General features: G+C 69.1%; 109 protein-coding genes, 2 pseudogenes and 1 riboswitch (1 of these 112 cut by a window edge). Of the genes and pseudogenes, 63 read left to right on the plus strand and 48 right to left on the minus strand.

The window, feature by feature from the left end:
- Positions 1 to 502: CHRD domain-containing protein (locus tag GH681_RS14640; RefSeq protein ID WP_194271247.1), on the minus strand; the 502-nt coding region annotated here is incomplete at its 3' end.
- A gap of 241 nt (positions 503 to 743) precedes the next feature.
- On the opposite strand from GH681_RS14640, the gene GH681_RS14645 reads away from it, so the two are divergent.
- The 3 genes from GH681_RS14645 (at position 744) to GH681_RS14655 (ending at position 2,803) form a co-directional block, all read left to right on the plus strand.
- Complete coding sequence (locus tag GH681_RS14645) at positions 744 to 1,097, plus strand: amine oxidase (RefSeq protein ID WP_153162195.1); 354 nt, start codon at positions 744 to 746, stop codon at positions 1,095 to 1,097.
- A gap of 202 nt (positions 1,098 to 1,299) precedes the next feature.
- On the plus strand, positions 1,300 to 1,530 hold the full coding sequence (locus tag GH681_RS14650) for a hypothetical protein (RefSeq protein WP_153162197.1): 231 nt from the start codon (positions 1,300 to 1,302) through the stop codon (positions 1,528 to 1,530).
- On the plus strand, positions 1,514 to 2,803 hold the full coding sequence (locus tag GH681_RS14655) for a DUF2325 domain-containing protein (RefSeq protein ID WP_153162199.1): 1,290 nt from the start codon (positions 1,514 to 1,516) through the stop codon (positions 2,801 to 2,803). Before GH681_RS14650 ends, GH681_RS14655 begins: the two co-directional genes overlap by 17 nt.
- Positions 2,804 to 2,808: 5 nt before the next feature.
- On the opposite strand, the gene GH681_RS14660 is transcribed toward GH681_RS14655, so the two are convergent.
- Positions 2,809 to 4,044, minus strand: a complete 1,236-nt coding sequence (locus tag GH681_RS14660; protein WP_153162201.1) for an MFS transporter — start codon at positions 4,042 to 4,044, stop codon at positions 2,809 to 2,811.
- 180 nt (positions 4,045 to 4,224) lie between these two features.
- Here GH681_RS14660 and GH681_RS14665 point away from each other — a divergent pair, with 180 nt between their 5' ends.
- Genes GH681_RS14665 through GH681_RS14675 form a run of 3 tightly spaced genes read left to right on the plus strand, consistent with a single transcriptional unit; the run spans position 4,225 to position 6,564 of the window.
- Positions 4,225 to 4,584, plus strand: a complete 360-nt coding sequence (locus GH681_RS14665) for a response regulator transcription factor (protein WP_153162203.1) — start codon at positions 4,225 to 4,227, stop codon at positions 4,582 to 4,584.
- 4 nt (positions 4,585 to 4,588) lie between these two features.
- Complete coding sequence (locus GH681_RS14670; protein WP_153162205.1) at positions 4,589 to 5,224, plus strand: chemotaxis protein CheC; 636 nt, start codon at positions 4,589 to 4,591, stop codon at positions 5,222 to 5,224.
- Complete coding sequence (locus GH681_RS14675; RefSeq protein WP_153162207.1) at positions 5,221 to 6,564, plus strand: GGDEF domain-containing protein; 1,344 nt, start codon at positions 5,221 to 5,223, stop codon at positions 6,562 to 6,564. Before GH681_RS14670 ends, GH681_RS14675 begins: the two co-directional genes overlap by 4 nt.
- 12 nt (positions 6,565 to 6,576) lie before the next feature.
- Here GH681_RS14675 and GH681_RS14680 read toward each other — a convergent pair whose 3' ends face one another.
- The 4 genes from GH681_RS14680 to GH681_RS14695 all read right to left on the minus strand — a co-directional run bounded on the left by GH681_RS14680 (position 6,577) and on the right by GH681_RS14695 (position 13,822).
- Entirely contained in the window at positions 6,577 to 7,548 is a 972-nt protein-coding gene (locus GH681_RS14680; RefSeq protein WP_153162209.1) for a nitronate monooxygenase family protein, read from the minus strand.
- A 74-nt stretch (positions 7,549 to 7,622) separates the two neighbouring features.
- Positions 7,623 to 9,899, minus strand: a complete 2,277-nt coding sequence (locus GH681_RS14685) for an AsmA family protein (protein ID WP_153162211.1) — start codon at positions 9,897 to 9,899, stop codon at positions 7,623 to 7,625.
- A 51-nt stretch (positions 9,900 to 9,950) separates the two neighbouring features.
- Positions 9,951 to 12,284, minus strand: coding sequence for a CHASE2 domain-containing protein (locus GH681_RS14690; protein WP_153162213.1), 2,334 nt, complete (start codon positions 12,282 to 12,284; stop codon positions 9,951 to 9,953).
- Complete coding sequence (locus tag GH681_RS14695) at positions 12,281 to 13,822, minus strand: FecR domain-containing protein (RefSeq protein ID WP_153162215.1); 1,542 nt, start codon at positions 13,820 to 13,822, stop codon at positions 12,281 to 12,283. Before GH681_RS14695 ends, GH681_RS14690 begins: the two co-directional genes overlap by 4 nt.
- Before the next feature lie 260 nt (positions 13,823 to 14,082).
- Here GH681_RS14695 and mscL point away from each other — a divergent pair, with 260 nt between their 5' ends.
- Positions 14,083 to 14,502 carry a large conductance mechanosensitive channel protein MscL gene (gene mscL / locus GH681_RS14700; protein WP_153162217.1) on the plus strand — a complete coding sequence of 140 codons (420 nt, stop codon included), beginning with the start codon at positions 14,083 to 14,085 and terminating at the stop codon, positions 14,500 to 14,502.
- 43 nt (positions 14,503 to 14,545) lie between these two features.
- On the opposite strand, the gene GH681_RS14705 is transcribed toward mscL, so the two are convergent.
- The 4 genes from GH681_RS14705 to pyrE form a co-directional block, all read right to left on the minus strand.
- Positions 14,546 to 15,274, minus strand: coding sequence for a response regulator transcription factor (locus GH681_RS14705; RefSeq protein ID WP_228111918.1), 729 nt, complete (start codon positions 15,272 to 15,274; stop codon positions 14,546 to 14,548).
- Positions 15,275 to 15,360: 86 nt separating this feature from the next.
- Positions 15,361 to 16,002, minus strand: coding sequence for an MBL fold metallo-hydrolase (locus GH681_RS14710; RefSeq protein ID WP_153162219.1), 642 nt, complete (start codon positions 16,000 to 16,002; stop codon positions 15,361 to 15,363).
- A gap of 392 nt (positions 16,003 to 16,394) precedes the next feature.
- On the minus strand, positions 16,395 to 17,027 hold the full coding sequence (locus GH681_RS14715; RefSeq protein WP_153162221.1) for a hypothetical protein: 633 nt from the start codon (positions 17,025 to 17,027) through the stop codon (positions 16,395 to 16,397).
- A gap of 4 nt (positions 17,028 to 17,031) precedes the next feature.
- Complete coding sequence (gene pyrE / locus GH681_RS14720) at positions 17,032 to 17,679, minus strand: orotate phosphoribosyltransferase (protein ID WP_153162222.1); 648 nt, start codon at positions 17,677 to 17,679, stop codon at positions 17,032 to 17,034.
- A gap of 33 nt (positions 17,680 to 17,712) precedes the next feature.
- On the opposite strand from pyrE, the gene GH681_RS14725 reads away from it, so the two are divergent.
- The 5 genes from GH681_RS14725 to GH681_RS14745 all read left to right on the plus strand — a co-directional run bounded on the left by GH681_RS14725 (position 17,713) and on the right by GH681_RS14745 (position 20,307).
- Positions 17,713 to 18,501: an exodeoxyribonuclease III gene (locus GH681_RS14725; RefSeq protein ID WP_153162223.1), complete on the plus strand. Its 789-nt coding sequence runs from the start codon at positions 17,713 to 17,715 to the stop codon at positions 18,499 to 18,501.
- Between the two features lie 249 nt (positions 18,502 to 18,750).
- On the plus strand, positions 18,751 to 19,059 hold the full coding sequence (locus tag GH681_RS14730) for a YqjD family protein (RefSeq protein ID WP_153162224.1): 309 nt from the start codon (positions 18,751 to 18,753) through the stop codon (positions 19,057 to 19,059).
- Between the two features lie 12 nt (positions 19,060 to 19,071).
- Complete coding sequence (locus tag GH681_RS14735) at positions 19,072 to 19,455, plus strand: phage holin family protein (RefSeq protein ID WP_153162226.1); 384 nt, start codon at positions 19,072 to 19,074, stop codon at positions 19,453 to 19,455.
- Positions 19,452 to 19,736 carry a YqjK-like family protein gene (locus GH681_RS14740; protein ID WP_194271248.1) on the plus strand — a complete coding sequence of 95 codons (285 nt, stop codon included), beginning with the start codon at positions 19,452 to 19,454 and terminating at the stop codon, positions 19,734 to 19,736. The genes GH681_RS14735 and GH681_RS14740 overlap by 4 nt, the downstream gene beginning before the upstream one ends.
- Positions 19,737 to 19,746: 10 nt before the next feature.
- A complete protein-coding gene (locus tag GH681_RS14745) occupies positions 19,747 to 20,307 on the plus strand; it encodes a hypoxanthine-guanine phosphoribosyltransferase (RefSeq protein WP_153162230.1) in 561 nt (186 codons plus the stop codon).
- 24 nt (positions 20,308 to 20,331) lie between these two features.
- Here GH681_RS14745 and GH681_RS14750 read toward each other — a convergent pair whose 3' ends face one another.
- Complete coding sequence (locus tag GH681_RS14750) at positions 20,332 to 20,772, minus strand: MarR family winged helix-turn-helix transcriptional regulator (RefSeq protein WP_153162231.1); 441 nt, start codon at positions 20,770 to 20,772, stop codon at positions 20,332 to 20,334.
- Positions 20,773 to 20,854: 82 nt separating this feature from the next.
- Here GH681_RS14750 and GH681_RS14755 point away from each other — a divergent pair, with 82 nt between their 5' ends.
- Positions 20,855 to 22,012, plus strand: a complete 1,158-nt coding sequence (locus tag GH681_RS14755) for a PLP-dependent aminotransferase family protein (RefSeq protein ID WP_153162233.1) — start codon at positions 20,855 to 20,857, stop codon at positions 22,010 to 22,012.
- 6 nt (positions 22,013 to 22,018) lie between these two features.
- Here GH681_RS14755 and fumC read toward each other — a convergent pair whose 3' ends face one another.
- The gene (gene fumC, locus GH681_RS14760; protein ID WP_153162235.1) at positions 22,019 to 23,416 is read right to left on the minus strand and encodes a class II fumarate hydratase; all 1,398 of its coding nucleotides are present in this window, start codon (positions 23,414 to 23,416) and stop codon (positions 22,019 to 22,021) included.
- A gap of 144 nt (positions 23,417 to 23,560) precedes the next feature.
- Between fumC and acnA the strand changes: the two genes are divergently transcribed.
- Together acnA and GH681_RS14770 are read left to right on the plus strand one after the other, a co-directional pair.
- The gene (gene acnA / locus GH681_RS14765) at positions 23,561 to 26,263 is read left to right on the plus strand and encodes an aconitate hydratase AcnA (RefSeq protein WP_153162237.1); all 2,703 of its coding nucleotides are present in this window, start codon (positions 23,561 to 23,563) and stop codon (positions 26,261 to 26,263) included.
- A 141-nt stretch (positions 26,264 to 26,404) separates the two neighbouring features.
- Positions 26,405 to 27,739, plus strand: coding sequence for a helix-turn-helix domain-containing protein (locus tag GH681_RS14770; protein WP_153162238.1), 1,335 nt, complete (start codon positions 26,405 to 26,407; stop codon positions 27,737 to 27,739).
- Between the two features lie 29 nt (positions 27,740 to 27,768).
- On the opposite strand, the gene GH681_RS14775 is transcribed toward GH681_RS14770, so the two are convergent.
- The 5 genes from GH681_RS14775 to GH681_RS14795 form a co-directional block, all read right to left on the minus strand.
- Positions 27,769 to 28,602, minus strand: coding sequence for a transglutaminase family protein (locus GH681_RS14775; RefSeq protein ID WP_153162240.1), 834 nt, complete (start codon positions 28,600 to 28,602; stop codon positions 27,769 to 27,771).
- Between the two features lie 36 nt (positions 28,603 to 28,638).
- Positions 28,639 to 29,370 (minus strand): N-formylglutamate amidohydrolase, encoded by a 732-nt coding sequence (locus tag GH681_RS14780; RefSeq protein ID WP_153162241.1) that lies wholly within the window; start codon positions 29,368 to 29,370, stop codon positions 28,639 to 28,641.
- Positions 29,370 to 30,089 carry a peptidase gene (locus GH681_RS14785; protein ID WP_153162243.1) on the minus strand — a complete coding sequence of 240 codons (720 nt, stop codon included), beginning with the start codon at positions 30,087 to 30,089 and terminating at the stop codon, positions 29,370 to 29,372. The genes GH681_RS14780 and GH681_RS14785 overlap by 1 nt, the downstream gene beginning before the upstream one ends.
- A 13-nt stretch (positions 30,090 to 30,102) precedes the next feature.
- The gene (locus GH681_RS14790; RefSeq protein ID WP_153162244.1) at positions 30,103 to 30,834 is read right to left on the minus strand and encodes a Crp/Fnr family transcriptional regulator; all 732 of its coding nucleotides are present in this window, start codon (positions 30,832 to 30,834) and stop codon (positions 30,103 to 30,105) included.
- 122 nt (positions 30,835 to 30,956) lie between these two features.
- Positions 30,957 to 31,277 carry a DUF1840 domain-containing protein gene (locus tag GH681_RS14795; RefSeq protein ID WP_153162246.1) on the minus strand — a complete coding sequence of 107 codons (321 nt, stop codon included), beginning with the start codon at positions 31,275 to 31,277 and terminating at the stop codon, positions 30,957 to 30,959.
- 211 nt (positions 31,278 to 31,488) lie between these two features.
- Between GH681_RS14795 and GH681_RS14800 the strand changes: the two genes are divergently transcribed.
- The 4 genes from GH681_RS14800 (at position 31,489) to GH681_RS14815 (ending at position 32,570) form a co-directional block, all read left to right on the plus strand.
- Positions 31,489 to 31,821: a YqjD family protein gene (locus GH681_RS14800; protein ID WP_153162248.1), complete on the plus strand. Its 333-nt coding sequence runs from the start codon at positions 31,489 to 31,491 to the stop codon at positions 31,819 to 31,821.
- Between the two features lie 56 nt (positions 31,822 to 31,877).
- The gene (locus GH681_RS14805) at positions 31,878 to 32,102 is read left to right on the plus strand and encodes a CsbD family protein (protein WP_153162249.1); all 225 of its coding nucleotides are present in this window, start codon (positions 31,878 to 31,880) and stop codon (positions 32,100 to 32,102) included.
- A 94-nt stretch (positions 32,103 to 32,196) separates the two neighbouring features.
- Positions 32,197 to 32,385 carry a hypothetical protein gene (locus tag GH681_RS14810; RefSeq protein WP_153162251.1) on the plus strand — a complete coding sequence of 63 codons (189 nt, stop codon included), beginning with the start codon at positions 32,197 to 32,199 and terminating at the stop codon, positions 32,383 to 32,385.
- Positions 32,382 to 32,570 (plus strand): hypothetical protein, encoded by a 189-nt coding sequence (locus tag GH681_RS14815; protein ID WP_153162252.1) that lies wholly within the window; start codon positions 32,382 to 32,384, stop codon positions 32,568 to 32,570. The genes GH681_RS14810 and GH681_RS14815 overlap by 4 nt, the downstream gene beginning before the upstream one ends.
- Before the next feature lie 188 nt (positions 32,571 to 32,758).
- Here GH681_RS14815 and GH681_RS14820 read toward each other — a convergent pair whose 3' ends face one another.
- Together GH681_RS14820 and GH681_RS14825 are read right to left on the minus strand one after the other, a co-directional pair.
- Positions 32,759 to 33,607: an OmpA family protein gene (locus GH681_RS14820; protein ID WP_153162254.1), complete on the minus strand. Its 849-nt coding sequence runs from the start codon at positions 33,605 to 33,607 to the stop codon at positions 32,759 to 32,761.
- Positions 33,608 to 33,630: 23 nt separating this feature from the next.
- Positions 33,631 to 34,017: a DUF4398 domain-containing protein gene (locus tag GH681_RS14825; protein ID WP_153162255.1), complete on the minus strand. Its 387-nt coding sequence runs from the start codon at positions 34,015 to 34,017 to the stop codon at positions 33,631 to 33,633.
- Positions 34,018 to 34,302: 285 nt separating this feature from the next.
- Between GH681_RS14825 and GH681_RS14830 the strand changes: the two genes are divergently transcribed.
- The 10 genes and pseudogenes from GH681_RS14830 (at position 34,303) to GH681_RS14865 (ending at position 49,684) form a co-directional block, all read left to right on the plus strand.
- A complete protein-coding gene (locus GH681_RS14830; RefSeq protein WP_153162257.1) occupies positions 34,303 to 35,589 on the plus strand; it encodes a DUF3422 family protein in 1,287 nt (428 codons plus the stop codon).
- Positions 35,586 to 44,366 (plus strand): glucoamylase family protein, encoded by an 8,781-nt coding sequence (locus GH681_RS14835; RefSeq protein WP_228111919.1) that lies wholly within the window; start codon positions 35,586 to 35,588, stop codon positions 44,364 to 44,366. Before GH681_RS14830 ends, GH681_RS14835 begins: the two co-directional genes overlap by 4 nt.
- 126 nt (positions 44,367 to 44,492) lie before the next feature.
- Positions 44,493 to 45,212 (plus strand): Crp/Fnr family transcriptional regulator, encoded by a 720-nt coding sequence (locus tag GH681_RS14840; RefSeq protein WP_153162259.1) that lies wholly within the window; start codon positions 44,493 to 44,495, stop codon positions 45,210 to 45,212.
- 116 nt (positions 45,213 to 45,328) lie between these two features.
- A complete protein-coding gene (locus tag GH681_RS14845; RefSeq protein WP_153162261.1) occupies positions 45,329 to 45,823 on the plus strand; it encodes a hypothetical protein in 495 nt (164 codons plus the stop codon).
- A 25-nt stretch (positions 45,824 to 45,848) separates the two neighbouring features.
- Positions 45,849 to 47,021, plus strand: a pseudogene (locus GH681_RS23970) (ABC transporter ATP-binding protein/permease); the annotation flags it as partial.
- Positions 47,022 to 47,122: 101 nt separating this feature from the next.
- A pseudogene (locus GH681_RS23980) lies at positions 47,123 to 47,302 on the plus strand (ABC transporter ATP-binding protein); the annotation flags it as partial.
- Between the two features lie 72 nt (positions 47,303 to 47,374).
- Positions 47,375 to 47,563 carry a hypothetical protein gene (locus GH681_RS23375; protein WP_194271250.1) on the plus strand — a complete coding sequence of 63 codons (189 nt, stop codon included), beginning with the start codon at positions 47,375 to 47,377 and terminating at the stop codon, positions 47,561 to 47,563.
- A gap of 135 nt (positions 47,564 to 47,698) precedes the next feature.
- The gene (locus GH681_RS14855) at positions 47,699 to 48,622 is read left to right on the plus strand and encodes a DnaJ C-terminal domain-containing protein (RefSeq protein WP_153162263.1); all 924 of its coding nucleotides are present in this window, start codon (positions 47,699 to 47,701) and stop codon (positions 48,620 to 48,622) included.
- A gap of 3 nt (positions 48,623 to 48,625) precedes the next feature.
- Entirely contained in the window at positions 48,626 to 48,952 is a 327-nt protein-coding gene (locus GH681_RS14860; protein ID WP_153162265.1) for a chaperone modulator CbpM, read from the plus strand.
- 168 nt (positions 48,953 to 49,120) lie between these two features.
- Positions 49,121 to 49,684, plus strand: coding sequence for a YSC84-related protein (locus GH681_RS14865; protein WP_153162267.1), 564 nt, complete (start codon positions 49,121 to 49,123; stop codon positions 49,682 to 49,684).
- A 144-nt stretch (positions 49,685 to 49,828) separates the two neighbouring features.
- On the opposite strand, the gene GH681_RS14870 is transcribed toward GH681_RS14865, so the two are convergent.
- Both GH681_RS14870 and GH681_RS14875 read right to left on the minus strand, forming a co-directional pair.
- Entirely contained in the window at positions 49,829 to 49,993 is a 165-nt protein-coding gene (locus GH681_RS14870; protein ID WP_153162269.1) for a DUF1328 domain-containing protein, read from the minus strand.
- A gap of 49 nt (positions 49,994 to 50,042) precedes the next feature.
- Complete coding sequence (locus GH681_RS14875) at positions 50,043 to 50,195, minus strand: DUF3309 family protein (protein ID WP_367179935.1); 153 nt, start codon at positions 50,193 to 50,195, stop codon at positions 50,043 to 50,045.
- Between the two features lie 287 nt (positions 50,196 to 50,482).
- Here GH681_RS14875 and GH681_RS14880 point away from each other — a divergent pair, with 287 nt between their 5' ends.
- From GH681_RS14880 to GH681_RS14905, 6 genes are all read left to right on the plus strand, one after another.
- A complete protein-coding gene (locus GH681_RS14880; protein WP_153162273.1) occupies positions 50,483 to 51,094 on the plus strand; it encodes a hypothetical protein in 612 nt (203 codons plus the stop codon).
- 261 nt (positions 51,095 to 51,355) lie between these two features.
- Positions 51,356 to 51,760 carry a hypothetical protein gene (locus tag GH681_RS14885; protein WP_153162275.1) on the plus strand — a complete coding sequence of 135 codons (405 nt, stop codon included), beginning with the start codon at positions 51,356 to 51,358 and terminating at the stop codon, positions 51,758 to 51,760.
- Positions 51,757 to 53,211: an ATPase domain-containing protein gene (locus GH681_RS14890; RefSeq protein WP_153162277.1), complete on the plus strand. Its 1,455-nt coding sequence runs from the start codon at positions 51,757 to 51,759 to the stop codon at positions 53,209 to 53,211. The genes GH681_RS14885 and GH681_RS14890 overlap by 4 nt, the downstream gene beginning before the upstream one ends.
- A 19-nt stretch (positions 53,212 to 53,230) precedes the next feature.
- Complete coding sequence (locus GH681_RS14895) at positions 53,231 to 54,007, plus strand: GGDEF domain-containing protein (RefSeq protein ID WP_153162279.1); 777 nt, start codon at positions 53,231 to 53,233, stop codon at positions 54,005 to 54,007.
- 89 nt (positions 54,008 to 54,096) lie between these two features.
- On the plus strand, positions 54,097 to 56,655 hold the full coding sequence (locus tag GH681_RS14900; RefSeq protein ID WP_153162281.1) for a chemotaxis protein CheB: 2,559 nt from the start codon (positions 54,097 to 54,099) through the stop codon (positions 56,653 to 56,655).
- Positions 56,645 to 58,057 (plus strand): ATP-binding protein, encoded by a 1,413-nt coding sequence (locus GH681_RS14905; protein ID WP_153162283.1) that lies wholly within the window; start codon positions 56,645 to 56,647, stop codon positions 58,055 to 58,057. Before GH681_RS14900 ends, GH681_RS14905 begins: the two co-directional genes overlap by 11 nt.
- Here the strand turns inward: GH681_RS14905 and GH681_RS14910 are convergent.
- Positions 58,039 to 59,781 carry an alpha/beta hydrolase gene (locus GH681_RS14910; protein WP_228111920.1) on the minus strand — a complete coding sequence of 581 codons (1,743 nt, stop codon included), beginning with the start codon at positions 59,779 to 59,781 and terminating at the stop codon, positions 58,039 to 58,041. The two genes, GH681_RS14905 and GH681_RS14910, sit on opposite strands and share 19 nt — an antisense overlap.
- A gap of 266 nt (positions 59,782 to 60,047) precedes the next feature.
- On the opposite strand from GH681_RS14910, the gene GH681_RS14915 reads away from it, so the two are divergent.
- Positions 60,048 to 60,749, plus strand: a complete 702-nt coding sequence (locus GH681_RS14915; RefSeq protein ID WP_153162284.1) for a VIT family protein — start codon at positions 60,048 to 60,050, stop codon at positions 60,747 to 60,749.
- Positions 60,750 to 60,771: 22 nt separating this feature from the next.
- On the opposite strand, the gene GH681_RS14920 is transcribed toward GH681_RS14915, so the two are convergent.
- The 4 genes from GH681_RS14920 to GH681_RS14935 all read right to left on the minus strand — a co-directional run bounded on the left by GH681_RS14920 (position 60,772) and on the right by GH681_RS14935 (position 65,425).
- Positions 60,772 to 61,317: a sterol desaturase family protein gene (locus GH681_RS14920; RefSeq protein WP_153162286.1), complete on the minus strand. Its 546-nt coding sequence runs from the start codon at positions 61,315 to 61,317 to the stop codon at positions 60,772 to 60,774.
- Between the two features lie 134 nt (positions 61,318 to 61,451).
- A complete protein-coding gene (locus GH681_RS14925) occupies positions 61,452 to 62,741 on the minus strand; it encodes a cobyrinate a,c-diamide synthase (RefSeq protein WP_153162288.1) in 1,290 nt (429 codons plus the stop codon).
- Positions 62,738 to 63,529 (minus strand): uroporphyrinogen-III C-methyltransferase, encoded by a 792-nt coding sequence (gene cobA, locus GH681_RS14930; RefSeq protein ID WP_153162290.1) that lies wholly within the window; start codon positions 63,527 to 63,529, stop codon positions 62,738 to 62,740. The genes GH681_RS14925 and cobA overlap by 4 nt, the downstream gene beginning before the upstream one ends.
- Positions 63,530 to 63,556: 27 nt before the next feature.
- On the minus strand, positions 63,557 to 65,425 hold the full coding sequence (locus tag GH681_RS14935; RefSeq protein ID WP_153162291.1) for a hypothetical protein: 1,869 nt from the start codon (positions 65,423 to 65,425) through the stop codon (positions 63,557 to 63,559).
- Between the two features lie 224 nt (positions 65,426 to 65,649).
- Here GH681_RS14935 and GH681_RS14940 point away from each other — a divergent pair, with 224 nt between their 5' ends.
- Complete coding sequence (locus tag GH681_RS14940) at positions 65,650 to 66,387, plus strand: carbonic anhydrase family protein (RefSeq protein WP_153162292.1); 738 nt, start codon at positions 65,650 to 65,652, stop codon at positions 66,385 to 66,387.
- Between the two features lie 74 nt (positions 66,388 to 66,461).
- Here GH681_RS14940 and GH681_RS14945 read toward each other — a convergent pair whose 3' ends face one another.
- The 3 genes from GH681_RS14945 to GH681_RS14955 form a co-directional block, all read right to left on the minus strand.
- The gene (locus GH681_RS14945) at positions 66,462 to 70,367 is read right to left on the minus strand and encodes a DUF3683 domain-containing protein (protein WP_153162294.1); all 3,906 of its coding nucleotides are present in this window, start codon (positions 70,365 to 70,367) and stop codon (positions 66,462 to 66,464) included.
- A 153-nt stretch (positions 70,368 to 70,520) separates the two neighbouring features.
- Complete coding sequence (locus GH681_RS14950) at positions 70,521 to 71,558, minus strand: SGNH/GDSL hydrolase family protein (protein WP_153162352.1); 1,038 nt, start codon at positions 71,556 to 71,558, stop codon at positions 70,521 to 70,523.
- Positions 71,559 to 71,740: 182 nt separating this feature from the next.
- Entirely contained in the window at positions 71,741 to 72,094 is a 354-nt protein-coding gene (locus GH681_RS14955; protein ID WP_153162296.1) for a RidA family protein, read from the minus strand.
- A 93-nt stretch (positions 72,095 to 72,187) separates the two neighbouring features.
- On the opposite strand from GH681_RS14955, the gene ilvA reads away from it, so the two are divergent.
- Genes ilvA through GH681_RS14970 form a run of 3 tightly spaced genes read left to right on the plus strand, consistent with a single transcriptional unit; the run spans position 72,188 to position 75,000 of the window.
- On the plus strand, positions 72,188 to 73,708 hold the full coding sequence (ilvA, locus tag GH681_RS14960) for a threonine ammonia-lyase, biosynthetic (RefSeq protein WP_153162297.1): 1,521 nt from the start codon (positions 72,188 to 72,190) through the stop codon (positions 73,706 to 73,708).
- Between the two features lie 33 nt (positions 73,709 to 73,741).
- Positions 73,742 to 74,620, plus strand: a complete 879-nt coding sequence (locus GH681_RS14965) for a hypothetical protein (RefSeq protein WP_153162298.1) — start codon at positions 73,742 to 73,744, stop codon at positions 74,618 to 74,620.
- Positions 74,617 to 75,000 (plus strand): hypothetical protein, encoded by a 384-nt coding sequence (locus tag GH681_RS14970; protein ID WP_153162299.1) that lies wholly within the window; start codon positions 74,617 to 74,619, stop codon positions 74,998 to 75,000. The genes GH681_RS14965 and GH681_RS14970 overlap by 4 nt, the downstream gene beginning before the upstream one ends.
- A gap of 251 nt (positions 75,001 to 75,251) precedes the next feature.
- Here GH681_RS14970 and GH681_RS14975 read toward each other — a convergent pair whose 3' ends face one another.
- A complete protein-coding gene (locus tag GH681_RS14975) occupies positions 75,252 to 76,709 on the minus strand; it encodes a methyl-accepting chemotaxis protein (RefSeq protein WP_153162300.1) in 1,458 nt (485 codons plus the stop codon).
- Positions 76,684 to 77,196, minus strand: coding sequence for a PAS domain-containing protein (locus tag GH681_RS14980; RefSeq protein ID WP_153162301.1), 513 nt, complete (start codon positions 77,194 to 77,196; stop codon positions 76,684 to 76,686). The genes GH681_RS14975 and GH681_RS14980 overlap by 26 nt, the downstream gene beginning before the upstream one ends.
- A gap of 165 nt (positions 77,197 to 77,361) precedes the next feature.
- A riboswitch (cobalamin riboswitch) is annotated at positions 77,362 to 77,580 on the plus strand.
- Between the two features lie 214 nt (positions 77,581 to 77,794).
- Between GH681_RS14980 and GH681_RS14985 the strand changes: the two genes are divergently transcribed.
- From GH681_RS14985 to GH681_RS15050, 14 genes are all read left to right on the plus strand, one after another.
- Positions 77,795 to 78,433, plus strand: a complete 639-nt coding sequence (locus GH681_RS14985) for an energy-coupling factor ABC transporter permease (RefSeq protein ID WP_153162302.1) — start codon at positions 77,795 to 77,797, stop codon at positions 78,431 to 78,433.
- A 3-nt stretch (positions 78,434 to 78,436) separates the two neighbouring features.
- Entirely contained in the window at positions 78,437 to 79,237 is an 801-nt protein-coding gene (cobM, locus tag GH681_RS14990) for a precorrin-4 C(11)-methyltransferase (RefSeq protein ID WP_153162303.1), read from the plus strand.
- Entirely contained in the window at positions 79,234 to 80,121 is an 888-nt protein-coding gene (locus tag GH681_RS14995) for a sirohydrochlorin chelatase (RefSeq protein WP_153162304.1), read from the plus strand. Before cobM ends, GH681_RS14995 begins: the two co-directional genes overlap by 4 nt.
- Before the next feature lie 7 nt (positions 80,122 to 80,128).
- On the plus strand, positions 80,129 to 80,806 hold the full coding sequence (locus GH681_RS15000) for a precorrin-8X methylmutase (RefSeq protein ID WP_153162354.1): 678 nt from the start codon (positions 80,129 to 80,131) through the stop codon (positions 80,804 to 80,806).
- Positions 80,796 to 81,962: a cobalt-precorrin-5B (C(1))-methyltransferase gene (locus GH681_RS15005; RefSeq protein ID WP_228111921.1), complete on the plus strand. Its 1,167-nt coding sequence runs from the start codon at positions 80,796 to 80,798 to the stop codon at positions 81,960 to 81,962. The genes GH681_RS15000 and GH681_RS15005 overlap by 11 nt, the downstream gene beginning before the upstream one ends.
- A complete protein-coding gene (cbiE, locus tag GH681_RS15010) occupies positions 81,955 to 83,238 on the plus strand; it encodes a precorrin-6y C5,15-methyltransferase (decarboxylating) subunit CbiE (protein ID WP_153162305.1) in 1,284 nt (427 codons plus the stop codon). Before GH681_RS15005 ends, cbiE begins: the two co-directional genes overlap by 8 nt.
- A complete protein-coding gene (cobI, locus tag GH681_RS15015; RefSeq protein WP_153162306.1) occupies positions 83,235 to 84,011 on the plus strand; it encodes a precorrin-2 C(20)-methyltransferase in 777 nt (258 codons plus the stop codon). Before cbiE ends, cobI begins: the two co-directional genes overlap by 4 nt.
- A gap of 31 nt (positions 84,012 to 84,042) precedes the next feature.
- Positions 84,043 to 84,819, plus strand: a complete 777-nt coding sequence (locus GH681_RS15020; protein ID WP_153162307.1) for a cobalamin biosynthesis central domain-containing protein — start codon at positions 84,043 to 84,045, stop codon at positions 84,817 to 84,819.
- Positions 84,820 to 84,823: 4 nt separating this feature from the next.
- On the plus strand, positions 84,824 to 85,225 hold the full coding sequence (locus GH681_RS15025; RefSeq protein ID WP_153162308.1) for a cobalamin biosynthesis protein: 402 nt from the start codon (positions 84,824 to 84,826) through the stop codon (positions 85,223 to 85,225).
- Entirely contained in the window at positions 85,222 to 86,205 is a 984-nt protein-coding gene (gene cobJ, locus GH681_RS15030; protein ID WP_153162309.1) for a precorrin-3B C(17)-methyltransferase, read from the plus strand. The genes GH681_RS15025 and cobJ overlap by 4 nt, the downstream gene beginning before the upstream one ends.
- Positions 86,202 to 86,546, plus strand: coding sequence for a ferredoxin (locus GH681_RS15035; protein ID WP_153162310.1), 345 nt, complete (start codon positions 86,202 to 86,204; stop codon positions 86,544 to 86,546). The genes cobJ and GH681_RS15035 overlap by 4 nt, the downstream gene beginning before the upstream one ends.
- Positions 86,547 to 86,683: 137 nt before the next feature.
- Positions 86,684 to 87,940: a hypothetical protein gene (locus GH681_RS15040; protein ID WP_153162311.1), complete on the plus strand. Its 1,257-nt coding sequence runs from the start codon at positions 86,684 to 86,686 to the stop codon at positions 87,938 to 87,940.
- Positions 87,941 to 87,951: 11 nt separating this feature from the next.
- Positions 87,952 to 88,377 (plus strand): hypothetical protein, encoded by a 426-nt coding sequence (locus GH681_RS15045; RefSeq protein ID WP_228111922.1) that lies wholly within the window; start codon positions 87,952 to 87,954, stop codon positions 88,375 to 88,377.
- A 111-nt stretch (positions 88,378 to 88,488) separates the two neighbouring features.
- Entirely contained in the window at positions 88,489 to 89,025 is a 537-nt protein-coding gene (locus GH681_RS15050) for a DUF2058 domain-containing protein (protein WP_153162312.1), read from the plus strand.
- A 339-nt stretch (positions 89,026 to 89,364) separates the two neighbouring features.
- On the opposite strand, the gene GH681_RS15055 is transcribed toward GH681_RS15050, so the two are convergent.
- The 11 genes from GH681_RS15055 to GH681_RS15105 form a co-directional block, all read right to left on the minus strand.
- Positions 89,365 to 89,835, minus strand: a complete 471-nt coding sequence (locus tag GH681_RS15055; protein WP_153162313.1) for a hypothetical protein — start codon at positions 89,833 to 89,835, stop codon at positions 89,365 to 89,367.
- Positions 89,836 to 90,089: 254 nt separating this feature from the next.
- Entirely contained in the window at positions 90,090 to 90,773 is a 684-nt protein-coding gene (locus tag GH681_RS15060; protein WP_153162314.1) for an SDR family oxidoreductase, read from the minus strand.
- 45 nt (positions 90,774 to 90,818) lie between these two features.
- Positions 90,819 to 92,483 carry an AarF/ABC1/UbiB kinase family protein gene (locus GH681_RS15065; protein ID WP_228111923.1) on the minus strand — a complete coding sequence of 555 codons (1,665 nt, stop codon included), beginning with the start codon at positions 92,481 to 92,483 and terminating at the stop codon, positions 90,819 to 90,821.
- Positions 92,484 to 92,581: 98 nt separating this feature from the next.
- Positions 92,582 to 93,349, minus strand: a complete 768-nt coding sequence (phnE, locus tag GH681_RS15070; RefSeq protein ID WP_153162315.1) for a phosphonate ABC transporter, permease protein PhnE — start codon at positions 93,347 to 93,349, stop codon at positions 92,582 to 92,584.
- A 112-nt stretch (positions 93,350 to 93,461) separates the two neighbouring features.
- A complete protein-coding gene (locus GH681_RS15075) occupies positions 93,462 to 94,283 on the minus strand; it encodes an ABC transporter permease (protein WP_153162316.1) in 822 nt (273 codons plus the stop codon).
- 121 nt (positions 94,284 to 94,404) lie between these two features.
- Positions 94,405 to 95,211, minus strand: a complete 807-nt coding sequence (locus GH681_RS15080; protein ID WP_153162317.1) for a phosphonate ABC transporter ATP-binding protein — start codon at positions 95,209 to 95,211, stop codon at positions 94,405 to 94,407.
- A gap of 51 nt (positions 95,212 to 95,262) precedes the next feature.
- Positions 95,263 to 96,144, minus strand: coding sequence for a putative selenate ABC transporter substrate-binding protein (locus tag GH681_RS15085; RefSeq protein WP_153162318.1), 882 nt, complete (start codon positions 96,142 to 96,144; stop codon positions 95,263 to 95,265).
- A gap of 216 nt (positions 96,145 to 96,360) precedes the next feature.
- Entirely contained in the window at positions 96,361 to 97,266 is a 906-nt protein-coding gene (locus GH681_RS15090) for a DMT family transporter (RefSeq protein WP_153162319.1), read from the minus strand.
- A gap of 69 nt (positions 97,267 to 97,335) precedes the next feature.
- Positions 97,336 to 98,283 (minus strand): AEC family transporter, encoded by a 948-nt coding sequence (locus tag GH681_RS15095; protein WP_153162320.1) that lies wholly within the window; start codon positions 98,281 to 98,283, stop codon positions 97,336 to 97,338.
- An 80-nt stretch (positions 98,284 to 98,363) separates the two neighbouring features.
- Entirely contained in the window at positions 98,364 to 100,175 is a 1,812-nt protein-coding gene (locus tag GH681_RS15100; RefSeq protein ID WP_153162321.1) for a GspE/PulE family protein, read from the minus strand.
- An 87-nt stretch (positions 100,176 to 100,262) separates the two neighbouring features.
- Positions 100,263 to 100,466, minus strand: coding sequence for a hypothetical protein (locus GH681_RS15105; RefSeq protein WP_153162322.1), 204 nt, complete (start codon positions 100,464 to 100,466; stop codon positions 100,263 to 100,265).
- 179 nt (positions 100,467 to 100,645) lie between these two features.
- On the opposite strand from GH681_RS15105, the gene GH681_RS15110 reads away from it, so the two are divergent.
- Positions 100,646 to 100,930, plus strand: coding sequence for a helix-hairpin-helix domain-containing protein (locus GH681_RS15110; RefSeq protein ID WP_153162323.1), 285 nt, complete (start codon positions 100,646 to 100,648; stop codon positions 100,928 to 100,930).
- A gap of 124 nt (positions 100,931 to 101,054) precedes the next feature.
- The gene (locus GH681_RS15115; RefSeq protein WP_228111924.1) at positions 101,055 to 101,321 is read left to right on the plus strand and encodes a hypothetical protein; all 267 of its coding nucleotides are present in this window, start codon (positions 101,055 to 101,057) and stop codon (positions 101,319 to 101,321) included.
- A gap of 36 nt (positions 101,322 to 101,357) precedes the next feature.
- Here GH681_RS15115 and GH681_RS15120 read toward each other — a convergent pair whose 3' ends face one another.
- From GH681_RS15120 to GH681_RS15130, 3 genes are all read right to left on the minus strand, one after another.
- Positions 101,358 to 102,491, minus strand: coding sequence for an alanine--glyoxylate aminotransferase family protein (locus GH681_RS15120; RefSeq protein ID WP_153162324.1), 1,134 nt, complete (start codon positions 102,489 to 102,491; stop codon positions 101,358 to 101,360).
- A gap of 43 nt (positions 102,492 to 102,534) precedes the next feature.
- Complete coding sequence (locus GH681_RS15125) at positions 102,535 to 103,008, minus strand: SRPBCC family protein (RefSeq protein WP_153162325.1); 474 nt, start codon at positions 103,006 to 103,008, stop codon at positions 102,535 to 102,537.
- Positions 103,009 to 103,394: 386 nt separating this feature from the next.
- Positions 103,395 to 103,664: a hypothetical protein gene (locus GH681_RS15130; protein ID WP_153162326.1), complete on the minus strand. Its 270-nt coding sequence runs from the start codon at positions 103,662 to 103,664 to the stop codon at positions 103,395 to 103,397.
- Positions 103,665 to 103,960: 296 nt separating this feature from the next.
- Between GH681_RS15130 and earP the strand changes: the two genes are divergently transcribed.
- The 7 genes from earP (at position 103,961) to GH681_RS15165 (ending at position 109,339) form a co-directional block, all read left to right on the plus strand.
- Complete coding sequence (earP, locus tag GH681_RS15135) at positions 103,961 to 105,106, plus strand: elongation factor P maturation arginine rhamnosyltransferase EarP (RefSeq protein WP_153162327.1); 1,146 nt, start codon at positions 103,961 to 103,963, stop codon at positions 105,104 to 105,106.
- 56 nt (positions 105,107 to 105,162) lie between these two features.
- Complete coding sequence (gene efp / locus GH681_RS15140; protein WP_153162328.1) at positions 105,163 to 105,723, plus strand: elongation factor P; 561 nt, start codon at positions 105,163 to 105,165, stop codon at positions 105,721 to 105,723.
- Positions 105,724 to 105,897: 174 nt separating this feature from the next.
- Positions 105,898 to 106,296 carry a hypothetical protein gene (locus GH681_RS15145; RefSeq protein ID WP_153162329.1) on the plus strand — a complete coding sequence of 133 codons (399 nt, stop codon included), beginning with the start codon at positions 105,898 to 105,900 and terminating at the stop codon, positions 106,294 to 106,296.
- 69 nt (positions 106,297 to 106,365) lie between these two features.
- A complete protein-coding gene (locus GH681_RS15150; protein WP_153162330.1) occupies positions 106,366 to 106,908 on the plus strand; it encodes a YaeQ family protein in 543 nt (180 codons plus the stop codon).
- Positions 106,909 to 107,067: 159 nt separating this feature from the next.
- The gene (locus GH681_RS15155) at positions 107,068 to 107,760 is read left to right on the plus strand and encodes a hypothetical protein (protein ID WP_153162331.1); all 693 of its coding nucleotides are present in this window, start codon (positions 107,068 to 107,070) and stop codon (positions 107,758 to 107,760) included.
- Positions 107,761 to 107,771: 11 nt separating this feature from the next.
- Positions 107,772 to 108,737 (plus strand): DUF3365 domain-containing protein, encoded by a 966-nt coding sequence (locus GH681_RS15160; protein WP_153162332.1) that lies wholly within the window; start codon positions 107,772 to 107,774, stop codon positions 108,735 to 108,737.
- Positions 108,738 to 108,742: 5 nt separating this feature from the next.
- Positions 108,743 to 109,339 (plus strand): hypothetical protein, encoded by a 597-nt coding sequence (locus tag GH681_RS15165; RefSeq protein ID WP_153162333.1) that lies wholly within the window; start codon positions 108,743 to 108,745, stop codon positions 109,337 to 109,339.
- Between the two features lie 8 nt (positions 109,340 to 109,347).
- Here the strand turns inward: GH681_RS15165 and GH681_RS15170 are convergent, their stop codons facing one another.
- The 3 genes in view from GH681_RS15170 to rrtA are tightly spaced (each overlapping or abutting the next) and all read right to left on the minus strand, a layout consistent with a single transcriptional unit that may run on beyond the window.
- Complete coding sequence (locus tag GH681_RS15170; protein WP_153162334.1) at positions 109,348 to 111,228, minus strand: MFS transporter; 1,881 nt, start codon at positions 111,226 to 111,228, stop codon at positions 109,348 to 109,350.
- On the minus strand, positions 111,225 to 112,457 hold the full coding sequence (locus tag GH681_RS15175) for an amidohydrolase family protein (RefSeq protein ID WP_153162335.1): 1,233 nt from the start codon (positions 112,455 to 112,457) through the stop codon (positions 111,225 to 111,227). The genes GH681_RS15170 and GH681_RS15175 overlap by 4 nt, the downstream gene beginning before the upstream one ends.
- Positions 112,454 to 112,483, minus strand: the 3' end of a protein-coding gene (gene rrtA, locus GH681_RS15180; protein ID WP_153162336.1) for a rhombosortase. Its footprint extends 507 nt past the window's final position; the window shows 30 of its 537 coding nt (coding positions 508-537); its start codon lies beyond the right edge, outside the window; the stop codon is at positions 112,454 to 112,456. Before rrtA ends, GH681_RS15175 begins: the two co-directional genes overlap by 4 nt.

Here is a 112,483-nt window from a genome sequence, read left to right on the forward strand (position 1 = left end):
GTGGCCCAAGGGCGGGTACGGCATCCCGCCGCTCAACCTGAGGTGCCCCCCAGGTATGCAGTCCCGGCCCCGCACAAAGACCTGAAAACGACCGGTTCCGCACATCAACACAATACAAGGTCGGGTTCCAGGTGCTGGCCAGGGTCAGGTCGAAGACCTGGTGGTAGATACCCGCCGTCACCCCCGACGGGAAGCCGACGAAAGTCGGCACCTGGGTCGCGACCCCCGCGGTCCCGGTCATCGCCACCGGCGTGCAGCAGTGGATGTGGGACGCCGTCACGTTGCCCGTCAGCCCGCCGAAACTCACGTCCAGCGTCATCGTGAGCGCCGTCGTATCCACCAGAAGTGTTGCAGCGCCAAAACCCGCCGACGCGTTGGGCGGCGCCTCGGCTGCGCCGCTCAGGATCGTCGAGTAACTCACCAGCGAGGCACCGGCCAGCGGCGCAGACAAGGCCAGGACACCGGCCACCCCACAACGAACAGCGTTCTGCAACAAGGACATGGCAACTCTCCCGGGGGAAATCAAGACGTTTGGGTAGGACGCAGCGCAATTCACCGAATCGCGAATGAAACGCAGCCGCGTTCTCTTTTTGTAGCACATCGAACCCCATCGCGCCCCCGTTACAACTGAACATGGCCTTACATTTGGGCTGACAACCCGCGCCAGGGGCCGGCGTTATTCGCTGCAAGGGCAGGCAATCACGCCGCCCGGACCAAAACGTCATCCCTCAGGAGAACATCTCATGCTGAACAAGATCATCGCCCTTGCCATCACCGCCGGCTTTGCCACTGTCTCCTTCGCCCAGACCCCGGCCGCTCCGGCCCAGGCCGCGCCCGCCGCCAAGGCCGCCGTCGCCGCCGCTACCGAGAAGAAGGTCGAAGCCGTCAAGGCCGAAGTCGCCAAGCCGACCGAACCCGCCAAGGTCGAGCCCGCTCCCGCCGCCGCCACGCCGGCCAAGGCTGAAGCACCGAAGGCCGTGAAGAAGGTCCACAAGACCGCGAAGACTGCCAAGCAGGCCGCGAGGAAGGCCGAAGCCGCACCGGCCGCCGCCGCTGCCGCCACCCCGGCTGCTGCACCTGCCGCCGGCGCCAAGTAAGCCAGCCAGATCGCCCAGCCTCACGGGGCGTGTTCCGGGAAACCGGGGCACGCCCCGCGGTGCGTTTACCGCCCACCAGCGACGCAAGGCGCCCGATCCATTCAAGCTGCCCGCAAGGCGTACATGAGAATTGTTCTCGTTTACTTTATTCTCGCCACGGCCTATATTGAGAATCATTCTCAACTAAAAGGAGAGTGATCCGATGGAACCCCGCCTCGCATCCGCCCCGCCCGCCAGCCTGTGGGCCGGCGCCCTCAGCGCCGTGCTGAGCTACGACGAAACCGGCTGCCCCCACGCCTCCCGCCGCGCCGCCGATCTCCTCGCCCGCCTTGCCGACTTTCCCGACACCGACCGCGACCTGCGCGACCTCTGCGAGCGCGCCAGCCAGCGCCTCGACCGCAGCCCGGAGAAGCCCCATGTGCCGCAACGCTGAACGCCTGCCACCCGGCGCCGCCGTGTTCGCCGAGCCGCCCGCGCCTATCAAGCCCGACACGCCCCGCGCTCGCCCGCGCCTGTGGACCCTCGACCCCCAGCACCACTGCCCGATCATCGGCACCTGCCTGCCCCTGGGCGACCTGCAGCGCATCGCCAAACGCTGCCATTTCGCCGCCCGCCCGGACGACGACTTCGCCCTGCACGTGGAAGCCGTGAGCCACGCCCGCAGCCGCAACCCGGCCTCCGAAGCCATCCAGCGCCACCTCGACGCCCGCTACCGGCTGGCCGTGGCCCGCTTCGCGCGCTTCAAGACCGACGCCGAGCTTCGTGACGAATGGCTGGCCTGCTTGGCCCGGGGCGAGGTGGCCGGCCCCCTTTGGGCGCTGTGCACCCACCGGATGGCCTCCGCCGAAACCCTGCAGGCGGCCTACCAGCGCGTGCACATGCTGTCCCACCAGGTGGGCGCCGGGCTCGCGGCCGACACCCGGCGGCTCGCCCAGCTCGAAAAGGAAAACACCGAACTGCGCTCCGGCCTCAAGCGCGAACTCACAGCCCTGCGCCGCCAGCTCGCCGCCGCCGAATCAGCCCTCATGGAGCGCGACGCCGCCCGCACCGAGGCTGCCGAGCTGAAGAAGCGCCTTCAACGCTTCGAATCCGGTCAGGTGATGGTCGATCTGGGCCGCCGGCTGATGAGCCTGCAGGGCGCCACCGAAGACCTCGCCAGCGCCACCCGGCGCATCTACACCCTGGAAAGCACCCTCAAGGACGCCCACCAGGAGAGCATCCGCCTCGCCGCCGAGCGGGATACCGCCCTATCCGAGCGCAACGCTCTCGAAGCCATCCTGCAGGCCAGCCTGCCCGCGGTGGAGGACGCCGACACCGAAGCCGTGTGCACCCGTGCCGGCAGCGACGACTGCGCCGGCTGCCCCCAGGCCACCAGCGAGCGCTGCATCCTCTACGTGGGCGGCCGCGCCGCGCTGATCGCCCAGTACCGCCAGCTCGCCGGTCGGCTCGGCATCAAGCTGATCCACCACGACGGCGGCCTGGAGGAATCCCTCTCGCGCCTGCCCGACCTCATCAACGGCGCCGACGCGGTGCTGTGCCCCACCGACCACATCAGCCACAACGCCTACTACCACGTGAAGAGCCACTGCAAGCGCATCGGCCGGCCGTGCCTGTTCTACAAGGGCGCAGGCGTATCCGGCTTTGCGGCGGCGGTGGCGCGGGTCAATCGGGGGGAATACAGCGTTGCCGGTCAGGACGAGGCCTGAGCCAATCAGGTCACCGGCTGCAGCCGGCCCGCCCGCGAGAGCGGGATGAAACTCAACGCCTGGGCCGCCAGCAGCAGCACGAAGGCCACCACCAGCGCCGTGGCGGCGCTCATCCCGCCGCCGCCGCGCAGGCCATCCACCAGCCCGCCCAGCCCCCACTGCACGCCAAACGCGCCGACGAAGGCCACCAGGTTGATGCAGGTCGTCACCCGGCCCGCGAGGCGCAGCGGAAAGTAACCCGCCAGCACGCCGTACATCTGCGCGCCGGTGGCCGACACCACGCCCAGCAGGCACCACAGCGCCAGGGTCGGGCCCACCTGCGCGATGATCAGCGCCTCCACCACCATGCTCGCGAAGAGCCCGATCTGCATCAGCCGCAGGGGCGACACGCCGCGCGCCGCGAGGGGAATCGCCCAGGTGCCGATGGACAGCTGACCCGCCAGCATCCCCACGTTGAGCCACAGCAGGTGATCCGCCGCCAGCGCCCGGCTGTAGCCATTCACCTCCATCAGCCAGGGCACCGCCCACAGGCCCTGGAGCGCCATGAAGCCGCCGGTGAAGAACGCCGACTGGGCCGCAAAGCCCCGGAAGGGCACCGCCGTCAGCACCTCGCCCACCCCGCGCAGGGCCTGCTGGAGATCGCCCTTCTCGTGCCCGTCGTCCCGCTCCGGCATCGCGAAGAAGATCGTCGCCGCCACCAGCACTGCCAGCACCGCCACCACCCAGAAGGCGCCACGCCAGCCGATGAAGGGCAGGGCCGCCTCGAGGGGCGCCGAGGCCGTCACCGCCCCGAGGGCGCCGCTGGACATCACGTAGCCGGTCATCGACGCCAGCTTGTCCCGGGGAAACCACAGCGTGAACCCCTTCAGCCCCGCCATCAGGCAGGCCGACACGCCGAAGCCGATCAAACCCCGCGCGCCGGCCAGCACCGGCAGGCTGTCGCCCAGCGCGAACAGCGCCGCGCCCAGCCCGGTAAGCAGCAGGAGCAAGGCCTCGACCCGTCGCGGCCCGTAGCGGTCGAGGGCGATCCCCACCGGGATCTGGGCGAGGGCGAAGGCAAAAAAGTAGGTGCTCGTCAGCAGCCCCAGATCGGCCGCGCCCAGGCCCAGTTCACGGGTCAGGTCGGGCGAAATCACCGCATTCACGGTGCGCATCAGGTATGAAAGGTAATAGCCCGCGGCAAAGGGCAGAAACACCCGCGTGACGAGAGAAGCCCGTGAAGGCAGGGACGACGACGACATGGACAACGACCGGCAGTTTGCGCAAGGCCGCAGCTTACCGGCCCGGCCAGCCGGCGTCTCTGCCGATGAGGGAAAGCCCCAAGTCGCCCGCCACACCGGCCTCGCGCAGGACATAAGCGATTTGACTAAAGTTTACTCAAGTGCCGCCGTAAGCACCGCAGCAGCCCCAAGGAGTGCTCCATGACCGCTACCATTCTTCTCGTCGACGACAGCCGCGCTTCCCGCATGTTGTGCAGTTCGATCATCCGGAGCCTGCGTCCCGGGCTTCAGATCCTCGAGGCTGGCGACGGCAACGACGCCCTGTCTGTGCTCGCCAGCCAGCCCCCGCAGCTCGCGGTGATCGACATGAACATGCCCGGGATGTCCGGGCTCGAACTGGCCGAGAAGCTGCGCACCAGCCATCCGGACATCCGGCTCGCCCTGCTCACCGCCAACGTCCAGGAATCCATCCAGCGCCGGGCCGCCGAGCTGGGGGTGCATTTCTTCCGCAAACCGATCACCGAATCCGTCGTGGCCAGCATTCTGGGCCTGCTGGACTGACGCCATGCGCACCTTCTCCGACCTCGAGATGGATGCCCTGGCGGAAGCCTTCAACCTGTCGCTCGGCGAAGCGGCCGCCACCTTTTCGGCCATCGTCCACGAAGAGATCGAACTGTCGGTGCCCATCGTCGAGTTCATCTCCCGGGACGAGCTCACCCGCCGCCTGCAGGGCGACAAGGCCGACCAGGACCCGACCCGCCTGTGCCGCATCAACCAGAGCTTCACCGGCAGCGACGGCCTCGTCACTGACGCCCTGCTGCTCTTCCCCGAGCACGGCAGCCTCGAGATCGTCCGCCGCATGCTCGGCGACGACACGCCAATCGCTCACATCACCGAGCTCGAACAGGACGCCCTCGCCGAGATCGGCAACATCATCATCAACAGCTGCATGAGCAGCCTCGCCAACCTGTTCGGCACCGAGCTCATCGGCTCCCTGCCCCGGGTCCAGTGCAGCGACGCCGCCCATCTGCTCGACGACAAGGCCGCGGACAACCTCATCCTCGTCGCCCGGATCGGCATGGTGATGTCGGCCCACAACCTGTCGGGCTTCGTGCTGTTCCTGATGGACGTGCCCTCGGTGGACCAGTTCATGGCCCGCGTCGCCCACCTGTTCAGGCTGCCCTCCGCGGCGCTCCAATGAACGACGACCACCTCCTGGCCGACAGCGTCGACATCGGGCTGATCCTCCTCGACCACGACGGGCGCATCCGCCTGTGGAACCGCTGGATCGCCCAGCGCGCCACCCGCGCCGCCCACGAGGCCGAAGGCATGACCCTCACCGAGGCCTTCGGAAACCACATCGACCCGCGGCTCACCCTCGTCGTGCGCGAAGCCATCGACTTCGGCTGGACCGCCCGCCTGTCCCACGCCCTGCACCCGATGCCGCTGCCGCTTTTCCCCCCGGGCAGCGACCACAGCCAGCGCATGATGCAGGCCATCGACGTCACCCCCACCACCGACGGCACCCGCCGCATGTGCCTGCTGCAGGTGCGCGACGTGACCGAGGCGGTGCACCGGGAGGCGCTTCTCAAGCAGCAGGCCCACCAGCTGCGCAACGACCTCCAGCGTCTGTCCCGCGCCCAGGAAGAACTCCAGCGCAGCGAGATGCGCTTCCGCGAGCTCGCCCGCCAGGCCCCCGCCGGGCTGTTCGAGGCCGACGCCGAAGCCCGCTGCACCTTCCTCAACGAGCGCGGCGAGCAGCTCCTCGGCCGCGAGCTCGCCCACGTGGCCGGCAGCCCGTGGCCAAATCTCCTGCCCGCCGCCGAACAGGAGCGCATCCACGACCGCTGGCTGCTGGCCGTCAAATCCGCCACCCGCTTCTCGGAAGAATTCCGCTACATCCACCCCAGCGGCCGGCCCCTGTGGCTGCGCGCCGAGGCCGGCGCCCTGCGCGACCAGCACGGCCAGATCCGCGGCTTCATTGGCACCATCGTGGACATCACCGAGTTCCACGAACGGGCCAGCCGCAACGAGTTCCGCGCCAACCACGACAGCCTCACCGGCCAGCTCAACCGCGACCACTTCGAGCGTCACCTGCGGGCGGCGATCTCCGGGGCGCGGGAAGTCACCGACCGCATTGCCCTGCTGTTCATCGACCTCGACGACTTCAAGGTCATCAACGACACCCACGGTCACCAGGCCGGCGACACCGTGCTCAAGGCGGTGGCCTACCGGGTGCGCCGGGTGGTGCGCGCCGAAGACCGGGTGGCCCGCTACGGCGGCGACGAGTTCGCGGTGCTGCTCTACGAAGCCGGCGATGACCGTTCGCTGGCGGCCATCGTCGCCAAGATCACCCACGCCGTGGCGCTGCCGATCAACCTCGGCCACTGCCACGTGCGCATCAGCTGTTCGATCGGGCTGGCGGTGTATCCCGACGATGCGCAGGACCCGAACGGCCTGCTCAACCAGGCCGACCTGCGCATGTACGACGGCAAGCGCGGCCGGCCGGCGCGCGCCGGCCTGGCACCGCCCACCGCCTGAGCGGCGCCGGGATCAGCCCGTGACGGCCGGGCTCGGCGGGAGGGCGCAGGCCGCCCGGTATTCCGCCGCCAGACGGTCGCACAGCTCGCGCACCGGCGGCGCGTCGTGGATCGTCGCCACGCCGTGGCCGGCGCTCCACACATCCCGCCAGGCCTTGGCCTCGTCCGACAAGGCCTTCAGCTTCCCCTTGCCCACACCCTGCACCAGCTCCTCGCGCTTGTGGCCAAGCCGCTCCAGGCTCGGCCACAGGAAGTTGGCGTTGGTGCCGGAGATCGCGTCGGTGTAGACGACATCGCCCGCCGAGCTGTCGATGAGCATCTGCTTGTAGGCGTCCTGGGCGTTGGATTCGCGGGTCGCGATGAAACGCGTGCCCATGTAGGCCAGATCGGCACCGAGCACCTCGGCCGCACGCACCGTGTAGCCGTCGGAGATCGACCCACCCAGCACCAGCGTGCCGTCCCAAAATTCGCGGATCTCCCGCACCAGGCTGAAGGCGCTCTGGGTGCCCGCGTGGCCGCCCGCGCCGGCGCCCACCGCGATGATTCCGTCCACGCCGGCGGCGATGGCCTTCTTCGCGTGATAGGCGTGGATCACGTCGGAAAACACCAGTCCGCCGTACTCATGCACTGCCTTCACCACCTCGCCCGGGTGGCCCAGGCTGGTGATGACGAAGGGCACCTTGTGGCGGCAGATGAGCTCCAGATCAGGCGCCACCCGCGGATTGGATGCGTGGAGGATCAGGTTGACGCCGTAGGGCGACACCGCCGCCGACGGATCGGCAGCCTTCGCGGCCGCAAGCGCGCCGGATATCTCGCCCAGCCAGGCATCAAACTGTTCGGAGGTGCGCGCATTGAGCGCCGGGAAGGTGCCCGCGACGCCGGCCTTGCAGGTCTCGATGACCAGCGACGGGCCGGAAACCAGGAACATCGGGGCAGCGATGGCGGGCAGGCGCAGGGCGCCGCGGAAAACGGACGGAATGCTCATGAAGTCTCCTCGGTATTCTTGTGGGTGCAGCGGGGATCAAATCTAGCACCATACGGAGGAGTACGGAAACCGGCCTAGTTTCCGGGCTCCGGAGCAGGTGCGGGAGCTGGCGCGGGCTTGGGTGCCGGCGCGGCGGCCGGGGCTGCGGCAGGCGCCGGCGGTGAAGTGGGTGCTGGCGCAGGCGTGGGAGCCGCCGGGCGGGGCGCCGGCTTGACCACCGGCCGGGGCGCAGGCGGCGCGATCACCACCGGCTTCACCGGGGCCATCGGCGCCGCGCCCGGATCGAGCTGCCAGTCGGGCCGGGCGAGGGCGCCCCGGGCCCGCACGGGCACCGGCACGCCGCGCAGACCGCCGAGCAGGGGCGTGTCCACCGGCGCCACGGCCAGCAGGTTCAGCCGGACGAGGGCGTCGACGCGCGGGCCGGACAGATCGATGCTGCCGCCCCCCGTGAGCGCCAGCGTCGGGCTGCGGGCCTGCAGATCACTGCTGCGGGCGTGACCGCCGGCCACCTCGAACCCTGCCGTGAGCTCGCCCACCGGCGTGCTCTCGGTGTCCCGGTACGGTCGTCTGGCAGGCTGGCGCGCCTGGATCGGCCCGCGCCAGTCCTTCAGCGCGGCCGTGGCGTCGATGCCGCGCAGCACGCCGCCGCGCAGGCGCACGCGGGCTTGACCGGACAGGCCATGGCGCACGTCGGCCAGGGTCTGGCCGGCACCGCTCACGTCGATGAACAGGTTGAGCAGGCCGCTCGCCGGCTCCCGGCCGGTCGCGTCGCGGAGCAGCGGTGCCACATTGACGTTCTGCACGTAGCTGCGCCACTGGAGCTTGTTGCCCTCGGCCAGGCTGGCCGTGCCTTCCAGGGTGCCACCGTAGAGACTGCCGGTGTAGGCCGTCGCCGCGAGCTTGCCCCCGTGGAGCGCCAAGGGCAGGCGCAGGCGCTCGACGTGCACGCCGCCAAGTTTGAGGCTCGCGACCTTCAGCACCCCGTCCGCATCCAGCCCCGACAGGGCCGCGGCGTCGATGCGGGTAGTGCCGTCGATGGGGCCCAGATGGCGGTCGGCGTCGAAGCGGTCCACGTCCAGATCGAAGCCGATGCCTGGGGCCGAGAGCTTCGGCAGATTCCAGCTCCCCGTCAGATGGCTGTCGCCAAACCGCAGATTCAGCTTGCCACCGCCGTTGTCGCGCCCCAAATCAAACTTGCCGCCCAGCTGGGTGGCGATCTTGAGGGGCGCGGCGCCAGGCTTGGCAGCCGTCAGGCCCAGCTCGCCGGCCAGCGCCGGGATGTCCAGCACCCGCGCATCCGCCTGCCAGCTGGCCGCGCCACTGAGGCTGCCAGCCAACTGGCCCGCCGGGGTCTTCCAGTCGATGTCGGCGCTGAGCTTGTCCACCGCCAGCTGGTTGCCCTTGGCGGCGAGGCCGGCGATCCGGGCGCGGAGTTGGCCGCCGTAGGGCTTGCCGTCGATCCGCAGGGCGGCGTCGGCCGTAGCGGCCTCGGGGCCGGCAACGCCCAGCACCACCCGCGGTGCGGTGACGCGCAGTTCGGCCAGCCGCCCGTCGGATCTGTCCTTGCCCGCGAAGCTCAGGCCGCTCGCCTGGAGCGCGCCGTCCGCGGGAATCTGAAGTTCGGCGACCGCCAGATCCACATCGACCTCGGCCCGGTCAGCCAGCGCGCCGCGAACCGCCAGATGGGCGCTGCGCGCCTGATGGCCCGCGTCGCCGTCGAGCCGGTAGCCGGTCTGCAGCTCGATGCGCGCATCGGCGAGGGGCGTGGCCTGAGTGAGCCGGGCCGAGAGTTCGAGCCGGCCATCGGCCTTGCGCCCGAGCCGGCTGGTGCCAAGGCGGATGTCCGACAGCGCGAAGTTGCGGCCAGTGGTCTCGTCGATCCAGTTGAGCACGCCGCCGGTCACCGCCAGCTTGTCCACGTCGAACTCCAGCGGCGCCTCGGCGGGCAGCGGGGTGAGGAGATCGGCCACCGACAGCTTGCCGTCCTTGCCCCGACGCAGGGCCAGCCGCAGCCCGTCCACCTCGACCCGATCCACCACCACGCGCTGGGCCAGCAGCGGCAGCAGGCGCAGCCCGATGGTGCCCTGCTCGATGCCGAGGAACTCGCCGTCGCCGTTGCGGCCGGAGAGCGACATGGCCGGCAGGCGCAGCTCGAGCCGCGGGAACATGGCGAGCTCCACCGCGCCGTCGAAGCGCAGGGTGCGCTGATGGCGTTGCTTGGTGAAGTGGCTCAGGTCGGTCGCCAGGCGGGCGCCGTCAAAGGTGGCGTAGAGATACAGCGCACCGGTGGCGACGGCCGTGCTGGCGCCACCGAGGGCGAAGGCCAGGTACTTGAGGTATTTGAAACGCATTTCCGGAGAAATCACGACTCCCGTGGCCTCGATCTTACCCCAGGCCTGCGCTCAGCCCGTAATGAGCGGTGCGGAGCTGCGCAGCGGCAGGCGCAGCTCGAAGGTGCTGCCCTTGCCGAGCTCGCTCTCGACGTTCACCGAGCCACCGTGGCGCTCGGCCACGGTCTTCACGATGAGCAGGCCGAGGCCGACCCCGGTGGGCTTGTCGCGCCCTTCCTCGACGATGCGCGAGAAGCGCTTGAAGAGCCGCGGCAGGGCGTCCGCCGCCATGCCTTCACCCTGGTCGCTGACGCGGATCACCCAGTCTGGCCCCTCGGCCGACAGGCGCACCGACACCGTGCTGTTGGCGGCGCCGTACTTGATGGCGTTGGTGAGCAGGTTGATGACCGCGCGGCGCAGCAGCGAGAAGTCGCCGCGCACGATGGCTTCCTCGGTCTCGGCGTCGCGGGTATCGACGTCGACGCGGATGCCCCGCGCGTGGGCCTGGGGCCACACTTCGTCGGCGGCCGAATCCACCAGACCGGCGAGGTCCAGCTCCACGAAGTCCTTCGGATCGGAACCCTCGGCGCGCACCAGGCGGAACAGGCCGTCGGCCAGATCGAGCGCCGAGCGGGCGTAGCGGTCGATGCGCGGGATCTGGGCGCCCCAGTCGGTCTTCTCGCCCTGGTGGCCGTCGATCAGGGTGAGGATGGAGGCCAGCGGCGCCCGCAGGTCGTGGGACAGGAAGTGCATGGTGTCCTCGCGGCTGCGCTGGGCTTCGTGCATCGCGGTGACGTCGGCGAGGCCAATCACCCGCCCGGGCCGGCCGCTGGATTCGGTGACCAGATCGGCCACCGACACCAGCAGGTAGCGCTTCTTGTCGGGGGTCAGCTCGAACTGGCGGATGCCCGAGAAGCCGGACAGGTCGGGCAGGCCATCGCGCATCGGCACATACACCGGCCACGGCAGCTCGCGCAGGGCGGCCAGCAGGGCATCGCTGCGGAAGGCGCGCAGCAGGTAGCGGGCGCGTTCGTTGTGGAGGATCACCCGGTCGAGCTGGTCGATCACCACCACGCCGATGGGCAGGTGCTCGAGGGTGTCGGCGATGAAGCGGCGCACGTCCCGCTGGTGCTGGGCCACCTGACGGACGATGCGGATGCGCTGCTCCAGCGGATCGGCAGCCGCGGTGCCGGAATCGTCGGGCAGCAGGCCAAGGGGCGAGCCTTCGCGCTCGAGGGCGATCAGCTCGGCGTCCAGGTAGCGCTGGGCCGCTTCGAGGCGTCGCCAGCTCCACAGCGGATAGGCCAGCATGCAGCCGAGCACCGCCGACGCCGGCCCGAACCACCAGCCGCCCACCGTCACCCCCAGCGCCGCCAGCAGCAGCGCAGCAGCGGCGAGGACGAAGGAGGTCATCAGGCCGATGCGGGCGTCGGCGTAGAGCAGCACCAGCATCAGCCCGCCCACCATCAGGCCGGCCACCAGCCCGGCGACCCACGCCGGCAGCGGGGTGATGACGCCGTTGCCGCGCAGGGCGTCGAAGACGTTGGCCTGGAACTCGATGCCCGGCATCGAGCGGGACAGGCCGGAGGTGGGTGTCGGCACCGCCTCGGCCATGCCGGCCGCGGTGGCGCCCACCAGCAGCAGCTTGCCGCGCAAGGCCGCGGCGGGCACTTCGCCGCTCAGCACCGCCCGGTAGGAATAATGGATGTAGCTGCCCGGCGAACCGGAGAAGCGGATGCGCAGCCAGCCGGCGCGTTGCCATTGCTGGGCGTCGGCGCCCTCGCGGGGGGCCGGTTGCGAATACCGGCCGCGCACCGCCGGATCGACAACCCGCAGCAGCGACAGGGCCAGCTGGGGATGGCGCGCCGTGCCGAAACCTTCCCACAGGTAGACGCTACGGGCGATGCCGTCAGGGTCGAACTCGAGCTGGTCGTGGCCGAGGGCGGCAGCGGCCTCGGCGAACATCGGCAGCGGCAGCACCTCGCCGCTCAGCACCGAGCCGGTGGTGGCCTGGCTGAGGGGCAGCACCACCCGGCCAAAACTGCGCATGGCCCGGGCGAGGGCCTCGTCGGCGCCCGGGTCGTCACGGCTCGGCGCATCCAGCAGCACGTCGAACATCATCGCCGAGGCGCCGACTTCCCGCGCCCGGTCGATCAGCGCGGCGTGCACGCGACGCGACCACGGCCAGCGGCCCAGACTGGCCAGGCTGGCGTCGTCGATGGAGATGATCACCACCTCGTCGCTCGGCGGCGACACCCAGCTGGTGAGCACGCCGTCGTAGATCGTCTGGTCGATGCGCCACAGCCAGCCCTCCACCGCCGACGCCACGGCCAGCGTCACGCACAGAAGGGTGACCGCAACCCACTCGACGTTGGGGCGGCGCAGGGATCCGCCGACGTTTCTCACGGGTTGGAAACGGCGGGCGACGAGAGGGACCACCAGGGCAGCAGGTAGAAGGTCAGGAGCGTCTGGACACCCGACCACGGGCTGGTCGTGCCATCCGGATGGGTGCTGCGCAGACGCAGGTAATAGGTGCCCGAGGCAGGCGCCGCGACGGTGAAGGCCGCCTCGCCGATGCGCTGATCGGCAATCAGGTCGGTAAAGCCGGCATCCCGCGCCAGCTGCACGTCGTAGATCTGGCTGTCGCCAGCGGGCCAGGCAAAGCGCAGGCGCTGGTTGTAGGCGGTCAGGCTGACCGGGCCGGGCGCCGCCCGGACGATGAACGCGTGAGGCTCGCCCCACGGGCCCTGATGGCCGTCGGCGGCGACGCTGGCCACCCGCCAGTCGTAACGGCCCGGCGCGAGCTGCGGAGCCAGTTCGAGGCCGTCCACGTCGCGCTCGAGCAGCGGCGTGGCGAAGCGGCCGTCGGTGGCAAGCTGGACGCGATAACGCGCTGCGTCGCCCTCGGCCCGCCAGGCGAGCCGGCCGTCGGTCGCGGCCAGCACGGCCGGGGCGAGGGGGCGGGCACGGACTTCAAACGTCCGGGACGCGTCGAGGCCTTCGAGGCCGGCATCGTCGATCGCCCGCACGCGCAGCCAGTAGGTGCCGTCGGGCAGGCCACTGAAGCGGGCCTGGGGCGTAGCAAACACGCCATCCATCACCACGTCGGCAAAGGCCTGGTCGCGGGCGACCTGGGCCCGGTAGCCGGTGGCCTTGTCCACGGGCGCGAAGGGCAGGCTCAGGGCAACCTGCTCGAACCGGGCGGGGACGCTGTCGAGCGCCGGCGCGGGCAGCAGCGGGCGAACCGGCGGCGGCGCCTGGCCGGCCTTGGCGACGAGGCCGAAGCCCGTCGGCAGGGCCTTCGGCGCGCCGCTGCCGGCGGGGTTGAACTGCACCTCACCGCCGGTGACTTCAGCCTGGGCGGCGTGGGCGTCGGGGTTGGCGCCGACGCGGAACTCGGTGCCGCGAACGGCGACGGAGCCGGTCGGCGTGCGGATCTGGTAACGGGCGGCCGGCCCGCGCTGGGCCTCGACGCGGGTTTCGACGCGCCCGCGTTCAAGGAAGACTTCGGCGCTCTGGCCGCTGAAACCCGGCACGCCGTGCAGCTTGTCGAGGCGCGCGGCGCTCTGGGGCTGGACGGTCAGGCGGGATTCGTCGGGCATCGCGATGGTCACGAAGGCGCCCACGCCAGTGCGCAGGAAGGCGCCGGCAGGCACCTTGGCGTCAAGCCCGAGGGCCCGACCGTCCGTCGTCACATCGCCCTGCAGGGCGATCACCCGGGCCATCTTCGGTTCGATCCGCATCCACGCTTCGGGAATCCGCAGCTTGGCGCCCACCGGCACCCGCAGGGAATCGAGCACGCGATTGTGGAGCTGGAGGTTCTTCCAGCCAAACGGCGCAGCCAGGAACTGTCGCTCCAGACCGATGAGCGTATCGCCCGATCGCGTGGTGTAGATGAGTTCCCGATCGGCGGCGAGGGCGCCGCAGGATGCCAGGGCACCCACGGCAAGGCCCAGAAAACGTAGAGGATGACAAACCACGGACGGTGTCTTTCGGTCGAGTTTGGCTCGATATATTAGTTGGCGGGCAACGGCAGGGTGCAAAACTTCGCAAACTCGTCCTGAACTGTGTCACGCCGTGCTAAAGACACGAGCTTAAGGGGCAATCGGCCTTTTAAGATGGAAAAGGATGCCTTGACCCTTATGGCAAGGTACCGGTTTCTCAAGCCAATAATCTGGATTATCAATCGATACAAGGGGTAGTTATGAGCTTTCTTCAGGAATTCAAAGAATTTGCAATGAAAGGCAATGTGGTCGACCTCGCCGTCGGTGTGATCATCGGTGGGGCCTTCCAGAAAATCGTCGATTCCCTCGTCAAGGACATGCTGATGCCGATCATCGGCAAGCTGCTGGGTGGCGTCGACTTCAAGCACCTTTACATCAACCTGGGTGACAAGACCTTCGAAACCATGGAAGCCGCCGAAAAGGCCGGCGCCCCGCTGTTCAAGTACGGCGTGTTCGTCAACTCCATCATCGACTTCATGATCGTGGCGATGGCCATCTTCGTGGCCATCAAGGCGATGAACAAGCTCAAGCGTGAAGAGCCCGCTCCGGTCGAAGAAGCCCCGGCCGAACCGGAAGACGTGAAGCTGCTGCGGGAAATCCGTGACGCGCTGAAGAAGTAAGCGCGCGGAAAACGGGGTTCCCGGACGGGAACCCCGGAAAACATCAGGCCGGCGAAAGCACTGCCGTGCCAAGAGAAGGCGACTCGGACGGGTCGATGCGCTCCAGCCGGTAACCGAAGTTATAGGTCGGAGTCAGACGGAAGCCGTTTTCCGGACGCAGGTTGAGCTTGCTGCGGACACGGCTGATGTGGGTATCGACCGTCCGGGTCGCCAGGTCGGGGTTACGGCCCCAGACGGCTTCCAGCAGGTGACCACGGGACAGCAGACGGCCCAGGTTGCGGAACAGGAAGGCCGCCAGCTCGAACTCCTTGTCGGTCATCTCGACGGGCACCCCATCGACCGTCAGCATCTTGCGGGCCAGGTCGAAGTTGTACGGCGCCACCACCAGACTCTGGTTATTGGTGCGCGGCTGCGAGCGGCGCATCACCGCCTCGATCCGCGACAGCAGCTCGATCCGGCGCGGTGGCTTGATCAGATAATCGTCGGCCCCGGCGCTGAAGGCATTGGCGATATCCTCCTCCGCATCGCGGGAGGTGATGAAGATCGCCGGCGTATCGTTGCCGCGCTCCACGCGCAGCCAGCGCAGCACCTGCTCGCCGGTGAGATCGGGCAGCACCCAGTCCACCAGGAACAGGTCAAAACTTTCACGGCTCGCTACGCGCATCAATTCGCGAGCCAATCCGAAACCATGCACATCGTGCCCGGCTTCCCTCAGCCAGCCCGTCAGGACTTCCATCTGGGCCGGATCATCTTCGAGAATAGCGAATCGCACGCTGGTCTACCTTTTTCGAGAAATTAAGCACGCCCACCCACAACCACGCGCCAGACTCCTTTGGCAGCAATTCACGCGAACGGAGTTCATGCGTAGTCACCCACATAAGGATTGCTTTCGCGCTCCTCGCCAAAATCCGACATCGGACCGTGACCGGGAATGAAAGCCACATCCTTGCCCAACGGCCAGAGCTTGTGACGGATGGAATTCACGAGCGTGGCATGATTTCCACGGGGGAAATCGGTACGGCCGATGGAACCGGCAAAAAGCACATCACCCACCACCGCCAGGCGTGCAGCGGTGCTGAAGAAGACGACGTGCCCGGGTGTATGACCCGGACAATGCAGCACATCCAGGGTTTCCTCGCCAATGCTGACGGTGTCACCATCGACCAGCCAGCGGTCGGGCGTGAAGGCCTCGACCTGCGGAAAGCCGAACATCTTGCTCTGCTGGGGCAGGGCGTCGATCCAGAAGCTGTCTTCACGCTCCGGACCTTCGATCGGCACATTGAGGCGACGGGCCAGCTCGGCCGTCCCGCCAGCATGATCGATATGGCCGTGGGTAAGAAGAATCTTCTCCACCGTCAGGCCGAGCGCTCCAATGGCTTCCGTGATGCGGTCCACATCACCCCCCGGATCCACCACCGCCGCGCGGCGCGAAGCATCACACCACAGCAGCGAGCAATTCTGTTCAAACGGAGTGACGGGGACGATCTTGTATCGAAGCATGTTTATTTTCTGGAATCGGAAAGGAGACGAAAGGACGTATGACTACGTATCTGAATCCACCGTTCGGTCCCGGCTTTCTGGATGTCCTGCATGCTTCAAAGTTTATCATGCACCAAATCGGCGACCATTCACGTTCTCGCCTCCCCGACCCAGAATGAGCGCACCTGACACGCTTGTTTTCATTCAAGGACGATTTGATGGAATGCAAATGTCAGAAAGCCTTGCGCGGATACAACGGCGAAATACATTTGGCAAAACCGGGGAAATGCTTGCCAACAAAGGCGATCCCGGATTTCATTCCACGAAGCAAATTGCACCCTTAATTGACAGGGAAATATGCGCGATGAAAAGGCGGGCTCCCGGCGCCGCCCCGGGAAGGGAGGAAAAATGTTTCAGCGGGGCGGCGGAGTGCTGCCGCGGGGATCGGTCAGCGCGATGTAACGGATGCGGTCCTGCTCGTAGCGCGTGCGGATCGCCTCGACCTCGCGCTTCTTCGCTTCGATCACCGACCCCTGGGCGGCCAGCTCGCTGTCGGACTCGCGCAGGGCCGCCGCGAGGGGCGACGGCATCGGGCGCCTGGCGTAGAACTCGGCCTCGCGGTTGAGGCTTTCACGCTTCTTGAGCAACTGGGCCTGCCGCGCCTCGGCACGCTTGAGCTCCTGGTCGACGCCTTCCAGTGCGCGGTCGCGGCGGGTTTCGATGTCGGCCACGCTGGAGTAGGTCTCGAGCAACGACTGGTTGCGTCGCTGCTCGGCGCGCAGCCGGGCCTGCTCCAGGCGCCGGGCGCGGTCTTCGGCCTCGCGGCGGGCGAGCTGTTCGGGCGTCAGGGGCGGCTCGACGAGACGCCGCACCGTGCCCTGGGGGCTCATCTCGCGGTAGCCCTTGCCGTAGCACTGCATCGGCAGCACGTCGCCGCACACCTGGTGGCCGTTGTCCATGCAGCAGAACACCGTCCCCTTCGTGGGCGTCTGCGCCCACGCGGGCAGCGCGGTCCAGAGGGCGAGGAGAAGGGCGCGTCGAACCATTGGATCAGGCTTCCGCGGCCACACCATAAGTTGCCCGGTAGCGCTGTACGGCTTCCAGGTTGGCCGCCAGGGCGGGGCTGTCGTGGAGGTAGGCGATGAGATCGGTCAGGGTTGCCACCGCCAGCACCGGGATGCCGTAGGTGTCGCGCACTTCCTGCACCGCCGACAGGCTGCCGGTGCCGCGCTCCATGCGGTCGAGGGCGATCACCACCGCCGACGGCGTGGCGCCGTGGGCGCGGATGATCTCGACGGATTCGCGCACCGAGGTGCCCGCGGAGATCACGTCGTCGAGGATGGCCACGCGGCCGGCCAGGGGTGCGCCGACCAGGGTGCCGCCTTCGCCGTGGTCCTTGGCTTCCTTGCGGTTGAAGCAGAAGGGCAGGCTGTGGCCGCGTTCGGCAAGCCGCATGGCCGTGCCGGCCACCAGCGGGATGCCCTTGTAGGCCGGCCCGAAGAGCATGTCGCAGGGCAGATCGGCCGCCACCAGGGTACGCGCGTAGAAATCACACAGCTGACCGAAGGACGCGCCGTCGTTGAACAGGCCCGCATTGAAGAAATAGGGCGACAGCCGCCCCGCCTTGGTGACGAACTCACCAAATCGCAGAACACCCTTGTCGCAGGCGAGCTGAATGAAATCGCGGCTAAAATTCACTTCGTTTCCAAAAATCGGACCAAGTTACACAAAATGTTACGCGTCGTGACCGTCAACCTCAACGGCATCCGTTCGGCCAGCGTGAAAGGGTTCCTGCCCTGGCTGGCACTTCAGAACGCGGATGTCGTGTGCCTGCAGGAGCTCAAGGCACAGATCGGCGACCTGACGCCGGAGATGATCAACCCCGGTTCGCTGACCGGCTATTTTCATTGCGCTGCAAAAAAAGGCTACAGCGGCGTGGGAATTTACACCCGAAAGCCGCCCGACCGCATCATTGAAGGCATCGGCAATGAAGAATTCGACGCCGAGGGGCGTTATCTTCAGGCCGATTTTGGCTCGCTGTCCGTCGTTTCCCTATATTTGCCCTCTGGTTCCAGTTCTGACGAGCGCCAAATTGCAAAATTCCGTTTCATGAACCTGTTCATCCACCGCATGGCCGAATTGCGCGCCAGCGGCCAGGACGTGATCGTCTGCGGCGACTGGAATATTGCCCACCAGGCCATCGACCTGAAGAACTGGCGCTCCAACCAGAAGAACTCCGGCTTCCTGCCCGAAGAACGCGCCTGGCTCGGCCGGCTTTTCGACGAGCAGGGCTGGATCGACACCTATCGCCGGCTCCACCCCGAAGCCACCGACGCCTGCTACACGTGGTGGTCGAACCGCGGCCAGGCCTGGGCCAAGAACGTCGGCTGGCGGCTCGACTACCAGATCGCCACCCCCGAACTCGGCCAACGCGCCCGGCACGCCGCTGTATACAAGGACCAGCGCTTCAGCGATCACGCGCCCCTCACCGTCGATTACGACTACCCCTTCGGCGAATGACGACGCGCTTTCCCTTTTCGGCCGAGGCGATGTCTTTATTCAATAGAATTAATTTATAAAACATCGCAAGATGCCTGATGCGTGGCGCGGTCCGGCACGCATCAGCGCCCGCCGCGGCGTGCACCATCGTTGTTTGCCTTCGGGAACGATTGGGATTAGCCTTGGTCAGGATCACATGGCCACCGAAAGCAGCACCCCGGTCAGCCCAACCGTCTTCCCTTGCCTCAGTAAAAAAACCAGGAGAACACCATGAGCGAAGCACAAGTCACCAAGGAAAAACTCGTTTCCGATTTCAAGGCCGTCGTCGCCGACACCGAAGAGCTCCTCAAGCTCACCGCCGGCCAGGCCGGTGACAAGGTCGCCGACGTGCGCGCCCGCCTCGGCGAGCGCCTCACCTCCGCCAAGTACAAGTTCCAGGACATCGAAGCCGCCGTCGTCGAGAAGACCAAGGCCGCTGCCCGCGCCACCGACGACTACGTCCACGACAACCCCTGGAAGGCCGTCGGCGTGGCAGCCGGCGTGGGCTTCCTGCTGGGTCTGCTGGTCAACCGCCGCTAAGCGCGACATCGCATGAGCGATCCCGCGCCCACGCGCCTTGGCGAATCCCTGAAGGGGTTCGCCGAATCCGGGCTGGCCACGCTCCAGACCCGGATCGAACTCTTTGCCGTCGAGCTCAAGGAAGAAAAGCTGCGCGCCGGCAGCTTCCTCTTCGATACCGTGCTGGCCGCGCTGTTCATCGGCTTTGGCGTGATCTTCCTGATGGCCTTCCTCACGGTGCTGTTCTGGGATAGCCACCGCCTGCTGGCCCTGGGCCTTGGCACCACCGGGCTGTTCATCGCCGGGGTATGGGCCGCCACCCGTGCCGCCGCCCGGCTGCGTGCCGGCTCCCGGCTGTTCAGCGCGAGCCTGGCCGAGATCGCCCACGACCGGGAAGCCCTGCGACGCAAAGAATGAGCCCCGAACTCGTCGAACTGGCGCTGCGCAAGCAGCGCCTGCAGATCCGCAGTGCCGACCAGCGGGCGGCGATGATCCATCACGCCCAGGGTTTTGCGCCCGTCTTCCGTGGCGTCGACAAGGTCGTCGATGGTGTCCTGTGGGCCCGCAACAACGCCCCCATCCTGTCCGGCATCGGCATCTTCGTGCTGGTCGCCCGGCCCCGGGCAGCCATCCGCTGGCTCAGGCGTGGCTGGATGGGCTGGCAGCTCGTCCGCCGGGCACGCAACCTCGTTTCCTGAGATCCACCCCATGAAGCCCGTCGACCTCGACGAAATCCGCCGCGTCCGCGAGGAGGCCGACTGCCTGTGCGACGCCACCGAAGTGGACGCCGCCCTGACGCGCCTCGCCTCCGACATCACCGCCCGCCTGCACGACAAGAACCCGCTGGTCTACACCGTGATGAACGGCGGGCTGGTGCTGGCCGGCCGGCTGCTGCCGCGCCTGCCGTTTCCCCTCGAAGTGGGTTATCTCCACGCCACCCGCTACGGCCATGCGCTGCACGGCACGCTGCTCGACTGGCTGGTGAGCCCCACCCACGACCTCTGCGAACGCACGGTGCTGGTGCTCGACGACATCCTCGACGAGGGCCACACCCTTGCCGCGATCATCGACTTCCTCAAGGCCGAAGGCGCGCGGGAAGTCTTCTCCGCGGTGCTCGTCCACAAGAACCACGAGCGCAAGGCCTGGCCGGCGATGCGCGCCGATTTCACCGGGCTCGAAGTGGCCGATCGCTTCCTGTTCGGCAGCGGCATGGACTACAAGGGCTACTGGCGCAACGCCCCCGGCATCTACGCCCTCAAGGGGCACTGAGCCCCACCCCCGCGACACCCCGAATCAGGCCTCCGGCGGCACCGCCAGGGCCTGCATCACCTGCTTCCAGGCCAGCTCCGTGTCCGCGCCCAACTGGGCAAACACCTTCTCCAGCATTTCCACCTGGGTACCGGTGAGCGCAGCCTCCAACTGCCCGCCCTTGTCGGTCAGGTGCAGCCGGCGCACCCGCTTGTCCGACGCATCGGCGGCGCTGCCCACCAGCCCGGCCTCGGCCACCTGACGCAGCGGCCCGTTGAGCGCCTGCTTGCTCACCCCCAGCACGCCCTGCAGCTCGGTCACGGTGATGCCCGGCTGGCGCGCCACGAAATACAGCACCCGGTGATGCACGCGGCCCAGGCCCCAGGCTTCCAGCAGGCGATCCGGCGGCGCGGTAAAGGCCCGATAACCAAAGAAGAACAGCTCGATGGCCTCGCGCAGCTCGGCCTGACGATTTAGGTCAACCATATTGACATTTCTCGGCGAGAGGATCAGGATTAATAGGTCAATATACTTGACCAATTCTACCCCATCGTCTCTGGAGAAAGCCATGCCTTCCCGCACCGCCGACCGCCTTCCGCTCTCCCTCTCCGCCCGCGTGCACGACCTGCACCCGTCGCCGATCCGGGAGATCCTGGAAGTCGTAGGGCGGCCCGGCATGATCTCCTTCGCCGGCGGGCTGCCCGCCGCGGAGACCTTCCCCGACTTCGGCCTCACCGCGCCGGATTCGGCCCTGCAATACGGCCCGTCCGAAGGCGACCCGGCGCTGCGCGAGCGCATCGCGCTGGAACTCGCCGCCCTCGGCCTCGACGCCACGCCGGACCGCGTGCTGGTGCTCTCCGGCTCCCAGCAAGGCATCGACCTGGTGGGCAAGCTGTTCGTCGACGCCGGCACCCCGGTCGCCGTCGAATCGCCCACCTACCTCGCCGCGCTGCAGGTGTTCCGCTTCTTCGGCGCACGCTTCCTGCCCTTCGCGCCCGAAACGGTGAGCGCCGGTTTCTTCCGCGACCACCGCCCGGCCCTCGCCTACGCCATCCCCACCTTCCAGAACCCCACCGGCCGCTGCTACACCGCCGCCGAGCGGGCCGCGCTGGCCGAAGCGTGCATGGAATCCGGCGTGCCCCTGTTCGAGGACGACCCCTACCGCGATCTGGTGTTCGACGCCTGCGACCGCCGCCCGGTGTGCGCCGGCATCGAAGGCAGCCCGTGGATCTACCAGGGTTCGTTCTCCAAGAGCCTCGCCCCGGGCCTGCGGCTGGGTTTCCTGGCGGCGTCGCCCGAGCTGTTCACCCCGCTGGTGCGCCTCAAGCAGGCCGCCGACCTGCACAGCAACCGACTCAGCCAGTGGCTGGTGCTGCAGCAGCTCGAAGCCGCCGGACGCCCGGCGCGGCTTGCCCGGCTGGCGGATTTCTACCGGGCCAAGCGCGACGCCTTCGACGCCGCCCTGCGCCGCCACTTCGGCGCCCTGGCCGACTGGCAGACGCCCGCCGGCGGGCTGTTCTTCTGGCTGCAGCTCAAGCGCCCGGTGGACACCCGCCTGCTGCTGCCGGCCGCCATCCAGCGCGGCGTCGCCTTCATGCCCGGCGAGGCCTTCTACGCCAGCGACGCCGCCCTCGGCACCCTGCGCCTCAACTTCAGCCACGCGGCCGAAGACGAGATGGACACCGGCCTCGCGAAGCTCGCCGAGCTGGTCGCCAACGCCCCCTGAGCCGCCTCAAGCCTCCGGGCCGGTCATCGCCTCGGCCCGCACCCAGGCGTCGAACTCCTCGCCGGTCACGTCGCCCAGCGCCAGCGCCGCCTCGCGCAGGGTGAGGCCGGCGTGGTGGGCGTGCTTGGCGATGGCCGCGGCGCGGTCGTAGCCGATGTGCGGGCTCAGCGCCGTCACCAGCATCAGCGAGCGCGACACCAGCTCCGCCACCCGCGGCCGATTCACCTCGATGCCCCGGGCGCAGTGGGCGTCGAAGCTGGCCATCGCATCGGCCAGCAGGCGCACGCTCGCCAGGAAGTTGTGAGCGATCAGCGGCTTGAAGACGTTCAGCTCGAAGTTGCCCGACGCCCCGCCCACGGTGATCGCCACATCGTTGCCGAACACCTGGCAGCACACCATCGTCAGCGCCTCGCACTGGGTCGGGTTCACCTTGCCGGGCATGATCGAGCTGCCCGGCTCGTTCTCCGGGATCACCAGCTCGCCCAGCCCCGAACGCGGACCCGAGGCCAGCCAGCGCACGTCGTTGGCGATCTTCATCAGCGCCACGGCCAGGGTCTTGAGCGCCCCGTGGGCCGCCACCAGCCCGTCGTTGGCGGCCAGCGCGGCAAACTTGTTGGGCGCGCTGCGCAGGGGCAGGCCGCAGCGCACGGCCAGCTCGGCCGCCACCCGCTCGCCAAAGCCCGGCGGCGCGTTGAGCCCGGTGCCCACCGCGGTACCGCCGATGGCCAGCTCCTCCAGCGCCGACAGGCTCGCCTCGATGCTCCGGGCGGCGTGATCCAGCTGGGCCACCCAGCCCGACATCTCCTGCCCGACGGTGAGCGGCGTGGCGTCCTGCAGATGGGTGCGGCCGATCTTCACGATGTCGGCAAACTCCGCCGCCTTGGCCGCCAGCGTCGCCGCCAGGGCCCGCAGCGCCGGCTGCAGCGTGCCGCTCACGGTGGTCACCGCCGCCACGTGCATCGCGGTGGGAAACACGTCGTTGGACGACTGGCCGAGATTCACGTGGTCGTTGGGGTGGATCAGCCGCCCCATGCCCCGCTCACCGCCGAGGATCTCGGAGGCCCGGTTGGCCAGCACCTCGTTCACGTTCATGTTGGTCTGGGTGCCCGATCCGGTCTGCCACACCGACAGCGGAAAGGCCTCGGGGTGATCGCCGGCGAGCACCTCGTCGGCGGCAGCGATGATGGCCGCAGCCTTGTCGGCCGGCAGCAGGCCCAGCTCGCCATTGACCCGGGCGCAGGCGCGCTTGACCTCGGCCAGCGCGCGGATCAGCGGCACCGGCATGCGTTCGGTGGAGATCGCGAAGTGATGCAGGGAGCGCTGGGTCTGGGCGCCCCACAGGGCGTCGGCGGCCACCTCGATGGGGCCGAAGGCGTCGGTTTCGGTGCGGGTCGGGCGCGGCATGACAATCTCCCGGTTGGACGAACGATGCCGGATGGCAGGGGTCATACCTGAGTGTAGTTCCATACCACCTCCCGCGCCCTGTCGGGCCGTGCCGGCGTTCCCACCGCCCCGCAGTCCGGGCGGCGGCGTCACCAGGAGAACGCCATGTCCGCCAACCCCTTTCATACCCTGAACCGCTTCTTCCTCGCCGCCGGCCGCAGCGGCCGCTTCCATTCGCTGCCCGCCCTGGCCGACGCCGGCTTTCCGCGCCTGGGACGCCTGCCGGTGTCGCTGCGGATCATCCTCGAATCCCTGTTGCGCAACCTCGACGGCCGGCGCATCACCGAGGCCGACGTGCGCCGGCTGGCCAGCTGGCAGCCCCGGGCCGAACGCACCGACGAGATCCCCTTCGTGGTCGCCCGCATCGTGCTGCAGGATTTCACCGGCGTGCCGCTGCTGTGCGATCTGGCTGCCATGCGCGACGTGGCCCGGCGCTTCGGCAAGAACCCGCGGGTGGTCGAACCGCGGGTGCCGGTCGACCTGGTGGTGGACCACTCGGTCCAGGTGGATCACTACCGCGAAGGCGACGCCCTCGACCTCAACATGCGCCTCGAATTCGGCCGCAACGCCGAGCGCTACCGCTTCATCAAGTGGGGCATGCAGGCCTTCGACACCTTCCGCGTGGTGCCGCCGGGCATCGGCATCGTGCACCAGGTGAATCTCGAATACCTGGCCCGCGGGGTGATCCACGACGACGACCTGTACTACCCCGACACCCTGGTGGGCACCGACTCCCACACCACCATGATCAACGCCCTCGGGGTGGTGGGCTGGGGCGTGGGCGGCATCGAGGCGGAGGCCGGCATGCTCGGCCAGCCGGTGTACATCCTCACCCCGGACGTGGTCGGCGTGCATCTGGCCGGCCGGCTGCGCGAAGGCGTCACCGCCACCGATCTGGTGCTGGCCGTCACCGAGATGCTGCGCAAAGCCCGGGTAGTCGGCAAGTTCGTCGAGTTCTTCGGCGACGGCGCGGCCTCCCTCACCCTGCCGGACCGGGCCACCCTCGCCAACATGGCGCCAGAGTACGGCGCGACGATGGGCTTCTTCCCGCCCGATGAAGTCACCGCCGCCTACCTCGCCGCCACCGGGCGCAGCGACGAGGAGGTGGACACCTTCGTGCGCTACTACCAGGCCCAGGGCCTGTTCGGCATGCCGCGCACCGGCGAGATCGACTACAGCGCCCAGCTCGAACTGGACCTCGCCAGCGTCGTGCCCAGCGTCGCCGGCCCCGGCCGGCCCCAGGACCGCATCGCCCTGCCGGCCCTCAAGAATCGCTTCGCCCAGCTGCTGGCAGCGCCGGCCGGGGAGGGCGGCTACGGCAAGCCAGCCGATCACGGCGACGCCGCAGCCCCCCTTGCCGACGGCACCCGCCTCACCCATGGCGACGTGCTGATCGCCGCCATCACCTCGTGCACCAACACCTCCAACCCCGGCGTGATGCTCGCCGCCGGTCTGCTTGCCCAGAAGGCGGTGGCCCGCGGGCTGCGGGTCGCGCCCCACATCAAGACCTCCCTCGCCCCCGGCTCGCGGGTGGTCACCGACTACCTCGGCAAAGCCGGCCTCATCGAGCCGCTGGAAGCCCTGGGTTTTCGCGTGGTGGCCTACGGCTGCACCACCTGCATCGGCAACGCCGGTCCGCTGGCGCCCGAGCTCGAAGGCGTGGTCACCGGCCACGATCTGATCTGCGCCTCGGTGCTGTCGGGCAACCGCAACTTCGAGGCCCGCATCCACCCGGCCATCAAGGCCAACTTCCTGATGAGCCCGCCGCTGGTGGTGGCCTTCGCCCTGGCCGGACGGGTCGGCATCGACCTGGACACCGAGCCCCTCGGCACCGGCAGCGACGGCCGGCCGGTGTTCCTGCGCGACATCTGGCCCAGCCAGGAAGAGGTGGGCGCCGCCATCGCCAGCGCCACCCGGCCCGAAACCTACCGCCGCCTGTACGCCGACTTCGCCACCGGCAACCCCCTGTGGAACGCCATCGCCACCAGCACCGGCCACAGCTACGGCTGGGACACCTCCACCTACATCGCCGAGCCGCCCTTCTTTGACGACTTCGGGATGACCCCCGCGCCCATCCCGTCGATCCGCGGCGCCCGGGCGCTGGCGATCTTCGGCGATTCGGTGACCACCGACCACATCAGCCCGGCCGGCTCGATCAAGGCCAGCTCCCCCGCCGGGCGCTGGCTGCAGGCCCATGGCGTCACCCCCGACGAGTTCAACAGCTACGGCTCGCGCCGCGGCCACCACGAGGTGATGATGCGCGGCACCTTCGCCAACGTGCGCATCCGCAACCTCATGCTGCCGCCCGACCAGGACGGCCGGCCGGTGGAAGGCGGGCTGACCCTCGCCCAGCCCGGCGGCGCCCTCAAGACGATCTTCGACGCGGCGATGGATTACGTGGCCGCCGGCACCCCCACCGTGATCTTCGCCGGCGACGAATACGGCACCGGCTCCAGCCGCGACTGGGCCGCCAAGGGCACCCGGCTGCTCGGCGTGAAGGCCGTGGTGGCGAAGAGCTTCGAGCGCATCCACCGCTCCAACCTGGTGGGCATGGGCGTGCTGCCCCTGCAGTTTGCCGCCGGCAGCGACGCCACCAGCCTGGGCATCCGCGGCGACGAGGTGTTCGACCTGTCGGGCCTGGAGGCCGGCATCGCCCCCCGCCAGAGCGTGACCCTGAAGATCCGCCGCCCCGACGGCGCCACCCGAGAAATCCCCCTCCTGCTGCGCATCGACACCCCGGTGGAGGTGGATTACTACCGCAACGGCGGCATCCTGCCCTACGTGCTGCGCAGCCTGCTGGAAAACTGACCTCCGCCCCCTGCCGGACGTGCCGTGGTCATATGTGGGCCACCGCACGTAGCCAATACGCTTTTTGGACTAAGCTGAATCGACTGCGATGGCACTTCCGCGCACCCATTCACGGCAGGCTTCCACAGGCAGGAGGGGCGAATGCCCGACAACATCTTTGACGGTGCGCGACAGAACCGCATCCTGGCGGCGCTGCTTCCCGACGAGTACGCCAGGCTGGCGGACGACCTGGAGTTCGTGAGCCTCACCGCCGGCCAGACGATCCTCGAATCGGGGGACGATCTGACCAGCGTGTATTTTCCGACCACCTGCATCTTCTCGCTGATCTCCAGCCTCAAGGATGGCTCGTCGGTGGAGCTGGCGATGACCGGCAACGACGGGCTGATCGGCATTCCGCTGGTCCTCGGCGGCGACACCGCCAACTACCGGATCGTCGTCCAGCACGCCGGCGGCGCCTACCGCCTGCGGGCCGAGCTGATGAGCTGGGAGCTCAACCAGGGCGGCAACCTGCGGCGCATGTCCCTGTGCTACACCCAGGCCCTGATGACCGAGATGGCCCAGAGCGTGCTGTGCAACCGGCACCACACCGTCGACCAGCAGCTGTGCCGGTGGCTGCTCCGCAACCTCGACCAGATCTCCGGCATGCAGCTCGACGTCACCCAGGAGACGATCTCCAACCTCCTCGGGGTGCGCCGCGAAGGCGTCACCGAGGCCGCCTGCAAGCTCCAGTCCGCCGGCCTGATCCAGTATCGCCGCGGCCACATCACGGTGCTCGACCGGGCTGGGCTGGAGTCGCGGGCCTGCGAGTGCTACGCCATCGTGCGCGCCGAATACCAGCGCCTGCTCCGCCTGATGGCGGCGAGCCTCGCCACCCGGCGCGCCCGCCCCAACCCGGCCACCCTGCGCCAGCGCGCCGAAGCCCGCCTCAAGCTGACCAGCCCGGCAACCGACGGCAGCATGCCGTGGGACACCGCCCACCTGCTCCACGAGCTGCAGGTGCACCAGATCGAGCTGGAGATGCACAACGAGGAGCTCCGCCAGGCCTACGACGAGGCCGACGCCCTGCGGGAGAAATACGCCGACCTCTACGACTTCGCGCCGGTGGGCTATTTCACCCTCGACAACCAGGGCACCATCCTGCAGATCAACCTGGCGGGGGCGATCCTGCTCGGCATCAAGCGCTCGCAGATGGGGCGCCTGCGCTTCGGCGCCTTCGTCAAGCCGGCCTTCCTGCCCGAGTTCAACGCCTTCGTGGATGAGGTGCTCGGCGGCAAGGCCCGCAACAAGTGCGAGATCGCCCTGATGGCCACTGCCCAGCGGCCGGAGGTGCTGGTGCGGATCGAGGCGGTGGCCGACGAGGCCCGCCGGGAATGCCGCATCGTGGTGGTGGAAGTGGCCGAGAAGGGCTGGCCCCGCCAGAAGGCCGGCGCCAGGCCGGCCACCGACGCACCGCGGGGGCTCGACACGCTGCAGTAGCGGCGAGCCCCCGCGGGCATTTCAGCGGATCAGACAGCCGGCCAGGGTGGCACGCTCTCCGGCACCTCGTCGGTGCGCACGATGAAGCGCTTCAGGGCGTTGGGCCCGAAGGTGTTGCTGATCGCCACGTCGGCCGCGTCGCGCCCCCGGGCGATGAGCACCCGGCCGATGCGCGGCGTGTTGTTGCGGGCATCGAAGGTGTACCAGTGGCCGTCGAGCCACACCTCGAACCAGCCGGCAAAATCCATCGGGCCGTAGGGCGGCGGCATCCCCATGTCGCCCAGGTAGCCGGTGCAGTAGCGCGCCGGAATGTTCAGGCAGCGGCAGAAGGTGATCGCCAGGTGGGCGTAATCCCGGCACACGCCGACCCGCTCGTGGAACACGTCCCAGGCGGTCTTGGTGTGGCGGGCGTGCTCGTAGCCGAAGGCGATGTGGCTGTGCACGTGGTCGCACACCGCCTGCACCCGCGCCCAGCCCGGCGGCGTGTGGCCAAACAGCTTCCAGGCCACGTCGGTCAGGCGGTCCGTCTCGCAGTAGCGGCTGCCCAGCAGAAACAGCAGCGTCTCGTCGGGCAGCTCGGTCACCGGGGTCTGGCGGGCGTTGGGCACCACGACGTCGGGCAGCCCGCTGTCGTGGACGATGGCGTCCGTCGTCAGGCGCAGCGTGCCCTTGGGGGCCAGCAGCCGCGAGCACCAGTTGCCGAAGGTGTCCCGGTAGGCCGTCACCGGCACCGCCGGCTCGGTGACCAGCAGGTCGGGGGTGATGAGATCGGCCACCCGGGAGGCGTGGACGGTCAGCGTCAGGATCATCGGGGTGGGCTGGGGGCAATCGTAGATCAGGTCGAAACCGATGCGGATCTTCATGGCGGGCTCCTGGGGGAAGGGGGCGATGGAACGGGGTCAGCGCGGCGCAGCGGGCGGATCGCCGGCGAGGGCGTCGCGCAGCGCGGTGACGATGGCCTCGCGCAGGGCCGGCCAGTGGCTGCCCGTGCCGAGGATGTGCTGCTGATTCACTTCAAGCTCCACGCCCACGTAGCTTTCGGGCGACAGGCGCTGGCGCAGCCAGGCGGTCAGGCCGTCGCCCTTGCCGGCGTAGGGGTAGTTGCGGCGGATGTTGAGCGCCGGCAGGCGGGCGCCGAGGGCGGCCTTCCAGCGCTCGCAGAGGGCGGCTTCGCCGGGTCGCCGGGGGTCGTAGAGCAGGCCGATGTCGGCGGTGCGGCGCTTGCCGTCCAGCTCCGGCGTGAAGCTGTGGGACGACAGGTGGAGCACCGCGCCGTGTTCGGCGATGGCGGTGCGGATGGCCTGCTCGGCGCGGCTGCGGTAGGGGCGGTAGAAGCGCGCCAGGATCTCGGCCTTCTGCCCCTCGCCCAGGCTGCGGACGGGGCCGGCATGCAGCCGCGGGTGGCCCACCGAGCGGTTCAGGTCCACCAGCAGGCGGCTCACGGTGGACGACACCAGCGGCGCGCCAAAGGCCCGGGCCAGGTCTTCGGCCATCTCCAGGGCGCCGGGGTCGAAACCCCGGTGGCTGGCCAGCGCGGCCTGCAGGTCGCCGAAGAGGGCGCGGTACAGGGCCGGGATGTGGTTGCCCCCGTGCTCGCAGGTGACCACCACGCCGGGAGCCGGCCCGGTCATCACCAGTCCAGCCGGGGCAGGCGGCGGAACACTTCGCGGGTGCCGGCGCTCCATTCGTCGCCAAGCCGGGCAAAGTAGCCGTCGCCCTCGTCGAAACGGCGGCGCATGCGCACTTCGAGGCTGTTGCGCTGGTAGCAGATCAGGTCGATGGGCATGCCCACCGACAGGTTGCTGCGCATCGTCGAATCGAAGGACACCAGCACGCACTTGGCGGCGTCGTTGAGGGTGGTGGCGCGGGTGATGCCCCAGTCGATGACCGGCTTGCCGTACTTCGTCTCGCCGGTCTGCAGGTAGGGCGTCTCGAGGCTGGCCTCGATGAAGTTGCCCTCGGCGTAGATGCGGAACAGGTGGGGCGGCCCGCCGGCGATCTGGCCGCCGAAGACGAAGGAGGCGTTGAAGCCGGTTTCCTCCAGGTATTCCCCGTCGCGGCGATCCACGTCGCGCATGGCGTCGGAGACCAGCATGGCCGCGTCGAACATCGACGCCGCCTGCCACAGGGTGGCGCCCTCGGCCCGCTCGTTGCGCTGCTTGAGCAGGCTGATCACCGCCTGGGTGCCGGCCAGGCTGCCGGAACTGAGCAGCACCAGCACCCGGTCGCCGGGGCGCTCGAAGACGGTCATCTTGCAGAAGCGGGCAAAGTTGTCGACGCCCGCGTGGGTCCGGGAGTCGGACGCGAAGACCAGTCCGGTGTCGAGCATGATGCCAACGCAGTAAGTCATGGCAGAGGGTGATTCACGGTTGCGGTTGGGTTCGGGCAGCGGCGGGCATCGCCATGCTGCGCTGGTAGCAGACCTTGTCGGCGGCGTAGCAGCCGCAGGCCGCGGCCTCCAGGCCGGCCCGATCGATCACGGTGATGTCGCCCCGGGCGTAGCGGATCAGCCGGCGGTTCTGCAGCGTGGTGGCGGCGCGGGTGATGCCCACCCGGCGCACCCCCAGCACGTTGGCCAGGAACTCGTGGGTGAGATGAAACTGGCTGGAATGGGCGCGGTCCTGGGTCATCAGCAGCCAGCGGGCGAGGCGCGCCTCGACCACATGAAAGCGGGTGCAGCCGGCGGTCTGGGCCAGCTGGCCCATCTGGGCGTGGATGTAATGGCGCAGCACCCGGGTCAGTGCCGGGCTGCGCGCCAGCTCCCGGCGAAAGCGGCCGGCCTCGATGCGCAGCGCCTCGCCCGGCTCCTGCACCAGCGCCTGCTGGGGCGATTCCGCCACATCCAGCACCAGCGAGGCGCCAAGGGCTCCTTCGTCGCCCACCAGCCCGACTTCCAGATTGGCGTGGCCGTCGATCCGGGCCACCTGGACGATGGCGCAGCGGATGGGAAACCACACCTCGCGGATCGGCTCGCCGGCTTCGGCAAGGATCGCGGCGAAATGCAGTTCGACGGGTTCGCAGTGATCCAGCAGACGCCCGCGTTCGGTGGCCGGCAGGGCTTCGAGCAGGCGGTTGGCAGCGACGGTTGACGGCACGGGAGGCCTCCGGTTAGGCGGCGCCGGGGGTCGGCGCCGTGGGGATCGACCCGCTGCAGCGTGGGCCGATCGTCGCCCCCTGTCGGGGCGGTAGCGCACGCAGGCCCGCCCCGGTTTCCGGCCTACACGCCCCAGGTGACCGGCACGCCGTCGGCAGCCGCCCGTTCCAGCATGTCAAGCAGCGGCACCGCGCGCTGGTGAAAGCTCACGCCTTCCCCTTCGTCGGCTATCGGCTGGGGCGCGGCGGCAGCCTTGACGATATAGGTGGCCACGTCGTCGGCGATGGCCCGGCGCAGGCAGGCGATGGCCGCCGGCAGCTGTTCCACGGTGAAGATGCCCTGGCCGTCGTCCCGGTCCTTGCCGAGGACTTTCAGCATCTGGCGGGCGTTCTTCTCGAAGGTGATGAGGTCGCCGGAGGCGGCGGACTTGAAGGTGATCAACATGATGGGCGTCCTTTCCAGGGTTGCAGCCCAGTGTGCGCAGGAAGGGCCGGCGGGTCTGTGCGCTACCGAACCAAGGCCCCGGTACGCCGCTGCGTACGTTGGCGCACCGACATCGGGTACCACCAGGGCCACGATGCAGCCAGAGGAGCCCGTGGCCCAAACCCCCGGCGCCGATCGCCCCGCACTCAATCCATTTGCAGCAGGAGACATCATGACCACCGAAACCACCGCTCTGCAGGACACCGGCGACAGCCGCCGGTCCGGCTTCGTGAATGACGTGAAGCACGCCGCCGGCCGCGCCGACGAGCTGATGACCGACGCCGCCAACACCACGGCGGAAGGCTACGCCGCGGCCCGCGCGAGCCTCCACGAGGCGATGGGCGAGGCCCGCTCCCGCTACGACGACACCCGCAACCGGATGGCCCACAAGGCCCGCGTGGCGGCCGACGTCACCCAGACCTACGTGAAGGAAAACCCCTGGCAGGTGCTGGGGGGTGCCGCGGTCGCCGGCTTTCTCATCGGCTTTCTGATGAGCCGGCGCTGAACGGCGCGTCCGGCCGGCAATTCCGCCGTCCGGCAGATCAACACAAGGAGTCGAAAATGAACTGGGACATCGTTGAAGGTAACTGGAAGCAATTCAAGGGCAAGGTCAAGGCGCAGTGGGGCAAGCTCACCGACGACCACCTGGACGTGATCGCCGGCAAGCGCGACGACCTGTCCGGCAAGATCCAGGAAGCCTACGGGATCACCAAGGACGAAGCCGAGGCGCAGCTCAAGAAGTTCGAGGACGCCAACAAGGATTCACCGCCGAAAAGCCCGTCCTGACCCGTTCGCGCCATGCGGGGGCCTCGCAGCACGCCCCGCGCATGGCACGGCACGGGCCCAGGCGGGCCGGCAATTACATGGAAGGATTGTGGTCATGAACACATTCATGCGTTTCACCCCCCGGGCGGGGCCGGTCGACGGCCCCGTCAGCCTCTCCCCCTTTGCAACCCAGATGGCCGAGCGCCTGAGCGCCCGGCAGGCCCGGCGCCCGCGGACGCCGCTGAAGGTGTGGGAAGACGAAGGCGGCAGTCTGGCCGCCCCCGTCGCCGCGCCGCCCCTGTGAAGCCCGGCAAGGACGCCACCGAAGACTGGCTCGACCGCGAATGCCCCCGCTGCGACAGCTCCGCCTACCGGGTGCCGCGCCGCTTCGTGGATGTGCTGCGCGGCCTCTTCGGCGCGGTCCGGCGATACCGATGCACGGCGATGGGCTGCGGCTGGGAGGGCAACCTCCGCCCGCCACGCCACTGAATCCCCGGGGTTGGCAGGCATCCCCGGCCGGCCCCCGAAACACCTCCCCAATCTTCCCGGCCCTGCCGGGAAGCGCACGTTCACCCGGCCGGTAAACGGGCACGCCCCGGCCCGGCCATTTGCACGGCCTTGCCGGGGCTGCCCGGAACATCCCCCGCCGACACCCCAAAGCGCCGGCGGGCACCGGCTCAGCGGGCCGGGATGTTGCCGTTCTCATCCGACAGCACCACCTCCACCCGACGGTTCATCTGGCGGCCGCCGATGCTGCCGTTGCCGGCCACCGGATAGGCCTCGCCGTAGCCGTGGGCCGAGAGGCGCGAGCTGCCGATACCCATCTCCACCAGCGCCCCCATCACCGCATCGGCACGTCGGCCGGAGAGTTCCCGGTTGTGGACGTCGCTGCCGGTGCTGTCGGTAAAGCCTTCGATCATCGCCTTGCGCTCCGGGTTGGCCTTCAGGAAGGCCGCCAGCTTCTCCATGTTGCGCCGGCCACCCGACCGGATCTCGGCCCGGTCGGTGTCGAAGAGCACGTCGCCGATGGTTACCACCATGCCGCGGGGGGTCTGGCGGGCGTTGAGGGCCTTCAGCTGGCTTTCCAGCTCGCGGTTGCGGGCCTGGGCATCGCCGGTGGCCATGCGGGCGCTGTCGGCGCTGCGATGGGCCATGTCGGCTTCGGTGGTGCGGGCCGCCAGGCGCACCTTGTCGCGGGCGCCCTCGGCACCGGCGACAGCCTTCTCGGCGGCCTTCTGGTTGCCGGTCTCCTGGGCGATCGCCACCCGCTGCTTGGCCAGGTAGGCCAGGTGATCCACGTCGGCCGGCTTGTCGCCGCGCATCGACGCCTCATCGGCCAGCTTCAGGGCGTCGCCGGCCTGCTTCATCTCGCCCGCCGCAAACTCGCGGGCCTGGGGATTCGCCTCGGCGATCTGGTAGTCGCTGCGCGCCTGGTCCAGCAGCGCGTTCTTCGGGGGCGTCGAACTACAGCCGGCCAGGGTGGCCAGCGCGACGAGGGTCATCGCGAAAATCCGTTTTTCAGTCATGGTCGTTCCTTTTGTCTGGGCAATCATTTGTTCTTGCGGCCGAGCTCTTCGCGCAGCACGCGGATGCCTTCCTGCAATTCGTCGGCGGCCTTGCGGGCCTTCACCGAGCGCGACTTGGCCTCGGCGAGCTGGGCGTCCACCTGGGCCTGCTGGGCAAACCGGCGGGCGCTGTCGAAGTCCTCGCTGACCATGGCGCGCTTGGCCAGGTCGAGCTTCTCCCGCGCCATCTGCATCTCGGCGGGGGCCATCTCGCTGCCGCCGGCGCTGCCGGCCCGGCCGACCGCGGCGGTGGACACGGCCAACTGTTCGACGGGGGCGGGCGTGCTGGCGCAGCCGCCCACAAGCATCGCCGCGGCGGCGACGAGTACCGGCAGGCCGAACCGGAGAGCTCCGGCGGATCGGGTTTTCATGGTGATTCCCTTCGTTGAATGAAGCGGCTGACCGGCTGGGCGGAAGCCCGCCGCGTCTTGGCTCACCGGCCGAGCATGCACGGGACGTGCGGCGCGGTCGGTGCGCTGACGCACCCGGAACGATGAATCCGGCATGGCCAGCCCCTGTGTGCGGCAGCGCACCGACCCCGCAACGCCTTGTGGCTAGGCTGCCTGCGAGGTTTCCCGTGGCTCCGCGCCCTGCGGCACGGCGTCCCCTCCGGTTCATCGTCAGCCGTTGCATGACGAACTGGGGGAGGTTCATTCATGGCAATCCTGGCCAATCACCCGCAGCGCTTTGCGCTCAACTACGAGCTGCATGCCCGCCCGCTGGAAGCCCTTCAGGCCCCCGAGCAGGCGTCCTACCTGGCCGTGTGCACCGAACCCGACGGGCGGCAGGCCGAGTACGAACACCTCGTCGAGCTGTGCACCCGCTACGGCGTGCCCTCGCCGGCCGCCGACCTCACCCACTTCCAGGTGGATCTGGGCGTCTTCCGCCTGCGCTGGGAACACCGCCAAAACTGCAGCAGCTACACCTTCTTCCGCCACGGCGATTTCGAGACGCCGTTTGCCGATCCGGTGATCGGCAGCGTTCCCCAGGACTGGCTCGAGAAGCTGCCCGGCACCGTGCTGGTCGCCGCCCACATGGCCCTGCGCGCGGTGCCGCCGGTCAAGCACGCCGACGACGAGCTGGCCCTGCTGTTCGAGGGCAACCCGGTCAATGCCTCGCGGGTGGGCGACGGCGTCGCCAGCGTGGTGACGGACTTCCGCATCCACGCCGATGGCTTCAGCCGCATCCTGATCGACGACATCCGGCTCGCCCCCGGCCAGGCCGGACGCACGGTGCTGCGCCTGTTCGAGATCGAGACCTACCTGATGCGCGCCCTCCAGGCCTCTCCGCTGGCCCGCGCGACCCTGCCGGTGCTGGTGGATGCCGACGCCCAGCTGGCCGCCCTCATCACCGAGATGGCCGAGGTGCACAGCAAGGACGAACCCGCGCTGCTCGACCGCCTGACCCGCCTCGCCGCCGCCGTGGAGGGCACCATCTCCGCCACCCTGTACCGCATCTGCACCGCCCGCGCCCACCAGGAACTCGTCACCCGACGCATCGCCGAGCTGCGCGAGCAGCGGGTCGAGGGCTTGCCGACCCTGCGGGAGTTCGTCGAGCGGCGCCTGCTCCCGGCGATGAACACCTGCGAAACCGTGGCCCGCCTGCAGGAGAGCCTGTCCGAGCGGATCAGCCGGGCCAGCGAACTGCTGCGCACCCGGGTGGACATGACCCTCCAGCAGCAGAACCAGATCATCCTCAACGCCACCGCCCGCCGCGCCCGGATGCAGCTGCGCCTGCAGGAGACCGTCGAGGGGTTGTCCATCGCGGCCATCAGCTACTACGTGGCCGGCCTCATCGCCTACCTCGCCAAGGCCCTCAAGGCCGGCGGCGCGCCGGTCAATCCGGAGATCGTGGTGGGGCTGGCGATACCGGTGGTGGTGATCGCCGCCGCCGTCGGCGTGCGTCACATCCGCCGCGCGGTGCAACGCGCCGAACTCTCGTGAACGCGCCCGTCGATTCCTTCCCGCGCCTCAGGGACTGGCTGGCCGGCAAGCCCCGGCAGCCCTCCGCCGATGCCGACGAGCCGCCGCTCCGCGCAGAGCTGTTCAGCGCCGACCAGATGGCCACCCACGGCAAGCGCCTGGCGGCCTCCCACACCACCCTGGCCCGCGGCCGGGTGCGCGACCGCCTGCTGGCCCGCCTCGCCGACAACGAGCGGGTGCTGGTGGACGTGTGCCGCCAGCTCACCGAGGCGGTGGCCGACAAGCGCCGCGTCACCCCCGCCGGCGAATGGCTGCTGGACAACTTCTACCTGCTCGAAGAACAGGTCCGCATGGCCCGCAGCCTGCTGCCCGAAGGCTACAGCCGCGCCCTGCCGCGCCTCGCCGACAGCCCCACCGAGCCCGGCGCCCCGCGGGTGTACGACATCGCCCTCGAGACCGTCTCCCACGGCGACGGGCGGGTCGACGCGGAGAGCCTCGGCCGCTTCGTGACCGCCTACCAGACCGTCACCCCCCTCGAACTGGGCGAGCTGTGGGCGATCCCCATCATGCTGCGGCTGGCCGTGATCGAGAACCTGCGCCGCGTCAGCGTGCGGGTGGCCGCCGGCTGGGTCGAGCGCGAGCTGGCCGGCACCTGGGCCGACCGCCTGATCCAGACCGTCGAGGACGACCCGCGCAGCCTGATCCTGGTGATCGCCGACATGGTGCGCTCCAACCCGCCGATGGTCGGCGCCTTCGTGGCCGAGCTGGCCCGGCGCCTGCAGGGCAGGGGGCCGGCGCTGGCCCTGCCCCTCACCTGGATCGAGCAGCGTCTGGCCCAGTCCGGCCAGACCATCGTGCAGCTCGTCCAGTCCGAAAACCAGCAGCAGGCCGCCGACCAGGTATCCATCAGCAACAGCATCGGCAGCCTGCGGGTGCTCGGCACCCTGGACTGGCGGGATTTCGTCGAGAACCTGAGCCTCGTCGAGCAGACCCTGCGGGGCGACCCCGGCGGCGTGTATGGCCGGATGGATTTCGCCACCCGCGACCACTACCGCCACGCCACCGAAGAGATCGCCCGGCGCGGCGGCCTGGGCGAGAACCAGGTGGCCCGCCTCGCGGTGGATCTGGCCCGGGCCGCCGCCCGGGGCACCGGCGGGCGGGCCGCCCACGTGGGCTATTACCTGGTGGATGCCGGCCGCCCGGCGCTCGAAGAGGCCGCCGGGCTGCGTCCGGGCCTCGTCCGCCGCATCGGCCGCGATGCCGCCCACGCGCCCCTGTGGCTCTACCTGGGCGGCATCGCCCTCATCACCCTGCTGGTGGCGGGCGGCCTGTCGGGCCTCGCGCTGGCCGACGGCCTGCCCGTGTGGGCGCTGGCCCCGGCCGGGCTGCTCGCGGTGATGGTGGCCAGCCAGCTGGCGGTGTCGCTGGTCAACTGGGCCGCCACCCTGCTGGTCAAGCCGCATCCCCTGCCGCGGATGGATTTCTCCCGGGGCATTCCGGCGCCCTGCCGCACCCTGGTGGTGGTGCCCACCATGCTCGGCAGCGAAGCGGGGGTGGATGGCCTGCTCGAAGCCCTCGAAGTGCGCTTCCTGGCCAACCGCGATCCCCACGTGCACTTCGGGCTCCTCACCGACTTCCTCGACGCCGCCGACGAGACCCTGCCCACCGACGCCCCGCTGGTGGCCCGCGCCCGGGCCTGCATCGACGCCCTCAACGCCACCTACGCCACGCCGGACGGCGACGTGTTCTTCCTGTTCCACCGCCCGCGCCGCTGGAACCCCCAGGAGCAGGCCTGGATGGGCGCCGAGCGCAAGCGCGGCAAGCTCGCCGATCTCAACGCCCTGCTGCGCGGCTTTGCCGGCGACGCCTTTGCGCTGGTGGCCGGCGACACCACCATTCTCGGCGGGGTGAAGTACGTCATCACCCTCGACACCGACACCCAGCTCCCGCGGGATGCGGCGCGGCAGTTCGTCGGCGCCATGGCCCACCCCCTCAACCAGCCGGTCTACGACGAGCGGGCAGGGCGGGTGGTGGCCGGCTACGGCATCCTCCAGCCGCGGGTCGGCATCAGCCTGCCGGGGGCCAACCGCTCCCGCTACGCCCGGCTCCACGCCGGCGAGGCCGGCATCGACCCGTACACCCGCGCGGTGTCCGACGTGTATCAGGACGTGTTCGGCGAAGGCTCCTTCATCGGCAAGGGCATCTACGACGTGGACGCCTTCGAGGCGGCGCTGGGAGAGCGCTTTCCCGACAACCGCATCCTCAGCCACGACCTCCTCGAAGGCTGCTACGCCCGCGCCGGCCTGCTCAGCGACGGCCTGCTGTACGAGGACTACCCGGCCCGCTACGCGGTGGACGTGACCCGCCGCTACCGCTGGATCCGCGGCGACTGGCAGCTCGCCGGCTGGCTGCTGCGCCACGTGCCGTGCCTGTGCGACGACGGCGCCGGGCCGCACCGGCAGCCCAACCCCCTGTCGGCCCTGTCCCAGTGGAAGCTCGTGGACAACCTCCGGCGCAGCCTCGTGCCCCCGGCCCTGCTGGCCCTGCTGGTGCTCGGCTGGGCCACGCTGGACCGGCCCGGGCTGTGGACCGGGCTCCTCGTCGGCATCCTGATCCTCCCCGCCCTGTGCGCCGTGCTGCTGGATCTGCTGAAGAAGCCCAAGGACAGCGTGCCGCGCCAGCACCTGGCCGCCGTGGCCCACGGCGCCGGCCAGCGCGCCGCGCAGCTCGGCTTCGAGTTCGCCTGCCTGCCTTTCGAGGCCGGCTTCAGCCTCGACGCCATCGGCCGCACCCTGTGGCGGCTGGGCGTCAGCCACCGGCGCCTGCTGGAATGGTGCCCGTCGAGCGAAGTCGAGCGGAAAGCCGCCGCCCACGACGACCTGCCCGGCGCCTTCCGGACCATGGCCACCGCGCCCCTCGCCGTGGTGGCGATCACCACCGGCCTCGTCGCCCTGGCGCCGGGGGCGCTGCCCGCCGCGGTGCCGGTGCTCCTGCTGTGGCTGGCCTCGCCGGCCATCGCCTGGTGGCTCGGCCGGCCCATGGCCCCCCGCGCGGTGAGCCTCAGCATCGACCAGACCCTCTTCCTGCGCGGCGTGGCCCGGCGGACCTGGGCCTACTTCGACACCTTCGTCGGGCCCGCCGACCACTGGCTGCCGCCCGACAACTTCCAGGAATACCGCGTCGCCTCGGTGGCCCACCGCACCTCGCCCACCAACATGGGGCTCGCCCTGCTGGCCAACCTGGCCGCCTGCGATTTCGGCTACATCCTCGCCGGCCCGCTGCTGGCGCGCACCACCCGCACCCTCGACAGCATGGCGCGCCTGACCCGCTACCGGGGGCACTTCTACAACTGGTACGACACCCGCAGCCTCGAACCCCTCGCCCCCGCCTACGTATCGACGGTGGATAGCGGCAACCTCGCCGGCCATCTGCTCACCCTGCGGGCGGGCCTGGGCGAACTGCCCGACGACCCTGTCGTGCCGGCCCACCTGTTCGACGGGCTGGCCGACACCGTTCACATCCTCGCCGCCGCCATCGGCAGCGACGCCGACGAGCGGCTCGCCTCCTGCTGGCGGGCCCTGGAGAGCGCCTCCGTGGCCCAGCCGGCCAGCCTGCCGGCGGTGCGCCTCATCCTCGAGGGGCTGGCCGGCTGCGCTGCCAACGTGCTGGTGCAGACCGCCGGACGGCCCGACACCGGCGCCGACCCCCGCCCCGCCACCGAGGCCGGCCGCTGGGCCGAAGCCCTGCTGCGGCAGGTGCAGGAAGCCCAGGCCGAACTCACCCAGCTCGCCCCGTGGCTGCAGCTGCCCCCGCCGCCCCGCGGGCTCGACGGCTTTGCCGACCGGATCGCCGAGACCCTGGGCATGCCCACCCTGCGCCAGCTGGCCCACGTCGACAGCGCGCTGTGCGCCCAGATCCGCCAGCGCCTCGACGACGACACCAACCAGACCCAGCGCGCCTGGCTGCAGGATCTGCTGCACGGCATCGCCGAAGGCGGCACCCGCGCCCGGGAGCGCCTCGCCGCCATCGACAGCCTGCGCGCCCGCCTCGCCGCGATGGCCTGCATGGATTACGCCTTCCTGTACGACACCACCCGCCACCTGCTGTGCGTCGGCTACAACGTGCAGGACCGCCGGCTCGACGCGGGCTGCTACGACCTGCTCGCCTCCGAGGCCCGGCTGGCCAGCTTCGTCGGCATCGCCCAGGGCGCGCTGCCCCAGGAGAGCTGGTTCGCCCTCGGGCGCCTGCTCACCCGCGCCGGCGGCGAGCCCGTGCTGCTGTCGTGGAGCGGCTCGATGTTCGAATACCTGATGCCGCAGCTGGTGATGCCCGCCTACGCCCACACCCTGCTCGACCAGACCTGCCGGGCCGCGGTGGCGCGCCAGATCGACTACGGCCGCCAGCGCGGCGTGCCCTGGGGCATGTCCGAGTCGGCCTACAACAGCGTGGACGTGCAGCTCAACTACCAGTACCGGGCCTTCGGCGTGCCCGGGCTGGGCCTCAAGCGGGGGCTCGCCGACGATCTGGTGGTCGCCCCCTACGCCTCGGCCCTGGCCCTGATGGTGGTGCCGGCCGAGGCCTGCGCCAACCTCCGGCGCCTCGCCGCCGAAGGCTTTGTCGGGCGCTTCGGCTTCTACGAGGCCATCGACTACACCCCGGCCCGCCAGCGTCGCGGGCAGGCCCGGGTGGTGGTGCGCGCCTTCATGGCCCACCACCAGGGCATGAGCCTGCTGGCCCTCGCCTCGCACCTGCTGGGGCAGCCCATGCAGCGTCGCTTCGCCGCCGACCGCCAGCTCCAGGCCGCGCTGCCGCTGCTGCAGGAGCGCATCCCCCGCCCGTCGGGGCTGTTCTCGATGGCGGCCGAGCTGTCCGGGCTGCAGGCCCGCGTCCAGCCCCTCGACACGCCGCTGCGGGCCTTCACCACCCCCGACACCCCGATGCCTGAGGTCCAGCTGCTGTCCAACGGCCGCTACCACGTGATGATCAGCAACGCCGGCGGCGGCTACAGCCGCTGGCGCGATCTGGCGGTGACCCGCTGGCGCGAGGACGGCACCTGCGACGACCGGGGCGCCTGCTGCTACATCCGCGACGTGGCGAGTGGCGCCTTCTGGTCCGTCGCCCACCAGCCAACCCGGCGCCGCCCGACCAGCTACGAGGCGATCCTCTCGGAAGGGCGGGTCGAGTTCCGGCGCCGGGACGAAGTGGAACCCGGCGGCGAGATCGAGACCTACACCGAGATCGTCGTCTCCCCCGAAGACGACATCGAGCTGCGCCGGGTGCGCCTCACCAACCGCAGCAGCCGCCCGCGGGAGATCGAGATCACCAGCTACGCCGAGGTGGTGATCGCCCCGCCCGCCGCCGACGCCCTCCACCCGGCCTTCAGCAAGCTCTTCGTGCAGACCGAGATCCTGCCCCGCCAGCGGGCCATCCTGTGCAAGCGCCGGCCCCGCTCGCCGGATGAAGCCACCCCCTGGCTGCTTCACCTGATGGCGGTGCACGGCGTGCCGTCCGACGCCGTGTCGTGGGAGACCGACCGCGCCCGCTTCATCGGACGCACCCGCGACACCGCCGCCCCGCTGGCCATGCTCGACAGCGCCCCCCTGTCGGGCAGCGCCGGGCCGGTGCTTGACCCCATCGTCGCCATCCGCCAGCGCGTCACCCTGGCGCCGGAGCAATCCGCCATCGTGGACATCGTCACCGGCATGGCCGACACCCGCGACATCGCCGTGGGCCTGGTGGGCAAGTATCTCGACCGCCACCTGGCCGACCGGGTCTTCGATCTGGCGTGGACCCACAGCCAGGTCGAACTCCAGCAGCTCAACGCGGTGGAAGCCGACGCCCAGCTCTACGCCCGGCTGGCCGGGGCCATCCTCTACGCCGGCGCCGCCCTGCGGGCCGACCCGGGCCTGCTGATCCGCAACCGGCGCGGCCAGTCCGGGCTGTGGGGCTACGCCATCTCCGGCGACCTGCCCATCGTGCTGCTGCAGATCGGCGACGCCAGCAACGTGGAGCTGGTCCGCCAGCTCGTGCAGGCCCACGCCTACTGGCGCCTCAAGGGGCTGGCGGTGGATCTGGTGATCTGGAACGAAGACCACGCCGGCTACCGCCAGCGCCTCCAGGACGAGATCGTCGGCCTGATCGCCTCGGGCAGCGGCGCCAGCGTCATCGACCGGCCGGGCGGCATCTTCGTGCGCCCCGCCGAGCAGATCTCCGCCGAAGACCGGCTGCTCTTCCAGGCCGTCGCCCGCATCGTCATCACCGACTGCCGCGGCACCCTCGCCGAGCAGCTCGACCGACGCGAACTCGCCGCCCCGCGCCCGCCACCCCTGCTGGCCACCCGCGCCCACCGCCCGGCCCCGCCCGCCGACGCTCCGCCCCAGGCCGTCACGCCGATCCTCGCCAACGGGCTGGGCGGCTTCTCGCCGGACGGGCGCGAATACCTCATCACCCTGGCCCCCGGCCAGCACACCCCCGCCCCGTGGGCCAACGTGATCGCCAACCCCGGCTTCGGCACCGTCATCTCGGAGAGCGGCAGCGCCTACAGCTGGAGCGAGAACGCCCACGAGTTCCGCCTCAGCCCGTGGCACAACGACCCGGTGAGCGACCCGTCCGGCGAAGCCATCTACCTGCGCGACGAGGAAAGCGGCCACCTGTGGTCGCCCACCCCACTGCCCCTGCGCGGCAGCGGCACCTACCTCACCCGCCACGGCTTCGGCTACAGCGTGTTCGAGACCCGGGAAGACGGCATCCACTCCAGGCTCACGGTGTTCGTCGCCATCGACGCGGCGGTGAAGTTCTCGGTGCTCACCCTCCGCAACGACTCCGGCCGGCCGCGCCAGCTCTCCGCCACCGGCTACGTGGAATGGGTGCTGGGCGACCTGCGGGAGAAGTCGGCCATGCACGTCAGCACCACCCTCGCCCATCCCGGCGGCGCCCTGTACGCCCGCAACCCCTTCAACACCGAGTTCGCCGAACGGGTGGCCTTCTTCGATGCGGACGGCCCGGTGCACAGCCGCAGCGCCGACCGGCGCGAGTTCCTCGGCCGCAACGGCACCCTCGACGACCCGGCGGCCCTCGAATGCGCCGGCCTGTCCGGCCACGTCGGCGGCGGCCTCGACCCCTGCGCCGCCCTCCACCTGAAGGTGAACCTGGCCCCCGGCGCCAGCCGCGAGCTGGTGTTCCGCCTCGGCGTCGGGCACGACAGCGCCGACGCCGACCGGCTGGTGGCGCGGGTGCGGGGTTCCGCCGCCGCCCGCCAGGCCCTCGACGACGTGCACGCCTACTGGCAGCGCACCCTCGGCGCGGTGCAGATCGACACCCCCGACCCGGCGGTGAACGTGCTCGCCAACGGCTGGCTGCTCTACCAGACCCTGGCCTGCCGGCTGTGGGCGCGCAGCGGCTACTACCAGTCGGGCGGCGCCTTCGGCTTTCGCGACCAGCTGCAGGACGCGATGGCCCTGGTCCATGCCGAACCGGCGCTGCTGCGGGCCCACCTGCTGCTGTGCGCCGGCCGCCAGTTCCGCGAGGGCGACGTGCAGCACTGGTGGCACCCGCCCTCGGGCCGCGGCGTGCGCACCCGCTGCTCCGACGACTACCTGTGGCTGCCCCTGGCGGTGTGCCGCTACGTCACCGCCAGCGGCGACACCGGCGTGCTCGACGAAGTGCAGCCCTTCCTCGAAGGCCGTCCGGTCCACCCCGAAGCCGACGCCTACTACGACCAGCCCACCGTCTCGGGCGAGTCCGCCGACCTCTACGCCCACTGCGTGCAGGCCATCCGCCACGGGCTCACCGCCGGCGCCCACGGGCTGCCGCTGATGGGCTCGGGCGACTGGAACGACGGCATGAACCGGGTCGGGCTGGCCGGCCAGGGCGAAAGCGTGTGGCTGGGCTTCTTCCTGTACGCCGTGCTCGGGCAGTTCGCCGGGCTGGCCGAATCCCGCGGCGACGACGCCTTCGCCGCCCTGTGCCGCGAGGAAGGCGCCCGCCTGCAGGGCGCCCTCGAAACCCACGGCTGGGACGGCGGCGTGACACCGGCCGGCTGGTATCGCCGGGCCTACTTCGACGACGGCACGCCCCTGGGCTCGGCCGGCAACGCCGAATGCCGGATCGACTCGATCCCCCAAAGCTGGGCGGTGCTCTCCGGCGCGGCCGAACCCCACCGGGCGCGCTGGGCGATGGACGCCCTGGCCGAACATCTGGTGCGGCCCGCCGACCGGCTGGTGCTGCTCCTCGACCCGCCCTTCGACACCGCCAGCCTGCCCGCCGGCTACATCCGCGGCTACGTGCCCGGCGTGCGCGAGAACGGCGGGCAATACACCCACGCCGCGGTGTGGGCCGCGATGGCCTTCGCCCAGCTCGGCGACACCACCCAGGCCTGGGCGCTGCTCGGGCTGATCAACCCGACCAACCACGCCCGCAGCGCCGACGGCGTCGCCACCTACAAGCTCGAACCCTACGTGGTCGCCGCCGACGTGTACGCCTGCCCGCCCCACGTGGGCCGCGGCGGCTGGAGCTGGCACACCGGCGCCGCCGGCTGGATGTACCGGCTGATCGTCGAATCCCTGCTCGGCCTGCGCCGGGAAGGCACGCTGCTCTACGTGGCGCCGCGCCTGCCGACCGACTGGCCCGGCTGCACCCTGCGCTACCGCTTCGGCGAAACCTGCTTCCCCATCGTCGTCACCCGCGCGGTGGCGGGCGAAGACGTCGGGCTGCGCGTGGATGGCGTGGCGCAGGCCGACGGGGCCATCCGCCTGGTGGACGACCGCCAGCCCCATCAGGTCGAGCTGCGCCTCGGCTGAGCCCGCCCGGCACGGCCGGATATGTTCGGTAGCGCACATATCCGGCCGCCATGGGTGCCTATACTGGGCATGTGGCAGCCCCGTCGCTCCGACAGGTGCGCCCGCCCCACGCATTGGAGCCCGATCATGGTCAGCGCCGACAACGCCCGCGGAAACCAATTGCTCGCTGCCCTGCCGGATGCCGAATCCCAGCGCATCCTGCCCCAGCTGGAGGTCGTGGACATGCCCCTCGGGCAGGTGCTGTACGAATCCGGCCGGCAGCTCAGCCACGTGTATTTCCCCACCACCGCCATCGTCTCGCTGCTCTACGTGATGGAAAACGGCGCCTCGGCCGAGATCGCCGTGGTGGGCAACGAGGGCATCGTCGGCATCTCCCTCTTCATGGGCGGCGAAACCACCCCCAGCCGGGCGGTGGTGCAGAGCGCCGGGCGCGGGCTGCGGCTGCGCGCACCGGCGATCAAGGACGAGTTCAACCGCACCGGCCCGGTGATGCACCTGCTGCTGCGCTACACCCAGGCCCTCATCACCCAGATGGCCCAGACCGCCGTGTGCAACCGCCACCACTCCCTCGACCAGCAGCTGTGCCGCTGGCTGCTGCTGAGCCTCGACCGCCTGTCGGGCAACGAGCTGGTGATGACCCAGGAGCTCATCGCCAACATGCTCGGGGTGCGCCGCGAGGGCGTCACCGAAGCCGCGCTGAAGCTCCAGGCCGCCGGGCTGATCCGCTACGCCCGCGGCCACATCACGGTGCTCGACCGGGCCGGGCTGGAGGCCCGCACCTGCGAGTGCTACGCCGTGGTCCGCAAGGAATACGACCGCCTGCTCCCCTCGCGCATCGCAAGCTGAAGGCGGCGGGCGCGCGCCGCCCGTGTTCGCTATCAGACAGACCGCTCCCGGCCTGCCCCATAAGCTGACGGCATTGGCACCCGACGGACGATGTCCGGCTTTTCCAGGAGCAGACGATGACGCAGCGAATCCCCATGCCCGATCCGGCCTCACGCCAGCGCCCGCGCGGGCCGTGGCGGCTGGCCAGCCTTCTCGGCGCGATCGCCCTGCAGCTGGGCCCGCCGGCGCTGGCGCAGGACGGGAACGACCTGCTCCGCTGCGGCGTGCCGGCCATCCCCGCCGTCCCCGTCGAGACCGTCGCCTGGATGAGCGGCGGCATCGGCGAGGCCGACCGCGCCCAGATGAACCGCGCCGCCGCCGACTACAACCTGCAGGTGGTCTTCAGCGACCGCGCCGGACACTATCTGGCCGACGTGCCCTTCTCCATCAAGGCCCAGCCCGCCGGCCCGCGCTACGCCGCGGTGAGCGCCGGGCCGCTGCTGTACATCCGCCTGCCGCCCGGCCGCTACCGGATCGGCGCCCGGCTGGACGGCGCCTGGCAGGCCCGGCAGATCCGCATCGGGGCCGCCGCGCGGCCGGTGCGCATCGCCTTCGTCACCGCTGGCCGCTGAGCGCATCCGCGGGCCCGCCACGCCCATGATCCCCTTCGACGGTCAGCTCCTCCGGCGCTTCTGGCAGATTGCCGGGCCCTACTGGTTCAGCGACGGCCGGCGGGGCGCCCTGGGGCTGCTGGCGCTCCTCGTCGCGCTGCTCTTCGGCCAGGCCCTGTTCGCGGTGCTCCTCAACGCCCAGACCGGCGAATTCACCTCGGCGCTGGCCGCCCACGACGAGGCGCGGTTCTGGTCATCGATCCGCCAGTGCCTGGTGCTGCTGGTGGTGGCGGTGCCCACCCACGCCTTCTACTACTACGTCCGCGACACCCTCGGCCTGCGCTGGCGGCGCTGGCTGACCCGCGACTACCTCTCCGCCTACCTGGGCAACGGGATGTACTACCGGCTGAACGCCAGCGCCGAGATCGACAACCCGGACCAGCGGATCGCCGAGGACATCAACACCTTCACCCAGAAATCCCTCCAGTTCCTGCTCGTGCTGGCCAGCGCGGTGCTGCAGCTGGCGGCCTTCTCGGGCGTCCTGTGGGCGATCTCCCGGGAGCTGGTGCTGTTCCTGATCGTCTATGCGGTGGTGGGCACCACCGTCACCGTGCGCCTGTTCGGGCGGGTGCTGGTAGGGCTCAACTTCAACCAGCTCCGGCGCGAGGCGGATTTCCGCTTCAGCCTGGTGCGCATCCGCGAGCACGCCGAGGCGATCGCCTTCTACGCCGGCGAAGCGCGCGAATCCCGCCAGGTGGACCAGCATTTCGACGCGGTGTACGGCAACGCCAGCCGGCTCATCGGGGCGCAGCTCCGGCTGAACCTGTTCCAGTACGCCTACAGCTTCATGACCATCGTGCTGCCCAGCGCGATCATCGCCGGGCGGGTCCTGTCCGGCGAGCTCGAGGTGGGCCGGGCCATCCAGGCGGCCGGCGCCTTCGCGGCGATCCTGGCGGCGCTGGCGGTGATCGTCGACAACTTCGAGAGCTTCAGCAAGTTCGCCGCCGGCATCGACCGGCTGGACAGCTTCGCCGGCTTCATGGACGGGAAGCACGACGCCACCAGCGACGAGCGCATCGAGTTCGTCGAGGATTCGCGGATCCACATCGACGGGCTGACCCTGTGGACGCCGAACCGCGAGCGCACCCTGATCTGCGACCTGTCCCTCTCCATCGACCCCGGCCAGAGCCTGATGATCGTCGGCGCCAGCGGCTGCGGCAAAAGCTCGCTGCTGCGGGCCATCGCCGGCCTGTGGCGGTCCGGCCACGGGCGGATCGGCCGGCCTCCGGCGACATGCTGTTCCTGCCCCAGCGCCCGTACATGCTGCTGGGCAGCCTACGCAGCCAGCTGCTCTACCCCCGGCAGGACCAGGCCATCCCCGACGCCGAACTGCTGGCCGTGCTCGAGCAGGTCAACCTGCCCGATCTGGTGGCCCGCTTCGGTGGCCTCGACGCCGCCCAGGACTGGGCCAAGGTGCTGTCGGTGGGCGAACAGCAGCGGGTGGCCTTCGCCCGGGTGCTGCTGGCGGCCCCGCGCTACGCGGTGCTCGACGAAGCCAGCAGCGCCCTCGACGTGGCCAACGAGGACCGCCTCTACACCCTGCTCGCCGCCACCGGCATCACCCTCGTGAGCGTCGCCCACCGGGCCTCGATCCGCCACTTCCACCGCCAGGTGCTGGATTTTCGCAGCGACGGCAGCTGGACGCTGCACGGCGCGGGATCTGTGCGCAGGCGTACAGACGCGCCGCGGGTCGCCTCCTAGGCTTGATATCCCGGCCGACTGGCCGCGAGTCGTCGCAGGAGCTGCCCCATGAAACCGAATCCCCACCCCGTACCGGACCCCGCCGCCATTGCGCCGGCGCGTCCGGCCCGGCCCTAGCCCCGGAGGCCGGCCGGCATGGAATTCAAGGACTACTACGCAGTCATGGGCGTCGCCCCCGACGCGACCCAGGACGAGATCAAGCGCGCCTACCGCCAGCTGGCGCGCAAGTACCACCCGGACGTGAGCAAGGAGCCCGACGCCGAGCAGCGCTTCAAGGCCCTCGGCGAGGCCTACGCGGTGCTCAAGGACCTGGAAAAGCGCGCCGCCTACGACCAGCTGGGCAGCGACTGGCAGCCCGGGCCGGATTTCCAGCCACCCCACGGCCGCCGCGGCGACGCGGCCTTCTCCAACGACGAGTTCAACGATCTGTTCGAATCCATCTACGGGCGCGGCCCGTCCCAGGGGCGGGAGGAGGGCGCCGGCTTCCACGCCCGCGGCCAGGATCATCACGCCCAGGTGTTCATCGACCTGGAAGACGCCTACACCGGCGCCACCCGCAGCATCAGCGTGCAGACACCGGAGGTGGATGAGCGCGGGCGCGTGCATCTGCGCCGGCACACCCTGAAGGTCACGATCCCCAAGGGCGTCCGCGCCGGGCAGCACATCCGCCTGGTCGGGCAGGGCATGCCGGGCATGGGGCAGGGGCCCGCCGGCGACCTTTATCTCGAAGTGGCCTTCAACCCCCACCCCCATTACCGGGTCGACCAGCGCGACGTGTATTTCGACCTGCGCATCGCCCCCTGGGAGGCCGCCCTCGGCACCCAGGTCGAGGTGCCCACACCGGGCGGACGAGTCGAACTGAGCGTGCCCGCCGACGCCCGGGCCGGCCGCAAGCTGCGCCTCAAGGGGCGCGGCATTCCCGGCCCGGTGGCGGGCGATTTCTACGCCGTGCTGCAGATCGTCGTGCCACCCGCCGACAGCGAGGCGAGCCGCGCCTATTACACCGGCATGGCCGGACAGTTCGCCGCCTTCGATCCCCGATCCACCGCCGGAGCCTGACCCATGGACCACCCAAGCATGCTGCCCCAAGCCACCGTGACCATCCTCGAGGAACAGACCGGGCTCAGCCTCATCGAGGTGTGCCGCGCCTGCGCCGTGAACGCCGACGGCATCGTCGAGCTGGTGGACGAAGGCCTGCTGGCGCCCCTCGGACGCGAGCCCCACCGCTGGCGCTTCACCGGCCTGCACGTGCGCCGCGCCACCGTCGCCCTGCGCCTGCGGCGCGACCTCGGGCTCAACCTCGCCGGCGCCGCGCTGGCCATCCAGCTGCTCGACGAACTGGACGCCCTGCGGGAGAAGCTGCGCGCCCTCGGCACCCCCGGGGCATGATCCCGCCGGTTTGCAGCTCTGTTCGCCAGCGTACGGAATACCCGGATCAATGGGCGCAGGATGAAAGCTCGCAGTCGTGCCCGATCAGCGGAATGTCCGGTCAGGCACCGCCCTCGATCCCGCTTCCGACATCACTCCCGATGCCGGGACAACATGAAGGAACACACCATGACCAACGTACGCCGCAACTTCCACAAGCTCGTCCTCGTCACCGCCACCTCCCTCGCCCTCGGCGCCTTCGGCGGCCCGGCCTTCGCGGCCACGTCCGAAGACCTCGACCGGGACGCCGCCCAGGCCCTGCAGACCCTCTACAAGAGCAACCCGGCCGCCGAAGCCATCTCCAGGAAGGCCCGGGCCGTGCTGGTCTTCCCGAAGATCATCAAGGCCGGCCTGGTGTTCGGCGGCAGCTACGGTGAGGGCGTCCTCACCCGGGGCACCGAACACCTCGGCTACTACAACTCCGTGTCGGCCTCCTGGGGCTGGCAGGCCGGGGCCGAATCCTACGGCTACGTGGTGTTCCTGATGAGCGACAAGGCCGTCAAGTACCTCAACACCAGCCAGGGCTGGGAGATCGGTGTCGGCCCGTCGGTGGTGGTGGTGAACGAAGGCATGGCCAAGAACCTCTCGTCCTCGACCCTCAAGAACGACGCCTACGCCTTCATCTTCGACCAGCAGGGCCTGATGGCCAGCCTGAGCATCGAAGGCACCAAGATCACCCGCATCAAGCGCTGAACGGCGTAGCGGTTCCCGCGTGACGGCGGACCGGCCCGGTGACACGGGCCGGTCCGCCGTCGTTTACGGGCCGCACCGAAGCCGGAAACGCAAACGCCCGGCGGCCGGATTACGAAGACCGGCCGCCGGGCGGAGCGGGTGCGTTCAGCGTCGCCGGATGAGGCCGACCACGAAGGATGCGACGAACAGCACCAGAAAGATGAAGAACAGGATGCGCGCGATCTCGACCGCACCGGCGGCGATGCCGGTGAAACCGAACAGGGCCGAGATCAGCGCAATGACGAGAAACACGCCGGCGTAGTGGAGCATTTTGGTTCCTTTCAAGTCATGCCGGTGGCGAGCCGGCGCGGCAGCCGGGCTAGATGCGGCCCAGCAGCACGAGGACGAGCAGGATCACGACGATGAAGCCGATGCCTCCGCTCGGGCCGTAGCCCCAGCTCTGGCTGTGGGGCCAGCTAGGGAAGGCGCCGATCAACAGCACGATGAGCACGATCAGCAGAATGGTTCCGATGGACATTTGAGGTCTCCTTGCCTGGGTTGCGTTGCACTGTCGATGCTACGCAGCAGGGCCGGCGCGTCTGTGCGCCATCGAACAGCGGCGCAATCCGGGTGGGTGCGCCAGCAGACAGACGCCCCGTCCCATCTCCCGCAGGCTGGGTCCATCCGAACCACCGGGGCCAGCAGTCTTCCCCGTGACGATGGAGGGCGCTTCCGGCGCCCCCATCCTGGCGAAGAACCTGTCGTGCCAGCCCATCGGGCTGCGCGGCAAGCCGGATTCATCCTTTCAAGGAAAACATCATGAAAACATCCAGCCTCAAGCTCATCGCCCTCTCCATCGGCCTCGCCTTCAGTCTCGGCGCCGCCGCCGAAACCATGTCGAAGGACGACTACAAGGCCGGCGAGACGAAGATTGCCGCCGACTACAAGGCCGCCCGCGCCGCCTGTGGCGCCAAGGCCGACAACCAGAACGACATCTGCGTGGCCGAAGCCAAGGGCAAGGAGAGGGTCGCCCTGGCCGAGCTCGAAGCCAGCTACAAGCCCAGCCGCAAGGCCCACTACGAAGTCCAGGTGGCCAAGGCCGAAGCCGCCGGTGCAGTGGCCCGCGAACGCTGCGATGACATGGCCGGCAACGCCAAGGACGTCTGCGTGAAGGAAGCCAAGGCCGCCGAAACCTCCGCCAAGGCCGACGCCAAGGCGCAGATGAAGACCTCGGCCGCCACCGCCGCCGGCAACGAGAAGGCCGCCGAAGCCCGCAGCGACGCCAAGGGCAAGGCTGCGGAAGCCCGCAAGGACGCGGCGACCGACAAGCGCGACGCCCAATACACGGTGGACAAGGAAAAGTGCGGCAGCCTCGCCGGCACCGCCAAGGCCCAGTGTCTGGACCAGGCCCGCGCCAACATGGGCAAGTGACCGGCTTCTGCCGGCCGACCCCGCCCGGGGTCGCGCCGGCCGGACAGCAAGGCCGGACCGGCCCATCCCACAACGGATGGCCGACCCGGCCTTTCTTCCGCCCACGCCAGCCGCTTCACCCCTGCCACCCGGCGCGGCAGGCACGCCGGCTCCGTTCGCTGGCGTACATACAGCCGGCACCGCGACGACCACAATCGGTTCAGCCAATCCCGGCGGGCCGGCGCCGGCACCCCGCGGCGATCACTTCAGGAGGCGCCATCCTTGCAAGCCCCTTTGATACCCCCGGCTGAAGATCGCGTCCTGGCCCTGCGGGTCGCCGACGCGGCGGTCACCGCGTGGCGCGAACTCGACGCCGCCCTGTCGCCCATCATCGGCCAGCGGGGCGTCGCGGCCCTCTACCAGCGCAGCCTCTACCTCACCCGCATCGACTACCCGTGGCTCGCCGGCGTACACCAGGCCACCGTGCGGGCGGGCGAATTCGCGCCGCTCCACACCGTGCTCTCCCAGCAGACCAGCGCCACCGCGGCCGGCGCCTGCAGCGCGCTGCTCGCCACCTTCCGCGATCTCCTGACCCGCCTGATCGGCGCCTCGCTCACCGAGCGCCTGCTGCCCCCGATCCCGCCAGCCCCACCCGCCCCCAACGCCGCCCCGGACCCCTCGCCATGAACACCGACACCACCCGCCTCCAACGCATGGCCACCGGCGTCTCCGGGCTTGACGCGGTGCTCGGCGGCGGCCTGCCGGAGCTCTCCTTCAGCCTCATCGCAGGCCCGCCTGGCAGCGGCAAGACCACCCTGGCCCATCAGATCATGTTCGCGCTGGACTCGCCCGAGCGCCCGGCGCTGTACTTCACGGTGCTCGGCGAGCCGCCCCTGAAGATGCTGCGCTACCAGCAGCAGTTCGAGTTCTTCGAGCACGAGCGGGTCAAGGATTCGATCCGCTTCATCAGCCTGGCCGACGAGACCGCCAGCGGCGATCTGGACAAGGTGCTCGCCCGCATCTCCAGCGAGGTCGAGGCCCACGCGCCGGGCCTGGTGTTCGTGGACTCCTTCCGCTCGGTGGCCGGCAGCCCCGCCCGCGCCGGCATTCCGTCCCTCGGCCTGCAGCACTTCATCCAGAACCTCGGCGTGCTGATGACCTGCTGGCAGGCCACCACCTTCCTGGTCGGCGAATACTTCACCCCGAACGACCCCAACCCGGTGTTCACCGTGGCCGACGGCCTGATCTGGCTGAGCCAGAGCGTCCAGGGCAACTCGGTGGTACGCAAGCTCGAGATCATCAAGATGCGCGGCCAGGCCACCGTGCCCGGCCTGCACACCTTCCGCATCGGCAGCGCCGGCATCACCGTGTTCGGCCCGCCGCCCTGCAGCGCGCCGCTGGCCGACGCCGGACCCGGCCTGGCCGATCGCCTGCCGATGGGCGTGCCCGGGCTCGACGGGATGATGGGCGGCGGCCTGCCCCGGGGCTACTCGCTGCTGGTCGCCGGCCCCTCCGGCTCGGGCAAGACCCTCCTCGCCGAAGCCTACCTGGCCGAAGGCGCCCGCCACGGCGAGACCGGCGTGATCGCCGCCTTCGAGCAGCGCCCCCGGCGCCCCCGCAGCCACCGGCTCGCCGACCTCATCGCCAGCGGGCAGGTCGGCGTGGTCGACACCCGCGCGCCGGATCTGTCGGTGGACGAGATGGCCATGCTCCTCATCACCGAGATCCGCCGGCTGGGCGCCAGCCGGGTGGTCATCGATTCGCTGTCAGGCTTCGAGCTGGCCCTCGCGCCCACCTTCCGCAACGACTTCCGGCAATCCCTGGCGCGCCTCGTGGCGGCCCTCACCGGCAGCGGCGTCACCCTGCTGATGACCTCCGAGCTCGAAGACCGCTTCACCGACCTGCGCTTCAGCCCCCACGGCACCGCCTTCCTCACCGACGCCATCATCGTTCACCGCTACGTCGAGCTGGCCGGCCGCCTGCTGCGGGCGCTGGCGGTGGTCAAGCTGCGGGGCAGCCCCCATTCCGACGAGCTGCGCCTCTTTCATGTGGACGACGACGGCCTGCACATCGACGAGCGCCTCGCCGGCCACACCGGCCTCCTGACCGGCCGGCCGCTCCGCCTGCCCGCCGACTGAGCCCTGGCGACCCGCCACCATGCCGGCCTCCGACCCCCACCAGACCGACGCCGCCCTGGCGACCCTGGCGCAGCTGGACGAAGCCGCCAACCGCCTGGTGGCGGAACTCGCCCGACTAAGGCAGGAGCTCACCGCCGCCCGCAACGACTGCGACGCGCGCCGCAGCGCCCAACTGCGCGAGGCCAACGAGAAGCTTCTCCTCGCCGCCCTCCAGGCCGACCAGATCGCCGAGAGCGCGGTGAATGACCGGGACGTGCTCGCCAACCGCAGCCAGCGCGACCCCCTCACCGGCACCCCCAACCGCAGCCTGATGCTCGACCGCCTCGAAAGCGCCATCGCCCTGGCCCACCGGCGCGGCACCCACATCGCCGTGCTGTTCCTCGATCTCGACCTCTTCAAGCAGATCAACGACGTCCTCGGCCACGCCGTCGGCGACGAAACCCTGCAGCTCGTGGCCCAGCGCCTGCAGTCGGTGCTGCGCGACTCCGACACCGTGAGCCGCCACGGCGGCGACGAGTTCCTGGCCCTCCTCACCGAGATCACCCAGCCCACCGACGCCACCCTCATCGCCGACAAGATGCTCGCCGCCCTCGCCGCCCCGGCGCGGATCGGCGACCACCTGCTCAACCTGTCGGGCAGCGTGGGCATCGCCCTCTACCCCCAGGACGGCACCGACGCCGCCAGCCTGATCGCCCACGCCGACGCCGCCATGTACGCCGCCAAGCGCGCCGGCGGCGGGCGCTGCGCCCTCCATCAGCCCGACACTCCGCCGGAAGCCCCACCCGAAAGCGGCTGAACGCCCCCGGCGTCAGCAATGCCTCATCCCGCCGGCCGATCAGGCGGATAATCCATAAGACGAACTACGAACCTGAATCGAAATTCCGTATGCGCTGCGCACCTCCCCTCGATTCAACCCCGGTAGAAACACCCGATGCGCAGCCCCGGCAGCGCCCGGACTGCCCCATCGTCGGCATCGGCTGCTCGGCCGGCGGGCTCGAAGCCCTCGAAGCCCTGCTCGGCCATGTGCCCGACGGCACCGGCATGGCCTTCGTGATCGTCCAGCACCTCGACCCAGAGCACGTCAGCACCCTCCCGGAGATCCTCCAGCGCATCACCCCGATGCCGGTCATCGAGGTCGCCGAAGGCATGGTCGTCGCGCCGGAGCACGTCTATGTGATCCCCCCCAACAAGGATCTGTCCCTGCTGGGCGGCGTGCTCCACCTGCTCGACCCCACCGCCCAGCGCGGCCTGCGCCTGCCCATCGACTTCTTCCTGCGCACCCTGGCCGCCGACCGCCAGGAGCGGGCCATCGGGGTGATCCTCTCCGGCATGGGCTCCGACGGCATGGCCGGGCTCGCGGCGATCAAGGAAAAGGGCGGCCTCACCCTCGCCCAGGACCCGGCCAGCGCCCGCGCCGACAGCATGCCCGCCAGCGCCATCAAGGCCGGCGTGGTGGATATCGTCGCGCCCGCCGAAGCGCTGGCCGAGCGCATCGCCGCCTTCCTGCGGCACGTTCCGCGCCCGCCCCAGCCCGACGCCGCGCCGGGCGAGCAGGGCGCCCTCGAACGGATCATCGTGCTGCTGCGCAACCGCAGCGGCAACGACCTCTCCCTCTACAAGCCGAACACCCTGCTCCGGCGCATCGAGCGGCGCATGGCCCTGCTCCAGATCGCCGCCATCGCCGACTACGTGGGCTACCTGCGCGACAACCTCCAGGAACTCGACCTGCTGTTCAAGGAGCTCTTGATCGGCGTCACCAGCTTCTTCCGCGATCCGCCCGTGTGGGATTACCTGCGCGACGTCGCCCTACCGGCCCTGTTCGCCCGTCACCCCGACGGGCAGGCGCTGCGGGCCTGGGTGCCGGCGTGCTCCACCGGCGAGGAAGCCTACTCGCTGGCCATGGTGTTCCGGGAAGCCCTCGACAACACCCGGCCGCCGGGCCAGTTCTCGCTGCAGATCTACGCCACCGATCTCGACCCCGACGCCGTGGACCGGGCCCGCCGGGCCTGCTACCCCGCCAACATCGCCGCCGACGTGACGCCGGAGCGGCTGGCCCGCCACTTCGTTGCCGAGGACGACGGCTTCCGGCTCAACCGCGAGCTGCGCGAGATGGTCATCTTCGCGCCCCACAACCTCATCTCCGACCCGCCCTTCACCAAGCTCGACATCCTGTCGTGCCGCAACCTGCTGATCTACTTCGGCCAGGAACTGCAGAAGAAGGTCCTGCCCCTGTTCCACTACGCCCTCAACCGGGACGGCATCCTGGTGCTCGGCAGCGCCGAGACCATCGGCGGCTTCGACGCCCTGTTCTCGCCCCTCGACAAGAAGACCCACATCTTCCGGCGCACCGAACACCGCAACCAATCCTCGTGGCTGGATTTTCCCGCCCGCACCCCGGCCGGCCCCGCCAGCACCGACGGCAGCCGGCCCGACTTCCGCGACAGCGTCGAATACCTCACCGACCAGCTCATCCAGCAGCACTACGCGCCCGCCGCGGTGCTGGTCAATGGCGAAGGCGACATCCTGTACATCAGCGGGCGCACCGGCAAATACCTCGAACCGGCCGCCGGCAAGGTCAACATCAACCTCCACGCGATGGCCCGCGAAGGCCTCCGCGACGCCCTCACCGGCGTGATCGGCAAGGCCCTGCGCCAGCCCCAGCCGATCCACCTCAACGGCCTGCAGGTCGAAGGCAACAGCCACCCCCAGCTGGTCAACATCACCGTCCAGGGCATCGACAAGCCCGAAGCCCTGCGCAACCGGGTGCTGGTGGTGTTCAACGACGTCAAGGCACCGCCCGGCAACCGCCGGCCGCGCAGGCAGCTGGCGTCCGAACGCGAAAGCGCCCTGCTGCTCGAACTCGCCCAGCTGCGCGAAGCCCTGCAGATCAGCCGTCAGGAGATGCAGGCCTCCCTCGAGGAAGCCAAATCGGCCAACGAGGAGCTGCAGGTCACCAACGAGGAACTCACCACCTCGAAGGAAGAGCTGCAATCCATGAACGAAGAGCTGCAGACCATCAATGCGGAGCTGCAATCCAAGGTGGACGACCTCACCTGGGCCCGCAACGACATGACCAACCTGCTCAACAGCACCGAGATCGCCACCGTCTTCCTCGACAGCGAGATGCGACTGCGCCGCTTCACCACCCACGCCACGCACCTGTTCAAGTTCATCCCGGGCGACGTGGGCCGGCCCCTGTCCGACATCGTCACCGACCTGGACTACCCCGGCCTGCAGAACGACGCCAGCGCCGTGCTCACCACCCTGATCTACTGCGAGAAGCAGGTCAGCACCGGCGACGGCCGCTGGTTCCGGGTGCGCATCATGCCGTACCGGACCCAGGACAACGTGATCGACGGGGTGGTCCTCACCTTCATCGACATCACCGCCATCAAGCAGCTCGAAGCCAAGCTGCGCAAGCGGGAGAATCGCCGTGACCACTGAAGACACCGACGAGCCTGACCAGCGACCCTACACCACGCCCCTCCGGCAGGCCGCCGAGGCCCGGCTGGTGCATGAACTGCAGGTGCACCAGATCGAGCTCGAGATGCAGAACGAAGAGCTGCGCCGGGCCCGGGCCGAGACCGACGCGGCCCTCGACCAGCTCCACCAGCTCAACGCCCACCTCGAAACGCTGGTTGCCGCCCGCACCGCCGAGCTCGTGGCCGCCCGCGACGCCGCCGAGGCCGCCGACCGGGCAAAGACCCACTTCCTCGCCAACATGAGCCACGAGATCCGGACGCCCCTGAACGGCATCCTCGGCATGGCCCACCTGCTGCGGCGCAGCGGCCTCACCCCCACCCAGGCCCACCAGCTCGACAAGATTGAAGTGTCAGGCCGCCATCTGCTGGCGGTCCTCAACGACATCCTGGATTTCTCGAAGATCGAGGCCGGCCGCCTCGAACTGGAAACCGTGGATTTCACCCTCGACGAGCTGGTGCGCGACGTCACCGCCATCGTCACCGACAGCGCCGCCGCCAAGGGCCTCCGGCTCGACATCGACACGGCCGGCATCCCCCGCCACCTCCGGGGCGACCGGGTGCATCTGGCCCAGGCGCTGCTCAACTACGTGGGCAACGCCATCAAGTTCACCGCCGCCGGCAGCGTCACCCTCAGCGCCCGGCTGCTCGAAGAAACCCGGCAGGGCTACCTGCTGCGCTTCGACGTGGTCGATACCGGCATCGGCATGACGCCGGAACAGCAGGCCCAGCTCTTCCGGCCCTTCACCCAGGCCGACAGCTCCACCACCCGCCGCTTCGGCGGTACCGGGCTGGGGCTGGCCATCACCCGGCGGCTCGCCCAGCTGATGGGCGGCGAGGTGGGTGTCAAATGCACGCCAGGCGAGGGCTGCCGCTTCTGGCTCACGGCGCGGCTGGGCAAAGGCCGGCCCACCCGCCCGGCCCCCGACATGCGGGACCGGGAGCACGCCGAGCTGATCCTCCGGCGCGACTACCGGGGCGCCCGGGTGCTCGCCGTGGACGACGACCCGGTCAACCTGGATGTGCTGCTGAGCCTGCTGCTGAACCTCGGCCTGGCGGTCGACATCGCCAGGGACGGCGCCGAGGCGCTGCGCCTGGCCCGCGAGAAGCCCTACGCGCTGATCCTGATGGACCTGCAGATGCCCCTCATGGGCGGGCTGGAGGCCAGCCGGGCGATCCGACGCCTGCCGGGCCACGCCAGCACCCCCATCGTCGCCATCACCGCCAGCGCCTTCGTCTCCGAGCGGGAGGCCTGCCTCGCCGCCGGGATGAGCGACTTCATCGCCAAGCCGCTGGATGTGGATGCGTTTTTCGGGACGCTGCTGCAGTGGCTGCCCCCGCCACCCGCTCAGGTCTGCAGCACGTAAGTGCCCGGCGCCGCGCCCAGGGTCGCCAGCCCGCCAGCCGCATGGCCCATCGACGGCGGATCACCGGGCGGGCCGGAGCGCGCATCGAGCCACGCCCGCCACGCCGGCCACCACGACCCCTCTGACGTGGGCGCCGCCGCCAGCCACGCGTCCGGCGCAAGGTAGCGCCCGTCGTGGGGCCGGGTGAGCATCTGGTAGCTGCGCCCGGGCACGCCCGGCGGATTGACGATGCCCACGTTGTGGCCACCGGAACTGAGCAGGAAGGTGACCGGCACGTCGGCGAGCAGGTGCAGCTTGTGCACCGATCGCCACGGCGCCACGTGGTCGCGCAGGGTGGAGACGCAGAAGATCTCGCAGGTGATGTCGGTCAGCGCCACCGGGCGGTCGCCCACCGGGTAGCGGCCGCTGGCCAGGTCGTTGTCGAGGAACAGCCGGCGCAGGTATTCGGCGTGCATCCGGTAGGGCAGGCGGGTGCCGTCCACGTTCCAGGCCATCAGGTCGCTCATCGGGCGGCGCTCGCCCATCAGGTAGTCCTTGAGCATCCGCGACCACACCAGATCGCGGGAGTTGAGCAGCTGGAAGGCCCCGGCCATCTGGGTGGTGTCCAGGTAGCCCCGATCCCACATGATGTCCTCCAGAAAGCTCACCTGGCTGTTGTCGATGAACAGCGCCAGCTCCCCCGGCTCGGTGAAGTCGGTCTGGGCCGCCAGCATCGACACCGACGCCAGCCGCTCGTCCCCGTCGCGCCCCATGGCCGCGGCGGCGATCGCCAGCAGCGTGCCGCCCAGGCAGTAGCCGGCGGCGTGGATCCGCTGCCCCGGCACCACCGCGGCCACTGCATCGAGGGCATCCATCACCCCCAGCCGCAGGTAGTCGTCCATGCCCAGGTCGCGCCCCTCGGGGCCGGGGTTGGCCCACGAGATGGCGAACACCGTGTAGCCCTGATCCACCAGAAAGCGGACCAGCGAATTGGCCGGCGACAGGTCGAGGATGTAGTACTTCATGATCCACGAGGGCACCAGCAGCACCGGCTCCGGCCGAACCTGCGGGCCGGCGGGGGCGTACTGGATCAGCTCGATCAGCCGGTTGCGGAAGATCACCTGCCCCGGCGTGACCGCCACCTCGTGACCCACCCGAAAATGCTCGGCCCCCGGCGGCGGCGATTCGGACTGCAGGTGACGGGCGTCCGCCATCAGGTTTCGCAGGCCCTCCACCAGATTGGCGCCGCCGGTCTGCGCGGTGCGTTCGAGCACCTCGGGGTTGGCCCACGGAAAGTTGGCCGGCGACAGCACGTCGAGCAGCTGCCGGACGGTGAAGCTCACCACGTTCTCGTGGTGCCGCGACACGCCGTGGACGCCGGTGGTGGCGGCCTTCCACCAGGCCTCGGTGAGCAGGAAGGACTGGCTCATCACGTTGAACGGCCACGCCTGCCAGCCCGGATGGTCGAAGCGGTGGTCCTGCACGCCCGCCTCGATGCCCGGGCGCCCGGCCGGACGGCCCGCCTCCAGCAGCAGGCCAGGCAGCCTGGCCCAGGCATCGAGCCAGGCCTGAGCCAGCTCGGCCTGCTCCGCCGGGTTGTGGGACAGGTGCATCAGCCAGTCGTCGAAGGCCATCGCCAGCGCCACCGGGGAGATGCCGCCGGTCAGGTGCGAGAACTGGGCATGCACGAAACGGTCTAGATTGCTGCCCGGTCGGGGCAGCACGGCGGGGGGAACATGGGTCACGGAATCAACCTTCGGCGTGCGCGCGAATTGACGCAGCCCATCATCTCCACCCCGCGCCACCGCGTCTGTACGAGAGCGCACCAAGCCCGGCCCGCAAGTGCGCGACAATCCCGGCGGGGTGACGGCGGTGCGGCAGCGCACAGACCCGCACGCAGGCCAGCCGCATAGTCGAGACTCCCCACTCCAGGCCACGCCGCCCTCGCCCCAGGCTGCCCCGGAAGACCAGGCCGCCAAGGTCTCTCACACCACGTAAGGAACCCGCCAGCATGCTCTCCCCCAAGCGCCACAAGGAAAGACACCGCACCGACCGCATCGGCTGGCTGCGCGCCGCCGTGCTCGGCGCCAACGACGGCATCGTGTCCACCGCCAGCCTCGTGCTGGGCGTGGCCAGCGCCAGTTCGAGCCACGCCAGCGTCCTGGTGGCCGGGGTTGCCGGGCTGGTGGCGGGCGCTATGTCGATGGCGGCCGGCGAATACGTCTCGGTGCATTCCCAGGCCGACACCGAAAACGCCGACCTGAACCGCGAGCGCGAAGAGCTCGAACACGCCCCCGCCGCCGAACTGCGCGAGCTGACCGCCATCTACGTGGGCCGCGGGCTGAGCTACGAGCTGGCCACGCAGGTGGCGGAGCAGCTCACCCGCCACGACGCCCTCGGCGCCCACGCCCGCGACGAACTCGGCCTGTCGGACACCACCAGCGCCCGGCCGATCCAGGCCGCCCTGGCCTCGGCGGCCAGCTTCGCCGTGGGGGCGATCCTGCCCCTGGCGGTGACGGCGCTGGCGCCCGAGCGGCTGCTGATCCCCTGGGTCGGCGCAAGCTCCATCAGTTTTCTGGCGATCCTCGGCGCCGTCGCGGCCCGGGCCGGTGGGGCCGACCCGCTGGTCGGCGCGGCCCGCGTGAGCGGCTGGGGGGCGCTGGCCATGGCGGTCACCGCCGGCGTCGGCGCCCTTTTCGGCGCGCCGGTCTGAGCCACACCAGCGGCGCTCCCGGTCAGCCCCGCCCGGTGCCCAGCAGGCGGTCCCACGCCCCGCCGAGGGTGCCGAAGGCGCGGCGCTCATCCACCTGGTGGTGAAAATGGTGATGCCGCCAGCGGCGGCGCAGCCAGCCCTCGCGGCACGGCTCGGGCTGATGCAGATGGAAATGGACGACCTCCTGGGCCAGGTGGCCGAGGATCAGCCCGCCGGAAAACGCCAGCCCCAGGCCCGGATCGCCCAGCAGCAGCGACGGCGCCCCGGCCAGCACGAGCACCATCGGCAGGCTGAACAGCAGCGGCGTGCGCATCGGCACGTCGGGCGCGTGGTGGTGTTCCAGATGCCAGCGCCGGAAGGGGTCAAGCCTGTGCAGGATGAAGCGGTGCAGCGCGTACTCGGCAAAGGTCCAGGCGCCGAGCCCGGCCAGCAGCGCGGCGGCCCCGACGGCCCAGCCGCGCGCGTCGACATGCAGCCATCCCGCCGTCAGCGCCACCACGGCAAGCATGGGCATCAGCACCGAAGCCGGAAACCGGAGGGCGGGCCCGGCAACACGGAAATCTTCCATCGCGATCCTCCCGGCGTTCCGTCCGTCAATCCACCGCACCGGAGAGATGCGGCCAATCACGGCCCTAAATTGGACACGCGGGAACCGGCTTCGGTCAGTGCGTCAGGCAACGCATGCGCCCGACGGGGCGGCGACTACCCGCCCAGCAGCGCCGCCGCGGTCGCCGGGTTCGACGGAAAGTAGAAATGCACGTAGGACGCGGTGATCCGCCCGAGCCGGTAGATCGCCTCGCCCTCACGCCCGGCCAGCGACGTGGCACGGACCAGCGGCGCCAGCGGCGTATCGCTCACGGAGTAGTGGAAGGTGTGGCCGGTGATGCGGCCTTCGGGCAGCTCGGCCACCTGGGTGCCCAGCGCGGCGAGACGCGCCTGCATCCGGGTGTGGCCGGGCAGCAGGCCGGCGCCCGGGTGGGTCAAGCCTTCCTTGTCGGTAAGACGCTCGAAAAGGCTCATCATTCCGCCGCATTCGGCGAGCAGCGGCTTGCCGGCCGCCACATGGGCGTGCAGATCGGCCTGCCAGCGGGCGTTGGCGGCGAGCTGGGCGGCGTGGAGCTCCGGGTAGCCGCCGGGCAGCCACAGGGCGTCGCAGGCGGGCAGGGCGTCGCCGGCCAGCGGCGAGAAGAACTCGACCTGCGCGCCAAGGGCTTTCAGCAGATCCACGTTGGCCGGGTAGATGAAGCCGAAGGCGGCGTCCCGGGCAATCGCCACGGTGCGGCCGGCCAGCAGCGGCGCGACAGGCGGCGGTTCGGCGGCCGGAAAGCTCACCGGCGGCGGCAGATCGGCCGCGCCGGTGCGGGCGAGATGGTCGGCCAGGCGATCGAGGCGCTCGTCCAGATCGGCGATCTCGGCAGCCTGCAGAATGCCCAGGTGGCGCTCCGGCAGCGCGGCGTCGGCGTCGCGGGGGATCGCGCCGTACCAGGCGATCTCGCCGGGCAGGCAGTCGCGCAGCAGCTTGGCGTGGCCCTCGCCACCCACGTGGTTGGCGAGCACGCCCGAGAAGGGCAGATCCGGCTGCCAGGTGGCGAGGCCGTGGGCCACAGCGGCGAAGGTCTGGGCCATCGCCTTGGCGTCGATCACCGCCATCACCGGAATGCCGAAGCGGCGGGCGATGTCGGCGCCCGAAGGCTTGCCGTCGAAGAGGCCCATCACCCCTTCGACGAGGATCAGGTCGGCCTCCTGCGCCGCGGCGTGCAGGCGCCAGGCGGCGTCCATCTCGCCGCACATGCCCAGGTCGAGGTTGTACACCGGCGCGCCGGTGGCGACCGTGTGGATCTGCGGATCGAGGAAATCCGGCCCGCACTTGAACACCCGCACCCTGCGCCCCTGGCGCACGTGCAGGCGGGCGAGGGCGGCGGTGACGGTCGTCTTGCCCTGGCCGGAAGACGGCGCGGCGACGAACAGCGCGGGGCAGCGGGCCGCCGTCATTCGTCGCGCTCCGGGTGGAACCACGCCAGCCGCGGCTGCAGCGACACCACGTCGCCGACGATGGTGAGCGCCGGCGGGGTGATGCCGGCCGCCTTGACCGCGCCCGGCAGCGTCGCCAGATCGGCGGTCACGACGCGCTGGGCCTTCGTGGTGCCGCGCCGCACGACGGCCGCCGGGGTGGTGGCGGGCAGGCCGTGGGCCACCAGCTTGTCGCAGATCGTCGCCAGCTGGGTGATGCCCATGTAGAACACCAGGGTCTGCTTGCCGCGGGCGAGCATGTCCCAGTCCAGGTCCACCGTGCCATCCTTCAGGTGGCCGGTGACGAACACGCAGGCCTGGGCGAAATCCCGGTGGGTGAGGGGGATGCCGGCGTAGGCGCCGATGCCCGCCGCGGCGGTGATGCCGGGGATCACCTCGAAGGACACGCCGGCCTTCACCAGCTCTTCCACCTCTTCGCCGCCGCGCCCGAAGATGAACGGGTCGCCGCCCTTCAGGCGCACCACGCGCTTGCCCTGGCGGGCCAGATCGACCAGCAGCAGATTGATGTCGCCCTGGGGCAGGGCGTGGTTGGAGGCCTTCTTGCCCACGTAGATGCGCTCGACCGCCGCCGGCACGCAGGCCAGCACCTCGGCGCTCACCAGGTTGTCGTAGACCAGCACGTCGGCCTCCAGCAGCAGGCGGGCGGCGCGCAGGGTGAGGAGTTCCGGATCGCCCGGCCCGGAACCGACGAGATAGACCCAGCCCGGCTGGGCCGGACGATGGCTGGCGGGAAAAACGGTATCAGGCACGACGGTGCTCCTGGCGGACTCGACGATTCAGTTTAGCGGCTTGCGCCACAGGGCGAGGCGGATCGGCGCGGCGGGCGCAAAACGCAGCCGGCCGGCCACCGTCTCGCCGCGGGCGAGGCTCAGCTCCTGCCAGGCCTCGGCGGGCACCTGGGCGGCAAAGGCGAGCAGGTCGGCGCGGGCGTGGTCGTCCTCGGCGGTGGCCACCAGCCGGCCGCCCGGGGCAAGGCGCGTCCAGGCAGCGGCGAGCCAGTCCGACAGACCGACGCCACCCCGCACGAACACCGCCTCGGGCATCGGCCACTCGCGGCTGCGCAGCGGCGAGGCGGACGGGATCGCGGCGAGGTTTTCACCCACCCCGGCGCGGGCCATCGCCACGCCCAGCAGGCTCGGCTCGACACCGACCGCACGCACGCGGGCCGTCGGCACCGCCCGGGCCCATTCGAGGGCCAGGCTGGCTTCGCCGTCGGAGATCGCCCAGCCCTGCTCCCACGCCGCCGGCTGCAGCCACGCCAGCGCCAGCAGACGCGCGGCCAGGGGCAGGGCGGCCGGAGCGTCCTCGCCCAGCGCAGCGTCGGTGAGGCCGGGCAGTTCGGCAAACACGCCGGCCGACGGGCCGGTGGCGAGGATCAACACCGCGTGGGCGTCGAAGTTTTCGCGCAGCTCGGCCAACTCGGAAGCCAGCCACGCCCGCGAGCGCAGGCCGTCAGCGGTGAATTCGCACACCCACACCCGGGCGCCGGCAAAGCCGCTGTCCACCAGCAACCGGGCCACCGCGCCGGGGGCGGCGGCATCGGCCACCGGCACCGCCAGCAGGCGATGGGCGCGCAGCTGGCCGCGCAGCGCCGCCATCGGCGCCCGACGCAGATCCACCAGCGACACGATCTCGCCCGACAGGCCCAGCGACGCACACGCCGCCTGAACCCGGCCGACGCCGGCCAGCAGGCACACGTTGCCGGGGCCCAGTTCGGCCAGCAGTTCGAGGCCGGGGCCGTCGCCGGCGCCGTCGCCCACCACCGCCAGCACGCTGCCGGCGTGACCAACCCGGCGGAGGTCGAGGTGGATGGAATCGGCGCCGCACAGCTCCTGGGGCACCTCCAGCGCGAGGCCGGCGAGGCGGTCCAGCGCTTCGGCGGTGCCGAGGATCACCCGGGCGCCACGCAGGGCGTCGAGGGCCGCGGCGGAGAGCACCGGCGGCTGCTCCAGGCCCAGGCTCACCACGGTGAGAGGCAGCGGCTCGGCGGGTTCGGGTTCCGGCGCGATGTCGGCCATGGGCTGCGCATCGGCGATGGCTTCGACGGCGGGCACATCCACGGGCGCCTCCACGGGCGCTTCGGCCACCGGGGCCTCGGCGACGAGGGCAAGCTCGGGCAGTTCGGCCTGGGCGTCGCTGTCGTCCGCCGGGCCGTTGGCGCTGCGCTCGCCCTTGCCGCGGCGACGCTTGCGCCGACGGCGGGGGCCGGCGGGGGATTCGGCGTCGTCGGCGGTGGTGGCTTCGTCGGCCGCGGTGTCGGATTCAGCTTCCGCGGCGAGGGCTTCGTCGGTGGCGGGCTCGATGGCCTGGGCGGCCACGTCGACAGGTGCTTCGGCCACGACTTCAGGCTCGGCAGCGACGGGCGAATCCTCGACCGGCGCGGCGACGGGTTCGGCCTCGGCTTCGACGGCGAACAGATCGGCGATCACTTCGGCCGCCGGGGCCTCGGCCTCCGGCTTGGCCTTGGGCTTGCGGGGGGCGCGCTTGGCGCGGGCGGGTTTGGCGGCGGCTGCCTCGGTCGGCGCGCCATCGGCGGGCGCTGCGTCGGCCTTCTTGCGGCTGCGGGCCGGCGCCTTGGCACGAGCGGCAGGCTTGGCGGCTTCGTCGGCGGCGGGCGCCGGCGTGATGAGTTGTTCGTCGTTCATGGGGGACGGCCGCGCCCATGCGCGACCGGAAAAACGGGGGTCGCAGGATAGCACGAAGCCTTTTCCGGCCGAGTCCGGCATCGGCCGCCCACAGTGGGCAATCTGCCTGACCGAAATGGTGTTCATGCCATGCGTGTTGATCTTAAATTTTGCCCGCGCCGTGCCGTTGAATCACGACTGCGCGGCCGCAATCCTGTGACACGCGATCCTCCAAGGGAGACACCATGAAAAAAACACTGACCACCCGCTTCCTCACCCTCGGCCTGGCCACCCTGGCCGCCAGCAGCGTCGCCTTCGCGGCGGACGACCACGGCGGCCCGGTGGTGCCCAAGCCCTACACCACCGGCGCAACCCTCACCAAGTCGGTCCAGGCGAGCATCACGCCGGACAAGGCCATCGACATCCTGAAGGCCGGCAACGCGCGCTTCGCCGCCAACAAGCCGCTGCGCCGCAACCTGAAGGCCCAGGTCCAGACCACCGCGCTGGGCCAGTTCCCGTTTGCCAGCGTGGTCGGCTGCATCGACTCCCGCGCCGCGCCGGAGCTGGTGTTCGACCAGGGCATCGGCGATCTCTTCGTGGCGCGGGTGGCGGGCAACACCGTCAATCCGGACATCCTGGGCAGCCTCGAGTACGCCGCCAAGGTGGCCGGCTCGCGGGTGATCGTGGTGCTGGGCCACACCAGCTGCGGGGCCATCAAGGGCGCTTGCGACGACGTGAAGATGGGCAACCTCACCACCCTGCTCGAGAAGTTCAAGCCGGCCGTCGCCGCCGCCTCGACGCCGGGCGAGCGCAATTCCCACAACCACGCCTTCGTGGATGAGGTGACCGAGCTCAACGTGAAGCAGGTGGTGGCCCGCATCCGCACCGAAAGCCCGGTGCTGAAGGCGCTGGAAGACGAAGGCAAGATCCGCATCGTCGGCGCGCTGTACGACACCAGCAGCGGCAAGGTGGCGTGGTACTGAGCAACGCCTGACCCTTTGAAACGACAAGGCCCGCTTTCGCGAGCCTTGTCTTTCTGGTGCCGTGGAATGCCGGCTTACAGCAGCACGCGCTCGATGCCGCCGCTGTTGGCCTTGGCCACGTAGTCGGACATCCAGTTGTCGCCGAGGATGTGCTTGGCCATCTCGACCACGATGTAGTCCGCATCCACGCCACCGGCATCGCCGCTGTAGCGGGACAAGCCCTGCAGGCAGCTCGGGCAGGAGGTGAGGATCTTCACCGGGGTGGCGGCGTCGGCCCCGCGCAGCTTCTCAGCGCCCTTCTCGATCTCTTCCTGCTTGCGGAAGCGGACCTGGGTGGAGATGTCGGGGCGCGACACGGCCAGGGTGCCGGATTCGCCGCAGCAGCGGTCGGACAGATCAACCCGCGTGCCCATCAGCTCGTTGGCCACCTTGATGCCGGAGTGCACCTTCATCGGGGTGTGGCAGGGCTCGTGGTACATGTAGCGGGCGCCGGTGATGCCGTCGAGCTTCAGGCCCTTTTCCATGAGGTATTCGTGGATGTCGAGCAGGCGGCAGCCGGGGAAGATCTTCTCGAACTGGTACTTCATCAGCTGGTCCATGCAGGTGCCGCAGGACACGATGACCGTCTTGATGTCGAGGTAGTTGAGCGTGTTGGCGACCCGGTGGAACAGCACCCGGTTGTCGGTGGTGATCTGCTGGCCCTTGTCCTCTTCACCGGCCGATGTCTGCGGGTAGCCGCAGCACAGGTAGCCCGGCGGCAGCACGGTGGTGGTGCCGACCTGGTAGAGCATCGCCTGGGTGGCGAGGCCGACCTGGCTGAACAGGCGCTCCGAGCCGCAGCCCGGGAAGTAGAACACCGCCTCGGATTCGTCGCGCTTCACCTTCGGGTTGCGGATCACCGGGACGATGGTGTCGTCCTCGATGTCCAGCAGCGCGCGGGATGTGCGCTTGGGCAGCCCGCCCGGCATCGGCTTGTTGATGAAGTGGATCACCTGGGCCTTGATGGGCGGCTTGCCGAGGGTTGCCGGCGGATGCTGGACCTGCCCCTGGATCAGCCCGAGGCTCTTGCCGATGCGGTGGCCGAGGCGCTGGGCCTTGTAGCCCCAGCCGATCATCGTCGAGCGGATCAGCTTGATGGTGGCCGGGTCCTTGGCGGTCAGGAAGGCCATCGCCGCGGCCTTGCCGGGGTTGAAGGACTTCTTGCCCTGCTCGCGCAGCAGGTTGCGCATCTTGATCGACACGTCACCGAAGTCGATGTCCACCGGGCACGGCTTCTCGCACTTGTGGCACACCGTGCAGTGGTCGGCCACGTCCTCGAACTCGGCCCAGTGGGCCAGCGACACGCCGCGGCGGGTCTGCTCTTCGTAGAGGAAGGCTTCGATCAGGAGCGAGGTGCTGAGGATCTTGTTGCGCGGGCTGTAGAGCAGGTTGGCGCGGGGCACGTGGGTCGAGCACACCGGCTTGCACTTGCCGCAGCGCAGGCAGTTTTTAATGTCGTGGGCGATCTCGTCGATCGCCGTCTGCTCCATGATGAGCGACTCGTGGCCCATCAGGTTGAAGCTGGGCGTGTAGGCGTTGTCGAGGTTGCCCTTGAGCGGGCCGCCGCGCATCAGCTTGCCGCGGTTGAAGCGGCCTTCCGGGTCGACCTTGGCCTTGTACTGCCAGAAGCCGGCCATCTCGGCGTCGGTGAGGTAGTCGATCTTGGTGATGCCGATGCCGTGCTCGCCGGAGATCACGCCGTCGAGGCTCCGCGCCAGCTCCATGATGCGGTCCACGGCCTTGTTGGCCGTCTGCAGCATCTCGTAGTTGTCGGAGTTGACGGGGATGTTGGTGTGCACGTTGCCGTCGCCGGCGTGCATGTGCAGGGCCACGAAGACGCGGCCGCGCAGCACCTGCTTGTGCACCTTCTTGATCTCTTCGCGCACGAGGCCGAACAGCACGCCGTCGAAGATCTTGTCGAGGCGGGCGCGGAGCTCAGTCTTCCACGACGTGCGGACCGAGTAGTCCTGCAGGCGGTGGAAGAGCTTCGGGTTGGCGGCGCGGTTGGACAGCTCGCCGGCCTGGATGCCGTATTCGGCAAACTGCGGCTCGGCCTCGGCCAGCGGCAGATCCAGGTTGTCGAGCAGCCACTGCCAGCGACGGCGCACTGCGGCCACGTGGTCGAGGGCGTCCTTGCGGCGCTCGCCGATGAGCTCGTCGCGGGAGATGGTGGCGTCGCCGGCATCCAGCGGCAGATCGCCCTGCAGGAACCCGGTGAGGGCGTCGCACAGGGCCAGCTTGTTCTGCGTCGAGAGCTCGATGTTGATGCGCTCGATGCCGTCGCAGTAATCGCCCATCCGCGGCAACGGAATCACCACGTCTTCGTTCACCTTGAAGGCGTTGGTATGGCGCGAGATGGCGGCGGTGCGCGAGCGGTCGAGCCAGAACTTCTTGCGCTGCTCGGGGCTGACGGCGATGAAGCCTTCGGCGCCGCGGGTGTTGGTCATGCGGATCACGTCGGAGACGGCGGTCATCACCGCCACCTCGTCGTGGCCCACCACGTCGCCGATCAGCACCATCTTGGGCCGGCCGTGGCGCTTGGCCTTGGTGGTGTAGCCCACCGCGCGCACGTAGCGCTCGTCCAGGTGCTCCAGGCCGGCGAGCTGGATGCCTGCCGCGTGGCCGGCGCCGCCCGGCTTGAAGTAGTCGGTGATCTCGACGATGGCCGGCACGGCCTCGCGCACCTGGCCGAAGAACTCCAGGCACACGGTGCGGGTGACCGGCGGCATCTTGTGGAGCACCCAGCGTGAGGCGACGATCAGGCCGTCGGTGCCTTCCTTCTGCACGCCGGGCACGCCACCCAGGAACTTGTCGGTGACGTCCTTGCCGAGGCCCTCTTTGCGGCAGGCCGCGCCCGGCATGCGCAGGATCTCTTCGGAGATCTGCTTGTAGCTGCGCGCGTCAAAGCGGCGCAGGCGGAACTCGACGGTTTCCTGCTCGTGGATCTTGCCGAAGTTGTGGTTGAGGCGCTCGACCTCCAGCCAGTTGCCATCCGGCGTGACCATCTTCCACCAGGCCAGGTTGTCGAGCGCGGTGCCCCACAGCACGGCCTTCTTACCGCCGGCGTTCATGGCGATGTTGCCGCCGATGCACGAGGCGCTGGCGGAGGTCGGGTCCACGGCAAACACGCGGCCGGCCGACGACGCCGCTTCGGAAACACGCTCGGTGACGACACCGGCACCCGTGCGGATGGTGGCGTAGGGCGCCAGCGTGCCAGCGCCACCCGGGCCCGGCAGGGCGACTTCCTCGACCGGGCCAATGGAAATCAGTTTTTCGGTGTTGATGACCACCGAGCGCGGGTCGAGCGGCACGGCGCCGCCGGTATAGCCGGTGCCGCCCCCACGCGGGATGATGGTGAGGCCGAGTTCGATGCAGCTCTTGACCAGCGGCGCCATCTCTTCTTCGGTGTCCGGATACAGGACCACGAAGGGGTACTCGACGCGCCAGTCGGTGGCGTCGGTCACGTGGGAGACGCGAGCATGGCCGTCGAAGCAGATGTTGTCCTTGCGGGTGTGGCGGGCCAGCTCGTGCCGGACGCGCTTCCGGAGGTCGTAGGTTTCTTCGAAGAAGGCCTTGAAGCGATCCACCGCCGCGTGGGCGGCCAGCACCAGGCTCGCCACCTTGGCGCTGCGCTCGGGATCTTCGCCGCTGGCTTCCTCGCGGCGCTTTTCGACCTCATGGAGGCGGTGGCGCAGGGCGTCGATCAGCGCGGCGCGACGATCCTGGTTGGCGAGCAGGTCGTCCTGCAGGTAGGGGTTGCGCTGAACGACCCACACATCGCCCAGCACCTCGTAGAGCATCCGCGCGGATCGGCCGGTGACGCGCTCGGAACGCAGGGCGTCGAGCGTCTGCCAGGCGTCATGGCCGAGCAGGCGGATCACGATCTCGCGGTCGGAGAACGAAGTGTAGTTGTAGGGGATTTCGCGCAGGCGCTGAGTCATTGCGTTACCTGGATTCGTACGGCGGAGAACTCTGCATTCTAGCGGAGCGGCCCGCCTTCTGTCGAAAAACAAAGCCTTACAGCGGGAAGGGAAAAGCAGAACGGCCCACCCCGGAAGGGGCAGGCCGTTCGACAACAGGGCTGCTGGAGAGGTTCAGCCGCGCATCTGGCGACGCCGCAGGAAGCCCATCATGCCCAGCCCGGCGAAGAGCAGCGAGAGGGTGGTGGGCTCGGGGACGGCCAGTGCATCGTAGGCCAGCAGGGCCAGCCGGTTGTGCAAGGCCTGGGACGGATGCATGTAGTCGAAGTACATGTAACCGCTGGCGTCGGCGCAGGTGGTCGGGGTGCCCCAGCCAGGCCGCGGCGCGCCGTCGGGATCGCCGGTGTAGCAGGCGTGGGTGGTGTCGGTGAAGCCGTAGGCGGCGGGGTCGTTGGTCACCTTGGTCTGCTCGGTGAAGACGTCGAACAGGGTGATGTCGAGCGCCGAAAAGGCTGCACTCCCCACCAGGCCCGCCAGGGCCGAGTTGAAGCCGACGCTGGCCGACTGGGCGATGCTGCTCAGGAGCGGACTGCCGGCATAACGGATGACCGGGGTCTGGGAGAGGTCGGGCAGGTTGAGCACCAGGAAGTGCTGGGCGCCATTGAGCCCCAGCGCGCCGATGGCCGAACCGATGGCCGAGATCGAGGTGCCGATCTGGGTGCCGATGGCCGACGGGCTGCCGCCCATCGCCACGGTGGTGATGCCGTCGGAGACGTTGTTCGCACCGGCCCACAGCACGTAAAGCGCGTTGGGGTCGGCGGCGCCCGCGTGACTGCTCACGTAAGACGTCACCTGCTGGTTGAACGACAGACCACCCAGCGGCACCAGCGCCGGCGTGATGCCATCGACCCGCGCGCCGCCGTAGGCGTAGTTGGTGCCACCCGCCACCGAAGGCGTGACCGAGAGGCCCATGAAGCTGGCCATGTAGTCGATGTAGTTGTAGCCGTTGGTGAAGCGGCCGGAGGTGGTGCCGTTGGTGAAGATCGAGGTCCGGGGCACGGCGCCACCGGAGATCAGCGCGTCGTTGCCGACGTCGGAGAGGCTGTCGCCGAAGACGTACATGGCCGAGTAGGGCCCGGCCTGGGCGAGGGATGCCGAAAAGGCAAGGGCGATGCCGGCGGCACCAACAATAAAGCGCTGACGCAAAGTCATGACTACCTCCCGGGAGCAAGTTGGATGGCGGGCAAACGCCCGCTCACCCCTCTTCGGGGGGCTTTCCCCTGCGACGCGCCCAATTCGACACTATAGGCAGGGGACGAAAGATGTAAAGGCAGCAAAAACCCAATATGGGCTAGCCATGCCGCCATGCTGACGGGAAGTGCCCGCCCGCGTCCTCAGCCCACCGCAGCCTGCACCGCCACCTCCACCCGCCAGCCGGGGTTCGCCAGGCGGACCACCTGCACACAGGCGCGGCACGGCGCCGTGCCCGCCGGCACCCAGGCGTCCCACACGGCATTTACCGCGTCGTAGTCGGCCATGTCAACGAGATACAGCGTGGCCATCAGCAGGCGATCCTTGCCGCTGCCGGCGGCGACCAGGTAACGCTCGAGGCTGGCCAGCATCTGCGCCGTCTGGGTTGCCACGTCGGCGGTCTCGTCGGGGGGCACCTCGACGCAATGCACCACGCCGTTGTGCACGCAGAAATCGGAGTAGCGCCGGGTGGTGCCGGCCCGCTGGATGTCGCTCATGGATGCTCCCGGAGAAAAACCCGTATGTTGCAGTGCAGTTCGTCCGGCTGCTACCCTTTGATGCTTCCCCAGCCGACAAGCACAGGTTCAGCCATGAGCGCGCAGCACCCCGACTACCTCCAGAAGATCCTCACCGCCCAGGTGTACGACGCGGCGATCGAGACGCCCCTCGACCTGGCTCCGAACCTGTCGGCGCGCATCCACAACAAGATTTGGTTCAAGCGCGAGGACATGCAGCCGGTGTTCAGCTTCAAGCTGCGCGGCGCCTACAACAAGATGGCCAGCCTCAGCCCGGCGGCCCTCAAGCGCGGGGTGATCTGCGCCTCCGCCGGCAACCACGCCCAGGGCGTCGCGCTGTCGGCCAAGAAGCTCGGCGTGCGCGCCGTGATCGTGATGCCCACCACCACCCCGGCGATCAAGATCGACGCGGTCAAGCGCCACGGCGGCGAAGTCGTGCTGGCCGGCGAGAGCTACTCCGACGCCTACGGCCACGCCAAGGAACTCGAAAAGACCGAGAAGCTGACCTTCGTCCATCCCTACGACGACGTGGAAGTGATCGCCGGCCAGGGCACCATCGCGATGGAGATCCTGCGTCAGCATCCCAAGCCCATCCACGCGGTGTTCTGCTGCGTGGGCGGCGGCGGCCTGCTGGCGGGCGTCGCGGCCTACATCAAGCGCGTGCGCCCCGACATCAAGGTGATCGGCGTCGAGACCGTCGACGCCGACGCCATGACCCAGTCGCTGGCCGCCGGCAAGCGCATCGAGCTCGCCAACGTGGGCCTCTTTGCCGACGGCGCGGCGGTCAAGCTGGTGGGCGAGGAAACCTTCCGCCTGTGCCAGGAATACGTGGACGAGATGATCCTGGTGGATAACGACGCCATCTGCGCCGCCATCAAGGATGTGTTCGAGGACACCCGCTCGATCCTCGAGCCCGCCGGCGCACTGGCCGTGGCCGGCGCCAAGGAATACGCCAAGCGCCACGCCCTGAAGGACAAGACCCTGGTGGCCGTGGCCTCCGGCGCCAACATGAACTTCGACCGCCTGCGCTTCGTGGCCGAGCGCGCCGAAGTGGGCGAGCAGCGCGAAGCCGTGCTGGCCGTCACCATCCCCGAGAAGCCCGGCTCCTTCAAGAAGTTCTGCAACCTGCTCGGCAACCGCAACATCACCGAGTTCAACTACCGCTACGCCGACGCCAACCGCGCCCACATCTTCGTCGGCGTGGGCGTGCACAACCGCGCCGAGGGCGTGCGCATCACCGAGCTGCTGCAGCGCCACGAGCTGCCGTGCCTGGATCTGACCGACGACGAGATGGCCAAGAGCCACATCCGCTACATGGTCGGCGGCCACGCGCCCCAGGCAGAAAACGAAGTGCTGTACCGCTTCGTCTTCCCCGAGCGCCCGGGTGCGCTGCTCAACTTCCTCGACACCCTGCGCTCCGACTGGAACATCAGCCTGTTCCACTACCGCAACCACGGCGCCGACTTCGGCCGCGTGCTGGTGGGCATGCAGGTGCCGGCAGCCGACCGGGACGCCTTCCAGGGTTTCCTCGACAAGCTGGGCTACGAATACGTCGACGAAACCGCCAACCCGGCCTACAAGATGTTCCTGGGCTGAAGGATCGGGATGAAGTTCCTTGGAGAGACATGAATGGTCGGTTCGCGCATACCTGACAGCCTTTTGAATCCGGTTGAACAGCAAGGCTTCGATTTCGGAATCTCGTCTCAAGCACCGTATGCCGTTCCGGGCCCGCTCGGCATCTATCAAGCCTCGCCCGGGAGCCCCCAGTTTCTCCCGCGGGCGCAAAAGGTGCTGCTCAGCCCGGCTTTCCGAGAGTCTGTCCAGATTACCAGCAGCATGACTGCGCCAATGGCATGGGATGCGTATTGGCGGTTAGCGTACGATCACGCCGACAAGGTATTGCAGGTGCAGGCCAATGAACTCCTTCGGCGCGGGAACATCACCAACATCGAGTTTGAGGAAATGGTCCGGGCGCGTAACACATTGGTCGAAGAGTTTCGAAAGCCGTTGACTCCTTTCGCCAAGCAGTATTCGGAAATTCTGAAACCGGGTTCCAAGCTCCCGCAGCCGAGCGATTTGCTGGCCCGAAAGGGCAGCATCGAAGCCGTGCTGGAAAGTGTCGGCAAATCACGTGCTACCGTTAATCGGTTGAGCATGGTGTTTCGCGTGGCGGGATCGACCCTGATTGTTCTGGACATCACAGTGACGACCATGGTCGTGATGCAGGTGCCTTCGGAACAGCGCGGTCGTACGGCTGCACGTGAATACACAGGCTTGGGCGTTGGTGCGGCAGGTGGTGTCGGCGGTGCGTGGGCCGGTTGCGTTTCCCTGGCGGCCCTGGGATCGCCAACCCTGGCTGTACCGGTCGTTGGTGAGGTGACCACGGGGACGTTGTGTGTTGTCGGCGGTATTTTGGGCGGACTCGGAGGTGGCTGGATTGGGCGCGAGACCGGGAAAGCCGCGGGTGAAGCCGCTTACGATTTTGTGACGACGTTCAGATGGGAATGATCGCGCGCTACCTCAAACGCCTGGCTGCCTTGATTCGGCGGGGGCGAGTCGAAGCGCTGGCGGTTTCGGCTGACGCCGCTGGCGTGTCGATGGGTAGCGAGCGGGTGTCGTGGTGTGACGTGCGTCGTCTGGATGCCTGCAAGCGCGACATCTACGCTGGCGAATTGCTTTGTCTGGTGATCCTTGCCAAGGATGGGCGCGTGTATGAATTCAACGAGGAAATGCCAGGCTGGCAGGCGCTCGGCGAAGCGATCGAGCGTTACCTGCCAGAATCATTGTCCCGCGCCGAGTGGGCAATGAAGCTGATTGCCGCGCCGTCGGGCGAGGTGGTGGCGGTTTTTCCCGCGGCTCGAACGGAGTGGTTTCGGGTACGGTCGTGATGCACGGCTTGACCCTGGGCTGACCACCGCCACGCAACGAGGCCGGCAACTCGGACAAACGCCGGCCGACTCGGACCCAACACCTTCCGGCTCAAGCCGCCGCCGGCAGGCATCTCGCCTCTGCGCTCAGGTGCTTCGACCACCGTCTCGAACTGCATGTGGCTCCCGGTTGATCGCGGGCCAGACGCACAAGCCTTGCTGCAGTTCCGCGAGCCCAGCACAACCCAGCCGACTACGGGGCTCCTGAACCTTCAGGCCCGCCCGGCGTGCTTGTCGGCGACGAACTGGTCGAGCAGCTCCATCACCTGGCGGCTACCGGTTTCCATGTTGTTGAGCTCGTCCACGATCTGCGACTGGATCGTGGCGTCGTTCTGCCAGTCCTTTTCGAGCAGCGCCAGCACCCGGTGGGCACTGTCGTGCACCAGCGCGTGGGGCGCCTCCAGCTTGCCGTAGGCCGGCAGCTGCCCGAACAGAGCCTTCCCGTCGCCCCGGTACCAGCGGCCCAGGCGGCACTCCTCGTGGCCGACCGCCACCGGCGCACCGTGTTCGCAGTCACCGTCGCTGTTGAGCGACAGATAGGTGCGCTGCTTGTAGATCATGTGGTCGAGCTTCACCAGGGTCGCGAAGCTCTTGTCGTGTACCTCCGCGGCCTGGTGTTCGGTCTGGCTCGCCGCTGTCGCAAAGCGCCCGAAGGTGGCGGCCAGATCGCCCACCACCTGCTGCGAACACGCAGTCATCTCCTTCATCTCGCGGGCATTCGACTGCATCGCCTCGCTCTGGCCGATCAGGCCCTGCATCACCTCGCCGATCGACTGGGATGCGCCGCGGGTCTTTTCGGCCAGCTTGCGCACCTCGTCCGCCACCACCGCAAAGCCGCGGCCCGATTCACCGGCCCGGGCCGCCTCGATCGCCGCGTTGAGGGCCAGCAGGTTGGTCTGGTCGGAGATCTCGTTGATCAGCGCCACCGACATCGCCACCTCGCGGCTGCGGGCGGTCATCTCGTCGATGGCCGACGCCACCTGCAGGATGCGCGTGCCGATGCCGTCGAGCTGCGACACCACCTCGGTCACGGTGCGCTGACTCTCGCCCGCCTCGCTGGCGGTGGCCGTGGCGGTCGCCGCGGCTTCGTGCATCTGAGCGGTGATCGCCAGCATGTCGGCCTGGTTGCCGGTGAGGTTGTTGATCAGGTTGCCGGCGTTGAGCATGCCGGCGTTGCTCAGCAGCAGGGTCTTCATCTGGCCGCGCAGATGGGCCGCCATCGACGCCAGCAGGGTGTTGTGGGCGGTCATCGCCGCCTGCAGCCCGCCGTGCAGGCCGGAGCGCTGGCCGATGCGCGCGTAGCGCCCGTCCATCTGCGCCCGGAAGGCGCTTTCGGACTCGCGGAAATACGCCTCCAGCTGGTCGAGCAGATCGTTCATCGCCCACCCCAGCCGGCCGATCTCGTCCTGATCGCCGATGCCGGTGATGCGCGACGAGAAATCCCCCTCGCCGACCTTCCCGGCCAGCGCCAGCAACCCGTCCAGCGGCGCCAGCGCCTGCCGCAGCCGGCGCAGCCCCCAGGCGGCAAGCGCGACGCCCGCCACCAGCCACATCAGCATCAGCGGGTGCGATCCGCCGACGAAGAACCCCGTCACCAGCGCCGCCAGCAGCAGCGCCGCCTGGCCCCACAGGAGCAGCGCCAGCCTAGAGCGCAAGGACGAACTGTTCATAGCCCCTCCCGTTGAGCGCCTTCATCAGCACCGCGGTGCCCGCCTCGATGGCCCGCGCGGCCCCGGCCGCCGCTTCGGCAGCGGCCATCTCCCGGTACAGCGCGCTGGCAGCGGCCACCGCCTCGCGTTGCGGCTTGCGGCGCACCGAGGTGTAACCGACGATGCCGCGCTCCCCGTCCCGGTCCGGCGTCACGGTCGCCAGCACCCAGTAGAAGCTCCCATCCCTGGCCATGTTCTTCACGTAGCCGATGAACTCCTGCTCCGCCGCGATGTGATCCCACAGCAGCTTGAACACCGCCCGCGGCATGTCCGGGTGGCGGATGATGTTGTGCTGGCTGCCCAGCAGCTCGGCCTCGGTGTAGCCCGATAGCGCGATGAAGATCCGGTTGGCGTAGAGGATGCGGCCCTTTGCGTCGGTCTTGGTGACGATGAAATCATCGTCACCCAGCGAACGCTCGACCGTCGTCGGCGAAACCCTCGGTTTCATGTTGTCCCTCTTCCTTTTTGCCCGCGCTGTCCGCGGTGTTTTGTCTGGCCTCGGTGATCGGACCTGTAGTGCGTTGTCGGCACTGCCCGAACCGGGCTGAAGGCAGGATTCATAAAAAGCCGGCCCATCGGCACGAAGGCTTGCCGCGTCGTAGCACATGCGGTTAGACTCCGCCCCGTTACGGGTGCCGAGCCTGCGTCTGCAGGCAAGGTGAAACGGGAAGTCCGGTGACGTCGGGAGCACGCGCTCCCTGGCCATTCCGGCGCAGCCCCCGCTGCTGTAAGCCTGACGAATCTGCTCAACGCCACTGTGCTCGCGCACGGGAAGGTCGGCAGAAGAGGATGAAGGCGAGCCAGAAGACCGGCCTGTGACGTTTTGGTGTGGTATTGGCCCCGGGGTGTGGGCAGAGCCGACCGATGGGCTTGCCCGATCACTGTCCGTCCGTTCCCGTTCCATCCGCCTTTCCGGAACCACGTCCGCCATTGGTCTTCGCCTGCCCGGCCCGCCGGCCACCGGTCCGTCTTTTCGTCTTTCGCTGCTTCTGCGCGCCCCCTGATGCCTTGCCGCACTTCGTCCAATCGTCACGAAGGGAAGCAAGATGCACATCGAACCGGGGTACGTCGCCAGTGCCAAGATCCTCGCCGCCAACGCCGCCGCCGTCGCCCTGCTGGGCAGCCAGTCGGTCCACCTCCTCAAAGCGCCGCAGCTGATCGTCCGCAGCCTGATCGCGGCAGTCGCCTTCACCCTGTTCATGCAGGCCTTCCACCTGCCGGTGGGCCCGTCGGAGCTGCATTTCCTCGGTGCGATGCCGCTCTACCTGGCGCTGGGCTTCGTGCCGACGCTGTTCGGCTTCGCCCTCGGCCTGCTGGCCCAGGGGCTGATGTTCGCGCCGGCCGACCTGCTCCACCTGGGCGTCAATACCCTCTCGCTGGCCCTGCCGCTGGTGCTGGTGCATGCCACCCTCGGCCAGCGCCTGCGCGCCGCCGACACGCGGCCCACCCTGCGCAGCATCCTCAAGCTCGACGCGGCCTTCTACGGCGGCGTCACCCTGATGGTCGGCTTCTGGCTGGCCATCGGCGAGGTCGCCACACCGCTCAGCGCCTGGCTCTCCTTCGCCTCGTCCTACGCCGCCATCGTGGCCGTCGAGCCGATCCTCACGCTGCTGGCGGTGCATGCCATCGCCCGCCGCCAGCACAGCGCGGTGGTGCGGCTGTGCTTCCAGCATCAGGCAGCCTGAGCCATGACCGGCAAGGTCTGGTTCGTGGGCGCCGGCCCCGGCGACCCTGAACTCCTCACCGTGAAGGGGCGGCGCCTGCTCGAAAGCGCCGGCGCGATCCTCTACGCCGGCTCGCTGGTGGATCAGGCGGCCACCCTGTTCGCCCCGCAGGGCTGCGAGATCCGCGACTCGAAGGACATGACCCTCGAGGAGATGACCGCCTGGCTGCTCGACCAGAGCGCCCGCCACGCCTGCGTGGTGCGCCTGCAGACCGGCGACCCCGGCCTCTACGGCGCGCTGGTCGAGATGACCCGCCCGCTCACCGCCGCCGGCGTCGAGTGGGCGGTGGTGCCCGGCGTGTCGTCGGCCTTCTCGTCGGCCGCCGCCGCCGGCGAGACCCTGACCCTGCCGGAAGTCACCCAGACGGTGATCCTCACCCGCGTGGCCGGGCGCACGCCCATGCCGCCGGGCGAGGAGCTCGAAGCCCTCGCCGCCCACCGCAGCACCCTGTGCATCTTCCTGTCGATCACCCTGCTGCATGAGGTCCAGCGCGCCCTGCGCGCCGCCGGCTGGGCCGAGGACGCGCCGATCCTGGTCGTCCAGAAGGCCAGCTGGCCCGGCGACGAGAAGATCGTCCGCGGCACCCTCGCCGACATCAAGCAGCGCTGCCAGGCCGAGAAGATCGCCAGCCAGGCCATGATCATCGCCAGCCCCACCCTGGGCGCCGCCGACTGGCCGACCCTCGCCCGCTCCAAGCTCTACGACCCCGCCTTCGCGCACCGTTTCCGCAAGGCAACGCCCCGCGCCCCGGAGAACCCCGCATGAACGACACCACGATCCTCCTGGTGGGCCACGGCTCCCGCAACCGGGACGGCAACACCGAGATCCTCCACTTCGCCGCCCAGTGGCGCGAGCGTCACCCCGCCTGGCGCATCGAAACCTGCTTCATCGAGCACGCCGACGTGCTCCTCGACGACGGCCTCGACCGCGCCGCCGGCGACGCCCGCCACGTGCTGGTGATCCCCTTCATCCTCAACGCCGCCGGCCACGTGAAGATGGAGCTGCCCGCCGCCATCGAAGCCGCCCGCGCCCGCCACCCGGCCGTGCACTTCAGCTGCGCCCGCCACCTGGGCATGGGCCGCGAGATCCTCCAGGTGCTGCAAGGCCAGCTCGACCGCCTGATGAAGGCCCTCGACATGCCCGACCCGCAGACCACCGGCGTGATCCTCCTCGGCCGCGGCTCATCCGACGCCGGCGCCAACGGCGAGCTCGCCAAGATGGCCCGCTGGCTGTTCGAGGACAACGACTTCGAGCTGGTGGATCTGGCCTTCACCGGCGTCACCTGGCCGCGCCTCGAAAGCGTCGTCCAGCGCCAGGTGCGTCTGGGCATGACCCAGCTGGCGATCGTCCCGGTGTACCTCTTCACCGGCGTGCTGATGGAGCGCATCAAGGCCCAGGTGGCGCGCCTGCACGCCCAGTACCCGCAGATCGCCTTCGCGCTGGGCACCCACTTCGGGTTCGACAAGGGCGTCTTCGACCTCCTCGACGCCAAGGTTGCCGGCCACGCCCTGCCCGAAGGCGGGCTGCTCGAATGCGACGGCTGCAAATATCGCCAGGCCGCCGAAGCCGAACACCTCCACGACCACAGCCACACCCACCTCCCGGGCCACGACCACGCGCACGTCCACCCCGTCGCCGTCCATGCCTGATCCCACCATGCGCACCGCCAACATCGTCACCGAACAGCTCACCGCCGCCGGCCGCGCCATCGAGCACGACTCCTTCGCCATCATCGACGCCGAAACCGGCCCCCACGCCTACAGCGCCGACCAGTGGCCGCTGGTGCGCCGGATGATCCACGCCAACGCCGACTTCGAGTTCAACGGCCTCACCACCTTCCACCCCCGGGCGATGCAGGCCGGCCTCGCCCGCATCCTGGCCGGCGGCACGCCGGTGGTGGCCGACGTGGAGATGATCTGCGTCGGCCTCTCGCGGCCCCGCCTCGAACACTTCGGCATCACCACCCACCAGTTCATCTCCGACCCCGACGTGATCGACGCCGCCCGCCGCGAAGACACCACCCGCGCCGTCCAGGCCATGCGCAAGGCCCACCGCCTCGGCCTGCTCGACGGCGCCATCGTCGGCATCGGCAACGCCCCCACCGCGCTCATCGAGGTGGTGCGGCTCATCCGCGAGGAAGGCGCGCGCCCCGCGCTGGTGGTCGGGATGCCGGTCGGCTTCGTGTCGGCCGCCGAATCCAAGGACCTGCTGATGACCGTCGACGACGTGCCGTGGGTGGCGATCCGCGGCCGCAAGGGCGGCTCGACCCTGGTCGTCGCGGCCATCCACGCCCTCCTCGGCCAGGCCGAGGAACACCAGCGCAATGGCCGCTGAGATCGCCATGACCGGCCACGCAGCCCCCGAAAAAATCCGCAAGGGCGACCCGAAACGGGATCGCGGCAACCGCACGGGCTTCTCCACCGGCGCCAATTCGGCCGCCGCCGCCGCCGCCGCCGCCCTCGGGCTGGTGCATGGCCGGGTGCCGGATTTTGTGGACTGCGTGCTCCCCAACACCCAGCGGGTGCGCTTCCCGATCTGCGACGGCTGGACCGACGGCCAACGCGCCCGGGCGGTCAGCATCAAGGACGCCGGCGACGACCCCGACGCCACCAACGGCGCCCACCTCACCGTCGAAGTCGAGCGCCTGCCCGGCGCCTCCGGGCAGATCGTGCTGCGCGGCGGGCCGGGGGTCGGCATCGTCACCAAGCCCGGCCTCGGCCTCGACGTGGGCGGCCCGGCCATCAACCCCGTCCCCCGCCGCAACATCGGCGACAACGTGCGCGCCGCCGGCAGCCCCATCCTCGACGCCGGCGACGGGCTCGCCGTGACCATCTCGGTGCCCGGCGGCGACGAGATGGCCAAGAAGACCCTCAACGCCCGCCTCGGCATCCTGGGCGGCATCTCCATCCTCGGCACCACCGGCATCGTCCGGCCGTATTCCACCGCCGCCTTCCGGGCCAGCGTGGTGCAGGCCGTGGACGTGGCCGCCAACCAGGGCCACACCAGCGTCGTCTTCACCACCGGCGGACGCACCGAAAAATGCGCCATGCGCTGTTACCCGGCCCTCGACGAAGCCTGCTTCGTGCAGATGGGCGACTTCGTCAAGGCCGCCTTCCAGACCGCGGTGAAGCAGCGCATGCAGCACATCATCGTCGGCGCCATGGTCGGCAAGCTCACCAAGATCGCCCAGGGCCTGTCGGTCACCCACGCCTGGCGCGAAGAGATCGACCGCGAGCTGATCGCCTCCGCCGCCGCCGAAGTGGGCGCCCCACCCGATCTGGTCGCCGAGATCCGCGCCGCCGAAACCGCCCGCTTCGCCGCCGAAAGGCTGGCCGAACTGGATCTGGCGGTGGCCTTCCACCGGGCGCTCGCCGAGCGGGCCATCCGCAGCCTGCGCCAGCGCTACCCCGGCCCCCACCGCCTCACCGTGCTCGCCTGCAATTTCGAGGGCGTCCCCATCGTCACCGTGGAGGAACACGAACTTGTCTGAACCCTGTGCCCTCATCGGCATCCTCGACGACGGCTGGGCCGGGCTGGGCGAAACCGCCCGCAACCGCCTGCGCTCAGCCCAACTGCTGATCGGCGCCCGCCGCACGCTTGAACTCGTTGCCCCCCACCTCCCCTCCCGGGTGAAACAACGGGCGATGGACGGCCAGCTCGGCCGTGTCCCCGAATGGGTCCGTGCGGCGCTGGCTGCCGGTCAGCCCAGCGTGGTGCTCGCCACCGGCGACCCCCTGTGCCACGGCATCGGCGCTTTCCTCATCGGCCGGCTCGGCGCCGACGGGGTCGAGGTGCTGCCCGCCGCCTCCACCCTGCAGCTCGCCTTTGCCCGCCTCAAGCGGCCCTGGCAAGCGGCGCGGATCGTCTCGGTGCACAGCCGCGACGCCGGTGAATGGACACCCGGCGCCACGCCCGACCACGGGCTCTACCCCCTCGTGCGCGCCGCCGCCGACGCCACCCTGATCGGCGCCTTCACCAGCCCCGAGAACAGCCCCGACCGCATCGCCCGGGCCCTGATCGCCGCCGGCCACGGCGCCGACTTCCAGCTCTCGGTGGCCGCCAGGCTGGGTCTGCCGGACGAAAGCGTAGAGGCCGACCTGCCGCTGGCCGACGCCGCCGCGCGCCGCTTCCCCGACCCCAACATCGTCGTGCTCACCCGCATCACGCCGCCCGAGCCCCGCGCCGTGTTCGGCTTCGACGACGCCGACTACATCCAGCGCACGCCCGAGAAAGGCCTCATCACCAAGCAGGAAGCCCGCGCCCTGTCCCTCGCCAAACTGGGCCTGCGGCCCGACAGCCGGGTGTGGGACATCGGTGCTGGCTCCGGCTCGGTGGGCCTCGAAGCCGCGCGCATCGCCCACGCCGGCCACGTGTGGGCAATCGAAAAGAACACCGCCGACGCCGCCAACGCCCGCGACAACGCCCGCCGCCTCAAGGCCAGCAACTACACGCTGGTCGAAGGCCGGGCGCCGGACGGCCTCGACACCTGGCCCGACCCCGACGCCGTGTTCATCGGCGGCTCCGGCGGCGAGCTCGCCGGGCTCATCCGCCTCATCCTCACCCGCCTGCGCCCCGGCGGCCGGCTGGTGATGAACTTCGTCACCCTCGAAAACCTCGCCACCGCCACCGCCGCCCTCAGCGACGCCGGCGCGACGTGGGACGTGGTCCAGCTGCAAGCCTCCCGCAGCCAGCCCATCCTCGACATGCACCGCCTCGCCGCCCACAACCCGGTGTGGATAGTCTCCACCCGCAAGGACGCTCCATGACTACACCCACCTGCGGCCGCCTGATCGGCGCCTCCCTCGGCCCCGGCGATCCGGCACTCATCACCCGCCGCGCCTGGGCCTGCCTCAGCGGCGAGGCCCGCTGGCTCTACCCGGTCAAGAAGGCCGAGGAATCCTCCTACGCCCTCGGCATCGTCGAGCGCGGCGGCCTCGCCATCCCCGCCGACGCCGAAGCCCTGGTCTTCCCGATGACCCGCGACCCGGTGGCCCTCGCCAAGGCGTGGAGCCGCGCCGCCACCCGCACCGTCGCGCTGCTGCGCGAAGGGCGCGACCTGGTCTTCCTGGTCGAGGGCGACGCCTCCACCTTCTCCACCTTCGGCCACCTCGCCCGGGTGGTGCGCGAGCTCGCCCCCGAGGTGGAGGTGGAGACCATCCCCGGCGTGTCGTCCTTCGCCGCCGCAGCGGCCGGCACCGGGCTGACCCTCGCCGAAGAGGACGAAACCTTCGCCGTCATCCCCGCCGCCTACGGCGTGCCGGTGATCGAGCGCCTCCTCGACGAGTTCGACACCCTCGTGCTGCTCAAGGTCAAGCCGCTGCTCGACGAGGTGCTGGCCCTGCTGGCCCGCCGCGGGCTCCTCGCCACCAGCTGCTTCATCGAGAAGGTTGGCTCACCCGACGAACGCATCGTCCGGGACGTGGCAAGCCTGGCCGGCGAAAAGGTCAACTACCTTTCCCTATTGCTCGTCCAGAACCCCAAGCGGGTGCGCGGCGAGCTGCGCCGCGGCTGCCGCAAGCGCGCCACCGAAACGGCCTGATTCCCCACCCACCTTTTCCCGCCGCCCCGCCATGACACCCCACCTGCCCTTCCCCCACGACCGCATCGCCGTCGTCTCGATCACCCGCCACGGCATCGCCGTGGCCGGCCACGTGGTCACCGCGCTGCCCGGCGCGCGCCTCTTCGCCCCCGAGAAATTCGCCGCCGAAGCCCACGCCGCCGCCCCGGGCGCCGCCAGCTGCTACGCCGGCAAGACCGCCGAGCAGATCCCCATCCTGTTCTCCAACTTCGACGGCATCGTCGCCATCGTGTCGCTGGGCGCGATGGTGCGGCTCGTCGCCCCGCATCTGGGCCGCAAGGAATCCGACCCCGGCGTGGTCGTCATCGACGAGGCCGGGCGCTTCGTCATCCCGATGCTCTCCGGCCACCTGGGCGGCGCCAACGCCCTGGCCGGCCAGATCGCCCACGCCCTCGACGCCACCGTCGTGCTCACCACCGCCTCCGACGCCCGCCAGACGCTCGCCGTGGATCTCCTCGGCCGCGAGCTGGGCTGGACTTTCGAGGCCAGCCACGACGAGATCGTCCGCGCCAGCGCCGCGGTGGTGAACGACGAACCCGTCGCCCTCGTCCAGGAAAGCGGCAGCGACGACTGGTGGCGCGGCCACGCCAACGGCCGCAGCGGCCCCCTGCCGGCCAACCTGCAGCGCTTCGCCCGCCTCGAGGACGTGGACATCGCCCGCTTCGGCGCCGTGCTGTGGATCAGCCACCGGCCCCTCCCGGCCGCCCTCGCCGCGCCCCTCGCCGGCAAGCGCGTGATCTACCGCCCCAGCGGGGCGCACTGCGGGTGATCCGGTGAGCAGCCCGATCGCCCTCGGCCTCGGCTGCGACCGGGGCACGCCGGCCACCACCCTCGTGTGGGCGGTGGTGGATGCCCTCGCCCGCTGCGGCGCCAGCCTCGCCGACGTGGCCGCGGTGGCCAGCATCGACCTCAAGGCCGATGAGCCCGGCCTGCACGCCCTGGCCGACTGGCAGGGCTGGACGATCCGCTTCTACCCCGCCGCCGCGCTGGCCGCCGTGACCGTACCCCACCCCTCCGAAACCGTCCGCAAATACACCGGCACGCCCTCGGTCTCCGAAGCCGCGGCGCTGCTCGCGGCCGGCGCCGGCATGGATCAGCTGATCGTCGAAAAACTCAAGTTCCGCGGCCCCGACGGCCGCAACGCCACCGTCTCCATCGCAAGGATTCCCCAATGAGCGACACCTCCACCCCGTCCGGCGGCCGGATCATGCTGGTGGGCCTCGGCCCCGGCAGCCACGCCCACCTCACCGCCCGCGCCCGGGCGGCCATTGCCGAAGCCGACACCGTCATCGGCTACGTCACCTACATCCGCCTGGTGGCCGACCTGCTCGAGGGCAAGGAAGTCATCAAGAAGTCGATGACCGAAGAGCTCGACCGGGCCATCGAAGCCTTCGAGCGCGCCCGCGCCGGCAAGAAGGTCGCGCTGATCTCCTCCGGCGACGCCGGCGTGTACGGCATGGCCGGGCCCACCTTCGAGGTGCTGTTCCAGGCCGGCTGGACGCCCGACAGCGGCATCGACGTGGAGATCATCCCCGGCGCCTCGGCGCTCAACACCTGCGCCGCGCTGGTCGGCGCGCCGCTCACCCACGACTTCTGCGCCATCAGCCTGTCGGACCTGCTCACCCCGTGGCCGACCATCGCCCGCCGGCTCGACGCCGTCGCCCACGCCGATTTCGTCGTCGCCCTCTACAACCCCAAGAGCGGCCGCCGCACCCGCCAGATCGTCGAAGCGCGCCGCCTCTTCCTGCGCCACCGCCGCCCCGACACACCCGTCGCCATCGTCAAGTCGGCCTACCGCCCCAAGCAGCGCATCGAATTCACCACCCTCGAGAAGATGACCGAGTGCGACATCGGCATGCTCTCCACGGTGCTCATCGGCAACTCCAACACCTTCATCCGCCACGGGCTGATGGTCACGCCGCGGGGCTACAGCAACAAGTACGACGTGGACAGCGGCACCACCCACGCCGGCGAACAGGCCGGGCGATCGCTGTCCACGGGCCTCGACGGCTGGCTCGCCGGCCTCTTCGCCAGCGGCCTCGGCGCCGCCGAGCTGGCCGCCCTCCACCGGCTGCCCGAGGACTACATCGCCGCCCTGCTGGCCGAACCCCTCGCCTCCGAGCCCGCCGACGAACCCACCGGAGCCGACGCATGAGCGAACCCGTCAAACCCCGCATCGGCGCCTACCGCCGCCACCTGCTGGTGTGCACCGGCCCCCGCTGCACCACCGACGGCCAGGCCCAGGCCCTCTTCGACGGCCTCGGGCCCCGGCTCAAGGCCGCCGGGCTCGATGCCGGCGAGGTCCGCGTCAAACGCACCCGCACCGCCTGCTTCGCCGCCTGCAAGGGCGGCCCGATCCTGTGCGTGCAGCCCGACGGCACCTGGTACTACGGCGTCACCGACGCGGTGATGGAGCGCATCATCCACGAGCACCTCGTCGGCGGCCGGCCGGTGGATGAACACGTCTTCCACCAGAGCGACCACGACGGCGCCTGACGCAGCGCCATCCGCCGGATCGAGCCGGGCAGGGCACGATCCGGCGGACCCCCGGCGCATAAGCCATGCAGGAATCGGCGGCAGCACGGATAATCCCGTCCCCGAGCGGGCTACCCGCACCGCATCCAGTCCTGCCCATGAGAACGCCCACCGCCCTGCTACTGGTCGCCATCGCCGTTTCGGCGCCGGCCTCTGCCGTCGACTACTCCACCGCCGTGTTCGGCACGCTGGGCTACGCCCGCTCCGATCATCCCTTCGCCTATCAGCGCAGCATCGACGACAACGGCACCTTCCTGCGCGACAGCGTGCTCGGCGCACAGCTCGACATCCGCGTCTCACCCGAATGGAGCGCCACGCTGCAGGGCCGGCTGGCCCCGGCCAACTTCACCGACGACCGCCTCGACGCAACCCTCGCCTGGGCCTTCGTATCGTGGCGGCCCAGCAACGACTGGCAGCTGCGGGCCGGCAAGCTGCGCATCCCCGGCTACCTCCACGCCGAGAACATGGAGGTCGGCGCCACCTTCGACTACGCCCGGCTCCCCGCCGAAGTGTATTTCCTGTCGTCCATCGTCGATTTCATCGGCGGGTCGGCCTTGAAGACCTGGGCGACCGACAGCGGCGACCTCAGCCTCGAGGCCTACTGGGGCCGCAACAACGGCTACTGGCGCCAGTACTTCCGCACCAGCTACCTGGGCATGAGCCCGGCCGGCGATTACTACCTGCCCATCACGCTGGAGGTCCGCGGGCTGTCGCTCGCCTTCCACCGGGACGAGGACGTCTACAAGTTCACCTACTACCAGATACGCGACCGGCAGCGCTCCGGTTACCGGTGGGTGGTGCCGACCCTCGAGACACCGGCACCCGGCGTGAGCTACTACAACCTTGTCCCCGGCGGCCCCGAAGAGATGCGCCTCAGCGTGCTCGCCCTGGGCGCCGACGTCGGCATCGGCAACGGCTTCCGCCTGGCGGGCGAGGCCGTCCAGTGCAAGACCTTCGACATCCCCAGCGTCTTCAACATGACCGGCGGCTACCTTGCCCTGCGCAAGCGGATCGGCCAGTGGACGCCCTACGTCTATCACGCGCGCCTGCGCTCCAGCGGCGCCCAGCTGGATCTCCACCGGGCCCTCGACAACCCCACCATACCGGCCGCCGCCGACCCCACCGGCTTCATCACCGCCATGCAGAAATCCGGCGCCGACGCCTTCGGCGCCTACGACCAATACACCTGGAGCATCGGCACCGCCTACGCCCTCACCCCCACCAGCAAGCTCAAGGCCGAATGGAGCCAGACCCACGTGGGCGCCGCCTCCAGCCTGGTGGATACCCCGGCCGGCGAGCGCGCGAGCCACCAGCGCTTCAACGTACTGTCCCTCTCCTACAGCTTCGTCTTCTGAAGGTGCCGAACATGATCCGGCACACCATCCTGTTGCGGCCCCTGCTGCCCCTCCTGCTCCTGCTGATCGCCCCGGTGGCGGGCGCCGAGGGCATCGCCATCATCAGCCACGACCCCCTGCCCCGGGTCGACACCACCGTCATCCGGCGCCTCTTCACCGGCAAGGTGGTCGAGATCCGCGGCGTATCGGTGAGCCCCATCAACCTGCCCGCCGGCCACCCGCTGCGCACCCGCTTCCTCGCCACCTTCCTGGGGCAGGACGAAGATCACTACACCAGCTACTGGACGGTGCGCCGCTTCGTCGGGCTCGGCTCGCCCCCGGTCGAGCTGCGCACCAGCGCCGAAGTCATCGCCTACGTCCGCACCAATCCCGGCGCGGTGGCCTACATCGACGCCGACGAGGTGCCGGCGGGCATGAACATCCTGCAGCAGAAGTAAGCCGGCGTCGCCAGGGGCGACGGCCCCCGCATTTTTGCTATCCTGCCGCCTTCCCGCCGGCCGGCACCGCAGCCCGCGCCGGCCAACTTCATCTCACGGGGTGGCGCACACATGGCCTCTTTGCAGGAACAATTTTTGAAAGCCGGCCTGGTCGACAAGAACAAGGTCAAGCAGACCAACCAGGACAAGGCCCGGCAGAAGAAGATCGAACGCCGCACCGGCACCGAGAGCGTCGACGAGGCCCGCCTCGCCGCCCTCGAAACCCAGCGCAAGAACGCCGAGCGCGCCCGCGAGCTCAACGCCCAGCGCGACGCCGCCGCGCTGCAGAAGGCCATCGCCGCCCAGATCATCCAGATGGTCAGGCAGAACCGCCAGGACAAGGGCCGCGGCGACATCGCCTACAACTACACCCACGACGGCAAGATCAAGCGGATGTACGTCTCCGCCGCCGTTCAGGCCCACATCGTCGCCGGGCATCTGGTGATCGTCTGCCAGGGCGAGAGCGCCGAGCTGGTGCCCAAGGTCATCGCCGACAAGATCGCCGAACGCGACCCGAACATCGTCGTCCGCGTGAAGAAAGCCAGCACCGAAGTGGACGAAGACGACCCCTACGCCGCCTTCCAGGTGCCGGACGACCTGATGTGGTGAGCGACCGGCAGACGGTGGCGGGCCACCCCCTGCCACCCCTGCACCTCAGACTGCCAGCGCTGCATCTCGAACATCCGACCCTGCATGTCCGACCCGCAAACGCGGACCTCAGACCGGCAACCATGCCCCTTTCTGGTGCACGGTCGGACCTCCGACCTGCATGCATGGACCTCTGAGGTCCGGCGTTGCACCTCCGAGGTCCACGCGTGCGCCTCAAACCCGCAACCCTGCACCTGAAACTGCCACGCCTGCACTTCGAACTGCCAGCGTTGGCAGTCTGACTGCCAACCCCGGCGGTCACAGGTCCGACCCCGCCGCAACGGGGCCGGGCATTCCCCCTCAGGACGCCGCCGGCCCCCCTGCGCCGCGCCCGCCCTTGCCAAAACGCACCGCCGCGTGGGCCCGCAGCTCGTCCAGCGCCGTGCCCTTGCCCGCCGACTTGGCAAAACGGTAGCCATCCAGCGCCGCGTTCATGATGTCGCTGCCCAGGGCCATCTCGGTATCCTCCGCCCGCACCGCCAGCGCCGTGATCCGCAGGAACACCGGCCGCAGCTGGTCCAGCGCCCGGATGTCGGCCCCAAACTCCTCCACCGAGAACGAGCGCGGCAGGATGTCCGGGCTCTGCACCAGCACATCGTGGGCCTTACGCGCAAAGGTCTCGGATTTCGGACCCATCTTCACCAGCTCGCCGCGCTCCGCCACCGACAGGGAGATCAGCCCGTCGAGGTGTTTCTCGAGCGAGGCCAGGGCGGCCTCGATCTCCTTCATCGCTTCGTCGGATACGGACAGGGAAACCAGATTCTGGGACATGGGAAAACGCCTCCTCGCGGTTGTCGATATATGTCAAATGCACGCCATGGTGCGGCCGGCATTCTAGTGGCGAGGGGGACATGCTGGCAATTCAATTGCCATAAATGGATGATCCGGACGCCCCCCGCGCGGCCGAGGGAGGCGGCCACGCACCGACGATGGGAGCTTCGGCCGTGGACCTCGCAGGCCGGCGGCATGGCCATGCCCGGCGGGCCGCCCAAGCCCGGCCCGGGCTCAGCTGCCGCAGCCTTCCGCTAGCGCGGGACCCACCCGCCGCACACCGGAAACACCTGCCCCACGAAGCAGTTGGCGGCGTCGCTGCACAGGTAGGCGGCAAACTCGGCGTCCTCGTTGGCGCCCACCAGCCGGCCCAGGGGCACCTCGCGCTTCAGGCGTTCCTGGAAACGCGGGTTGGCCTGCACTTCGGGCGGGAAGTAGGTGGGGTTATCGACGAAGTTCTGGGCGATGGCATTGACCTGCACGTTGTGGGGCGCCACTTCCACGCCCACCGCCTGCACATAGGCAAGCTGGGCGCCCCGGGCGGCGCTGTAGCTGGACGCGCGCTTCATGCCGCGCAGGGCCGAGGCGCTGCCCATCACCAGGATCTTGCCGGCACGCCGCTCGATCATCGCCGACAGCACCGCCCGGCACAGGGTGGCCAGCGGATGCACCAGCGCGGCGAAACAGTCCTGCCACTCGTCGTCGGTCACATCCGTCACCGCGGTGGTGGGCGCGGTGATCGCCAGATTGGCCACCAGCGCGTCGATCTGCCCGGCCCTGGCCACCAAGGCCTCGACGGCACCGGGCGCCCGCAGGGGATCGGTATCGCGGATCACCACGGCGCCGTGGCGCTCGAACACGTCGCACAGCACCGGCCCCATGAACTGGTCGGCGTGGGTGATGAGCACCCGTTTTCCCGTCAGCATCGGATTCGACATTGCCGCTCCTCCTGTCTTCGGTCAGAAAAACCTTGCCGGGCCGGATCAGCGCCCGCCGCGCCACACCGACACCAGCACCCACAAGCCGCCCAGCATCGCGCCCACAAAGCCCAACAGGCCGATCAGCGACACCGAATCGCTGCGATTGACGGTGAGGGCGATGGACGAGCCGACGATCAGCGCGGCGGTGACGATGCCCATCGTCAGCCGGCTGGCGGCCCGGTCGAGCTGGTCGCCGAAGGCCTTGAGGGGCGGCACGTCCACCTCCAGCTTCAGGCTGCCCCGGCGGGCGATGCGCAGCAGGCGGGCCAGATCGTGGGGCAGCCCGGCCAGCAGATCGGCCACTGACACCAGCCCGCGCCAGCCGCGCCGGGCGATGGCGTCCGGCGCGTGGTGGGCGAGGATCACCTCGCGCAGATAGGGCGCGGCCTCGCCGGCGATGTCGAAATCCGGGTCGAGCTGGCGGCCGAGGCCTTCGAGGGTGATGAAGGCCTTGATCATCAGCGCCAGATCCGGCGGCAGGGCGAGGCCGTGCTCCCGCAGGATGCCCACCACGTCGCCCAGCATGGCGCCGAAATCCAGCTGCCGGAGGGGCACGCCGTGGTACTCATCCACAAAGCGGTCGATGTCGGCGCGCAGGGATACGCTGTCGGCCTCGGCCGCGTCGCTCCAGCCCAGCAGCACCTGGGTGACCAGCCCGCCGTCCCGGTCCACCAGCCCGTGGAGCAGCTCGGCCACCTCGTAGCGCCGGGCCTCGGGCAGCCGCCCGACCATCCCGAAGTCGATGAAGGCGAGGCGGTTGTCGGGCAGGTAGAACACGTTGCCCTGGTGCGGATCGGCGTGGAAGAAACCGTCCTCCAGCACCATCTTGAGCACCGCGCGGGCACCCCGCCGGGCCAGCAGGCGCCGGTCATAGCCTTCGGGCAACGCCGTCACCGCACGCCCGGGCACGCCCTCGATGAAGTCCTGCACGTTGAGCCGTTCGCCCGACCATTGCCAGTGGATGCGCGGCACGACGATCTCCGGCTGATCCACGAAGCTCGCCGCGATGCGTTCGGCGTTGCGCCCTTCGGCCGAGAAATCCAGCTCCCGGCGCAGCGAATGGGCAAACTGGCGCACCACCTCGCGGGGGCGATAGCGGCGCAGGTCCGGCGCCTCGGCCTCGACGATCTCGGCCAGCCGGGCCAGCAGCCGCAGGTCGGCCTCGATCACCGGGCGGATGCCGGGCCGGCGCACCTTGAGGGCAACCGGCGTGCCGTCCGCCAATTTCGCCCGATGCACCTGGGCCAGGCTGGCCGCCGCCAGGGGCGTGGTGTCGAGTTCGGTGAAGATGTTTTCGGGGAGATCGCCCAGGTCTTCGGCGAGCTGGGCGCGGATGGCCTCGAAGGGCACCGCCGGCGCCGCGTCCTGCAGCTTGCCGAACTCGGCGATCCATTCCGGCGGAAAGAGATCGGCCCGGGTGGCGAGGATCTGCCCGAGCTTCACGAAGGTGGGGCCGAGCTCCTCCAGCGCGCGGCGCACCCGGGCAGCCGGTTCGAGCCGGGCAATGTCGTCCTGCCCGCGCAGATGCAGCACCTTGCCGGCCCGCTCCAGCGCCCGCGCCATGCCCAGGCGCTGGACGAGATCACCGAAGCCGTAGCGGATCAGCACCGCGGCGATGTCATGGACGCGCCCGAGATCGCGGGCGGCACCGAGGGCTTCCCACAGCATCAGCGGCGGCTCCGGCGTGAGGGGTAAGAAGGCGGATGGAGGCGACTCATCGCCCAAGGGTAATCCAGATCGAAAGCCCCCGGGAGGGGTATGCGCGATCAGGCCTTGCGGCGCAGCCAGGCGCTGGCGCCATCCACCGCGATGGCCATCGCCAGCATGGCGAGGATCACGGTGCTGGCCTCGGCCTCGTGGAACAGGGACAGGCTGTAGTACAGCAACCCGCCCAAGCCCCCGGCGCCCACAAAGCCGAGGATCGCCGCCATCCGGATGTTCATCTCCCAGCGGTACAGGCTGTAGGCCAGCCATTGGGGGGCGACCAGCGGCAGCGTGCCGTAGAGGAAGGCCGCGACCGCCGGCGTGCCGCTGCCGGCAAGCGCCTCGGCCGGGGTCGGCGGGGCGTTCTCCAGCGCCTCGGCAAACAGCCGGCCGAGCACGCCGGTGGTGTGGAGCGCCAGCGCCAGGGTGCCCGCAAACGGCCCGAGGCCCGCCGCCAGCACCATCAGCGTGGCCCACACCAGCTCGGGCACCGAACGCAGCAGATTGAGCACGAAACGCGCGACGCGACGCACCGCCCGCCCCTGCCGTCCGGCCGCCGGCATCGCCAGCAGCGCCCCGGCAACGGCCGCCAGCAGCGTGCTGACCAGCGAGATCGCCAGCGTCTCCAGCGCCGCGCCGCCCACCTTGGCGAGGAAATCCGCCGACAGATCCGGCGGGAAGAAGCGCTGCACGAAAGCCACCGCCTCGCCCACCGCGGCGCCCGTGAACAGCGCGCCCAGCGGCATGTCCAGGTAGGCGAAGCTACCCGCCACCGCCGCCAGCACCAGCACGATCGCGGCGAGGCCGCCGAAGGTGACGCCGGGTTTCATCGCGGCCCCCCGGCGCAAAGTGGATGACCTGTAGGTCGGACTTCAGTCCGACAGCACGCGTTGATCAGGCAGGGGTTTGTCGGACTGAAGTCCGACCTACGGAAGCCCACGCTCATGCCAGCCTCCGCCGCAGCAGCTCGGAGATGGCGTCGGCCGCCACCACCAGCGCCAGAAAGGTGGCCAGGATGGTCGCCGCCTCGCCGCCGTTGAGCATCTTCATGGACTGGTCCATCAGCTGACCAAGCCCGCCGGCGCCCACGAAGCCCATCACCACCGAGGCGCGCACCGCGCACTCCCAGCGATACACGGTGTAGGAGACCAGCTCCTGCCCGGCGTTGGGCAGCAGGCCGTAGCAGAAGGCCGCGAGGCGTCCGCTGCCGGCTTCGAGCAGGGCGCGGGTGGGCTGGTCGTCGGTGGATTCGAGGATCTCGCCATACACCTTGCCGAGCATGCCGCCGTAGGTGATGCCCAGCGCCAGCACGCCGGCCGCCGCGCCCAGGCCGAAGACGCGCACGAAAAGCAGCGCCCACACCAGCTCCGGCACCCCGCGCAGCACCGCCAGCACGGCCCGCACCAGCGCCCGCAGCAACTGGCCGATCCAGCCGCCGCGCCCCGGCCCGAGGCGCGACACCGACAGGCTGCGGGTCATCGCGAGGCCCAGCGGCACCGCCAGCACGAAAGCCACCGCCACGCCGGCGGTAGCCATCGCCAGGGTCTCGATGGTCGCCTTGCCGAGCAGGGCGAGGAAATCTGGTGAAGTCTCCATCGGCAGGAACCCGCCGACGAAATGCCCCATCGCATTGAGGTTGCCGTCGTCGAACAGCGCCGCCGGACGGAAATCGGTGAGCCGCAGGAGCGGCCACAGCAGCACCAGCGCCACGAGCGTCCAGCCCAAGCGGGGCAGGGCGGCAGGATCGCGGACGGAGGCGCTCATCGCCCCTGGCTCCGCCGATCCTGTAGGTCGGACTTCAGTCCGACATCACGCGTCGAGCATGCAGGGAATTGTCGGACTGAAGTCCGACCTACAGCCGGATTCACGAAAAACAGCATCCCGCTCATGAGCAACGCAGCGGCGAAAGGTCGACGATTGCCGAGGCCGGTGCCCCGGCGATCGGCAGCCCGCCCTCGGCGGCGTAGAGCTCGCGCAGCTGGCCCTCGGTCACCTGACTCGCCGGCAGGTCGAACAGCACGCCGCTATCCTTCACGCCCACCACCCGCGGAAAGTGCCGCAGGGCCAGATCCACCGCGTGCAGGCTCGCCACCAGGGTCACGCGGCGGCGGCTGGCTTCTTCGTTCAGCAGGGCCACGGTGAGTTCGGACAGCGCCGGGTCCATCGCCGACACCGGCTCGTCGGCCAGCAGCAGGTCGGGCTGCTGGTAAAGCACGCGGGCCAGGGCCACCCGCTGCAGTTGGCCGCCGGAGAGGCGGTCGCAACGCTCGAAGAGCTTGTCGGCCAGATCGAGGCGGGCGAGTTCGCGCCGCGCGCCTTCGGCGTCCGCCGGCAGCACCAGCGAGGCGAGGGATTTCCACAGCGGCCACTGACCCAGCCGGCCGGCCAGCACGGCCGTCACCACCCGCTGGCGGGGCGGGATCGGCGGGGCCTGATGGACGAGGCCGATGCGCGCGCGCAGCTGGCGGAGCACAGCCGGCGACGCCGCCCACGGGTCGCCACCTTCCATCCGCAGCCGCCCCCCGCTCGGGCGCAGGGCCGCGGCGAGCACCCGCAGCAGGGTGGTCTTGCCGGCACCGGACGCGCCGATCAGCGCGACCCGCTCGCCGGCCTCGACATGCAGGTCGATCCAGCGCAGGGCCTGGTGGCCGTTGGCATGGACGAGGCCCACGCCTTCGAGGGAGAGGTTCATGGTGATCCTTGGGCGGCCCGGCGGGGAAAGCCTCATGCCGGGCGGCGCGCCTTACTTCAGCAGGCCGGCGGCCTGGGCGGCGCTTTCGATGCCCTTGTAGTTCTCCGCCTTGGTGGGGATGAACTTGCTGGCGCGCTGCAGGGCCATGATTTCCTTGTGGGCCGGGTTGGCCGGGTCGAGCTTCAGGAAGGCCTGCTTGAGCTTTTCCTGGATCTTCGGGTCGAGATCGCCGCGCACCGTCCAGTTGTAGTCGAAGTAGGGCGGCGTGGTGGCGAAGACGCGGACCTTGCTGGTATCCACCTTCTTCTGCTCGACCAGCTTGTCCCACACCGAGGTGTTGAGCACGCCGGCATCCACCTTGCCGCCCTGCACGAAGGCCACGGTGGCGTCGTGGGCGCCGGAGAAGGCGACCGTCTTGAAATCCTTGTCCGGGTTGATGCCTTCCTGGCCCAGGAAGTAGCGCGGCATCAGGTGGCCGGAGGTGGACGAGGGCGCGCCGAAGGCGAAGGTCTTGCCCTTCAGGTCGGCGAAGGTCTTGATGCTGTCGCTGGCGGTGATGAAGCGCGAGGTGAACTTCGCGTCCTCGGCCCGCTGGACCAGCGGCACGGCGGTGCCGCCGGTGCGGATCCTGGCCTGCACGAAGGTGAAACCGCCCAGCCAGGCCATGTCGAGCTTGCGGGTAGCGAGGGCTTCGACCACCGCGGCGTAGTCGGTCACCGGCACGAAGACGACCTTCATCCCGGTTTCCGCTTCGAGGTACGCGCCCAGCGGGGCGAACTTGCGCTGCAGCTCGGTGGGCGCTTCGTCGGGGATCGCGGAGACGCGCAGCACGTCCTCGGCCTGGGCGGCGAAGGGCACGCCAGCAGCGGCAGCCAGGGCGGAAACGGCAAAGGCACGCAGCAGCGCGCGCCGGGCAAAGGGCACGGAAGTCATCGACAGCTCCTCGAAACGGCATCGCAACACGACGCCAGCCGCCGGGACGGGGGAGAACGGCCCCGGCTTAAGTTTCCGGGGCCGGCACATGGCAGCCCCGCTCGTCACACATCAGGCGGTACACAGACCGCGGGGCGGACTATAGCGACGGACACCGCCGGAGTGAACAGGCCAGACGCACCCCGACCGAAAACATCGCCCTCCGGGGCGGGCGGTTCAGGTCCTCGCCGCCTGCCGGCTGGCCAGCCAGCCGAACAGCGACAACAGCGCCAGCCCGCCGCCGATCAGCACGATGCCGGCCACCTCGCTGGCCGCAAAGGCCTCGCCCAGCGTTAGCCGCGACGACAGGATCGCCACCACCGGCGTTCCGAGCACCGACAAGCTCGCCTCCCACGCCGGCACCCGGTCGAGGATCCACACCCACAGCCACCAGCACAGGGCCACGCTCGCCACTGACAGGAAGGTGAGGATCAGCACGTAGTCCATCGTCCAGTGGGTCGGCTCACCGGGCAGCACCGCGGCGATGATCGCCAGCGGGATCGAGCCGAAGATCATCTGCCACATGGTGAGCACCAGCAGATCCACAGGACGCGCCTGACGCAGCCGCTTGATGAGGATGGTACCCACGGCCCAGCACAGGGCCGCGCCGAGCCCCAGCGCCTTGCTGAGCAGGCTGGTGTGCATGTTCCAGGGCTCGATGATCAGCATCAGCCCGCCCAGGGTGCTGGCGGCCGCCAGCCACTGCTTGCCGCGCACCCGCTCGCCCAGCAGCGGCCAGCCCAGCAGCAGCGTCCAGATCGGCATCGTGAAGATCAGCACCGCGGTCTTGCCCGGGCCGCCTTCCACCAGCGCGGAGGTCTGCAGCAGCGTGAAGCCGGCCACCTGCACCAGCCCGATCAGCACCGTCGCCCCCGGCGCCGCCAGCCGCATCGACTTGCCCGACAGGCGCACCGCGAGGATCAGCGCCAGGGTGCCGCCCACGCAGCGCTGGGCCGCCACCGCAAAGGGTGACGCGTAAGTCAGCGCCTGCTTGATGAGCACCCAGGTGTAGCCCCAGGTACAGGACAGCACGATCAGCGCGATCGCCGGCAGGAAACGGCTCAACGGGGAAGACGAAGGCATCGGCGACTCACGGAAAGGCAAAGCGGAAAGACCGCCTGCAGCAGGCGGAGTTCGCGGCGGCGGGCCGAATCACGGAGGCGTCGCGCCCATCAGGGCCAGCGCCAGGGGCGTGGTCACCGACGACAGGGCGGTGGACAGGATCAGGCTGCCCGCCACCGGCCCCTCGATCAGCTTGAACTGGCGGGCCATCAGATACACGTTGGCGCCCACCGCCAGGGACGCCAGCATCACCACCACCTGGGTCTCCATGGTTGGCAGGCCGAGCGCCCGGGCCAGCAGCCAGACGATGGCCGGCTGTACCACCAGCTTCAACGCGCTGATCGCGGTGCTGATCCGCCAGCCTTCGCGCACGCCGTATTCGGCCAGCCCCATGCCCAGCACGATCATCGCCATCGGCGCGGCGGCCTGGCCGATCATCGCCAGCGGCCGGTCGATCAGATCCGGCACCGCGAGCCCCGACACCCCGAACAGGCTGCCCGACAGGATGCTCGCCACGATGGGGTTGGTGAGCACGCCGCGCAGGGTCTTGGCGAAGCCCTTCACCGAGAAGCTGCCGTGGCGAGCCCACTCGATGTTGATCGTCACCAGCGTCCACAGGATCAGCGAGTTGAACACCAGCACCAGCGCCACCGACGGCATCGCCGCATCGCCCAGCGCCACCTTGGCGAGGGGAATCCCCAGAAACACGTTGTTCGAGAACACCCCGCCCATCGCGAAGATCGACTGGGCCTGACCATCCAGGCCGAACAGCTTCCAGCTCACCACCCGGCCGATCGCGAAGACGATCACGCAGCTGCCGAAGAAGGCGATCAGCAGGCGCGCATCCACCGGCGGCAGGCGCGACAGGTCGCTCATCATGTGAAACAGCATCGCCGGCATCGCCACCGAGAACACGAAGCGCGAGAGGTTCTCGGACATCGCCTTCGGCCAGCCGGAAAAACGCATCAGCCCATAGCCGATGAAGACCAGCGCGAAGAAGGGCGCAGCCAGATTGAGCTGGTGGAGAAAACCGGACATCGGAGGCGCAAGCGCAGATCGAAACCGCGCAGCCTAACCGATCTTGCTGCGCTGCGTCAGTTGCGGTTTGCCCGAGGGCCTCAGTGTCCTTCGTCGTCGGCGGGCGGGGCGACCTTGACCACTTCCTCGAGGGTCGTGATGCCCGCCGCCACCTTGGCCGCGCCGGAAAGACGCAGCGGCCGCATCCCTTCGCGGATCGCCAGGTCGCGCACCCGGGCCAGATCGAGATCGGCCGACACCACCTTGCGGATCTCCGGTGACATCAGCAGGATTTCGTACAGCCCGATGCGCCCCATGAAGCCGGTCATCCGGCATTCCATGCAGCCCACCGCCCGGTGGATGCGCGGCGGCCGGGCGACCTTCCAGGGCGCCACCAGGTGATCCCAGATCGCCTCTTCCTCGGGCGTCGGCGGGTGGGCCGCCTTGCAGTGGGGGCACAACACCCGCACCAGGCGCTGGGCCATGATGCCCAGCAGGGTGGCGTTGAGGAGATAGGCCGGCGCACCCAGATCGAGCATCCGGGTGATCGCCGACGGGGCGTCGTTGGTGTGCAGCGTGGACAGCACCAGATGCCCGGTGAGCGCCGCCTGGATCGCCATCTCGGCGGTCTGCAGGTCGCGGATCTCGCCGACCATGATGATGTCCGGGTCCTGCCGCATCAGCGCCCGCACGCCCTCGGCAAACCCCAGGTCGATGGCCTGATGAACCTGCATCTGGTTGAAGGCCGGCTCCACCATCTCGATCGGGTCTTCGATGGTGCAGACATTCACCTCCGGCGTGGCCAGCTGCTTGAGCGTCGAATACAGCGTGGTCGTCTTGCCTGAACCGGTAGGGCCGGTGACCAGGATGATCCCGTTGGGCCGGCCGGAGATCGACTTCCAGCGCGCCTCGTCCTGCTCCGAGAAGCCCAGCTCGACCATGTTGCGCACCAGCACCTCCGGATCGAAGATGCGCATCACCAGCTTCTCGCCAAACGCGGTGGGCAGCGTGGCGAGGCGCAGCTCGACCTCCTTGCCGCTGGCCACCCGGGTCTTCACCCGGCCGTCTTGAGGCCGACGCTTTTCCACCACGTCCATCCGGCCGAGGATCTTGATCCGGCTGGTCATCGCCACCAGCACCGGCATCGGCATCTGATAGACCTGATGCAGCACCCCGTCGATGCGGAAGCGCACCACGCCCATGTCGCGCCGGGGCTCGATGTGGATGTCGCTGGCGCGCTGCTCGAAGGCGTACTGCCACAGCCAGTCGACGATGTTGATGATGTGGCGGTCGTTGGCGTCGTACTGGCGGTTGCTGGCCTGGCCGATCTCCACCAGCTGCTCGAAGCTCGACAGGCTGCTGCCGCCCCCGTGGCCGGCACTGCTCTGCACGGCGTTCTTCACCGAGCGGGCGAGGTTGTAGAACTCGACCAGATAGCGCGCCACGTCGGCCGGGTTGGCCACCACCCGGCGGATCTCCTTCTTCAGGATGCCGGCTACTTCCCGCTCCCATTCGCGCAGAAAGGGCTGGGTCGTCGCCACCACCACCTCCCGCAGGCCCACCTGAACCGGAAGCACGCCAAAGCGCGTCGCGTAGGCCGACGACATCACCGCGGTGACTGCGGCGAAATCGATCTTGAGGGGGTCGATGCGGTAGTAGTCGAGCTTGACCCGCCCGGCCAGCCACTCGGTCAGCTCCTCCGCGCCCAGCGGGCGGTGGGGCGGCTGCCTCGACGGCCACTTCTGGCGGCCCACCAGCAGCAGCGGGTGGATGTCTTCCGGCTTTCGCGCCTGGGACGCCAGCAGCGCCTCGGCGTCCATCTGCGCGACAAGCCCGTCGCCCACCAGCATGTCGAGCACTTCGACAAGGGTCAGGCGGTGTTCGCGGGCGGTCTGGGCGGTGGCGGCGTGCATCGGCGGGGGACGATCGGGATTCAGGGCGAAAGATAACCCCGAACCCGCCTCCGCCGGCGGAAATTTGCCCAGCTTTACGCCAGCGGCTTACCAGCGCCGGCCGTAGTCTCCGCCCCGGTCACGATCCCAGCCGTGGCGCGGGCCACCGTGACCGGGGTAGGGCGGCACCACCACCACCGGTGGCTCCACGTAGCGCGGATGGCGATGGCCGTAGTAGCCCGGGGCCGGCGGCGCAACGATGCAGCCGCCAAGGGAAGCGGCGAGGAGAACAGTGGCGATCAGGCGTTTCATGGAGCGCTCCAGCGAGGATGTCCCCCTTCAACGCGCGAACCTGCCATCGGTTATGGCGAAAACAGTCTCCAAATGTTGCCGGACGTGCAGGCGACAACGAAATCAGTCATGAAAATTCCGCTTGCATTTAGTGTTATTTCTTACAGTAAAATACAAAGGTCATTTAACCGGAGAGCATCATGAAAAACATCCTGTCCCGCCTTGTGTGCGCCCTCGGTCTCGGCCTTGCCGGCATCAACCTCGCCTTCGCGGCGGTCAACATCAACACCGCCACCCCGGCCGACCTCGACGGCGTGAAGGGCATCGGCCCGTCCAAGGCCCAGGCCATCGTCGATTACCGCAGCAAGCACGGCCCGTTCAAGAGCCTGGACGACCTGAAGAACGTGAAGGGCTTTGGCGAAAAGAGCATCGCCAAGCTGAAGGGCGAACTGAGCGTGGCTGGCGGCGAAGGCGCAAAGAAGTAAGGCCTTCCGCCCCCGATGACGGTGGCTGCCGGCATGGCGCCACCGTCACCTCCCGGTAACCACCCCGAACCCGCTCCGGACGGCGCAGAATGGCCGCTGGCCTGCCTTTTTTCCGGAGAAAACCATGCCAACCAGACCACAAGATCCGCAATCCGGCCGTCGCTTTCCATCCCGCGCCCTGCCGGGCAGCGTGGTGTCCGTCGCCGCCTCCTTGCTGCTGTGCGCCTGCGGCCTTGGCGATGTCGGCAGCAGCGCCGCCACCGCCGCGAAGCTCAAGGCCCAGGAGGCCGAACAGGCCAAGGCCGCCCAGGTCCAGATCACCAACCAGCTCGACGCTGCCCAGCAACAGGCCGAGCAGCGCCGGAAAGAAATCGAGGCAGCCACCCGCTAGGGCCGACTGCCTCGCTGGCACATCCGGAGGCTGGAATCAGCCGCGGATCACCGTCTCCAGCGCCGCCAGGCACAGGGCGATGTTGGATGCGCGGCTCGAGTGGCCCATCAGGCCGATGCGCCACACCTTGCCGGCCAGGGCGCCGAGGCCGGCACCGATCTCCAGCCCGAATTCGTTCAGCAGACGGGCCCGACAGGCGGCCTCATCCACGCCCTGCGGCACCCACACCGTGTTGAGCTGCGGCAGACGCGCGTCTTCCCGCACCACAAAATCCAGCCCCAGCTTCTGCAGACCCGCCGCCAGACGCAGGTGATTGTCGCGATGGCGCTGCCAGGCCGCCTCCAGGCCTTCCTCGGCGAGGATCACCAGGGATTCGTGCAGGCCGTACAGCGGATTGACCGGCGCGGTGTGGTGGTAGGTGCGCTTGGCGCCGCTCCAGTAGCCCAACACCAGGCCCAGATCCTGGAACCAGCTCGGGCAGGGCGTCGTGCGGGCGCGGATGCGCGCCACCGCGGCTTCCGAAAAACTCACCGGCGACAGGCCCGGAGTGCACGACAGGCACTTCTGGCTGCCCGAATAGGCCGCGTCGATGCCCCACTCGTCCAGCAGCACCGGCACGCCGCCCAGGGACGTGACGCAGTCCATGATCGTCAGCGCGTCGTGGCGACGGGCGATGGCCGCCAGGGTTGCCGCATCCGACAGGGCGCCGGTGGACGTCTCGGCGTGCACGAAGGCAAACAGCCGGGCATCCGGATTGGCCTTGAAGGCGTCCTCGACCTTGGCCGGATCCACCGGCGAGCCCCACGCATCCTCGACGATCACCGGCGTGCCGCCCAAGCGCCGCACGTTTTCCACCATCCGGCCGCCGAACACGCCGTTCACGCACACGATGACCTTGTCACCCGGGGTCACCAGATTGACGAAACAGGTCTCCATGCCCAGCGAACCCGGCCCGGAAACCGGGAAAGTCAGGTCGTTGCGGGTCTGGAAGGCATAGCGCAGCAGCGTCTTCACCTCGTCCATCATGCCGACGAAGCTCGGATCCAGATGGCCGACGGTGGGCCGGGCAAGGGCGGAAAGCACCCGCGGCGGCACGTCGGAAGGCCCCGGGCCCATCAGGGTGCGCACCGGCGGCTGGAAGGATTGGATCGCGGGTCGTTCGATAGTCATGGGATCTCCTGCTGTTCTTGTCTTTTCGTGATCTGGCGGGCGCCTACTGGGGCCGGCCGTTGGCGGCGATCATCCGGATGATGCGAACGGTGTCCACGTCCGATTCCCGGTAGGCGGACTTGACGAACTCCGACACCTGCAGGAATTCGCCCGGTTCCATGCCCTCGGGCAGCGTGGTTTCGTAGGTGAAACGCAGGAACAGCCGCCCGGGCTCGGGCTGACCGAGGCTGATCGTCAGCCTGCCGCCGGCGTGTTCGGCGTTCGCAGCGGATTCGAAGCACACCCAGTCGTGCAGCGCGAAGGTCACCGTGTCGCGGATGCGGACCTGGCCGAAATACAGTTCCCGTTCGACCCGGTCGGCGCTGCGGGACAGGATCACACAGCGTTCCAGTCCGGGCAGGAAGACCGTGGGTTCGTCGACCCGGTACATCAGGCCGTCCCACACCTGTTCGCGGCTGAGGGGTTCGATGAGCGGATTGAGAGGGTCGTTGATCTCGATGAGGTGTTCGAAACGCAAGGCTCGCTCCGGAAGTCAGCTGCGCAGTGTATCGGTTCCGGTATCGCGCCGTCAGCCTGATCAGGGCTGAATTTAACGCCTCACACCAAAAAAGTTTTGAACGCCCATTTTGGGCTCAGGTTTGGCGAGCTGGCTGCAGAACTGGGTTTTATAAGTTTTCTATTTATATAAAAGATACTGTTAACTATGCTCGGGCTGTTTCTGTGGATAACCCGATAAAACCGTTTTAGCTCAAACCTTTGTTCACTTGAAAAAGCTCTGGAAAGGGCGCCTGTTAACGCTTGGACGAATTGGGGAGGGTTTTTCAGCCTGGTGCTGAATCACTGCTTGCCCACAGTTTGTACCCGCCCTGTCCGCCGCTTTGTGCACAGTTTGGCTGCCGGAACTCACAGCATCCGGGGCATCGGGTACTTGCGGGCAAAGTAGGTGTAGGCCTTGCGCAGGTCCCGCTCCCGGAAGATGTCGTGGCTCTCGGCCGCCTGGGCGATCTGATCCCGGAACATCTCGTGCAGTGTGTGGATGCCCCGTTCGGTGCGAAGCAGCTCGCGCGCCAGGGCGGTGGCCTGGGCGTCGGAAAGCTGGGTGGTTTCGTTGACGATCTGGACGGTTTCGTTGTCCAGGTCGATGAAATCCCTGAGATCGATGATCGACAGCATTGCGGTTACCTCTCTTGTTTCTGACTCCGGCCAGCGCCGTACTGGCCCCTGTGGTCTCCGCAACAGGGTGTTGTTAGTTTTTATTTATATGTAAACACTGTTTACGTTAACGCTTTCCGGTTTTCTGTGGAAAACCCCCTTTAGTCTAACGCATTCAGCCACTTGGGCAGTTCATAAGTCTGTCGACACGGCAGGGCACGAAGTGTGTGCGGATTGTTGAGGAATTTCAGCCTCGCGCCGTTTACCCGGTTTGTGCACAATCTGTCAGTCCACCTTTCCCCGGTTTGTCCCCAGCCTTGACCCTCTCCCATTCTCCAGCGCCCTGCTGGGACATCTTTTGCGCCGTTGTGGATAACTTTGGTGACGTAGGTGTCTGCTGGCGGCTTGCCCGTCAACTGGCGGCCGAACACGGCATCGCTGTCCGCCTGTGGATCGACGACCTGAAAAGCGCCTGCCGCCTGGTGCCGTCGGTGCTTCCGGGGCTGGATGTGCAGCAGGTCGAAGGGGTGGAGATCCGCCACTGGACCGCGCCCTTTCCGGACGTGGAACCCGGCGCGGTGGTGGTCGCGGCCTTTGCGTGCGGCCTGCCCGATGGCTTTGTCGACGCGATGGCCCGGCGCGATCCGAAACCGGTGTGGATCAATCTCGAATACCTGAGCGCGGAAGACTGGGTGGCCGGCTGCCATCGCCTGCCGTCGCCCCATCCGCGCCTGCCCTTGCGGCAGCACTTCTTCTTTCCCGGGCTGGATCGGCAGACCGGCGGCCTGCTCCGCGAGGCAGACTACGACGCCCGCCGGGCGCGCTTCTCGCCAGCCGATTTCTGGCGTGGCCTGGATCTGCTGCCGCCCGCTCCCGACGAGCTGCGGGTGTCGCTGTTCTGCTACGAAACGCCGGCTCTGGGCGAGCTGCTCGAACTCTGGCGCCAGGGGCCGACGCCGGTCACCTGCCTGGTGCCGGAAGGGCGGGCGCTGCCTTGCGTGGCACCGATCTTCGGCCTCACCGACCTGCGTGCCGGCGACCGCCTGGTGCGCGATGCCCTGACCGTGCAGATCCTGCCCTTCGTCGCCCAGCCCCGGTACGACGAGCTGCTGTGGGCCTGCGATCTCAATTTCGTGCGCGGTGAGGATTCGTTCGTTCGCGCCCAGTGGGCGGCGCATCCCTTCGTTTGGCACATCTACGTGCAGGACGAGGATGCCCACCTCGAAAAACTGGATGCCTTCCTGGCCCGCTTCCGGCCGGGGCTGGAACCGGCCGCCGCCGAGGCCGTCACCGCCTTCTGGCAGGCATGGAACCGGGGACAGGGCGTTGCCGGAGCCTGGCTGGCTTTCCGGCAGGCGCTGCCCGCGCTGGCCGCCCAAGGCAAGGCATGGTCGAGCGGTCTGCGCGAGGCGGGCGAGCTCGCCCAAAACCTGGTGCAGTTCTGTAAAGATAAGATAGAATAATAAGTTACCTTTTATCCGTGGCACGTGCCGCGATCAACAGCACAGCAGGAAACAGCATGAAAACCGCAATGGAACTCCGCTCCGGCAACGTGATCATGGTGGGCAGCGACGCCCTCGTGGTTCAGAAGGCCGAATACAACAAGTCTGGCCGTAACGCCGCTGTTGTGAAGATGAAGCTCAAGAACCTGCTCACCGGCGCCCCGTCCGAGTCGGTTTACAAGGCTGACGACAAGTTCGAGATCGTCGTCCTCGATCGCAAGGAAGTGACCTACTCCTACTTCGCCGATCCGATGTACGTCTTCATGGATGCCGAGTACGAACAGTACGAAGTCGAAGCCGAGAACATGACCGACGCGCTCAAGTACCTGGTCGACGGCATGCCCTGCGAAGTGGTGTTCTACAACGGCAAGGCCATCTCCGTGGAACTGCCGACCACCGTCGTCCGCGAAGTCGAATACACCGAACCCGCCGTCAAGGGCGACACCTCCGGCAAGGTCCTGAAGCCCGCCCGCATCGCCCCCAGCGGCTTCGAGCTGTCGGTTCCGGCCTTCGTGGAAATCGGTGACAAGATCGAAATCGACACCCGCACCGACGAATACCGCAACCGCGTGAAGTAATCCTGGTGCAGCTGTCCGTCGAAAGAGGCCCGTCAGGGCCTTTTTCTTTGTCGGCCGATGTCATCCAATCGGCGGGTTCATGCGTTACGATGTCGCGTGCATTTGCAGTCGGGCACCCTGCCCCGACCCCGCTCACCCGAGCACCCCCTCAACATCCTGTTGGAGACTCATCCGATGAATACCCGTTCCGTTCTTCTCGCCGCCCTCCTCGCCATTGGCCTTGCCGCCTGTTCCAAGAAGGAAGAGCCCGCGCCCGCCCCGGCTCCGGCCCCCGCCGTTGCCGACGCCGCCAAGGAAGCTGCCCAGAAGGCTGAAGAAGCCGCCAAGCAGGCCGCCGAAGCTGCCAAGAGCGCTGCCGGCTCCGCCACCGATGCAGCCAAGGACGCCGCTGGCGCTGCGAAGGAAGCTGGCAAGGAAGCCGTCGACGCCAGCAAGGAAGCTGCGAAGGATGCCGTTGCTGCCGCCAAGGACGCAGCCAGCTCCGCCAAGGAAGCTGGCAAGGAAGCGGCCGCCGCGACCGCTGACGCTGCCAAGGAAGCCGCCGACAAGGCCAAGGCTGCCGTCGGCAAGTAAGCCGTCCGTCCAGCAGTCGAAACCGGGCCTTGTGCCCGGTTTTTCTTTTTCTGACCGAGTATTCCGTTCATGGCCCTCAAGTCCACCATCTTCCGCGCCACCCTCAACGTCTCCGACCTCGATCGTGGCTACTACGCCGAGCACGGGCTCACCATCGCCCGGCATCCCTCCGAGACCGACGAACGGATGATGGTGCGCATCCTCGCTTTCGCCCTCAATGCCGACGAGCGCCTGCAGTTCGGACGGGGCATCTCCACCGACGACGAACCGGCCCTGTGGCTGAAGGACGACACCGGCCGGATCCTCAAATGGATCGAGGTCGGTCTGCCTGACGAACGCCTGCTGCGCCGCGCCGCAGGACGGGCCGATGAAGTCATCGTACTGGCCTACGGTGGCCGCACCGTCGATATCTGGTGGCAAAAGGAAAGCGCGACTCTCAGCCGCCTTCAGAACCTGAAGATTTTTTCGCTGAATGTGGAAAGTTCCCGCGCACTCGCCGGATTGGCCGAGCGCTCCATGGAATTAGGCTGCACCATTCAAGATGGGGAAGTCTGGTTTTCAGCCGGGGAAAAAACCCTGTCGATTATTCCGGAATCTATTTTCGCGAATTGATTGGTTTTAATGAATTATTGACATGTTTTGAATTAACCCAATTTGGTTCAATTCATCGGAATGTCGGTCGTGATTTCCGTCACATAGATCGAAGGTTATAGAAGGGAATTCCGTTCGCCTCTTTGCATAATTTGACAATCATTTGTCAGATTGTGATTCATGGACCGCCACGAAGTCGAAACGCACCTTGTCGGTGATTTTCATGACATCTCGCTTCATGAACTTGCGAACCGGGAATTCCCCATGTCGACAGCTGTTCTGTTTGTTACCACCGATGCCAGGGTCGTTCCGCCGGGCCTCGTGAAGGTCGCGAAGATCACCGATTCCGTCGAGGACGCGCTCAGGATGTGCGCATCCGCGAGCTTCGGTGCGGTCTTCTGCGACGCAGCGTCCCTGGCCAATGGCGGCAGCGGGTTCCGCCTCGGAAGGCAGATGCGCCGCAATGGCATCGCGACGCCGCTATTCCTCATGACGAATTCGCTGCTTTCCGGCATGGAAGGCATGGCCGTCGCTTCTGGTGCGACGGGATTCATCAGCCGCACGGCAGCGGCAATTCTCGATGCGCTCAAGTCGGTTGCGATGGGGGTCGTCCCATCCGCCGAGCCCGCCCCGAAAGCGGTGGCGAGAATCGATCAGCCTCTTCCCGAAATTGACGTCGTGATAGAAGGCGCGCGAATCCTGCTCAGGAAATACGCGGGTCCGGTCGCCAGCATGATGGTCGATGACGTTCTCGACGAGCTCTATTCAAAACATCCCGATGGTGTTCCTGTCGGTGTCTTTGCCGAAGCTGTTGCCGCCCATGTGAATAGCGGCAAGGCGCGGTCCGATTTTCTCCGTGAATTGCTGGCCTGACCGAAATCTCCATGAACGTCTTCAAGAAACTCTCCCTTTCCTATCAATTCACGCTGATCCTGATCGTGCTGGCGCTCGTGGCGGCAATGGCCAGCTATCTCATCGGCTCATCCGTTTATGTGAGCGAGATCCGCAACCAGGCCCGCACCGTGGCGGACATGGTGGATAACTTTGGCCAATGGGCCACCCGTTACCGCGGCGTGTGGGTGAAGGACGATCCCCGCGATCCCAAACTGCAGGTGGGCAGCTTCCTGGAGCGCGAGGCGTCTTCGACGGCGGCTGGCGGCGATTCGACCATGTCGAACCTGGCTGCCTTCCATCGCAAGAACCCCGCGCTGGTGCAGCGCGAGCTGTCGGACATCACGATGGCTTCGCCGGCGAAGGCCAAGTTCCGGATGACGTCCGACCGGTTCATGAACCCCAACAATGCGCCGTCCGAATTCGACAAGGTGGCGATGAACGCGATCCGCGAATCCGGGGCAACCGAGTACAGCGAAGTCCGCGACGGCCAGCTGCTGTATGCCCGCCGCCTGGTGGCGGAAAAGGGCTGTCTGCGCTGCCACGGGGTGCCCGCCGAGGCGCCGCCCGCGGTTGCTGCGCTCTACCCTGGGCCCCAGGGCTACGGCTATGAGGAAGGCAAGCTCGCCGGCGTGATCAGCGTGGCGATTCCCCTGGAATTCAGCTTTGCCGGCTTCGTTCAGCGCTTCGACCGCCAGGTGTGGCTGGCGCTGGGGGCGATCGCTGTCGGCGTGGCCGGTCTGCTGCTCTTCATCCGTCAGCAGGTGATCGTGCCGGTCCGTAAGGTGCGGGAGTTTGCCCTCGCGGCGTCCAACTCCGAGCCCGGAGCCAAGCTCGACAAGGTGGAGTTCGTCGAGGGTGAGCACGCCTCGGCCAACGAAATCCACGAACTCAATACGGCGGTCAAGGCGATGCACACCTCGATCGAATATCTCTACCGCAAGATGACTAAGCGCTGATAACCATGGAACTCACCATCGATCCCGTGGCAACGTCCCGGATGTTCATGATCTACCTTCACCTGCTCGCCCTGGCGGGTGCAGCCTCGGCCGTGGCCATTGGTGATTACGCGATCTTCGGGCGCGAGCGCATTGATTCGGGCCTGCTCCAGCGGGCAGCTGTTTTTGCAACGATTGCCCTTGCCGTGCTGTGGGCTACCGGCGTGGCGATCGTCGTTCTTGATCTTGGTCTCGATTTTGACGCGCTGCTCGGCAAGCCCAAGTTGCTGGCCAAGCTCACCGTTGTGGCGGTGCTCACCATCAACAGCCTGGCCCTGCATCTGGTGGCGTTTCCGACCTTCAGGAGTAGCCATCATGACGCCCTGAAGGCCGCCACGCTGCCCTCGGTGTTTGGGGCGATCAGCGCCTCATCGTGGATCTACGCGGCGTTCATCGGGGTGGCCAAGCCGCTCACCAACGCCTTCGGCTACAGCGGCTTCATCGCGCTCTTCGTCGTGATCCTGGTGTGTGCGGTCACGATGGCGGTGGTGCTCGTCCGGCCCCGTCTGGCGTCGCGGCTGGGGGGCAACGTGCAACCGATCCGGGCCGTCATGGCGGCCTGAGCGGCGTCTTACTTCCAGTCGCCGCGAAGCATCGCAACCTGCAGCTGAACCTGCGGCAGGCTGGCGGTTTCCGGCGGCAGGGCTGGCCCGGCCACCAGCTCGATGCGGCTGAACAGGCCGCGCCGGAAAGGGCGCGACAGGGCCGGGCCGTCCTTGCGCGAGAACATGCTGCCCCACAGCCCGCGCAGGGCCATCGGCACCACCGGCACCGGGTTGGCGTCAAGGATGCGCGCAAGCCCCGGACGGAACGGGCACAGCTCGCCATCGGCGGTGATCTTCCCTTCCGGAAACAGCCCGATCAGCTCGCCCTCGGCCAGCGCCTTCGACACTTCGGCGAAGGCCGCTTCCATCATCACCGCGTCTTCCTTGGCCGGTGCGATCGGGATAGCCCGGCTGTGGCGGAACACGAACGACAGCACCGGCCAGCGGAAGATCCGGTGGTCCATCACGAAGCGGATTGGCCGCCGGCACGCCGCCGCGATCACCAGCGCATCCACGAAGCTCACGTGGTTGCACACCAGCACCGCCGGCCCTTCGGCCGGAATGTGCTCGATGCCTTCGGTGCGCAGGCGATACACGCTATGCACCAGCAGCCACACGATGAAGCGCAGCAGGAACTCCGGCACCAGCCGGTAGATGTAGATCGCCACCGCCGCGTTCATCAGCGCCGCCACGCCGAACAGCATCGGGATCGTCAGCCCGGCGCCCAGCAGCGCCCCGGCCGACAGGGCGCCAACCACCATGAACAGCGCGTTGAGGATGTTGTTGGCGGCGATGATCCGCGCCCGTTGGGCCGGCGCCGAGCGGCTCTGCATCATCGCGTAGAGCGGCACGATGAAGAAGCCGCCGAACACCCCCAGCATCAGCAGCGCCAGCAGCACCCGGAACATGCCCGGCTGGGCCAGCACCGCGCCGATCGCCAGTGGCGCCCCGGCTGGCACCACCGACGGCGAGGCCAGCGCGATGTCCAGCCCGAACAGGGTGAGCCCGATCGAACCGAAGGGCACCAGCCCGATCTCCACATGACCGCCGGAGAGCTTCTCGCACAGCAGCGAGCCCAGCCCGATGCCGATCGTGAAGGTGGCCAGCAGCAGCGTCACCGTGCCCTCGCCGCCGCCCAGCACGTTCTTCGCGTAGGCCGGAAACTGGGCCAGGAACAGCGCGCCGTACAGCCAGAACCACGAGATCCCCATGATCGCCAGAAACACCGGTCGATCCTTGCGGGCGAAGCCGATGTTGCGCCAGGTCTCGGAGATCGGGTTGGGATTGACCTTCAGCCCGGGTTCCGGTGCCGGGGCCGGCGGCACGCCACGGCTGGTGAGATAGCCCGCCACCGCCACCACCAGCCCGCCACCGGCAATCCACAGGTCACCGTGGTCGGCCGCCGCCAACAGCCCGCCCACCAGTGTGCCGAGCAGGATCGCCACGAAGGTGCCCGCCTCGACCAGCGCATTGCCGCCGACGAGCTCGTCTTCGTGCAGGTGCTGGGGTAGCAGCGCGTACTTCACCGGCCCGAACAGTGTGGAATGACAGCCGAGCAGGAACAGCGCGCCCAGCAGCACCGTCAGGCTGTGGGCCAGGAAGCCCGCGAGCGCCACCGCCATGATGGCGATCTCCAGCACCTTCACCAGCCGGGTGAGGTACGCCTTGTCGTACTTGTCGGCGAGTTGGCCGGCGCTGGCCGAGAACAGGAAGAATGGCAGGATGAAGATCCCCGCCGCCAGGTTGGCCAGCAGCGCCGGGTCGATGGTCGTCCAGCTGGCCGCCTGGAAGGTGAGCAGCACCACCAGCGCGTTCTTGAACAGGTTGTCGTTGAACGCCCCGAGAAACTGGGTCAGGAAGAACGGGCGGAAGCGCTGCTCGCGGAGCAGGCGGAACTGGGAACTCATGGGGTTTTCCGGTCGAAGAAGGCCCGCGTCTCGAAGACGCCGGTGGCAAAACGTTGGGCCCCCGCGCGCAGCGTGCGCTTGAGGACGAAATCGAAAAGCAGCGGATTGTGCTCGCGAATGGTTTCAAGCACCGGCACGGCGTGGGCCGGCAGGAGTTTTTCGGCCGCCAGCTGGGCCGGCGAGACCAGCGGCAGGATGCCGGGCAGTGGATAGTCGGTGCCGAACAGCAGACGGGCATGCCAGTCGTCGCGCTCGACGAGCTGGCGGATCACGTCGATGCGCCGGTTGCGCAGGGTGATCGCAGAGATGTCGCCAAAGAGCCGGCCCTCGGCGCGCGGTTCGGCCATCAGCCGGGCGAAGAGATCGAAGCTGGCGACCTTGCCGCCATGCAGGCGGTCTTCGTCGCGATCTTCGCCGAGGGTTGCGCAGTGGGCGACGACCACCCGCACGCCGTGATCCAGCGCCCGGCGCAGGCGCAGCGGGTTGCCCCATTCCGGCCGGCCGGCGCCGTGGACGGCCTTCTCCTCGCCGGCGTGGGTGATGAGCGGCAGGTCGAGCCGGGCCAGCGCCGTGTAGAAGCGGTCGCAGGCCGGCGAGGCCGGGTCGATGCCCATGGCTGGCGGCAGCCATTTCACCGCCCGGGCGCCATCGCGCGCGGCGGCTTCCAGCGCCTCGACGCAGTCTTCCCGCAGCGGGTGGATCGAGCAGGCCCACTCGAAGTAAGCCGGATGGGCGCGGGCCACGTCGCGGGCGTAGCGGTCGGGCACGTGGAAGGCGGTGAGATCGGGGCGTGGCCGGCCGCTGGCGTCGTGGGTCTGCTCGAAGGCGAAGAGCACCAGCTTGAAGCTCGGCCGCATGCCGTCGGCCAGGTTGTGCAGGCGTTCCACGTAGCTCTGGTCCACCCGGCCCTGCGCCTCGTGGGCGCAGCCGGCGTTGAGGTAGAACAGGCGCTGGATGTATTCGGTGGGGTGGAGCGGGCTCAGCATCCGCGGGTTCATCTGGATGCCTCCGCCGCTGTCGCCGGTGCCGGCGAGGTGGGCGTGGACGTCCCACAGCTTGCCCGCATCGATGCCGTCCCACGCAGCGCGGACGATGTCGTGCTCGAGGACGGCCGGTGGCAACGTGGCGCGGCACGGATTCCACACCCGCTGACGGGCGGCACTGGCCGCGCCGACGCCCAGCAGCGCCGAGGCGCCCAGCCCGGCCAGCAGAAAATGACGGCGATTCATCGTGGGTTTCGTCTCAAATGAAGCCA

Origin of the sequence: Zoogloea sp. 1C4 (assembly GCF_009469605.1) — a bacterium.
In the GTDB taxonomy this organism is placed as follows: domain Bacteria; phylum Pseudomonadota; class Gammaproteobacteria; order Burkholderiales; family Rhodocyclaceae; genus Zoogloea; species Zoogloea oryzae.

Coding starts and splice junctions, on each gene's coding strand:
- GH681_RS14645 (WP_153162195.1), top strand. CDS start 744: ATGCTGAACAAGATCATCGCCCTTGCCATCACCGCCGGCTTTGCCACT.
- GH681_RS14650 (WP_153162197.1), top strand. CDS start 1,300: ATGGAACCCCGCCTCGCATCCGCCCCGCCCGCCAGCCTGTGGGCCGGC.
- GH681_RS14655 (WP_153162199.1), top strand. CDS start 1,514: ATGTGCCGCAACGCTGAACGCCTGCCACCCGGCGCCGCCGTGTTCGCC.
- GH681_RS14660 (WP_153162201.1), bottom strand. CDS start 4,044: ATGTCGTCGTCGTCCCTGCCTTCACGGGCTTCTCTCGTCACGCGGGTG.
- GH681_RS14665 (WP_153162203.1), top strand. CDS start 4,225: ATGACCGCTACCATTCTTCTCGTCGACGACAGCCGCGCTTCCCGCATG.
- GH681_RS14670 (WP_153162205.1), top strand. CDS start 4,589: ATGCGCACCTTCTCCGACCTCGAGATGGATGCCCTGGCGGAAGCCTTC.
- GH681_RS14675 (WP_153162207.1), top strand. CDS start 5,221: ATGAACGACGACCACCTCCTGGCCGACAGCGTCGACATCGGGCTGATC.
- GH681_RS14680 (WP_153162209.1), bottom strand. CDS start 7,548: ATGAGCATTCCGTCCGTTTTCCGCGGCGCCCTGCGCCTGCCCGCCATC.
- GH681_RS14685 (WP_153162211.1), bottom strand. CDS start 9,899: ATGCGTTTCAAATACCTCAAGTACCTGGCCTTCGCCCTCGGTGGCGCC.
- mscL (WP_153162217.1), top strand. CDS start 14,083: ATGAGCTTTCTTCAGGAATTCAAAGAATTTGCAATGAAAGGCAATGTG.
- GH681_RS14710 (WP_153162219.1), bottom strand. CDS start 16,002: ATGCTTCGATACAAGATCGTCCCCGTCACTCCGTTTGAACAGAATTGC.
- GH681_RS14715 (WP_153162221.1), bottom strand. CDS start 17,027: ATGGTTCGACGCGCCCTTCTCCTCGCCCTCTGGACCGCGCTGCCCGCG.
- GH681_RS14725 (WP_153162223.1), top strand. CDS start 17,713: ATGTTACGCGTCGTGACCGTCAACCTCAACGGCATCCGTTCGGCCAGC.
- GH681_RS14730 (WP_153162224.1), top strand. CDS start 18,751: ATGAGCGAAGCACAAGTCACCAAGGAAAAACTCGTTTCCGATTTCAAG.
- GH681_RS14735 (WP_153162226.1), top strand. CDS start 19,072: ATGAGCGATCCCGCGCCCACGCGCCTTGGCGAATCCCTGAAGGGGTTC.
- GH681_RS14740 (WP_194271248.1), top strand. CDS start 19,452: ATGAGCCCCGAACTCGTCGAACTGGCGCTGCGCAAGCAGCGCCTGCAG.
- GH681_RS14745 (WP_153162230.1), top strand. CDS start 19,747: ATGAAGCCCGTCGACCTCGACGAAATCCGCCGCGTCCGCGAGGAGGCC.
- GH681_RS14750 (WP_153162231.1), bottom strand. CDS start 20,772: ATGGTTGACCTAAATCGTCAGGCCGAGCTGCGCGAGGCCATCGAGCTG.
- GH681_RS14755 (WP_153162233.1), top strand. CDS start 20,855: ATGCCTTCCCGCACCGCCGACCGCCTTCCGCTCTCCCTCTCCGCCCGC.
- fumC (WP_153162235.1), bottom strand. CDS start 23,416: ATGCCGCGCCCGACCCGCACCGAAACCGACGCCTTCGGCCCCATCGAG.
- acnA (WP_153162237.1), top strand. CDS start 23,561: ATGTCCGCCAACCCCTTTCATACCCTGAACCGCTTCTTCCTCGCCGCC.
- GH681_RS14770 (WP_153162238.1), top strand. CDS start 26,405: ATGCCCGACAACATCTTTGACGGTGCGCGACAGAACCGCATCCTGGCG.
- GH681_RS14775 (WP_153162240.1), bottom strand. CDS start 28,602: ATGAAGATCCGCATCGGTTTCGACCTGATCTACGATTGCCCCCAGCCC.
- GH681_RS14780 (WP_153162241.1), bottom strand. CDS start 29,370: ATGACCGGGCCGGCTCCCGGCGTGGTGGTCACCTGCGAGCACGGGGGC.
- GH681_RS14785 (WP_153162243.1), bottom strand. CDS start 30,089: ATGACTTACTGCGTTGGCATCATGCTCGACACCGGACTGGTCTTCGCG.
- GH681_RS14795 (WP_153162246.1), bottom strand. CDS start 31,277: ATGTTGATCACCTTCAAGTCCGCCGCCTCCGGCGACCTCATCACCTTC.
- GH681_RS14800 (WP_153162248.1), top strand. CDS start 31,489: ATGACCACCGAAACCACCGCTCTGCAGGACACCGGCGACAGCCGCCGG.
- GH681_RS14805 (WP_153162249.1), top strand. CDS start 31,878: ATGAACTGGGACATCGTTGAAGGTAACTGGAAGCAATTCAAGGGCAAG.
- GH681_RS14810 (WP_153162251.1), top strand. CDS start 32,197: ATGAACACATTCATGCGTTTCACCCCCCGGGCGGGGCCGGTCGACGGC.
- GH681_RS14820 (WP_153162254.1), bottom strand. CDS start 33,607: ATGACTGAAAAACGGATTTTCGCGATGACCCTCGTCGCGCTGGCCACC.
- GH681_RS14825 (WP_153162255.1), bottom strand. CDS start 34,017: ATGAAAACCCGATCCGCCGGAGCTCTCCGGTTCGGCCTGCCGGTACTC.
- GH681_RS14830 (WP_153162257.1), top strand. CDS start 34,303: ATGGCAATCCTGGCCAATCACCCGCAGCGCTTTGCGCTCAACTACGAG.
- GH681_RS14840 (WP_153162259.1), top strand. CDS start 44,493: ATGGTCAGCGCCGACAACGCCCGCGGAAACCAATTGCTCGCTGCCCTG.
- GH681_RS14845 (WP_153162261.1), top strand. CDS start 45,329: ATGACGCAGCGAATCCCCATGCCCGATCCGGCCTCACGCCAGCGCCCG.
- GH681_RS14855 (WP_153162263.1), top strand. CDS start 47,699: ATGGAATTCAAGGACTACTACGCAGTCATGGGCGTCGCCCCCGACGCG.
- GH681_RS14860 (WP_153162265.1), top strand. CDS start 48,626: ATGGACCACCCAAGCATGCTGCCCCAAGCCACCGTGACCATCCTCGAG.
- GH681_RS14865 (WP_153162267.1), top strand. CDS start 49,121: ATGACCAACGTACGCCGCAACTTCCACAAGCTCGTCCTCGTCACCGCC.
- GH681_RS14870 (WP_153162269.1), bottom strand. CDS start 49,993: ATGCTCCACTACGCCGGCGTGTTTCTCGTCATTGCGCTGATCTCGGCC.
- GH681_RS14880 (WP_153162273.1), top strand. CDS start 50,483: ATGAAAACATCCAGCCTCAAGCTCATCGCCCTCTCCATCGGCCTCGCC.
- GH681_RS14890 (WP_153162277.1), top strand. CDS start 51,757: ATGAACACCGACACCACCCGCCTCCAACGCATGGCCACCGGCGTCTCC.
- GH681_RS14895 (WP_153162279.1), top strand. CDS start 53,231: ATGCCGGCCTCCGACCCCCACCAGACCGACGCCGCCCTGGCGACCCTG.
- GH681_RS14900 (WP_153162281.1), top strand. CDS start 54,097: ATGCGCTGCGCACCTCCCCTCGATTCAACCCCGGTAGAAACACCCGAT.
- GH681_RS14915 (WP_153162284.1), top strand. CDS start 60,048: ATGCTCTCCCCCAAGCGCCACAAGGAAAGACACCGCACCGACCGCATC.
- GH681_RS14920 (WP_153162286.1), bottom strand. CDS start 61,317: ATGGAAGATTTCCGTGTTGCCGGGCCCGCCCTCCGGTTTCCGGCTTCG.
- GH681_RS14925 (WP_153162288.1), bottom strand. CDS start 62,741: ATGACGGCGGCCCGCTGCCCCGCGCTGTTCGTCGCCGCGCCGTCTTCC.
- GH681_RS14935 (WP_153162291.1), bottom strand. CDS start 65,425: ATGAACGACGAACAACTCATCACGCCGGCGCCCGCCGCCGACGAAGCC.
- GH681_RS14940 (WP_153162292.1), top strand. CDS start 65,650: ATGAAAAAAACACTGACCACCCGCTTCCTCACCCTCGGCCTGGCCACC.
- GH681_RS14945 (WP_153162294.1), bottom strand. CDS start 70,367: ATGACTCAGCGCCTGCGCGAAATCCCCTACAACTACACTTCGTTCTCC.
- GH681_RS14950 (WP_153162352.1), bottom strand. CDS start 71,558: ATGACTTTGCGTCAGCGCTTTATTGTTGGTGCCGCCGGCATCGCCCTT.
- GH681_RS14955 (WP_153162296.1), bottom strand. CDS start 72,094: ATGAGCGACATCCAGCGGGCCGGCACCACCCGGCGCTACTCCGATTTC.
- ilvA (WP_153162297.1), top strand. CDS start 72,188: ATGAGCGCGCAGCACCCCGACTACCTCCAGAAGATCCTCACCGCCCAG.
- GH681_RS14965 (WP_153162298.1), top strand. CDS start 73,742: ATGGTCGGTTCGCGCATACCTGACAGCCTTTTGAATCCGGTTGAACAG.
- GH681_RS14970 (WP_153162299.1), top strand. CDS start 74,617: ATGATCGCGCGCTACCTCAAACGCCTGGCTGCCTTGATTCGGCGGGGG.
- GH681_RS14975 (WP_153162300.1), bottom strand. CDS start 76,709: ATGAACAGTTCGTCCTTGCGCTCTAGGCTGGCGCTGCTCCTGTGGGGC.
- GH681_RS14980 (WP_153162301.1), bottom strand. CDS start 77,196: ATGAAACCGAGGGTTTCGCCGACGACGGTCGAGCGTTCGCTGGGTGAC.
- GH681_RS14985 (WP_153162302.1), top strand. CDS start 77,795: ATGCACATCGAACCGGGGTACGTCGCCAGTGCCAAGATCCTCGCCGCC.
- cobM (WP_153162303.1), top strand. CDS start 78,437: ATGACCGGCAAGGTCTGGTTCGTGGGCGCCGGCCCCGGCGACCCTGAA.
- GH681_RS14995 (WP_153162304.1), top strand. CDS start 79,234: ATGAACGACACCACGATCCTCCTGGTGGGCCACGGCTCCCGCAACCGG.
- GH681_RS15000 (WP_153162354.1), top strand. CDS start 80,129: ATGCGCACCGCCAACATCGTCACCGAACAGCTCACCGCCGCCGGCCGC.
- GH681_RS15005 (WP_228111921.1), top strand. CDS start 80,796: ATGGCCGCTGAGATCGCCATGACCGGCCACGCAGCCCCCGAAAAAATC.
- cobI (WP_153162306.1), top strand. CDS start 83,235: ATGACTACACCCACCTGCGGCCGCCTGATCGGCGCCTCCCTCGGCCCC.
- GH681_RS15020 (WP_153162307.1), top strand. CDS start 84,043: ATGACACCCCACCTGCCCTTCCCCCACGACCGCATCGCCGTCGTCTCG.
- cobJ (WP_153162309.1), top strand. CDS start 85,222: ATGAGCGACACCTCCACCCCGTCCGGCGGCCGGATCATGCTGGTGGGC.
- GH681_RS15035 (WP_153162310.1), top strand. CDS start 86,202: ATGAGCGAACCCGTCAAACCCCGCATCGGCGCCTACCGCCGCCACCTG.
- GH681_RS15040 (WP_153162311.1), top strand. CDS start 86,684: ATGAGAACGCCCACCGCCCTGCTACTGGTCGCCATCGCCGTTTCGGCG.
- GH681_RS15045 (WP_228111922.1), top strand. CDS start 87,952: ATGATCCGGCACACCATCCTGTTGCGGCCCCTGCTGCCCCTCCTGCTC.
- GH681_RS15050 (WP_153162312.1), top strand. CDS start 88,489: ATGGCCTCTTTGCAGGAACAATTTTTGAAAGCCGGCCTGGTCGACAAG.
- GH681_RS15055 (WP_153162313.1), bottom strand. CDS start 89,835: ATGTCCCAGAATCTGGTTTCCCTGTCCGTATCCGACGAAGCGATGAAG.
- GH681_RS15060 (WP_153162314.1), bottom strand. CDS start 90,773: ATGTCGAATCCGATGCTGACGGGAAAACGGGTGCTCATCACCCACGCC.
- GH681_RS15065 (WP_228111923.1), bottom strand. CDS start 92,483: ATGCTGTGGGAAGCCCTCGGTGCCGCCCGCGATCTCGGGCGCGTCCAT.
- phnE (WP_153162315.1), bottom strand. CDS start 93,349: ATGAAACCCGGCGTCACCTTCGGCGGCCTCGCCGCGATCGTGCTGGTG.
- GH681_RS15075 (WP_153162316.1), bottom strand. CDS start 94,283: ATGAGCGCCTCCGTCCGCGATCCTGCCGCCCTGCCCCGCTTGGGCTGG.
- GH681_RS15080 (WP_153162317.1), bottom strand. CDS start 95,211: ATGAACCTCTCCCTCGAAGGCGTGGGCCTCGTCCATGCCAACGGCCAC.
- GH681_RS15085 (WP_153162318.1), bottom strand. CDS start 96,144: ATGACTTCCGTGCCCTTTGCCCGGCGCGCGCTGCTGCGTGCCTTTGCC.
- GH681_RS15090 (WP_153162319.1), bottom strand. CDS start 97,266: ATGCCTTCGTCTTCCCCGTTGAGCCGTTTCCTGCCGGCGATCGCGCTG.
- GH681_RS15095 (WP_153162320.1), bottom strand. CDS start 98,283: ATGTCCGGTTTTCTCCACCAGCTCAATCTGGCTGCGCCCTTCTTCGCG.
- GH681_RS15100 (WP_153162321.1), bottom strand. CDS start 100,175: ATGCACGCCGCCACCGCCCAGACCGCCCGCGAACACCGCCTGACCCTT.
- GH681_RS15105 (WP_153162322.1), bottom strand. CDS start 100,466: ATGAAACGCCTGATCGCCACTGTTCTCCTCGCCGCTTCCCTTGGCGGC.
- GH681_RS15110 (WP_153162323.1), top strand. CDS start 100,646: ATGAAAAACATCCTGTCCCGCCTTGTGTGCGCCCTCGGTCTCGGCCTT.
- GH681_RS15115 (WP_228111924.1), top strand. CDS start 101,055: ATGCCAACCAGACCACAAGATCCGCAATCCGGCCGTCGCTTTCCATCC.
- GH681_RS15120 (WP_153162324.1), bottom strand. CDS start 102,491: ATGACTATCGAACGACCCGCGATCCAATCCTTCCAGCCGCCGGTGCGC.
- GH681_RS15130 (WP_153162326.1), bottom strand. CDS start 103,664: ATGCTGTCGATCATCGATCTCAGGGATTTCATCGACCTGGACAACGAA.
- efp (WP_153162328.1), top strand. CDS start 105,163: ATGAAAACCGCAATGGAACTCCGCTCCGGCAACGTGATCATGGTGGGC.
- GH681_RS15145 (WP_153162329.1), top strand. CDS start 105,898: ATGAATACCCGTTCCGTTCTTCTCGCCGCCCTCCTCGCCATTGGCCTT.
- GH681_RS15150 (WP_153162330.1), top strand. CDS start 106,366: ATGGCCCTCAAGTCCACCATCTTCCGCGCCACCCTCAACGTCTCCGAC.
- GH681_RS15155 (WP_153162331.1), top strand. CDS start 107,068: ATGGACCGCCACGAAGTCGAAACGCACCTTGTCGGTGATTTTCATGAC.
- GH681_RS15160 (WP_153162332.1), top strand. CDS start 107,772: ATGAACGTCTTCAAGAAACTCTCCCTTTCCTATCAATTCACGCTGATC.
- GH681_RS15165 (WP_153162333.1), top strand. CDS start 108,743: ATGGAACTCACCATCGATCCCGTGGCAACGTCCCGGATGTTCATGATC.
- GH681_RS15170 (WP_153162334.1), bottom strand. CDS start 111,228: ATGAGTTCCCAGTTCCGCCTGCTCCGCGAGCAGCGCTTCCGCCCGTTC.
- GH681_RS15175 (WP_153162335.1), bottom strand. CDS start 112,457: ATGAATCGCCGTCATTTTCTGCTGGCCGGGCTGGGCGCCTCGGCGCTG.